Raw genomic sequence first — 113,427 nt, forward strand, 5'->3', positions numbered from 1 at the left:
AACCTACCGCCTCTACGAGGCCGGCGTCCTGGTGTTGGAGAGGCCGTTTACGGCGCGGGAGGACGCCGAGGCGGACGAGCGGCTGATGGAGGCGGCCCGCCGCGTCAACCGGACGACGCTGCTGCAGCAGGCTCGGGCGGCGTGGTCCACGAACAAGACCTACCTGGACAAGGTGACCGGCGGTACGGCGACGAATGCGGACCACATCGCGCAGGTGCCGGCGCTGACACGGCAGATGCAGGGAGTGATCCGGCTCCTCGTCGGCTCCGACCTCCTCGACGACACCTGACCCCACCCCGCTGCCCCGCGCCCGCCGGCCGGGGCCTTCCTCATGTCTGGAGGCCCTCATGGCCTGGTATCCCGGCGCCGAGAAGATGGAGTTGCAGCCGGAGTCGGACGCGCAGCCGGCGATCGTGCCGGATCAGTTCATCGTGCACAGCATCGTCGCCCCGTGGACGCCGGAGCGCACCTACGAGTACTGGCGCGACTCCACCAACCTGGAGTCCCACTTCGGGCTCGGCTACGACGGGTCGCTCGGCCAGTACATCGGCACGCAGACCCGCGCGGACGCCAACGCCGCAGCGAACCGGCGGGCGAACGGACACGGTGCCGTGTCACTGGAGTCCGCATCCAACCTGCAAGCCTCTGACCCGTGGACGGACGCGCAGGTGGAGACGCTGATCAGGCTGGGGGTGTGGCTGCACCAGCGGCACGCCATCCCGCTGCGGATCTGCCGGTCGTGGGATGACCCCGGCTACGGCTACCACCGCATGTTCACGGAGTGGAACCCGAACGACCACTCCTGCCCGGGCGACGCGCGCGTCGCACAGTTCCACGCGGTGGTGTTCCCGGGGATCGTCGCCCGCGCCACCGGCAAGACAACTCAGGAGGACGCGATGTCGCTGACCGACGCTCAGGCGAATCAGCTCGACGAGCTGCACAAGGTGCTGGTCCCGTACATGGGCTGGCAGTACGTCAGCTACACGGAGGGCAAGAAGCCGCACCCGCGGGACGCCTACGCCTACCTGCGCGACACGAACGCGCTCGCGGCTGGGATCGCCGCGAAGGTGTCCGCGCAGGGCCAGACCATCGACCAGCTCGTCAAGACCGTAGCCCAGCTCGCGTCGGGGCTCGGCGACCTGGACCCGGCGGCCATCGTCGCCGAACTGAAGGCTTCGATCGAGGCAATCACCGTCCACCTCGACGTCCCCGACACGACCGCACAGTAGGAGGCCCACATGAAGATCCCAACGGTGTGGAAGGCCGTGGTGTCCGGTGCGGCGGCCGGGACCGCGGCGGCGGCGACCGCGCTGCAGGACGGCACGATCACGACAGCCGAAGGCGTCACGATCCTCCTCGCCATCCTCGGCGCACTCGGCGTCACCTGGGCCGTCCCCAACAAGCCGCCCAAGCCCAGCCTCCACCTGCCGAAGGAGTAGCGGATGCGCAGTCGCGTCGACCGGGTGCGTGCACTGCTGGGCCGCCGCGGCGCATTCCTCCTCATCATCGGCGTCGGCAAGGTGTGCTGGGGCGTCGGCTACATCGCCGCCCCCAGCAACCGGGGCGTCCGCCCGCTCACCGCCATGGCCCCGCTCAGCACGTGGGCGTGGCTGTGGATCGGCGCCGGCCTCACGGTCGCAGCGTCGGCGTTCCTGAAAGTCGGCCGCGACGGGCCTGGGTTCGTCGTGGCTCTGATTCCCCCCACCGTGTGGGCTGCCGCCTACGCGTATGCCGCGCTCCGCGGCCAGTACGACCGTGGCCTGTGGGTCGCGGTGTGGTATCTCACCTCGCACATCGGGGTCATCCTGTGGGCAAGCGCGGTGCCCGAGCACTCGGTCCCCCACGTGCTGCGGTCTGCCCGGAGAGGCAAGACGTGAGCGTATGGGCTGGACTTGTTACGGCGTTCGGCACGGTCGGTGCTGTGGTGGCGGGCGTGTTTGCGGCGCGGGCGACGACGCGGGCGGCACATGCAACGGCGGAGGCGACGCAGGCTGCAGCGCGACTGCAGGCTGAGCCGAATCAGAGGCAGGCCGATCTCGCGGCGTTCCGGGCGATCCGTGACGACATGGAGGGCGACATTCGCGAGCTGCGGCAGGAGCAGAACCGGCTGCGCACCCTGGTGCACGCGTTCTCCTTGTACGTGGCCGATCTGACGTCGCTGATGCACCAGCACCGCATCACCCCCCCGGCGCCGCCCGAGCGGCTGGACGAGTACAACCGAACTGGAGTGTGATTGCCATGGGTGTGGTGTGGAATGGCCTGCTGATCGCGGCGGGTGTGGCGGTCGCTGCCGGGGCTGGCGTGGAGGCGTATGCGCTGCGCACGAAGCGGGCGGGGGACACCCTGTCGGAGCACATCCGCCCGTGGGCCAAGGCGCACCGCGGCCTGTTCCTCGCCCTGTGCGGGCTCCTCGTCGCCGTAGGCGCCTGGCTGCCGGGGCACATCCTCGGCGGCTCGTGATGCCTGCCCCGCCGCCGCTGCCGGAGGACGACGCCACGCCGCTGTGGTTGTCCCGGTGGCCGTTCCGCGAACCACCCTGGCCGCCGCCCGACGAGGACCCCGCATGACGGACGCCCCCTCCCGCCGAAGCGGGAGGGGGCGCTTCGTCATGTCTGGAGCGAGCCCAACCAGTTGACGCATGCGTTTATCCCTGCCATGATTAACGCATGCGGAAACGCTCCGCAGGGGGAGGACCAAGATGAACACCACCGCCGCAGCAGCCAAGGCCGAAGTCACCATCGCCACCATCCGCACCTGGTGCCGCATCGGAGCCATCGCCGCCACCAAGCACGCCGGCCGCTGGATCATCGACGCCGAATCCCTCGACCAGCGCATCGCCATCGGAACACGCCGGCCCGCACAGCTCCCCAGCGACGTCGCCGCCCTCCTCCGCGACACCTTCGCCCAGGCCCGCTACGAGCACAGCCCCCGCCCCTCCTACCGCGCTGCAGTCACCGGCCGGTACGTCCTGCCTCCCCACACCTGGGGCTCCGCAGCACTGCTGCGGTGGGGCCTGGTCGACGAACTCATCGTCCGCGGCCGCACCTGGTACCTGCTCACCCCGGCCGCCGTCCGCGCCGCCCGCCCCTGAAAGGACCACCCCCATGGCACGCCCCGAAATCGGCCCCAAGATCGAAACCCGGGTGCCCGAAGCCGACCTCGCCACCATCGACGGCGACGCCAACAAGCGCCGCATCGGGCGGGCGCAATGGCTCCGCGACGCCGTCCAGCGGTCGCTGCCGTACTCGACCCTGCACGGCCACGACCACCTGGACAGCGCGCTCGACGAGGCGGACGGCTGGCTCGGCGCATGCCGCGACGTCGCCACCGACCGGGACGAGCCGGTGTCAGACCGGATCTCCCGAGGCATCGCCTACCAGGAGTGCATCAGCGAGATGCGGAAGCACCTCCGGCACGCCCTCGACGCCGTCCCCGTGCAGGAGACGCGCGACGCCTACGATGCTGAGGTCGACGGCGTGGCCGGTGACCTGACTCCGCGACAGGCGGAGCTCTGGGGGCGTGCGAGCGGCGCCGAGTTCGCGGCCCGCCTCCTGGACGCCCTGATCCTCACGCTGCCCGTCGACGGTGTCGGGGTGCGCGACCGCGCAGAGCTGGAGGACCCGCTCATGGACCTCGGGCTGTAGCCGACGCACGCCCTTCCCCTCTCGACCTCCGGGCCGAGAGGGGCGCTTCGTCATGCCCGGCTCACGTCACCAGCCAGCGGCCGTCGTCGCCGAGCAGCATCCGGCGCCCGCACTGCGTACACACCGCCTCCACGACCGGGCCCGTCGTAAGCGTCGCGGCAGGACGATGCGTCAGGCACTGCCCCGCAGCACGCACCCCAACCGCCAGCGCAGCAGCCGTGCCCGGATCGGGCTGGACTCCGAGGAGGTCGTGCTCCAAGACAGCGATCCGGACGGGGTTCGGGCGGCCTGACGGCGCCTGGGTAGCCATGCCGCCATCATGCCCCTCACGGGGCGGAGTTGTGGTGGGCAGCTCTCGATAACATGCCATATTCGAGGCGCTGACCTGCACTGTTACATCTATGCCAAAAATTGTGTACGGTTTGGTGCATGACACCCCCTCATCGCACACCGGGGCTCCGCCTCGTGATGCTGCTCCGCGTCTCCACTGCCGGTCAGCTCGACGGCTACGGACTCGAGGCGCAGGAGAAGGACTGCCGAAAGTGGGTACGCACGGCCGGCTCAGGGCTCGGAGGTGTGCGCATCATCCGTGTGTGCACCGACGGTGGCATCACCGGGAAGGCGGGCGACGACGAGCGGCCCGGACTGACCGAGACACTCCAACTGATCGCGTCCGGGGAGGCCGACGGGTTGCTCGCCCCGAACCTCGACCGTGTGGCCCGGCAACTCACGCAGCAGGAAGCGATCCTGTCCGTCGTTTGGGCGCACGAGGCCCGCGTATTCACCGCTGACCGTGGCGAGCACTTGCCCGACGACGAAGACGACCCGATGCGCACCTTCGTCCGGCAGGTCATGGGTGCGGCAGCGCAGCTTGAGCGTGGGCTCATCGCAAAGCGGCTCCGCAACGGTCGGAAGACCAAGGCTGCCGCCGGGGGCTACGCCTACGGTGCCCCGGCCTACGGGCAGCGTGCTGCCGGCAAGGCGCTGACTGTCGACTCCGACGAGGCCGCCGTGCTCGAGCAGATGCGTGCATGGCATGAGGAGGGCGTCTCCATCCGCGCTATCTGCGAGCGCCTCAACGCGGTTGGCATCCCAAGCAAGCGCGGAGGGAAGTGGCACCCAACGACTGCGGCACGGCTGCTCAACCCGGACGCTCGAGCGGCTGCTCGCCGGCAGTCTGCGCAGGCTCGTGCAGTCGAACGGGAGCAGCAGCGGCGGCAGCGAGCCGACCGCATCTTGTCCCGGATGGCGTAACCCCCGTGCCAGACTGGCATGAGGCCCACCGCGCAATCCCCCGTCGCGGTGGGCGCTCGCGCGTCTAGGATCTGTACCCTCGATTGACGTCCAGGGGTGGGATATTCATGGCCGACGCCAGCGAACCGGGCAGCGTAGAAGCAGATGTCATGCCGCCAACTCCCCGGCACAGGTCACCTTTCGGCGCCCCAATCATCGCCGTCGTGGCCCTCGCCCTCACCACCCTCGGCGGCTACGCCGTCGCCAGCCACAATGATGGCCACACTGACGCTGCCAGCCTCGCCCGCCAAGGGTGCACCGAACTCGGCTACAACAACTCCGACGATGTCGACCCGCCCGACGACGAAGTGACAACGGACTGGGCCGCGATGGTGAAGTCGATGCGTGGCTCAGTGGACAAGATGGCCCAGGCCGCCATCGAGGATCCGCGCTGGAACCGTCTTTCGAACGCGGCCACCGACGCCCTGGAGTGGGCGAAACAGATGGCCACGGCCCAGTCGACGACTGACAGCTACGACCAGGTTGCCGCGCAGCAGCAGGCAAACCAGATGTTCGCCGGCGGCTGGAAGCAGGCACTCGCGCAGGAGTGCCGCAAGGCCCTGGTCACCTAGAAGAACCCGCCAGCCGTCACCCGTCGAGGTAGCCGAGTTCGCTGTCGGGTCGGCGAGTACGGCAGCCTTCCGGCCGCCCGGGTCACCCTCACCGACGAGCAGTCGGGCGCGACGTTGACGGTGTGGCCGGACGGGCCGTGACCGTCTGCCATGCTGAGGATCATGGCCTATCGCCCGTACCCGCGCGCCGATCGCGCCCGCCGACAGATCGCCCGCCACTACCCGCTTCCACCCATGGACTCGCACGACAACAGGGATGGCGGAGCAGCCGTGTACGTGCTGTCAACGCGACGCACCAGCGCTGTCAGCGCGGGCTCGTAGACTGCTGAGATCATCAGCCCGTGCTGGCGCTGAGCTGAGGCGGCCCCGTCTGGTCACGCAGGCGGGGCTCGCTGCTGTCAGCCGCCCCCGTGCCGGACGGCCCGCTTGAGCCGCATCTCCACGGTGTGCCGGTCGTGCCCGCCCTCGGCCGCAAACACGGTCACCCGCTCCTGCACCGCCCCCGCCTGCTCAGCCGTCAACGCCCCGGCCTGGATCGCCGCCCAGGCGGACCGTTCCAGCTCCAGCAGGTCGGCAGGGAACTCAGTGTCGCTCACGAGCGGATCCTACGCCGCGGTGGTCATCTCGCCGCGCACGGCGGCCACCCACTCATCCCGCAGCCGCACATACTCCTCGCGCGTCGGCCCCCACAGCCAGCCGCCCGTCGCCCGCAGCAGGGCATGAATCTCCGCCTGCACGACCACAGCCGGCCGCGCAGGCGTCGAGGGCGGGGGAGGAGAGGGCATGCGCCCGAGCCTAGTGCCGCCCTCCGACAGGCGGCTACGACGGCGGCTGGCTCACCCCGTAGGCGGCTGCCCGACATACGTGCCGCGGCCGGGCACCGTCCACACCACGCCCTCCTCGACCAGGACCGCAATCGCGCGCCGCACCGTGGAACGGGCCAGCCCGTACTCCTGCACCAGCCGCGTCTCGGACGCGATCGGACGGCCGTCCACCCAGTCGCCTCGAGCGATGCGGGCGCGGAGGATCGCCGCCAGCTGCCGATACGGCGTCACCGGCCCCTCATGGTCGATCTGCGCGTCTGCTGGATCCGTGGCCATGATCCGACGCTAGGCAGGGCACCACAGCCCAGCATCTCGGGATACGGATCGATCCGTGTCGAGACAGGCCGATACAGGTAGGGCTAACCTGCAATTACATGCGGACCCCCCGCGACCGCAGGCACGGCCCGGGGGGCATGGCCGACGGACTGGAGCGTCGACGTGAGACAGCCTACGGATCAGCCAGCAGCACACCAGCCCCTCGACGACCTCATCGACGAAGGCCTCGCCGCCGCCGGCATGCTCCCCACCCGGGAGCGCTGCGAGGAACTCAACGAGCGACTGCGCGCCGAGCTGCACCGGCTGATGCCGCTCGTGCAGCGGCGAACGGACCGCCTCGACCGCGGCAGCACCGACTGGTACGCACGGCAGACCCTCCTCGACCAGACCCGGACGCTCCTCGAAGACGATCTCGGGCCCGGACTGCGGTCGGCGGCCTTCCACGTGCATGACCTGGCACGAGCGTGCCGAGCCCTCGCGGACTGGGCGTCCGGCCGCTGAGTGCTGGCCAGAGCTGTGCGTGTGGTTACAAATTCACACGGGGTGTACAGAATGGGCGCAGATATTTGCAGCCTGCACGGTTCCATCGCGGGTACACGCCATGTTGAATGGCCAGTCAGGAGGCACCCGCAGCCCTGACCACGCTGCGAGCCGCTACCCGCCGAGGAGGTCGGTCACATGCACCCGCAGGGCGTGCGCGATCAGCAGCAGATCCGAGTACTGGGGATCCCGCTGGGCGGACTCATACCGCTGGATGCTGCGCCGCTCGATGCCGGCCATGTGGGCTAGCTGCTCCTGTGACAGCTCGGCCTGCCGGCGGAGGTCGGCGATGCGGTGGCCGAGGGTGATGCGTCGGCGGATGACCCAGTCGGGTCTCGGGTTGCGGCGGGCTGGCACCCGGCTCACAGTCAAGCCGAAACGATCTTGTGTCAGTACCCAAGTGGTCGCTATCTGATCGCGATCACAGTCAGCTCTGGCATATGCCGAGATGCCGTGTGTAGGGTGCAGTGAATCGAACGGATGTTCACCACCCCCCCCTAAGACGTGTCGGCGGGCTACAACAGGCGCCCTCCTTTGTGGCTGCCGACGCGAGCGCGCCCTCGGCCGTGTAGGCCGAGGGCGCGCGTCATCGCGCGGGAGAGGCTTGGGAGAAGTGTGGGAGACGATCACGCCCACGGAACCTGAGGGAACTCCCACGGAACCCGAGGGAATCCGGAAGCGGCAGGGAATGTACGCAGGTCAGGCGCCATGCGCTGCAGGCAGGCGGCCCAATGCCGTCCGTCTCGGGCGACGCGGGGGATCGTCCGAGACGGACCTCTTCTCCCCTGATGGTGGCCTGAGGCTACGGCCTGGGTCCCCGGTCGATGCGCACCCGTCGAGGCCCGCGAGGTAGCTGCCGGGGGGTCTTGTCGTACCGGGTGACGATGCCTCGCCAGTCCTTGGGCTTGTTGATCAGGCGCTCGACGGTGTTCGTCCCCTTGTGGAGATCGGTGTCGTGGCCGACGGGTCGGCCGCCCTTGCTTCCCTTCTCGCTGCACTCCCGCCATCAGCGACGACCTGCAGGAATACGTCGCCGGCGAGCTCGGCGAGGCCGACGGCGTGCTGATCATCGACCTATGCCGAGACTGCAACTATGCGGAGCGAGGTGTCCGCGTGGCTGGCTGCAGTCAGGGGTGACGGCTGCTCGACTCGGCATAGTCGAGGATGAGTGCGAGGTTCTGGCGGCCCGCAGCTGAATGACTACTTTGCTTCTGACACACTGGCGCCATGACATTCCAGCGAAAGGACCATGCCGCGTAGGCGTCCTTCGGACCTGCGCTCCGAGAACCGTAGGTTCCCGGTTGAGCGTGGGCGATATTCGAAGATCGGTCAGGTTTCAGGCTCGGCGCAGGCCGAGATCATCCGTTTGGAGCGAACTCGCTTGCAGCCCGGTGACCTGGGCAAAGCCCTGGTTGCCTGGAGTGTGCTGGCGCATACCCCGCGACGACGTTCACCCGTCGTTCGCACCGGCTGTGGCGAACCGTCCTGCTGCCCACCGGAGCCAAGCGAGTGGCGGGACCTCCTGGACGTGGCCATGCATGCTTTGCCTCCGAAGTCCGCGCGCGAACTCGCCCGCATCGTTGGGCGCCTCGACAGCACAATTCTCGATCACCCTGCCCTGAGACACACCGTCTCACCGCGCGGTCCGTGGTGGCGCTTCAGTCTGTGGCCGTGGGAGGACTGACCGTCTTCGGGCCGGTAGCCCTTCAACTCCCAGTCGCTCCGATCACGGGCCTCACAGGCGGTCGAGGAAGGCGAGGACCTTGTCGCTGGGTTGGTAGCGGCCGGGGCGGGCGGTGACCGGTGCGGTGAGGGCGAGTGCCTTCTCCTTGATGGTCATGTCGGCGTGGACGTAGGCGTCGGTGGAGAACCGGACGGCGCATCAGGGCGTGTTCGGGGTGCTGGAGGGCGGCGTAGGAGAACAGGGACCGGATCGCGGTCAGGCGGACGTTGCGGGTTCGGGTGCTGTTGCCGTGCTCGTCTTCCAGGTGGTTGAGGAAGGCGGAGATCACGTCCGCGTTCAGGTCGTTCCAGTCCAGCAGCACCTCCGCCGGCGACGGTGGCACCTGCGGCGCAGGCACCACCCCGGCCTCACGCAGGAACGTCAGCAGCGGGACCATGCCACGCGGCCCGGCCTCCCGGCGACGACCCGACTTCCGCAGGTCGGCAAGGTGCTGCGTCAGCCGCTCTTCGTCCAGATCGGCAGCATCGAGGCCCTGCCGCGAAAGCCACAGGCCGACCTGCCCCAGATCCTTGAGCATGTTCCTGGCGGTCTGGGTTGTGTACCCGCGCTCCGCCAGCCATGCCCGATAGCCCTCCACCTGCGGTGCCAGAGCACCAGCCTTCCGACGCGTACTTCGGAACGGCATCGCCACCCCCTCGCGGGAGCACCCCGCCCCTCGCTCACCGAGGCTGCCCAGCACGAAAACTGTGCAGAGCCCTGAACAGTCGAAACCCCACGGAGGAGCGGAACGACGCCGCCTACGCCTCCGCCCGCGGGCGGGCCCTGGTCGACCGCGGCCCTACCTTCCGAAGTCCTGAATACTGCTGGAGTAGTCGCGGGCGAACCCGTTGCCGGCCGTTCCCGCCATCTCCAGGACCGGCCGAAGTCCGTCCGGGCGTGCGGCGACGGGGAGGTGGTCCACGAAGTGCACATTGCAGCCCAGGGCCGCCGCGCCGCCGTCCGCCCGCCGGTCGTCGCCCACCATCAGCACCTCGCGCGGGTCGGCGCCGAGCGCGCGGCAGGCCACCTCGAACAGGTGCGGATCGGGTTTCTGGACGCCGTGCTCGAAGGACAGCACGTAGGTGTCGACATAGGCGTCGAGCGCGTGCTCCCGGAACACCGGACGCAGGTCCCAGCCGATGTTGCTCACCACGCCGACCCCCACCCCGCGGGCGTGCAGGGTGCGCAGCACCTCGGCGGCGTCGGGGTACGGGGTCCAGGCGTCCGGTGTCATGTGCCGGTCGTACAGCGCGTCGTGGAGGCCCGGCTCGGGCAGCGCCACCTGCCGGGAGAGCCCGGTGTACGCGGCGCGGTGCAGAGCGGAACTGCGGTCCCTGGTCCGCCATGTCGAGGCCAGGTGCGGCGGGACGAGAGCCGGGGCGGACCCGCCGGGCAGCGCCCCGGCCACCTCGAGGGCCCGGGCGAACGCGGCCGAATCCTCCTCGGGGAGTGAGATCCCGGCGTCGGTCAGCACCGCCCGCAGCCAGACCTGGGCGGACTCGATACGGAACAGCGTTCCGGAGAAGTCGAACAGCACGGCAGCCATGTCGCCGGACTCTACGCCTCCCGGTCCGGTCAGGTCCGGCGTTCTGCCCGGGCGTCCTCGTCGCGTCCGGTACCGGGGCCGGCGGGGCGGACGGGCGGAGGAGCGAGGGTGCCCGGTGCGGAGGGCCGGAGGAGCGAGGGGATCCGGTGCGAGTCCGGCGCCGGGGCGGGGCGGGTCGGGTCGGGTCGGGCCGGGTCGGGTCGGGGCGGGGCGTCGAGGGCGACTGCGGTCGGAGGTGTGCGGAACAGGGCGCTGCTGCGGTGTCGGTGGCGGCGCGCGGGTGCCGCCCGCGGGGGGAGTGCCGGGGCGGGTTGGCCGATGGCTTCCGGGGCGCGGCGGGCGCCGCGGAGGGGCGGCGGCAGCGGTGGAGCGGAAGCGGCCGAGGCGCAGGGGACGGCTGCGGGTGTGCGGAGGCCGGGGGTGCCGCGAGGCCGGAGGGGTTCCGCCGGTCAGCTGCCGAGTGCCCGGAGCCCCGGCACGAACGCCACCAGCAGCGGGACGACCGGGACGAGCGCGGCGGCCGCCGTCAGCCGCAGCCTGCGGGCGGTGCTCAGCCGGTCCCGCGGGGCGAGCAGCCGGTGCACGCGCCGCGGCACCTCGGCCTGATGGGCGGGGAGCGGGCCGAACACGCCCCGGTCCTCGTTCAGTTCGACCAGGGCCAGGGCGGTGGTGAGCCGGCCGTGGCGGCGCGAGGCCGTGTCGTCGGCGGCCAGTTCGACCAGGCGGTGCATCTCGTCGCGGAACGCCGCGAACACCGGAACCTGCGGGAATCCGCTCGCCAGCGCGGACGAGCAGTGCAGCAGCCAGTCGTGGCGGGCGCGCGCGTGGCCCTGCTCGTGAGCGAGCACGGCGTCCAGTCGGCGCCCTTCGAGACGGCGCAGGGCGGCCGTGGTGACGACCAGCCGGGGTGGCGCACCGGGAAGCCACCACGCGTCCGGCCGTTCCCCCTCCAGGACGACGAGCCGTCCCCCTCCGGCGTGCTCGCCGGGCAGCAGCGGGGCCCGCACGAGGAGTTCCGCACGCCGCAGCCGGCGCCTCGCCCGCGCCCGGGCGACCTCGCGGACCAGCATCGCAGCGCTCCATGCCGCGCCGAGGGCGAGCGCGACGGCGGTGGCCGCGGCCCAGGGGCCCGCCGCGCCGAGGGCGTAGGCGTCCACGACGCCGCGCGGCGCCGGCGCGAACAGGTGTCCCCGCAGGGCCTGCCAGGCCCCCGCCGCGCTGAGCGTCATCGACAGCGCGCAGCACAGCAGCACGGCCGCCACCACGCACTGCCACACCCACAGGGCGACCACGGGCTCACGGTCCGGCCAGTCGGCCCGGGCGAGCAGCCGGGGAGCCGCGACGGCGGTCACGGCGGCGAGCAGCAGCAGGACCGCGGGGACCATCATGCGCCTCACCCTATGAGCGGCCGGGCCCGCGCGGCTCGGCCCGCGGACCGAAGTGACGCAGGCCACGCCTGGCGATGTACGCGATGGCCGGGTCGCTGTGCGCCCTGTACGCCCACGACCGGCCGTACGCCGCCCGGGCCCGCGCCCTGGCCCGGGTGATCCTCGGCATGACCGGCGGCCTCGCCGCCGCGCCGACCGCGGCCTCCCTCACCGTCGACCCGGTCCTCCTGGTCTCCCTCGGCGCCCTCCTGGCCGCCCCGCAGAAGACGCTCTGCGACGCCACCCGCGTCGGCCCGCCCGGCAACGTGGTGCTCACCTTCGTCGCCTCCGCGGCCCTGTTCCTGCCGCAGCGCCTCGACCGGGTCCCCGCCCATCTCGCGCCGGCCGCCGCCGCGGGCGCGTGGGCCTGGCTGGTCGGGATGGCGCCCGGGCTGCTCCGCCCGCACGGCCCCGAGCGCCGCGCCGTCGCCCGGGCCCTGAGCGCGGCCGCCGCGCATGCCGCCGCCCATGCCGCCGTCCCGGGACCGGTGGACGGTCGGGAGCGGACCCGCGCCGCCGCGGTGGCCGCCGTCCAGGCCGGCCTGTGCGCCGCGGCCGACGCGCCGGCGGCGAGTGGTGGCAGTGCGGGCTGCCGCGGGAGCGCGTCGTGCGCGCCGAGGAGTCCGCGCACCGTACGCTCGCCGCTACGCTACGGCGCCAGGGACTCGTCCCGGCTCCCGAGAAGGACCCGCGAACGGAGGACGCACGGCCATGACGGCGAACACGGGGTACCCCGCGGGCCAGGACGACGCGGGCGGCGACACCGTCGCCGCCGTCGTACGGCAGTGGCGGGCGGTCCGTCCCGACCTGGACACCGACCCCATGGAGATCATCGGGCGCGTCAACCGCTGCGCCGCCCTGCTCCAGCAGGCCGAGGACGCCCCGCTGCGCCGCGCGGGACTCAGCCGCTCCGAGTTCGACCTGCTCGGCGCCCTGCGCCGGACGGGCCACGAGCTCACCCCCGGCGAGCTGGTCCGCGAGACCTTCTCCTCGGGCGCCGCCGTCACCAAGCGGCTCAAGCAACTCACCGAACGCGGCCTGGTGGAGCGCCGCGGGGACACCCGCGACCGCCGGGTCGCCCACCTCCGCCTCACCGACGCCGGGCGCGACCTCGTCGACGTCATCCTGCCCGAGCAACTGGCCTACGAGACCGCCGTACTGTCCGTCCTCGACGGCGGACGGCAGGACCAACTCGCCTCCTTGCTGAGCGAGCTGCTGGGACGCCTGGAAGGCCGCCCGGCGGCGCTTCGGGGGTGACCCGGCCCGCAGCACGGCCGGGCGCGACCCGCCCACCGCAGGTGCGGCGGCAGGCCGGCGTCCGCCGCGGCCGCCGCGGCCTCAGATCCCCGGCCGGTGCCGCAGCGGATGGTCCGCCGGGACCTCGACCAGCACGATGGGCGTGCCGTCCGGGTCGGCGATCCACATCTCCACCAGCCCCCAGGGCTCCCGCACCGGCGGGCGCACGATGTCGACGCCCTTGGACCGCAGTTCCTCGTGCGCCGCGTCCGCGTCCTCGACCTGAAGCCACAGCCGCAGGTGCGGCGACGGAGGGTCCTCGGAGCGCCCGGAGACCTCCAGGAAGCCGCCGCCCAGGAAGTACACCGTGCCGCGCTCCGGCCCGGTACCGAACTCCCGGTAGACGGCCAGCCCCAACCGCTCGCCGTAGAAGGCCCGGGACCGCTCGGGGTCCGAGGGGCGCAGAAGCGTCCGGCTGCTCAGTACGTGCACCATGCATCCGGAGCCTAATGGCACAGTTACCCTCCATCGGGCAAAAACGCCGCGCCCGAGGAACGGAGACGCACCCCATGGAATCCACCGCCAGCGGACTGAACTTCCGTGACGCCGTCGAAGCCGATGTGGACACGCTGGTCGGGCTGATCGAGTCCGCCTACCGCGGGGACGACAGCCGGGCCGGATGGACCACCGAGGCGGACATACTCGAGGGGCAGCGCACCGACCCCGAGGGCGTTCGGCAGGTGATCAAGTCGCCGGACGGTCGCCTGCTGACCGTCGAGCGCGACGGCGTCGTCATCGCCTGCTGCCAGCTCGAGCACCGCGGTGAGCACGCCTACTTCGGGATGTTCGCGGTGCGGCCGGCGCTCCAGGGCGCGGGCCTGGGCAAGTTGATCATCGCGGAGGCGGAGCGCCGGGTGCGGCAGTGGTGGGGGGCGACGGAGATGCACATGACCGTGATCTCGGTGCGCGAGGACCTCATCGCCTGGTACGAGCGGCGCGGCTACCGCCGTACGGGGAGGACGAGCCCGTTCCCGTACGGCGACGAGCGCTTCGGGATCCCGCAGCGGCCGGACCTGGAGTTCGAGCTGCTGGTCAAGCCGCTGGGGTGACGCTCAGGCGGTGAAGCGGCCGGTGCGCTTGATGTCCGGGTAGTCGGTGGTGGCCCCGTCCAGTTCCAGGGCGCGCACCAGCCGCAGGTGCTGCTGGGTGTTCACCACCCAGGCGAGGACCCGCAGCCCCGACCTGCGTGCCCGCTGGACGACCTCCAGGGTGACCCGCTGGATGTCCAGGCAGACGGCCCCGGCCCTCACCGCGACCGCCCGGTCCACCACTTCCGGCCCGTAGTGCTCGGCGACGAGCGCGGTGCGGGCCCCCGGCACCAGCCGGGCGACCTCGGCGACCGCCTCGTCGTGGAAGGACAGCACCTCCACCCGCCCCACGAGGTCCCGCTCGCGGATCAGCCCGGCAAGCTTCCGCGCCGCCCGCACATCCTTGATCTCGGCCTGCAGCGGTGCCGACACCGCGTCCAGCACCTCCTCGAAGAGGGGCACCCGCTCCCCGAGGCCCGCGTCGAGCGCCCGCAGCTCGGCGACGGTCTTCTCGGCGATCGGTCCGGCCCCGTCCGTCGTCCGGTCCACTGCGGCGTCGTGCATGACGACGAGGGCGCCGTCCTTGCTCAGGTGCAGATCGAGTTCGATCATGTCCAGCCCGGCCTGCTCGGCGGCGACGAAGGACCTGAGGGTGTTCTCGGGCTCGACGCCCATGACTCCGCGGTGACCGATGGTGAGGAAGTTCAAGGCTTCACCTGCTTCCGTCGACGGCGGCGGTGGGAGATCCCACGCGGCGGTGCCCGCAGCCTAGCCGTCCTGCCGCCCGCTGCACCCGACCGAACGCGCGCGTCCGGACGGAACCGCTCCAACGCAGGAGCGCAGGAAAAAATGCGGTGATGGCCAGTACCGGCAGGAGAATTTCCCGGGGGCCCACTTGCTGGGAGAAACCACCTACGCCTACGGTGGTCCTACGCGAGGTTCTCCTGTGGAGGATGGGACATGACGGAAATTCTTGTGCAGACGGGTTCGGAGGGGCGGTTTCCTCCGGTGAGTAGGGTGGTGGAGCATCCTGCCTGGCCCCGGCTCAAGGATGCCGTGGAGAGCATCCGACCCTGGCAGTCGAAGGACGGCTCGATCGACTTCGAGGCCGAGGGTGCGCCGGAGCCCGCCGAGGCGGAGCGCGTCGTCGGCCTCGTGATCGAGGCGGTGCAGGAGCTCGCACCGCTCCTCCCGCACGACGTCCGGTACCACGAGGCCCTGGTCAAGGACCTGCGCCGGTGGGCCGAGGGCGGGTTCGAGGTACCCGACTTCCTGGACTCGCTGCTGGCCTTCCAGCCCGCCGCCGAGCGCGCGGACGGCCTCCAGCACCTGGTGGTCTTCCCGATGTACACGCAGAACGGCAACCCCGACCGCAACCTCGAGGCGGTCGTGCTGCGCATGGTCTGGCCGGACTGGCTGGCCGAACTGGAGCGCACCCGCTACGACAACCCGCTGTTCTGCGGCATCACCTTCGAGGACTTCACCGCGGGCTACGACACCAACTCGGCCGTGCTCTTCCCCGAGACCATCGCCGTGCGCGAGGCCCCGGAGCGCTTCAGCTGGGGCGGAATCTTCTGCGACCGCGAGGCCGCCCGCTTCCGCCGCGTCACCGACGCCGCCGTCGACATCCTCGGCCTCGAACTGCCCGAGGACATCGCGGCGATGGTCCACGACCAGAAGCGGTGCGAAGAGGCCTTCGTGCTGTGGGACATGGTCCACGACCGCACCCACAGCCACGGCGACCTGCCCTTCGACCCCTTCATGATCAAGCAGCGGCAGCCGTTCTGGATGTACGGCCTGGAGGAGCTGCGCTGCGACCTGACCGCCTTCCGGGAGGCCGTCCAGCTCGAGGCCGACGGCGTTCCCCAGGCCCGCGACGTGCAGTACGCGGTCCTGTTCGACCGCATGTTCCGCTTCCCCGTCACCGGCGAGCGGGTGCGCAACTACGACGGCCTGGGCGGCCAGCTCCTCTTCGCCTACCTGCACAAGCACGACGTGGTGCGCTGGACGGACAACAAGCTGTCCATCGACTGGGAGCGCGCCCCGCAGGTCACCAACCGGCTCTGCGCCGAGATAGAGACCCTCTACCGCGACGGCATCGACCGGCCCAAGCTCGTGCACTGGTTCGCCGGCTACGAACTGGTCTCCACCTACCTCTCCCCGCACCCGGGCTCCACCTGGGCCAAGGGACCGGACGCCCTGGACCTGAGCCTGCCGCCGCGCAAGCTCGTCGACGAGGTGCTTCCGGACGAGTTTCCCCTGAGCATGTTCTATGAGGCGCTGTCCAAGAAACTGAAGAAGGTGATCGCCTCCACCCGGGGCATCACCGCGGACAGCGGCGAGCGGGTCGCCGCGTGAGCGGCGGGCGTGCCGAGAACACTGCTCAGGAGGCGAGGAACATGGGGAACGGGGCTCTCAGCGGTGCGGTGATCGCGGTGGCCGGCGCGGGCGGACCGGCCGGTCGGGCGGCGCTGCTCCGACTCGCCGAGGCGGGCGCCACCGTCGTCGGCGCCGACAACGACCCGGAACGGCTCGCCGAGGCCGTGGACGCGGCACGCTACGCGTCCGGCGGCGCGACCGTCACCGGCGAGACCGTCGACCTGCTCGACCTGGAGGCCACCCGCGACTGGGCGGTCCGCACCGAGAAGGAGTTCGGCCGCGTCGACGGCCTGATCCACCTGGTGGGCGGCTGGCGCGGCAGCGAGACCTTCATCAAGACCAGCCTGGACGACTGGGACTTCCTGGAGCTGCTGCTGATCCGCACCGTGCAGAACACCTCCCTGGCGTTCTCCGAGCCGCTGCAGCGCAGCCGGCGCGGCCGGTACCTCCTGATCAGCGCCGCCGGAGCCAGCAAGCCCACCGCGGGCAACGCCGCGTACGCCGCGGCCAAGGCCGCGGCCGAGGCGTGGACGCTCGCCATGGCCGACTACTTCCGCAAGGCCGGCAAGTCCGAGGGCGCCGAGGGCCCGACCTCGGCGGCTGCCATCCTGGTGGTGAAGGCGTTGGTGCACGAGGCGATGCGCGCCGACCGGCCCAACGCGAAGTTCGCGGGCTTCACGGACGTCAAGGACCTCGCCGAGGCGATCATCGGCGTCTGGGACAAGCCCGCCGCGGAAGTGAACGGACAGCGCCTGTGGCTCACCGAGAGGCCGTGAACCCCCCCAGGACCGACGCGCGTCGCCATCACGACACGGAGGTCCGCGGTTTCGCCAGCGACAACTACGCCGGGGCCCATCCGGAGGTGATGGCCGCCCTGGCCCTCGCCAACGGAGGCCACCAGGTCGCCTACGGTGAGGACCAGTACACCGAGCACCTCCAGCAGATCATCCGCAGCCACTTCGGTCCCACCGCGGAGGCCTTCCCGGTCTTCAACGGCACCGGAGCCAACGTCGTCGCGCTCCAGGCGGTCACCGACCGCTGGGGCGCGGTGATCTGTGCGGAGAGCGCCCACATCAACGTCGACGAGGGCGGCGCGCCCGAGCGCATGGGCGGCCTGAAACTGCTGACCGTGCCGACGCCCGACGGCAAGCTCACGCCCGAGCTGATCGACCGGCAGGCGTACGGCTGGGACGACGAGCACCGGGCGATGCCGCAGGTCGTCTCGATCACGCAGAGCACCGAACTGGGCACCCTCTACACGCCCGAGGAGATCCGCGCGATCTGCGAGCACGCGCACTCCCACGGCATGCGGGTGCATCTGGACGGCTCCCGGATAGCCAACGCGGCCGCCTCCCTGGACGTCCCCATGCGGACGTTCACCAACGCGGTCGGCGTCGACCTCCTGTCCCTGGGCGGGACGAAGAACGGCGCCCTGTTCGGGGAGGCCGTCGTCGTCCTCGACCAGGACGCGGTGAAGCACATGCGGCACCTGCGCAAGCTGTCCATGCAGCTCGCCTCGAAGATGCGCTTCGTGTCCGTGCAGCTCGAGGCACTGCTGGCCAAGGACCTGTGGCTGCGCAACGCCCGGCACGCCAACGAGATGGCGCAGCGACTCGCCGAGGGCGTGCGGGCCGTGCACGGGGTGGAGATCCTCTACCCGGTGCAGGCCAACGGCGTCTTCGCCAGGCTGCCGCACGAGGTGAGTGAGCGCCTGCAGAAGCGCTTCCGCTTCTATTTCTGGGACGAGACCGAGGGCGTGGTCCGCTGGATGTGCGCCTTCGACACCACGGAGGACGACGTGGACGCGTTCGTGGCCGCCCTCAAGGAGGAGATGGCGCGCTGACGCCCCGCCGCGGGGCCGGATTCCGCCGCGAGTGCCGCGACCCGGGCACCCGAGCAGTCGTGACGCTCGGGGCCCGGGTCCCGGCATGCGGCTGCCCGGCCGGGCGCGGCCGGCCTCGCGGCTGCCCGACCGGCGCTGCCGCACCGCCTGCATCCCCTGCCGCCCTGCCGGCCGCCCGGGGGCACCCGCGGCGGCACCGGGACGGTTCCGCCGGCGAACGGTCCGCCGTGCGGTACCGGCGCGCGGCGCCTCGCCGGTACCGCCGCGCGCCGGTACCGGCGATGCGGTACCGGTGCGCGGCGCCGGTCGGTCGCCGGCGGCCCGGCGCGGGTCGGTCGCCGGAGGCCCGGCGCGGGTCTCCGGTCGGACGCCGGACTCCGGATGCCGGGCGCGGGTCTCCGGTCAGCGCGTCTCGGAGGCCCGTACCTGCTCCGGTGTCGGAGCCGAGCCGCCGAGATGGGCCGGCATCCACCAGGTGTCGTCCGGGCCCTTGGGGCGGACGGGGTACGCCCGCTGGGCGGCCTCCAGCAACTCCTGCACGCGCTCCCGCAGCCGTCGGGTGATGGCACCCGCGTACTGGTCCCGCGGCGCCTCCACCGCCTCGCCGACCCGGATGGTGATCGGGATGTGGCTGCGCCGGAAGTTCCGCGGACGGCCCTTGGTCCACAGCCGCTGGGTGCCCCACACGGCCATCGGGATGAGCGGAACGCCCGCTTCCTGGGCGAGTCGGGCCGCACCGGACTTGAAGCTCTTCAGCGTGAAGGACTGCGAGATGGTGGCCTCCGGGAAGACCCCGACCACCTCACCGGAACGCAGCGAGTCCAGGGCGTGGGAGTAGGCCGCGTCGCCCTGTGTGCGATCCACCGGGATGTGCTTCATCCCGCGCATCAGCGGCCCGGAGATCCGGTGCCGGAAGACGGACTCCTTCGCCATGAAGCGCACCAGGCGCTTCTGCGGGAGGGCTGCGAGACCGTCGAAGACGAAGTCCAGGTAGCTGATGTGGTTGCTCACCAGCACGGCGCCGCCCGAGCGCGGGATGTTCTCCGAACCCCTGCAGTCGATCTTGAGGTCCCACACCTTGAACAGGGTCCGGGCGAAACCGATGACGGGACGGTAGACGAGTTCGGCCATGGGCGGGGCGGCCCCTTCCTTTTTCTCTGTCAGGGACTCCCGGCCAGGGACGGGAAGCTCCCGGCGGGAAAGTTACGCAGCCGTAGGTTGACGACTTGTCGCAGATCGTGCCCCATGAACGACCGGGTAGCCAGTCCTGGTGCCGGTGAACGGCGAGATTCTCGTCACGTACGGTCCCGGACCCGCCTCGGGGTTGCGTTCCGTCTGCTCTTCGCGGGTCTTCGGAGGTGGTCTCCCGGTGCCCGGACGGGTGTCCGCTCTGCGGCCTGACCTCGGGGAATCCCCGCACGGCGGGGAACGCTGGTAGGGATGTGACCGGAAGGCGGCCGCGTCGCCGGCCCGCCCGTGCGGGCGGCAGCGCGGGGCGAAGAGGCGGCGGGTGCGCGGCGGAGCGGAGGTGCGCGGGTGGACGGGCGCGACGAGGGACAGCGGCTCCGGGCGGCCGCACTGGGTGGGGAACTGGGCCGGCGGGCCACCCTCGTCCAGTTCTCCAGTGCCTTCTGCGCACCCTGCCGGGCCACCCGGCGGGTTCTGGGCGAGGTGGCCGGCATGGTGCCCGGCGTGGTCCATGTCGAGATCGACGCCGAGGCGCGGCTGGAACTGGTCCGTGCGCTCGGTGTCCGTGAGACCCCGACCGTGCTGGTGCTGGACGCCGCCGGACGGATCGTGCGGCGGGCCACCGGGCAGCCGCGCAAGGCGGACGTGATCGCGGCCCTCGGGGAGGCGGTGGAGGCCGGACGAACCACCGACCGCTCCGGGTGACCCATCTCCCACATCGCGGAACCTGCTTGACTGTGCACGTCAATCATCGTCAGCCTGGCCTCGTGCCTCCGGAACTCCTTCTCCACGAGCGGGTCCACATCGACCTCGCGCGCACCGCGAGCGCGTGCTGTCCGGGTTGTTGAGAAACCACTCGTCCGCTCGCCCCTCCTGCCCGAAGGACACCTCCGTGACGGCCACGTCCGACCTCGCCGCCCGCCGACTCGCCTCTCCCGAACTCCTGCGCTCCGTCTTCCGGCGCCATGCCGCGGGCGTCGCCGTCATCACCGCGGGGGGCGCCGCGGACCCGGTCGGCTTCACGGCCACCTCCCTCACCTCCGTCTCGGCCGATCCTCCTCTGGTGTCGTTCGGTATCGGCACCGGCGGGTCGAGCTGGCCAACGGTCTCACAGGCGGAGTACGTCGGCGTCCACATACTCGGCGAGCACCAGCGTGAGCTCGCCGAGACCTTCGCCCGCAGCGGCGCCGACCGCTTCGGCGCCCCCACCGCCTGGCAGGAGGGGCCGCACGGCGTGCCGCTGCTGGACGGCGTGCCGGCCTGGCTGGTCTGCCGGATCGTCGGGAGGGTGCCCGCCGGCGACCACCGGATCGTGCTCGCCGAGATCGCCGTCGGCGACTCCGCGGGTCCCGGCCGCCCGCTCCTCTACCACCAGGGCCGCTTCACCGCGCTGCGTGATTGATCACGGGCCCTTCGTCCTGCGGGCCGGTCCGGTTCCGGTTACGCTGCGTTGCACAGGTCACAGTTCAAAGCGCTTGCTTAGCGGGCACGAGATGGGTGTACTGGCGAGTAATATTTCGGTCGGAGCGCGGGTCGCCCCGGACCGGAATCGGCCGCTTCAGGCGCCTATGCTGCCTGGAAGCAGGCAGTCGAGAAATGACGATGCAGTAGGAGAGCCGGCGTGAGCTTGAGGATCGTTGTCACCGTGAAGTACGTGCCCGACGCCACTGGCGACCGGCACTTCGCCGATGACCTGACCGTCGACCGGGACGACGTGGACGGTCTGCTCTCCGAGTTGGACGAGTACGCCGTCGAGCAGGCCCTGCAGATCTCGGAGAACTCCGACGACGACGTCGAGGTCACCGTCCTGACGGTGGGCCCGGAGGACGCCAAGGACGCCCTGCGCAAGGCGCTGTCGATGGGTGCCGACAAGGCGATCCACGTCGAGGACGACGACCTGCACGGCACCGACGCCCTGGGCACCTCGCTGGTGCTGGCCAAGGCGATCGAGAAGGCCGGTTTCGACCTGGTGGTCTCCGGCATGGCCTCCACCGACGGCACCATGGGCGTCGTGCCGGCGCTGCTCGCGGAGCGCCTGGGCGTCCCGCAGGTCACCCTGCTGTCCGAGGTCGCGGTCGAGGGCGCCGTCGTCAGGGGCCGCCGCGACGGCGACGCCGCGACCGAGCAGGTGGAGGCCTCCCTGCCGGCCGTCGTGTCGGTCACCGACCAGTCGGGCGAAGCCCGCTACCCGTCCTTCAAGGGCATCATGGCGGCCAAGAAGAAGCCGGTGGAGTCCTGGGACCTGTCGGACCTGGACGTCGAGGCCGACGAGGTCGGCCTGGAGAACGCCTGGACCGCGGTCGACGCCGCGACCGAGCGTCCGGCCCGCAGCGCGGGCACGATCGTCAAGGACGAGGGCGAGGGCGGCAAGCAGCTCGCCGAGTTCCTCGCGAGCCAGAAGTTCATCTGAGCGCGCCGTCGCTGACCGCCCCTCATCTTTCGCAAGCAGGAGAGCATTCCCATGGCTGAAGTTCTCGTCTACGTCGACCACGTGGACGGCGACGTCCGCAAGCCCACCCTGGAGCTGCTGACCCTGGCCCGCCGCCTCGGCGAGCCGGTCGCGGTCGCGCTGGGCAACGGTGCCGGTGACACCGCCGCCACCCTCGCCGAGCACGGCGCGGTGAAGGTCCTCACCCACGAGGCCGCCGAGTACGCCGACTACCTCGTCGTACCGAAGGTCGACGCGCTCCAGGCCGCCCACGCGGCCGTGTCCCCGGCCGCGGTCCTGGTCCCCTCCTCCGCTGAGGGCAAGGAGATCGCCGCCCGCCTGGCGCTGCGCATCGGCTCCGGCATCATCACCGACGCCGTCGACCTGGAGGCCTCCGAGCAGGGCCCGGTGGCCACCCAGTCGGTGTTCGCCGCCTCCTACACCACCAAGTCCCGCGTCTCCAGGGGCACCCCGGTGATCACGGTCAAGCCGAACAGCGCGGCCGTCGAGGCGGCGCCGGCCGCCGGTGCGGTGGAGGCGCTGTCGGTGTCCTTCTCCGACCAGGCGACCGGCACCAAGGTCACCGGTCGTACGCCGCGTGAGTCGACGGGCCGTCCTGAGCTGACCGAGGCCGCGATCGTGGTCTCCGGCGGCCGCGGGGTGAACGGCGCGGAGAACTTCCCGATCATCGAGGCGCTCGCCGACTCCCTCGGTGCGGCCGTGGGCGCCTCGCGCGCCGCGGTGGACGCGGGCTGGTACCCGCACACCAACCAGGTCGGTCAGACCGGCAAGAGCGTGTCGCCCCAGCTGTACATCGCCAACGGCATCTCCGGCGCGATCCAGCACCGCGCCGGTATGCAGACCTCGAAGACCATCGTGGCGGTCAACAAGGACCCCGAGGCCCCGATCTTCGAGCTGGTCGACTACGGCGTCGTCGGCGACCTGTTCGACGTCGTCCCGCAGCTCACCGAGGAGATCAAGACCCGCAAGGGCTGATCCTCCCGGACCGGCCGAGGCCCCCGCGATCCCCGGGGGCGCTGTTGGAACCCTCCAGCGGCGCCCCCTCGGGCCGCGGGGGCCTCGGTCTGTCCCGGCGCGGCGGGGGCCCGGTTTGTCCGGGCGCGGCGGGGGCCGCACCGTGGACGGGGTGTTGACCTGCGAGAAGAAGCACCGATAACTTCATTCTACGGATTGTTGATTCCGTATAGCGGAAAATGGAGGGTGTGGGATGGGTCAGGGCCAGCAGGAGAAGGTGGCGACGAGTCTCGCGGGCGCCGTCAGTGAGGAGATCAGCGCCTCCCTCGCCCCGGTCGACGCCGAACTGGAGCGCCGCTACCCCGGAGACCCCGGCACCCGCCAGCCCGTCCACACCGTCTACGTCCCCGGCGACGCCTTCGACGCCGGCACGCTCCGCGACTGGGGCGACCGGGCCCTCGCCGCCCTCGACCAGCACGCCCCGGACGCGTCGTCCCTCGCCGCCGTGCTGGGCCTGCCGGACGAACTCGCCGAACCGGTGTACGCCCGGGTCCGCGCCAAACTGCACCACGAGCCCGTCGAGGACCTGCGCGTCGACTTCGAGGACGGCTACGGCCCTCGCCCCGACGCCGAGGAGGACGCCGCGGCCGCCCGCGCCGCCCGCCTGATCTCCGAGGCCCACGCCCAAGGCACGGCAGCCCCCTACACGGGCATCCGGATGAAGTGCATGGAGGCCCCCGTCCGCGACCGCGGCATCCGCACCCTCGACATCTTCCTCACCGGCCTGCTGGAGCACGGCGGCCTGCCCGACGGCCTGGTCCTGACCCTGCCCAAGGTGACCTACCCGGAACAGGTCACCGCGATGGTCCGCCTCCTGGAGGCCTTCGAGAAGGCCCGCGGCATCCCCTCCGGCCGCATCGGCTTCGAGATCCAGATCGAGACCAGCCAGTCCATCCTCGCCGCCGACGGCACCGCCACCGTCGCCCGCATGATCCAGGCCGCCGAGGGCCGAGCCACCGGACTGCACTACGGGACCTTCGACTACAGCGCCTGCCTCGGCGTCTCCGCCGCCTACCAGGCCAGTGACCACCCGGCCGCCGACCACGCCAAGGCGGTCATGCAGGTGGCCGCCGCGGGCACCGGCGTACGCGTGTCGGACGGCTCCACCAACGTCCTGCCGGTCGGCCCCACCGCGCGGGTCCACGACGCCTGGCGCCTCCACTACGGCCTCACCCGCCGCGCCCTGGCCCGCGCCTACTACCAGGGCTGGGACATGCATCCGGGCCACCTGCCCACCCGCTACGCCGCCGTCTACGCCTTCTACCGCGAGGGCTTCCGCCAGGCCGCCGAACGCCTCGCCCGCTACGCCGACCGGACCGGCGGCGACGTGATGGACGAGCCCGCGACCGCCAAGGCGCTCAGCGGCTACCTGCTGCGCGGCCTGGACTGCGGCGCCCTGGACGCCGCCGAGGTGACCGCCGCGAGCGGACTGGGCCGGTCCGCCCTGGAGGGCTTCGCGGCCCCGCGGCGCGGCGACCTCACGGCGTCCGCCGGCTGACCGGCCGCCACCCACCGGCACCCCGCCGCGCGCCGGCCGCCCGCGGGGGCCGTGGCGGGCTCAGCGCCCGGTCGGCGGCGCCCCCGCCCCGGGACGCGCCCGTCCCGCGCCGTCCGGACGCCCGGCCCGGCCGCCCGCCTCGTCGGCCCGTACGTACCGCTCCAGCCCGGAGTCCGTCACCCACCGCTCCTCGGCGAGCAGCCTCGTGCCCCGTGCGCACCGCGCCGCGTCGGCGCGGGCCCGCGCGCAGAAGTCCTCCGGCGTGGCGCCGAACAGCTCCCGCAGCCGTGCGGAGCCCGCCAGCAGTTCGGTGAGCAGCGGCCGCTGCCGGGGAAGGACGCGCGGCGTCCCACCGCCGTCGTGCAGCACGCCGTGCCGGGAGACGTACGCGAACACCCCCGGCAGCGGCCTGCCCCGAGCCGGCTCGACCCGCACGTCCGGTGCGGGGAGCCACACCCGGTGGTAGTTGCCTTGCGGCAGCGGCACGCCCTCGCCGGCGTCGACGACGGCCAGTTGCGCGGCGTCCAGCCACAGCACGAACAGTTCCCGCACCGCACGGACCGCGGAGATCGGGGAGGCGGGCACGTACCCCATGCGGCTCACGTGCGCGGAGACGCCGACGTCCAGGCCGGTCACCCGGGCGCGCACCATCGGCACGGGAGAGGTGAGCCCGCGCTCGGCCATCTTGTGCCGGAGCTGGGCCGGGCAGGCGTTGGACCCCGCGGCGAGCACAGGCGTCCGGTCGCCGCACGCGAAGTCGTCCAGCGGGAGCAGGTGGTCCCCGTCCAGGAGACCGGAGTCCGCGGGCCAGGCGCCGGGATAGACCAGCGGCTGCTCGCGCGGCGCCACGTCCAGGCCCAGCGCCTCCAGGGTCCGCGAGGCGGGGCGCCGGCGACTGCGGTCGTCCACGGCCGGCTCAGTCCGCCGGAGGCAGCTCGCCCGAGCCGCGGGTGATCAGCCGGGTCGGCAGCTCGATCCGCTCGGGTGCGACGGACCTGCCGTCGAGCTGGCGGAAGAGGCGCTCGGCGGCGGTGCGGCCGAGTTCGGCCGCGTCCTGGGCGACCACGGTGACGCCGGGGTCCAGCAGGTCGGCGAGCTCGATGTCGTCGAAGCCGACGAGCGCGACCGGGCGCGAGTGCTCGGCCAGAACGCGGATCACGGTCACCGTCACCCGGTTGTTGCCGGTGAGGACCGCGGTCACCGGCGACGGCCCGGACAGCATCTCCTCCGCAGCCCGCCGCACCCGCTGGGGATCGGTCGCGCCCAGCGACATCCAGGACTCCAGGACCGATATGCCCGCGTCCTCCATGGCCGCCCGGTACCCGCGCAGCCGCTCGGCCGCGGTGTGGATGCGGGGCATGTCGCCGATGAACCCGATCCTGCGGTGCCCGTGCGCGATCAGGTGGGCCACACCGTCCCGGGCGCCGCCGCGGTTGTCCGACAGGACCACGTCGGCGTCGATCCGCCCGGCCGGGCGGTCCACGAACACGGTCGCCACACCCGCCCTGATCTCCGGCTCCAGGTAGCGGTGGTCGTCCCCGGCCGGGATGACGACCAGCCCGTCCACCCGCCTCGCGCACAGCGCCAGCGCCAGTTCCTGCTCCCGGTCGGGGTCCTCGGCGCTGGAGCCGTTGATCAGCAGCGCGCCGTGGGAGCGCGCCACCTCCTCCACGGCGCGGCTGAGCGGGCCGTAGAAGGGGTCGGCCAGGTCCTCCAGGACCAGTCCGACGCTGGCGGTGCGGCCCTTGCGCAGTACCCGTGCGCTGTCGTTGCGGCGGAAACCCAGGGCCTCGATGGCCTCCCGCACCCGGCGTTCGGTCTCCGGGGTGACGCCGGGCTCGCCGTTCACGACGCGGGAAACCGTCTTCAGGCCGACCCCGGCACGGGCCGCGACGTCCTTCATGGTCGGGCGATTGCCGTAGCGGCTCCCGGCGAGGCGGCGGTCTGCGCGGGCGGTCTCGGGCACGATGCGGCGTCCTGTCCTGTCGTCGTCCGCGGGGAGCGGCGGTGGTGTGGCTGGTACGGGGAGGGCGGAGGAGGGTGCGGTGGCGCTGCGGGGAGGGCGGAAGAGGGGTGCGGCGGCGGTGCGGGGAGGGCGGCGGTGCGGGTCGGGTGGTGACGCGGGGCGTGGTGGTGCGGGTCGGGTGGTGACGCGGGGCGTGGTGGTGCGGGTCGGGTGGTGACGCCGGGCGTGGTGGTGCGGGTCGGGTGGTGGAACGGTGTGGCATCGAGCATAGAGCCTGGACAACGTTGTCACACCGGGAGAGACTGTCCCCCGCGCTCCTGCCCCGGCCTCCGCCGCCGAACCGGGAGACGCCCTTTCGCACGCCACTCACGCTCGAACGGGGAGATCCGACACCGATGCACACCGACCTCGTGGCTGCGCTCGACATCGGCGGCACCAAGATCGCCGGAGCGCTGGTCGACGGCCGCGGCACGATCCTGCTGCGCGCGCAGCAGCCGACGCCGGCCCAGCAGGACGGCGACACCGTCATGCGGGCCGTCGAGCGGGTCCTCGTCGAGCTCACCGCCTCACCGCGGTGGGGACACGTGCACGCGCTCGGCATCGGCAGCGCGGGCCCGGTCGACGCCTCCGCGGGCACCGTGAGCCCGGTCAACGTACCGGGATGGCGCGGCTTCCCGCTGGTGGAGCGAGTGCGCGCGGTGACCGGAGGAGTGCCCGTCGAACTGATCGGCGACGGCGTGGCCATCACCGCTGCGGAGCACTGGCAGGGCGCTGCTCGCGGCCATGACAACGCGCTGTGCATGGTGGTCTCCACCGGAGTGGGCGGCGGCCTGGTCCTGGGCGGCCGTCTCCATCCGGGCCCCACCGGCAACGCAGGCCACATCGGTCACATCAGCGTGGACCTGGACGGCGACCCGTGCCCCTGCGGCGGCCGCGGCTGCGTCGAACGCATCGCCAGCGGCCCCAACATCGCCCGCCGCGCCCTGCAGGACGGCTGGCGGCCGGGCCCCGACGGAGACGGCTCCGCCGCGGCGGTGGCCGCCGCCGCCCGCGCCGGGGACCCGGTGGCCCGAGCCTCCTTCGCGCGGGCCGCCCAGGCGCTCGCCGCCGGCATCGCAGCCACCGCAAGCCTCGTGGAGGTCGACATCGCGGTTGTCGGCGGGGGAGTGGGCAAGGCCGGCGAGGTGCTCCTCGCCCCGCTGCGCGCCTCCCTGGCCGATTACGCCACCCTGTCCTTCGCCCGCCGACTGCAGGTGGTGCCGGCCCAGATGGGCACGGACGCCGGCCTGGTCGGCGCGGCCGCGGCAGCGCTCGTCGGCCGGGCCGACGCGACCGCGGCAGGCGTGTGACCTCCGCGCGGTCGCGCGGGTGAGCATCCCGCCCGGCGAGCGCGGCGACGGACCTCACCCCGCGTGACTCCCGCCGCCCTCAGCCGTTGAGTCGGGCATGAAGAAGCGCAGCATGCTCGCCATCGCCTCCCTGGCCACCGGATTCGTCGTCGCGGCGATCACCCCCTCGCACGGCGCGGGCACCGAGGACATCGGGGACGTGAACGTGGGCGACACCCTGAGCACCCTCGACCACGTCGTGGCCCAGGACAGCTTCGACCTCGGTGACGGGACGGTCCGGACGGACTGACGGTCCGCGGTCCGGTACCGGCCCCGCCCGGCGGCGTGGCCGGTACCGGCGCATGTGCGCCCTCAACTGGGGCTGGTTTCCGTGGCAGGGTGGAGCGGGCAAGCCACAGGGGGCCAACAGAAGAGGGGGAACCGTGATCGTCTGGATCAACGGTGCGTTCGGTGCGGGGAAGACCACCACCGCACGGGAACTGATCGAACTGATCCCGAACAGCACGCTCTTCGACTCCGAGGTCATCGGCGGCGCACTGAGCCAACTGCTCCCGCCCAAACACCTCGCCGAGGTCGGCGACATCCAGGACCTGCCGATCTGGCGACGACTGATGATCGACACCGCCGCCGCGATGCTCGCCGAACTCGGCGGCACCCTCCTCGTCCCCGTGACACTCCTGCGCCAGGAGCACCGGGACGAGATCTTCGGCGGCCTCGCCGCTCGCCGGATCACCGTGAGGCATGTCGTCCTGACCCCGGCCGAAACGATCCTGCGCGAGCGTACGGCCCGTCGAGAACCACCGGCGGACCCCTCCGACGGCGGGATACCGACCCGGCGGTGGTCCGACGACCACATCGAGCCGTACCGCTCCGCCCTGGCGTCCTGGCTCACCGCGGACGCCTACCCGGTCGACACCAGTGCGCTCACCCCGCACGAGGCCGCCGTCCGCGTCGCCGAAGCCGTCAGCACCGGGACGGCTCCCGTCTGCGAGATCGTGCAGACCCCGGAGCCCACCGCGGAGACCCTTGCCGCCGGGGTGCTGCTCTTCGACGAGGACGACCGCGTGCTGCTGGTCGACCCGACCTACAAGGCCGGCTGGGAGTTCCCCGGGGGTGTGGTCGAACCCGGCGAGGCACCCGCACGGGCGGGAGTGCGCGAGGTGGCCGAGGAGACCGGCATCCACCTCGAGGACGCCCCCCGCCTCCTCGTCGTGGACTGGGAGGCGCCCGCACCGCCGGCCGCCTACGGAGGACTGCGCCTCCTCTTCGACGGAGGCCGCCTCGACTCCGCCGAGGCCCGCGCCCTCCTGCTGCCCGGCCCCGAACTGCGCGACTGGCGCTTCGTCACCGAGGCCGAAGCCGCCGAACTGCTGCCGCCGGTCCGCTACGAGCGCCTGCGCTGGGCGTTGCGCGCCCGGGAGCGCGCCACGGTGTTCTACCTGGAGGCCGGGACGCCCGTCGGCTGACCGTCCGCACACCGGCGGACCGCCGGGACCCGCCGTCCGCACGGTCCGGGGCCCGGCGGTGACCCGGACCGGACCGCGCCCGCGAGCCGGACTCGGGCGCGGACCCGGTCCCGGGCGCGGACCTGGTCCCGGGCGCGGACCCGGGCGCGGATCGGGACCCGGGCGTGGATCTGCGCCCGGAACCGGGCGCGCACCCGCCGCGAGTGGGCGTCAGTTCGCCGCGTAGTTGCGCAGGAACCGGGCCTCCGCCACCGCGAGCCGCTCCAGTTCCTGAGGCGAGACGCTCTCGTTCACCGCGTGGATCTGCGCCTCCGGCTCGCTCAGCCCGATCAGCAGGATCTCCGCCCGCGGGTACAGTGCCGCGAGCGTGTTGCACAGCGGGATCGAACCGCCCTGGCCCGCGTACTGCATCTCCTGGCCCGGGTAGGCCACCGCCATCGCGTCGGCCATCGCCTGGTAGGCGGGGCTGGCGGTGTCCGCGCGGAACGGCTGGCCCTGCCCGATCTGCTCCACTGCCACCCGGGCGCCCCACGGCGTGCGCGCCTCCAGGTGGGCCTGGAGCAGCTTGGTCGCCTCGGCCGCATCGACGCCCGGCGGCACCCGCAGGCTGACCAGCGCGCGAGCACCCGCCTGCACCGACGGAGTGGCGCCGACCACCGGCGGGCAGTCGATGCCCAGCACGGTGACGGCAGGGCGGGCCCAGATCCGGTCGGCGACGGTACCGGACCCGATGAGTTCCACCCCGTCCAGCACCTTGGCGTCCCGGCGGAACTGCTCCTCGTCGTACTGGAGCCCCTCCCACCGCGAGTCCGCCGCGAGTCCGTCGACCGCGGTGGAACCGTCCTCGGTGCGCAGCGAGTCCAGTACGCGGATCAGCGCGGCCAGCGCATCCGGCGCCGCCCCGCCGAACTGCCCGGAGTGCAGATTGCCCTCCAGGGTGTCGACCTGCACCCGGAGCAGGGTCATACCGCGCAGGGTGGAGGTCACCGTGGGCAACCCGGCGCGGAAGTTGCCCGCGTCACCGATGACGACGGTGTCCGCCTCCAGCAGCTCCGGGTGCTGCTCCGCGTACCGCTCCAGACCGCCCGTGCCCTGCTCCTCCGAGCCCTCGGCGATCACCTTGACGTGCACCGGCACACCGCCGTCGGCCCTGAGCGCACGCAGCGCGAGCAGGTGCATCACGATGCCGCCCTTGCAGTCGGCGGTGCCGCGGCCGTACCAGCGGCCGTCGCGCTCCGTCAGCTCGAACGGCGGGGACGTCCAGGCCGCCTCGTCCAGCGGAGGCTGCACGTCGTAGTGGGCGTACAGCAGCACCGTCCGGGCACCTGCCGGGCCGGGGAGGAAGCCGTAGACCGACTGCGTGCCGTCCGGCGTGTCGAGCAGGGCCACGTCCGTGAACCCCTCGGCCCGGAGCGCCTCGGCGACCCAGTCGGCGGCCGCCCGGCTCTCGCTCCGGGGAAACTGGTCGAAGTCCGCCACCGATCTGAAGGCCACCAGCTCGGCGAGCTCCGCCTTCGCCCTGGGCATCAGCGAGGCGACGGTCTCGGCGACCGGATTCGACGACATGGGCACGCTCCTTGTGGGTGCGACGGTGTGCTTGCGCGTACGTGTGCGTACGGTGGGTGCGCTCTTGTGCCAACGAGTGGCCGTGCGAGCCTACGCGCGTCCCGGAATGCGGGACGCGGGCGCCGCCGATCCTCCCACAGGGGCCCTCGGCGATCTCCGCCGTAGGATGCCATGGACAGCAGCGGCAGTCGGCTTGATCGGGAGCAGTAGACCATCGTGAGCAGCGAGAACTCTTCGGCGGACGACGACGTGCAGCAGGTGTGGGACGTCGTCGTGGTGGGCGCGGGACCGGCGGGGGCGTCGGCCGCCTACGCGGCGGCGGTCGCGGGGCGACGCGTGCTCCTGCTGGAGAAGGCGGAGCTGCCCCGCTACAAGACCTGCGGCGGCGGAATCATCGGCCCCTCCCGCGACGCCCTGCCGCCCGGCTACGAACTGCCGCTGCGGGACCGGGTCCACGCCGTGACCTTCTCCCACAACGGGCGTTTCACCCGCACCCGGCGTTCCAAGCAGATGCTCTTCGGGCTGATCAACCGGCCCGAGTTCGACCAGCAGTTGGTGGAGCACGCGCAGAAGGCGGGCGCCGAGCTGCGCACCGGCGTCACCGTGCAGCGCGTCGAGCAGCACGGCGCGGCGGTGCCTGACCGGCGCACGGTCGCCGTCGTGCTCCAGGGCGGCGAGTCGGTGCTCGCCCGCGCGGTCGTCGGCGCCGACGGCAGCGCCAGCCGGATAGGAGCACACGTCGGCGTCAAGGTGGACCAGGTGGACCTGGGCCTGGAAGCGGAGATCCCGGTGCCGGACACGGTCGCCGAGGACTGGCGGGGACGGGTCCTGATCGACTGGGGCCCGATGCCCGGCAGTTACGGCTGGGTGTTCCCCAAGGGCGACACGCTGACCGTCGGCGTGATCTCCGCCCGGGGCGAGGGCGCCGCGACCAAGCGGTACCTGGAGGACTTCATCGGCCGTCTGGGGCTGGCCGGTTTCGAACCCCGCATCTCCTCCGGCCACCTGACCCGTTGTCGGGCCGACGACTCGCCGCTCTCCCGCGGCCGGGTCCTGGTGTGCGGGGACGCGGCGGGGCTGCTGGAGCCCTGGACGCGCGAGGGCATCTCCTTCGCGCTGCGCTCGGGGCGGTTGGCGGGGGAGTGGGCCGTGCGCATCGCCGAGGCCCACGACGCGGTGGACAGCCGCCGCCAGGCACTGAACTACGCGTTCGCCGTGAAGGCCGGCCTGGGTGTGGAGATGGCGGTCGGCAAGCGGATGCTGGCGGCATTCGAACGGCGGCCCGGCGTCTTCCACGCCGCCCTCACCGGGTTCCGGCCGGCGTGGAAGGCGTTCACGGACATCACGCGCGGCTCCACCTCGCTCGGCGAGCTGATCCGCAACCGGCCGATCGCGCAGCGCGCGCTGACGGTACTGGACCGGCGAACCGCTGCGGGCGAAGCGGGCTCCTGACCGCAGCGGGCTCCCCGCGGAGGGCCGCCGGCCGGAGCCGGCGCCTTGCGGCCGGAGGGCGGTTCCCGCCGGAGAACGCTCTCCCGGTCGGGTCTGCTTTCCGTGCACGGGGTTTCCGGCGGAGGGTGCCTTCCGCTGCAGGGTGCATTCCCGCGGAGGGTGCTTTCCCGCGGAGACCGCCCCGGGGCAGTCTCCGCCGATCTGCCGGTCGCACAGCCGTGCCGGCGCACCGGCACGAGTGCGGGTGCCGTCGCGGACCACCCCGAGGCGGCACGCCGTCGCCGCGGGCGGCTCATGGCGGTGGCCGGGCTTCCGGCAACCGCCGACTCCTGCGGCAGTGCGGTTCCCGCGGCTGCCGCCACTCGCCTGCCGCCACTCTGCCGCCGCCGGTCCACGGCGGTGACGGCCGAACGTCCGTCGGTGCCCGGTCGGTGCCTGGTCGGTGCCGGGTCAGCGGCCGACCGTGATCCGGAAGACCGGGTGGTCCGGGGCGATGCGTCGCAGCTCGGCGTCCGGTGAATCCGGGCCGACGCCGTTGAAGAACACGCCGACCTCGGCCTTCCAGCGCTTGAGGTAGGCGCGCAGGATCGGAGTCTTGTCGTCGTCGGACACCTCGACGGCGGTGAACTCCTCGGCGCTCCTGCCGAGACGGAGCTCGCCGCCGCCCGCCACCCGCATGTTGTGCGTCCACTGGACGTGGCCGCGCGGCGCGACCAGGTACTGCTTGCCGTCGTAGGTCAGCAGGTTGACCGGGGTGGTGCGCCACTGGCCGCTCTTGCGGCCGCGGACCGCGAGAACGCGGGACCCCCAGATGCTGATACCGCGGCGGGTCATCCACGCGACCACCCGATTGAGCACGTTGACGGTGAACCACCCGGGCTTGCGGACGTGCGCCTGCGTGGACATGAGGACTCCCCTGGAGGTGAGGGAGAGCGTCGCTCTTTTATGTGAGCGCTGCTCTCGCTTTGATGTGCCCAGTCTGCCGCAGGGTGGCCGCCCAAAGCAAGAGCGGTGCTCTCTTTCTTGAGCGTCGCTCTCGAATGTGATCGGGTGCTCGCTGGTTTGAGTGCCCTCCGCTCTGAGTGCCCCTCCGCTCTGAGAGTGGCGCCCTCCTGCGCGGGTGGTGCTCTCCTGTGTGGGCGGTGCTCTCATCTATGTGCACTGCTCTGTTCTGTGTGCACCGCTCTCGATGTGTGCGAGACTGCTGGTCATGAGCGACACCGCACACGGCGGCGCCCGTGCCCGCGCCCGGATCGAGATCACCGCGGCCATCAAGGACGCGGCCCGCAGACAGCTCGCGGCGGACGGAGCCGCCAAGCTCTCGCTGCGGGCGGTGGCCCGGGAACTCGGCATGGTCTCCTCCGCGCTGTACCGCTACTTCCCCAGCCGGGACGACCTGCTCACCGCTCTCATCATCGACGCCTACGACTCCCTCGGCGAGACGGCCGAGGCGGCACACCGGGCCGCGGCCGAGGCCGGCCCGGTGCGGCGCTGGACCGTGGTCTGTGAGGCGGTGCGCGGCTGGGCGCTGGATCACCCGCACGAGTACGCGCTCATCTACGGCTCGCCCGTTCCCGGCTATGCCGCGCCCCTGGAGACCGTGCCGCCGGCCGCGCGGGTCGGTGAGCTCCTCATCGGTATCGTCCGCGACGCGCACCGGGGTCTCGGTCTGGCCAGGCCGCCGCTGCCGGCCGAACTGCGCCCCGAGGCCGTCCGCATGGCCGCCGACCTGGCGCCCGATCTCCCTCCGGAGACTGTGGTGGCCCTGGTCGCGGCCTGGGCGCAGCTGTTCGGCCTGGTCGGCTTCGAACTGTTCGGCCAGTTCAACCGCGTGGTCGAGGACCGGGCGCCGTTCTTCAGACACGCCGCCGGCCAACTCGCGCACCATGTGGGCCTGGTGTACCCGCAGCAGGGCCCGGCGGGAGGCGGTCCGGCCGTCGCGGGGGCCTGACCCCGGCAGCCTGCCGGGGAGCCGCACCGGCGGTCCGGGCGGGGGTGGTGACCACGTCCGGGGAGCCGGTGACCCTTCCGGCGGGCAGTTCAGGGCGGTACGAGGCGGTACGGCGCAGTACAAGGCGCTACCGGGCGGAGTGGGGCGGGTCGTTCGGGTGGCTCCGGCCGGCACGGGGCATGCGCCGGGCGGCCGTTTCGGTTCGTTCGGCCGGGGCGTCGCGCGGCGCGGGCGGGTCGTCGGCCGGTCGACCGTGCCGGGAGGTCAGCCGATCCCGGACGTCTCCCGCCACAGCTCGGCCAGCGTGGCGTCCCCCGACACGCTCGGCACCGGCGTCCGGTTCCACAGCGCCAGGTACAACTCCGCCGCCGGCCCGCTCAGTTCCGCGTCCTCGCGGCCGGTCGCGTCCGGGGTGGCCGCGGGTGCCTCCGTCGAGAGCCGTACCGTCCACACCGCGTCCGCGTCGGTGGTGCGCACCCGCAGTGTGCGCGGCTGCGGCGTACGCACCCGGCTGCCGGCGCGGGCGTGGAAGCCGCGCAGCAACTCGTCGATCCCGTCCACGGCGAACGGGATCCCCACCGGGGACGGACTGCCGCCGCGGGCCGTCTCCGCGTCGTACCGGTGGATCGCCGTCTCGTGTGCCTGACGCCGGGTCCAGAAGGCGAGCGGGGAGGGTGACGGGGCCGGGTGGAAGGTCCACACGGCGATGTCCGCCGGAGCTGCCGCCAGGGTGTCGACCAGGTGTCGGTGGCTGTCGCGGTACCAGGTGAGCAGGTCGCCGCCGTCGAGGTCCGGGCCCTCGCCGATGGGGCGGGGTGAGGGGTGGCCCTCCGCGACGAATGCGGTGGCCCAGCGGTGCACGGCTCCGGTGTGCCGCAGCAGGTCCCGTACCTGCCACTGCGGGCAGGTGGGAACCTTCGCTCCGGTGCCCGCCGCCTCGGCGGCCGCAGCGAGTGACCGGCCCTCCTGGTCCAGGATCTCAAGGAACTCGGCTGTCTCCATACCCTGGAGTCTGCCGGACGGCATCGCGGCGCGACACAGGTTTCCGACCGCTGGCCCGACGGTGCCGTCCGAGGTCTCCGGCGTTCCTCGGTCTGTGTATCCAACACACGATATGGCGAGTGCATGAAATATGTGAGATGCACATCGCGCCTCAGTCGGGGCGCCACCTCGTTGACGCCCCGAAGAGGAGCTCCCCATGGACGGCCCTCAGCCGACCGGCCGCTCAGGTGCGGTCGTCGCCACGCTGGCCCTGGCCGGCACGGTCGCCGCGATCATGCAGACCCTGGTGACCCCGCTGATCGCGGAGATGCCGCAGCTCCTGCACACCTCGGCCTCCAACGCGGCCTGGGTGATCACGGTCACGCTGCTCGTCGCCGGAGTGTGCGTGCCGGTCTCCGGGCGTCTCGGCGACCTGTTCGGCAAGCGGCGCATGCTCCTGGTCTGCGCCGTGCCGCTGGTCGCCGGTTCGGTGGTGTGCGCGCTCTCCTCGACCGTCGTACCGATGATCGTCGGCCGTGGACTCCAGGGCATGGGCATGGGCATGGTGCCGCTGGGCATCGCTCTCCTGCGCGACGTCGTGCCGGCCGAGAAGCTGAGCGGCTCCATCGCCCTGGTGAGCGCTTCTATGGGAATCGGCGGCGCCGTCGGCCTGCCGCTCGCCGCCGCCGTCGCCCAGTACGCGAACTGGCGGGCCCTGTTCTGGGGAGCGGCCGGTCTCGCCCTGCTGATCGGAGTGCTGATCTTCTTCGTGATTCCCGACGTGCCCGCGGGAGCCCGCGGACAGCGCTTCGACGCCCCCGGCGCGCTCGGACTCGCCGTCGGCCTGGTGTCGCTGCTCCTCGCGATCTCCAAGGGAGCCGACTGGGGATGGGGCTCGGGCACTACGTTGGGCCTGCTGACCCTGGCCGCCGTGGCACTCCTCGCCTGGGGGTACTGGGAACTGCGCACCCGCGATCCGCTGATCGACCTGCGGACCACCGCCCGCCCGCCGGTCCTTCTCGCCAACGCCGCCTCGATCCTCGTCGGCGTCGGCATGTACGCCTTCATGCTGATCGCACCCCAGCTGCTCCAGTTCCCCGAGGCCACCGGATACGGACTGGGGCAGTCCATGCTGGCCGCCGGCCTGTGGATGGCGCCCGGCGGCGTGATGATGATGATCGTCTCGCCTCTGGGCGGAAAGCTCATCAACGCGCGCGGCGCCAAGTTCGCTCTGGCCTGCGGCGCCCTGGTCATCTCGCTCGGGTACGGGCTCGCCCAGTTCCTGATGGGTTCGGCCTGGGGCCTGATGGTCGTCGGCATCGTGGTCAACAGCGGGGTCGGCCTGGCCTACGGCGCGATGCCCGCTCTCATCATGAGTGCCGTACCGCTCTCCGAGACGGCGGCGGCCAACGGGTTCAACACGCTGATGCGTTCCCTCGGCACCACGATCGGTTCGGCCGTCATCGGTGTCGTACTGGCCCAGATGACCGTCAGCCTCGGCGGCTACAGCCTCGCCTCCGAGGGCGGTTTCCGCACCGGCCTGGCGATCGGTTGCGGCGTGGCGCTGCTGTCGGCCGCGGTAGCCTCCCTCATCCCCGCCGTACGCGCCGGCACCGCTGACGAGGCAGGTGCAGAGGCCCCGGCCGACCCGGCGCCCGCCCGAGCCTGATCCTGCCGCACCCCCGGGGGGTACCCGGTGCCCCCTCAAGGCGCCGGGTGCGCCCGTCCCGACGCGGAGCGCCCGTCCCGACGCGGAGCGTCCGTCGCGACGCGTAGCGCACGTCCCGCCCCCGGAATGCCGCCGTGCCGCCGAGCTGCCACGCCGCCGTGCTGCCATGCCGTCAGGACGTGTACATCGCCTCGATCTCCGCCGCGTACGCCTGGGTGATCGCGCCGCGCCGCAGTTTCAGCGAAGCGGTCAGCAGCCCGTCCTGGACGCTGAACTCCGTCGGCAGGATCCGGAAGGCCCGGATCGACTCCGCCCGGGAGACCACGCTGTTCGCCATGTGCACCGCCCGCTGGATCTCCGTGTGCAGATCCCCGCCGGCAGCGGCCGACCCGGACCGGCGGCAGTGCCGCTCGCGTGAACGCCGCCAGTGCTCCCACGCGTCCGGATCCAGTGTGACCAGAGCCGCGACGAACGGCCGGTTGTCCCCGACCACCAGGCACTGGGAGATGAGCGGATGCCTGCGCAGCCGCTGCTCCAGTGGCTGCGGGCTGACGCTCTTGCCCCCGCTGGTGACGATGATGTCCTTCTTGCGCCCGGTGAGGACGAGATAGCCGTCGTCGTCGAGGCGACCCACGTCCCCCGTCGCGAACCAGCCGCCGCGCAGTACCGCCGCCGTGGCCGACGGGTCGTCGTGGTAGCCGGCGAACACGACGTCGCCGCTCACCCAGATCTCGCCGTCGTCGGCGATGCGCACGGCACACCCCGGCAGCGGCCGGCCCACGGTACCGAAGCGGGGACGGCCCGGAGGCTGGGTGGTCACCGCGGCGCTCGTCTCGGTGAGCCCGTATCCGTCGTGGACGGCGATCCCGGCCCCGGCGAAGAACAGTCCCAACTCACGGTCCAGGGCCGAACCGCCGGAGGTCGCGTAGCGGACGCGGCCGCCCAGCACGGCACGCAGCCGGCCGTACACCAGGCGGTCGAACACCGTGTGCTCGGCCCGGAGCACGGGACCGGGGCCCGGTCCCTCGCCGGCCTCCCGCCGCTGCGTCCGTTCGGCGTGCCGCACCGCAACCTCCTCGGCTCGGCGGAACAGGTCCCCCCGGCCGGCCTCCTCGGCCGCCCGGCGCGCGGCGTGCAGGATCCGCTCGAAGACGTAGGGCACGGCGAAGACGTACGTGGGCCGGAAGGATGCCAGGGCGGGCAGCAGCGAGGCCGGGGAAAGATCGGGCTGATGGCCCAGCAGGACACCGCTCCGCAGACAGACTACCTGCACCATCAGGCCGTAGATGTGCGAGAGCGGCAGGAAGGCGAGGACGGCCGGCTGCTCGCCGGGCACGGCGATGAGGTCCCGCCACCCGGCGTACAGGGTGTCGCACTCGGCGGCCAGGTTGGCATGGGTGATCACACAGCCCCGGGGGAGGGGGCCCGTGGTGCCCGAGGTGTAGGCGATGACGGCGGCCGACCGGGGGGTGACGGCACGCCGGTGACGGTGCACCATTTCGTCGGGCAGGTGACGGCCCTGCTCCGTCAACTGCTGGACGCAGCCCGCGTCGAGCTGCCACAGGGAGCGCAGACCGGTCTGCGCGTCGCAGGCGGCGCCCACCGTCATGGCGTGGTCCGCGTGCTCCACCACGATCGCGCTCACCTGCGCGTTCGACAGGATCCACCGAACCTGCCCGGCCGAGGAGGTGGGGTAGACGGGGACGACCTGGGCGCCGAGGGACCAGAGCGCGTAGCAGAACTGCGTCCACTCGTAACGGGTCCGGGCCATCACCGCCACCCGCTCACCGAACCGGACGCCCGCCGCGAGCAGGCCCTTCGCGAGGCCCAGCACCTCGTCACGGAACCCGGCCGCGGTCACCGCCGTCCACTCGCCTTCGTCCCGGCCGCCGTCCCTGGCCAGTTGGGACAGTTCGGGGTCGCGTTCGGCCACCTCGTACACGGAGTCCGCGAGGCCGCCCGTCGTCAGGGCCGGTACCAGAGGCGGAAGGCTGTATTCGCGCACCGTACCGTTCCTATGCGGTGAGCGGGGGTGAGTCCCGGACCCATGCCTGACGCATGCGGGCGACCTGGTGCGCGCCCACCGGCCGGAGCACCGTCTCGTCGCGGGGTGCGAAGTGCTTGAAGCGGCCACGCACCGCCGCGCCGGACGGCCCCGGAGCCACGCACGGCGCCGCGACCTCCCGCAGCCCACCCACGGCCATCACCCTGCCCACCCTTTCACGGCCCGAGCACGCCCCACGCCCGAGGACACCCCACGCCCCACGAGGACGCCCCACGGCCGAGGACACCGCCACCACGCCCAACGACCACCACCGGGAAAGGTCACCCGTCCGAGACGAGAACTCCCGTTTCCCCGCGCGGCCCCCTCTGCGAGCAGTCGCACCCCCTCACCCGCACCTGGAGTCACTTACACGCTGTCGCGCGGCGGCGGTTCGCGATCCCTTCTACCTCGATCAGCTTCCGCTGGCGTGGCTGGCAGCGTCCTCGGCGTCTGCGGGACTCTGTGCACGTGGTGACCGCCGACCCAGCGGAGGTCACCAGGTACTCCAAGGAGGCGGATACTACCCGGCAGGGTAGGAGTCGTTGACCTTCATTTGATCATTAATCGTGCGCCATTCCATCAGCTGGGTTCCGTCGAGCCGTTGCAGGCTGTAGCGGTCGCCCCGGTACCAGACAGCCTCCGCCACGCGTTTGCCGTTCGACTCGTACCTCCTGGTGATCTCCACGGTCTCGCTGCTCTCCTCCTCGGAGTACGAGGTCCGCTCCACCCGCAGCCCGGTGGTGATGGAGGTGCTCATCGACGCGGTGAGGCCCTTGAAGGCGAAGCCGGCGTCCATGCCGACCGTGATGCTCACGGTCTCCTCGATCGTGTGCTGGTTACCCGTCGTCAGTCCGAGCGTGGTGGTCTGCTTCTCCGTGTACTCCGAGTTGCCCGAGTGCTCGTAGTAGAAGACCTGCTCCCAGTACCCGAACCGCTTGAGAAGGTAGTACGGATTGGTCTCGCTCTGCCACGGCCGCTGATCGACGCCGCCGTCGTTGACCAGGAGGAACGGGATCACACTCTGGCCCACCAGTACCTCGTCGGTCCTGTCCTTGGGCGGCTTGGCAAATCCGGTCAGCCGGTCCACGTCACCGATCTCGTTGACCTCCCGGTCGACCGGCGGGAGTTCGGTCACCCGCCTGTCCTCGCCGTCCACCACCAATTCCCAACGCTGCACGGCGCGCTGGTTCGCGTCGGCGCGGATGTTGAGCTGCTGCAGGGTCTGCGCCTCCGCAGTGCTGAAGGCCTGCGGGGAGACGACCCGGCCGCTGATGCGATTGCGCAGCAGCAGCCGGTTCCCGTCGTCCATGGCCTCCCACTGCTGCGTGTTCCGGTGGCCCGGGTCAGTACGGATGTTGAGCTGCTGCAAGGTCTGCGCCTCCGCCTGGCTGAAGGCCTGCGGGGACATGACGCGGGCACTCTTCTTGTTGACGAACAGCACATAGCCGTCGTCCAGGGGCATCGCGTGCCACACCTGCGCCTTGCGCTGACCCGGGTCTGTGCGCAGGTTGAGCTGCTGCAGGGTTTGCGCCTCCGCAGTGCTGAAGGCCTGCGGGGAGACGACGCGGCCACTGCGATCGTTCTTCAGCAGGTAGGTGTATCCGGGTTCGATCTTCATGAGCATCCTCGGTCGGTGATCAATTCGGTCACCACAACGATCCCTGCCCCAACGCCTGACCACGACGTGAACCGCCGTGGCCCACCTGGCGCGCGGAAGTACCCAGAAGGCGCGGGCCTCAGCAAAATCCGCCCCCTCCCACGATCGCGCACCACCAGGCGGCACTGCACCCGGCCTGGATCTCACGCTCCAGCCCGCAAAAGGCGGCTCTGCTGCCGTGTGTGCGGGTCGCCCCATGGCGGGTTGGCGGCCGGGGAGGGTGGGCTTGTCCCCGGCGAGGGTGAGCATGACGACGGTGATGATGGCTTCGGCGGAGTGGAAGCCGAAGCCTCGGCGGATGATCAGTCGGGTCTTGGTCTTGGTGGACTCGATCAGTCCGTTGGACATGCCGGTGGTCAGGGGGCGCGGATGGTGTCGCAGTGCCGGAGGATTCCGTCACCAACCACGGCACCGGCACGCTCACTGGTTGGACCGTGGAGTTCGACCTGATCCGGCACCACGGTCGGCTCGTACCGGGACGCGCTGCTCACCCACTCGGGCAGCCTCTACGCCTTCACCGACCGCGAGTACAACGGCAGCCTGGCGCCGGGCGCGAGCGCCACGTCGGGCTGGGTGTCGAGCGGCACCGGCACGCCGGTGAACTGCACCCCCGACGGGGCGCCCTGCGACGGCGGCGCGGGGGGCTCCGACACCACCCCGCCGGGCGGCGTGACCGTAGGCTCGGCGACCGCCTCGTCGCTGATCGTGACCTGGACGCCCGCCGCCGACGACTCCGCGTCGCGGGCTACCAGGTGTCACGCGACGGTGGTACGCCCGACACCGGCGCCGGCGGGGGCCGTGCACGCCCGCCGGTAGGGTGGGGCGGTGGGGCGATCCCGGGGGAGGTCCGACCGCACATGTCCGACGACGAGCTGTGGAGCATCGGCCGCCTCGCCGAACGTGCCGGGACCACGGTCAAGACCGTCCGCTTCTACTCCGACCGCGGCCTGCTGCCCGAAGCCGCCCGCAGCACCGGTGGGCACCGCCGCTACGACCCCGCCGCGCTGGACCGGCTCCGGCTGATCCGGGACCTGCGCGCGCTCGACCTGACGGTTCCCCAGGTGCATCACGTCCTCACCGATCAGGACGGAGGCGCCGAAACGGGCGGTGCCCTGGAGGACGCGCTCGCCGGACGGCTCAGCGCACTGGGCTCCCAACTCACCGCACTGCGCTGGCGGGAGACGGCGCTGCGGCTGGTACTCGACTGCCCGCCCGGCGAGCGCCCCGACCGGCTGCGCCTGGTGGGCGCACTGCCCCTGCCGCCCAGCACGGCCGCTCCCGCCCGCTTCTGGCGCGGATGGCTGCCGCCGCGGACCCCGGAACGGATCGTGTCCGCGTTCCTCGCGCAGGCCGTGCCGCAGCCGCCCGCCGATCCGACGCCGGAGCAGGCGCTCGCCTTCGCCCGGCTGCACGCGCTCACCGCCCGCCCCTGCGCCGGCGGCACCCGGCCGCAGCCCGACGTCCACCGTGCCGCGGGCGCCCGCGGCGCCACCGTGCTCTACGCGGGCCTGGCCGAGGCCTACGAACTGGCGGGCGCCCGTATGCGGCGGGGGCGGGCGCCGCACCCCGGCGAGGCCCTGGACGCCTTCGCCGCCGCCTACGCGGAGGCGTACGGCACCCCCGACACCCCGCGGTTCCGCCGACTGCTCGCCGGGCGGCTCACCGCCGACCCGCGGCTGGAACGGTACTGGGAGCTGGCCGCCCGGGTGGCCACGCCGCCGGGCGCCCGGCCCGATCCGACCCCGGGCACGGCCCACGACTGGCTGCGCGCCGCGCTGGACGCCCAGCTCACCGCCCCGGCGCCAGGCGTGCCGAGGACGGCCCCGCCCGCGTAACCGACCGGCACGCACGCCCGGGCCCCACCGGGGAACCGGCGGGGACGCCGCGACGCCCCTCACCGGTGGCGGTGGCGGTGGCGGTGGCGGTGGCGGTGGCGGTGGCGGTGGCTGTGGCGGTGGCTGTGGCGGTGGCGGTGGCGGTGGCGGTGGGGGTGGCGGCGCGGAGTTGGCTGCTCGACGGCCGTGCAACCACCGCCCGAGCAGGCCGGGCCGACCGGCGTGGCGGTCCGAGTGGTCCGCCCACGGTCCGGTTCCGCTTGCCGGTGAGGGCACTTCACGCGCCCGCAGAGTGGCCGGTCCCGCCGCTGCCCTGCGCGGGGGACACGGCGGACCGGTTCCGCGGCCGGGCCGCGGACGGGGGATTCCGGGTGATCCGGTGTCCTACAGTGGCTGCCGGCAGTTATGGCTACTCCGGACCCGTGAGGTAATCGCGCACCATGCCGACCGAAACGTTTGAGTTCCAGGTAGAGGCCCGTCAGCTCCTCCAGCTGATGATCCACTCGGTCTACTCGAACAAGGATGTCTTCCTGCGGGAGCTCATCTCCAACGCCTCCGACGCACTCGACAAGCTGAGGCTGGAGGCGCTGCGCGACGACACCCTCGACGCCGACGTGTCCGACCTGCGCATCGAACTCGACGCCGACCCCGAAGCCCGCACTCTGACCGTCCGGGACAACGGCGTCGGCATGTCGTACGACGAGGTGGGCCGGCTCATCGGCACCATCGCCCACTCGGGCACAGCGCAGCTCCTGAAGGAACTGCAGGAGGCCAAGGACGAGGCGGGGGCCGAGGGGCTCATCGGCCAGTTCGGCGTCGGCTTCTACTCCGCCTTCATGGTGGCCGACGAGGTCACCCTCCTCACCCGGCGGGCCGGCGAGACGCACGGCACGCGCTGGCAGTCCCGGGGCGAGGGCACGTACACCCTGGAACACGTCGAGGACGCGCCGCAGGGCACCTCGGTCACCCTGCACCTCAAGCCGGCCGACGCCGAGAACCAGCTCCACGACTACACCTCCCCCTGGACGATCCGCGAGATCGTGAAGCGGTACTCCGACTTCATCACCTGGCCGATCCGGATGGAGCCGCGGACCGGGAAGCCCGAGGGGGCAGAGCCGCCGGCGGCCGAGAACGGCGGCGAGGAGTCCGGGCCCGAGACGCTGAACTCGATGAAGGCCCTGTGGGCCCGACCGCGTTCGGAGGTCTCCGACGACGAGTACCACGAGCTCTACAAGCACATCAGCCACGACTGGCAGGACCCGCTGGAGACCGTCCGGCTCCAGGCGGAGGGCACCTTCGAGTACCAGGCCCTGCTGTTCGTCCCGGCCCACGCCCCGCACGACCTGTTCACCCAGGGCTACCAGCGCGGCGTCCAGTTGTACGTGAAGCGCGTCTTCATCATGGACCACTGCGAGGCGCTGCTCCCGCCGTACCTGCGCTTCGTCAAGGGGGTCGTCGACGCCGCGGACCTCTCGCTCAACGTGTCCCGCGAGATCCTCCAGCAGGACCGGCACATCCGGATGATCCAGCGGCGCCTGACCAAGAAGATCCTCTCCTCCGTCAAGGACCTGATGGCGAAGGACACCGACCGCTACGCCGCCTTCTGGCGGGAGTTCGGCGCCGTCCTGAAGGAGGGACTGGTCACCGACTCCGAGAACCGTGAGGCCGTCCTCGCCGTGTCGTCCTTCGCCACGACGCACGGAGAGGAGGAGCCGACCACGCTCCAGCAGTACGTCGAACGGATGCAGGACGGCCAGGAGGACATCTACTTCCTCACCGGCGAGTCCCGCCAGAGCATCGAGAACTCGCCCCACATGGAGGCCTTCCGGGCCAAGGGAGTCGAGGTGCTGCTGCTCACCGACCCCGTCGACGAGGTGTGGGTCGACGCGGTCGGCGAGTTCCAGGGCAAGCGGCTGCGGTCCGTCGCCAAGGGCGAGATCGACCTCGGCGGGCAGGACGACGGGAAGAGCGAGAGCGAGAAGGAGAAGCAGAACGAGGACTACGCGGGGCTGCTCGGCTGGATGGGCGAGCAACTGGGCGAGGACGTCAAGGACGTGCGTCTGTCCACGCGGTTGACGGTCTCCCCGTCCTGCGTCGTCTCCGACGCGAGCGACCTCACTCCCGCGCTGGAGAACATGTACCGCGCGATGGGGCAGGACGTGCCGCGCGCCAAGCGCATCCTCGAACTCAACCCCGATCACCTGCTCGTGCAGGGGCTCAACCAGGCGTACAGGGAGCGGGAGGACCGCTCCGGGCTCGGTGAGACCGCCGAACTCCTCTACACGCTGGCGGTCCTCGCCGAGGGAGGCCAGCCGAAGGATCCGGCCAGGTTCGTCAAGCTGGTGGCCGACCGCCTCGAGCGCGGCCTGTAGCGGCGCCGCGGGCCGCCGCCCGCGACGGACGTCGGTTCCCTTCCGGGGCGCCCGTCCGCCGCGGGGTTCCCCGGAAGTGCGCGACGACGCCGGAGACCGTCCGACACCCCGGCCGCGGCCGATACCCGTGCGTCGTGCGTCGTGCGCACTCCTCCGAGGCGCTCGGTCCCGGTCGGGTACGTCCGGCAGGACGCTCGTCCGCCCCGGGGCGGACGAGCCTCCCGGCGACTCAGGGCGTACCGCTCCAGCGGTGGGCCACGTCCACCACCAGGTGGCCGTCCAGCCGCGTCACCCTGAAGGGCAGCCGCGCCCGGACGCCGAGCCCGATCTGCGTCTCCCCCTCGAAGCTGCCGCCGAACACGGCCTCGCGGAAGGTGTGGTACCCGGTGAGGTCCACGCCCGGCAGCGGCTGACCCGCCTGCCCCGGATACACGGGCGCCCCGGTCGCCGGGTCGTAGGCGGGAGCGGTGATCCGCACCTCGATGACCGCCCCGCCGGCGACGGGGACGACCCGTCCGGACCCGTCCTGGCGGAGCTGGTCCACGTAGCGGACGGAGTAGCCGAGGTCGGCCGCTTCCACGCCGGGGACGTCCATCACCATCCGGTCGAAGCAGCTGTGGCGACCGGTCCTGACGTCCTGGACGGGGCGGGTCGTGGCGGCGGTACGGCTCTTGGCGAGGCTGCCCCAGGCGGTGGGGCACACCGAGCCGGCCGGGGCGGCGCTGACGGGGAAGGCGGCCGCCGGAGCGGCACCGACCACCATCGCGGTACCCAGGGCGGCAAGAGCCGTCGCGATCCGTGTCCTTCGCTGCATGGAGTCCCCCAGGCGATCGGCGTCTTTCGTGTATGTGCTGAGACACCGGATCGGGGCAGATGGTTGCAGCTGCGCCCCCTGACGGCCCGGTCCCCGTCCCGGGAAGCCCCGCCGCTGACCCGTCGGGCATCACGAGGCGGTCGGGGCCGGATCCCGGGGGCCGGTCAGTTGTGGTGCTCCGGGCGGCCCGGCATCCCGTCGAGCCTTCCGGTGCCGCTCCGCCCGTGACGGCCGCGCCCCCGACCGGTGCGGCGGCGGTGGTGTACCGTCCCGGCGGTCACCAGGGCCAGGCCCAGGCAGAAGATCAGGGCCAGGGCGAGCCCGGAGCTGAACAGGGCGAGTCCGTTCATCGTCGCGATGTCGCTGCCGAGCACGCTGACGGTGTACTCGGGGCCTCCGGACAGATTGCCGACGATCGCCAGGGCGGTGAAGCCGGCGGTGCCCGCGAGGAGGAGCAGTCCGAGGACGAGCATCCGAGTCATCCTCTCCGGTGTCTTGCGGTGTCTTGCGGTGTCTTGCGGTGTGTGGCGGTGTGTGCCGGTGTGTGCGGCGTCCTCCGGGTACCCGCCGGTCCGGGGCACTACCCCGACAGGCCAGGCCAGGCCAGGCCCGGCCCCGTCGGCCCCTCGCGCTCCGATGGCAGGGGTGCGCGGTGCGACACCCGCACCCGATCCCCGCTCCTCTCGCGCCCTTGCGGCGGCCCGGGCTTCCCCCCAGTGCATTACCGAACTTCCAGATGCTTGATTGTGCGCGAAAGCTGGCTATATCTTGCAAGAGTAATCATGCCTGTTGGGAGGAAGTGCCTCATGACCCACGTCGAGGAAGAGCTCCGGAGCCAACCGGAGTGCTGGACGCGCGCCGCGACCGAGGCTCCGGGCTACGGCGGAGTGCTGCCGTACCCGGGCGAACGCGTCGCCGTCGTCGGCTGCGGAACCTCCTACTACATGGCCCAGGCCGCGGCCGCCCTCCGGGAGGGCGCCGGCCGGGGGGAGACGGACGCCTTCCCCGCCTCCGAGTTCCCGCACCACCGGGCGTACGACCATGTCGTCGCGCTCACCCGCTCCGGCACCACGACCGAAGTGCTCGCCCTGCTCGAACGGTTGAGCGGCACCACTCGCACCACCGCGCTCACCGCCGACCCGGACACGCCGGTGACGACAGTGGCCGACCACGTGGTCGTCCTCGACTACGCGGACGAACGCTCCGTCGTCCAGACCAGGTTCGCGACCACCGCGCTGACCGTGCTCCGCGCCCACTTCGGACTGCACACGGACGCCGCGGTGGCCGACTGCCGAACCGCGCTCACCGCCGACCTGCCCGAAGGCCTCGTCGAATGCGCCCAGTTCACCTTCCTGGGAAGCGGCTGGACGGTCGGCCTGGCCAACGAAGCCGCGCTCAAGATGCGCGAGGCCTCGCTGTCCTGGACCGAGGCCTACCCCGCGATGGAGTACCGGCACGGCCCCATCAGTATCGCCACCGGTTCCACGGCCACCTGGATGTTCGGTGAGGCACCCCCGGACCTCGCCGAACAGGTGAGGGACACCGGCGCCCGCTGGGTGGCGGGCAGCCTCGACCCGCTCGCCGAGCTGGTCCGCGCCCAGCGCCTCGCCGTCGCCGTGGCCGCCGCCCGGGGACTCGACCCGGACCGGCCCCGCCACCTCACCCGGTCGGTGGTCCTCACCTCCTGAGCCACCGCACCACCCGCCACCCGCACCATCCGCACCACCCGCGTGGCCCGTGTCCTCGGTGCCCCTGCCCCCGGGCCGCAGCGCCGCCCGGCCCAGTACGCCGGACCCCCTCTCCCGAAACCCGGCTCCCCGCCCGGACCGCACCCCACGGCCTCACGCCGGTCGTGCTCCGGCCTGTCGGAAAGGACAGAACGTGCCCCTCGTCACCACCGGCGAACTCGTCGGCAGGGCTGCCGCGGCTCGATCCGCCGTCGCCGCCTTCAACATCATCACGCTGGAGCACGTGGAAGCGGTCGTCACGGGCGCCGAGTCGGCCAACGCCCCCGTGGTGCTCCAGGTCAGCGAGAACGCCGTCACGTTCCGTTACGGTCGCCTGCTGCCGCTGGCCCGCGCCGCCGTGGCCGCCGCCGAGAGCGCCCTCGTGCCCGTCGCCCTCCACCTCGACCACGTCAGGAGCGACCGCCTGCTCCGCGAGGCGGCGGACGCCGGCTTCAGCTCGGTGATGTACGACGCCTCGCACCTGCCGTACGCGGACAACCTGGCCGCGACCCGCGCGGCAGCCGACTGGGCGCACGCGCAGGGACTGTGGATCGAAGCGGAACTCGGACAGGTCGGCGGCAAGGCCGGGCCGCAGGGCCGGCAGCACGAGGCCCGGCCCCCGCTGGACGCCCACGCGCCCGGCGCCCGCACCGACCCCTCCGAGGCACGGGCCTTCGTCGCCGACTCCGGCGTGGACGCGCTGGCCGTCGCCGTCGGCAGCGTGCACGCCATGACCACCCGTACCGCCGCTCTCGACCACGAGCTGCTCAAACGACTCGACGGCGCGCTGACCGTCCCCCTCGTGCTGCACGGTTCCTCCGGAGTCCCGGACGACGAACTGCGGGCCGCGGTCGTGGGCGGCATCACCAAGGTGAACGTCGGCACCGCGCTCAACCTCGCCATGACCGGCGCCATCCGCGACTTCCTCGCCGCTCACCCCGAGGCGGTCGACTCGCGGAGGTATCTCAGCGTGGGGCGGGAGGCGATGGCCCGAGCGGTCCAGAGCATCGTCAAGGTGGTCGCCGGCCGGGAACCGTAGACCGGAAGCCCCGGAAGCCCCGGAAGCCCCGGAAGCCCCGGAAGCCCCGGAAGCCCCGGAAGCCCCGGAAGCCCCCGGGCCGGTCGGGCGCCGGTGTGCCCGAGCGGCATCCGCACCTCAGCCCCGTGATGGGGGAACCGGCCCAGGCAGAGCGGTTACCCGAGCTGGTGGTCGGCCCACACGTAGCCTTCCGGCAGCAGGTCGGTGATGAGGAGGGTTCGGATGTGCTCGCCTTCGCCGACGATGACCTCGAGAGCCGGGAAGTAGTCGAGGAGGACCTGGCGACACCGGCCGCACGGGGGAACGACTCCCCGGTCGCGGTCTCCCACCGCGACGATCGTGTTCAGCTCGTAGGCGCCCTGGGCGGCTGCCGTGCCGATGAGGACCAGCTCGGCGCAGGGTCCCCCGGTGAAGTGGTAGGCGTTCACCGCGGTGACGATGCGGCCGTCCCGGGCGCGGGCCGCGGCCGCCATGGTGTGGTTGTCGCCCCGGCAGCGAGTGCGGGCAACGTGGGCCGCGGCCCGGATGAGCTCGTGGTCGACCGGACGGGTCTGCGGGGTCATCTTTCCTGCCTTCGGCATGTGCTACCCGCGACGTCGGCACGGGTGACGGGGGAGCGCAAGCGGGTGTCGGCGGTCCGGCACTCCGGATACGACGGCTCGCAGCCGTCGCCGCCGAGGTCGTGGATCGCGGTCCGGGCCCGTCGCCGGGTCACCGCCGACCCGGTTCCTTGACGGCCTTCAGCACCACGAACTTCGGGTCGCTCGCCACCAGGCGGCTGTTGCCGAACAGCCGCCGCAGTTTGGCGTGGTAGCCGAGATGGCGGTTCCCGACCACCCACAGCTCGCCGCCCGGCCGCAGTGCGCGGCGGGCACCGGTGAACATGCGCCACGCCGTGGCGTCGGAGGTGGTCTGGTGGGAGTGGAACGGCGGGTTGTTCAGCACCACGTCCACGCTGTCGGCGGGTACCCCGCCGAGCCCGTCCCCGACCCGGAACTCGGCGTGCCCGGGTGCCCCGTTCGCCCGGTGGGTGGCCTCGGCGGACGCGACCGCCTGGAAGGACTCGTCCACGAACAGCAGTTCCGCCTCCGGGTTGGCCAGTGCCACCGCCGTCCCGAGGACGCCGTTGCCGCAACCGAGGTCGACCACCCGCCGCGGGCCGCGGGTGGCCGGGAGGTGGCCGAGGAAGAACCGGGTCCCGATGTCGAGGCGGTCGGCGCAGAAAACGCCCGCGTGGTTGACGACGGTGCGGCCCGAGACCGGTCCCACATCCGCCGGGAGGGTGTACCGGTGGGGCCAGGGGCCGGCGTCCGGGCTCCGGGACGGATCGGGTGTGCAGAGGATCAGCCGTGCCTTCTGCCGGGCGAGAGAGGTCCGGGTGGGGCCGAGCAGGCGCTCGAACAGGGCCAGCGTCGACGTGTGGATCTCCTTCACCATGCCGGTGCCGACCACGACCGTGCCCTCGTGGCACGAGGGACGCAGCCGCCGCAGCTGGTCCTCCAGCAGCGCCAGGCTCTTCGGCACCCGGACCAGCAGCACGTCGACGCGTGCGGGCGGCGGGTCCTGCGTGGTGAGCAGGCCTACGGTGCCGGGTTGCACGCCCGCCCGGGAGAGGTTGGCGCGGGTGGCCTCCCGGGTGAGGAAGGAGTCGGTGATCTGCGTGGGCCGGTGCGGCGCGAGCGCGGTGGCCAGGGCGCCCCACCGGTCGCCGAACACCACCACCGTGCCGGTCAGCGGGACCCGCTGCTCGTCCAGGTGACGCAGCAGGTACGCGTCGGAGGCGTCCCAGGCCCGGAGCCTGTCACGGGGGTCCTCGGGGAACCGGGTGAGCACCAGCTCGCCCCACGGCGTCGTCATACGGTCGTTCATCGCGCACCAGGCTAGCTCAGCCGCAGCTCAGGGCCGGGTGCCCCGGGGGACGGGCATCAGGAGCGGGAGGATGTCCCCATGGACGCCGAGCTGTTTCCCCGTGAACGCGTGTCGGTCGCGCCCGGTGCGGTGCACGTCCCGGACCGGCTCGACAGCGGCGCACAGCAGGCCCTGCTGGCCGCCTGCCGCGACTGGGCCCGCCCGCCGGCCGGGCTGCGCACCGTGCGCACGCCCGGCGGGGGCACGATGACGGCACGGCAGGTGTGCCTGGGCCGGCACTGGTACCCGTACGGCTACGCCCGTACCGCGGTCGACGGGGACGGCGCGCCCGTGAAGCCGTTCCCGGCCTGGCTCGGTGAGCTGGCACGCCGGTCGGTGGCGGACGCGCTCGGCCCCGACGCCGTCCCCGCCGAGCCCTACGACATCGCACTGATCAACTTCTACGACGCCGACGCCCGGATGGGCATGCACCGGGACAGCGACGAGCGGTCCGACGCGCCGGTGGTCTCGTACAGCCTCGGTGATGCCTGCGTCTTCCGGTTCGGCAACCCCCGGAACCGGTCCCACCCGTACACGGACGTCCGGTTGCGCAGCGGTGACCTGTTCGTCTTCGGCGGACCGTCCCGGTACGCCCACCACGGGGTGCCGCGCGTGCTCCCGGGCACCGCACCGCCCGGTCTGGCTCTGAGGGGCCGGCTGAACGTGACGCTGCGGGTGAGTGGTTTCCCGGACGCCACCTGAAGAACGGATCATGACAGACTCGCCTCCATGAGCGGCAAGGCGGACCCCCGGCCGGAGGGGGAAGGAACCACCTCGAGGACGAGGTTGGACCGGGGGCGCGCGGCGCTGGGTCCCGCGCTGGAGCTGGTGCACACCGGGCGGGCGCCGACCCGCGCGGTGCTGACCGCCGAACTCGGCGTCACCCGCGCCACGGCCGGCGCGGTGGCCGCCGAACTCGAGGCCCTGGGCCTGATCAGAGTGGATGCCCGGCCCAGCGTGCCCGCCGGCGCGCAGGGCCGCCCCTCGCACCGGCTGCAACTCGCCGAGGAGGGGCCGGTCGTGCTGGCCGCGCAGGTGCACGCGGACGGTTTCCGCGCCGCGCTCGTCGGCCTCGGCGGCCGGATCGTGGCCACCTCTCCCGGCTGTGAGACGGTCGACCCCGATCCGGCGAAGGTGCTGGGTTCCGTGGTGGAGGCGGGCGCGGACCTCCTCCGCGCGACCGGCCGGCGCTGTGTGGGTGCCGGGCTCGCCGTGCCGTCGGCGGTGGCCGAACCCGAGGGGCTGGCGCTCAACCCGCTGCACCTGGCCTGGCCGGTGGGCGCGCGGGTGCGGGAGATCTTCGCCGACCGCGTCCGCTCGGCCGGTATCGCCGGGCCGGCGTTCGCGGCCAACGACGTCAACCTCGCCGCGCTCGCCGAGCACCGCCACGGCGCCGGCCGGGGCGCCCGCGACCTGCTGTGCGTGGCCACCGGTCACCGCGGTGTCGGCGGCGCCCTGGTGCTCGACGGCCGGCTGCACACGGGAAGCGCGGGCCTCGCCCTGGAGGTCGGCCACCTCACCGTCAACCCCGAGGGCCGCCCCTGCCACTGCGGCAGCCGCGGCTGCCTGGACGTCGAGGCGGATCCGCTGGCGCTGCTGACCGCGGCGGGCCGCGCGCCCGGTCCCGAGGTGTCGCTGCTGCGGCAGGCCGACGAGCTCGTCCGCCGCGAGTACGACGACCCGGCCGTCCGCACGGCCGTCGAGGCGCTGATCGACCGTCTCGGGCTCGGTCTCGCCGGACTGGTGAACATCCTCAATCCGGACCGGATCATCCTCGGCGGTGTGCACCGCACCCTGCTGGCCGCCGACCCCGAACGGCTGCGGGCCGTCGTCGCCGACCGCAGCCTGTGGGGGCGGAGCGGCGGGGTGCCCATCCTGCCCTGCACCCTCGACCACAACAGCCTCGTCGGTGCGGCGGAGCTGGCGTGGCAGCCGGTGCTGGACGACCCGTTGGGCGCACTGGCGGGGACGTGAGGACCGGACCCCGTCCGCGGTGCGGCGGCATCCCGGGGGAGCACCGGACGGCTTCCTCCCCGCTCCCTCGTCCGGCGGCAGCGACCGACCCCGGAACCCGGGCATCCGGAACCCGGGCATCCGGCAGTCATGGGCACCGGCAAACCGGGGCACCCGGGTCGATCAGGGGCATCCTGGAGCCTGGGACACCCCGACCCCCGACACCCGACAGCCACGTGCACCCGGGCCCCGAGGGTCCGGGCCCCGGGCACCCGTACAGCAGGACCGGACACAGCAGCGTGACCCGAGAACAGGAAGGTGACGACACGTCATGGCCGACCAGCTCACCGTGAGCGTCCTGGGCACCGGCATCATGGGTGCCGCGATGGCCCGCAACCTCGCCCGCGCCGGACACGCCGTCCGCGCCTGGAACCGCACCCCGGCCAAGGCCGAACCGCTCTCCGCGGAAGGGGTGCACGTCGCCGGCACCCCCGTCGAGGCAGTACGGGGCGCCGACGCCGTGCTCACCATGGTCCACGACGGCGACGCCGCGCTGGCGGTCATGCGTGAGGCCGCCCCCGCCCTGGAACCCGGGACCGCCTGGGCGCAGTCCACCACCGCCGGCCTGGACTCCGTCCCCGAGCTGGCCGCCTTCGCCGGTGCGCACGACCTGCTCTTCTACGACGCCCCGGTACTGGGCACCCGCGACCCGGCCGAGGCGGGCCGCCTCACCGTGCTGGCGGCCGGACCGGTCCGGGGCCGCGAGAAGGTCGTCCCGGTATTCGAAGCCGTCGGCGCCCGGACGGTGTGGGCCGGCGAGGACGGCGCCGCGGCCGGTGCGACCCGGCTGAAACTGGTGGCCAACAGCTGGGTCATCGCGGCCACCGCCGCGGCGGGCGAGGCCCTCGCCCTGGGGAAGGTGCTCGGCGTCGACCCGAACGACTTCCTCGACCTCATCGCCGGCGGCCCGCTCGACATGGGATACCTGCACGCGAAATCGGCCCTGCTGCTGGAGGACCGGCTGCGGCCACCGCAGTTCGCGGTGTCGACCGCGGCGAAGGACGCGCGTCTCATCGTGCGCGCCGGCGAACGGCACGGCATCCGGCTCGACGTCGCCGCCGCGGGCGCGGCCCGCATGGAGCGGGCCGCCGCACAGGGCCACGCCGACGAGGACATGGTCGCGGCGTACTTCGCCAGTTTCGACGAGGGCAACGGAGCCTGAGCGCGGGGCCGAGGGCCGCCCTGCGCGCGTCCCGGCCCGCCGACGGCTCACCGGTCACGCTGCTCGGCCGCCGGTTCGCGGCCGGTGGGATCGACGAGGCCGTGCACCGGCGAACAGTCGTCCGTCATGGACGAGCGCCGACGACGGCTGTCCGTCCCGGACGAGCACCGGCGACGGCTGTCCGTCCCGGACGAGCGCCCGCGACGGCTGTCCGTCCCGGACGAGCACCGGCGACGGCTGTCCGTCCCGGACGAGCTGTTCGGCCGCGCCTGCCCGGGGTGTTACGGCACGACCACGCCGGACGGACCGGGTCGGGCGGACGGCGGTCACCCCGCGACGGCGGACCGGGCCGGAGCCTGCGCGGGCCGGCACTCGGCGGAGACGGTGTCGAGAGCGGCGACCTCCGCGAACCGGTGCGCCGGTTCCACGGTGATGCGGTGCGCCGGCTGGACGGGCTGGGGTGCGGTGGAGGCCGGCAGGGTGAACCAGACGGCCTTGCCCGACTCGCCGTCGGCCCGCACCCCCCAGCTCTCGCTGACCGAGGCCACCAGCGACAGTCCCCGCCCGCAGGTGGCGAGCGGGTCGGCGCTCCCGACCACGGGGAGCCGGGGGTCGCGGTCGTGCACCGAGACGGTGAGCCGCTCCAGCAGCAGCTCCATCTCGACGGTGCACGTCTTGTCGGTGTCGGCGTGCCGGTGGACGTTGCTGAGCAGCTCCGTCACACCGAGCGAGGCCCGGTCTATCAGGGCATCCAGATGCCAGTAGCGCAACTGCGCAGAGACGATTCTGCGGACCTGGCCGATCCGCGACGGCAGGGCTTGGAGCTCCACCGTGCAGTGCCTGCTTGGGTGACTGATCACGGCTGCGACTCCCCGACGTGGGTCCGGAAGAACACGGAGAACGGATCTTCAGCAGGACGTCTGCGTGAAACTTCCGCCTGCTGTCGTGCCCGGCGGCTGGTTCGCAGCGTTATCGCCGGTAAACCCTCAGTGACGTGAGACAAGCCTGACCCAGGGGGTCCGGACGCGCAACTCGCGCCGCCGCCCCGGGGGCGCGAAGATCTCAGCCGCCCCGCCCGGCCGCCCGCCGGACGGCCTCGATGAACCGGCTCGCCGCGGGCGGCCCCGGCTCGCCCGGTGCGGGATCGTGGTCGCCCAGCGTCAGCAGGTACCGCTTGCCGTTGAGGTCGGCCAACGCCCGGTCCTCCGGAGCGAACCAGGGCCGCGAGGCGCGTACCGCCTGGACCGGCGCACTGTCGATCTCACTGCCGTAGCTGTTGAGCAACTCCAGCCTGCCGCCGCTGATGCGGACCTTCCCGGCCCGGGTGAGGGAGCGCATCCTCTTGCCGATCCGCACGCCCGTGGCCGTGAACTCCGGCTCCGCCATGCTGCCCTGCCCCCTCCTGCGCGTGGGTCCCGGGGCCCGCGCTCGCGCGCACGGGCCGCGATCCGCTCGGTGTGCTGCTCGGGTCTGCACCCCCGTCCGGGACGGATGTCCCGCCGGGTGCAGTCTGCCTGCGCACGGCGGGGAGCACCAGTGCGTCCGCAGCTCTCCCGCCCGCGACCCGGAGCATTCGTCCGAATGCGCCCCCGCCGCTCCCGTCTCCGCCGCCGCACGCCGCCCCAGCGTCTGTTTGAGACGCTCAAAGCAGTGTTTATGCAGGTGAGAAGCGTGTGAAAGGTGTTTATCATCGTCCTGTCGGCCGCATCGTGTGCCGTCGGCCCGATGTCTGAGGAGCCCCACCGTGATCACCCCCCAGCAGCAGAACCGGACCGGTGCCGTCCTGGACACCCTGGACGTCGACCGCAGCGACGCGGCCTACCGCGGCTGGCTCAAGGAAGCCGTGCGCAAGGTGCAGGCCGACGCGAACCGCTCCGCCGACACCCACCTGCTGCGCTTCCCGCTGCCCGAGGCGTGGGGGATCGACCTGTACCTCAAGGACGAGTCGACCCACCCGACCGGCAGCCTCAAGCACCGTCTGGCCCGCTCCCTCTTCCTCTACGGACTGTGCAACGGCTGGATCCGGCCGGGTCGGCCGGTGATCGAGGCCTCCAGCGGCTCGACGGCCGTCTCCGAGGCGTACTTCGCGGGGCTGATCGGCGTGCCGTTCATCGCCGTCATGCCCCGTACGACCAGCGCCGAGAAGTGCCGGCTGATCGAGTTCCACGGCGGCCGGTGCCACTTCGTGGACGACCCCCGCCGCATGTACGAGGAGTCCGCCCGGCTCGCGGCGGAGACCGGCGGCCACTACATGGACCAGTTCACCTACGCGGAGCGCGCCACGGACTGGCGCGGGAACAACAACATCGCCGAATCCATCTTCCGGCAGATGGAGTTGGAGCGGTTCCCGGAACCCGCCTGGATCGTCGCGACGGCCGGTACCGGCGGCACCTCGGCGACCATCGCGCGCTATGTGCACTACCTCCAGCACGACACCCGCGTCTGCGTCGCCGACCCGGAGAACTCCTGCTTCTTCGACGGCTGGAACACCGGCGATCCGGACGTCGGCTGCGACTGCGGCTCCCGCATCGAGGGCATCGGCCGCCCCCGGATGGAGCCCAGTTTCGTGCCCGGTGCCATCGACCGCATGATGAAGGTCCCCGACGCCGCTTCCGTCGCCGCCGTACGGGCCCTGGAGCGGGCCATCGGCCGCAAGGCGGGAGGTTCCACCGGCACCGGACTGTGGAGCGCTCTGAAGATCGTCGCCGAGATGGCCGCCGCGGGCCGGCAGGGCAGTGTCGTCACCCTCCTGTGCGACCCGGGTGACCGCTACCTCGACAAGTACTACTCCGACGCGTGGCTGGCCGAACAGAACCTCGACATCACGCCCTACAGCACCGCGATCGACTCGCTGCTGGCCACCGGAGTGTGGCCGGACTGAGGCGCTCGGGGCCGGGGCGTCCCCCCGACCGCGGGCGCTCCCTCCGCGCCCGCCGCGAGGCACTGCGGCAGACCGCCGCGAGGCACCGCGGCATCCCGCGACCCGGCCGCGGGCGGCCCGTCACAGGTCCCCGGACTCCTCCGGCTCGCCCGCCACCACCAGCCGCACGTACTCGGAGATCCCGGCCCGTGCCTCCTCCGGGAGCCCCGCATCGGTCACCCAGGTGTCGACCCGGTCCAGCTCGGCGAACGAACTCAGGCCGATCGTGCCCCACTTGGTGTGGTCGGCGACCACCACCACCCGCCGCGCCGAGTGCACCAGACGCCGGTTGGTCTCCGCCTCCGCCAGGTTCGGTGTGGACAGCCCCGCCTCCACCGATATCCCGTGCACCCCGAGAAACAGCACATCGAAGTGGAGCGCACCGATCGCCCGGTCCGCCACCGGGCCGACCAGCGAGTCCGACGGAGTGCGCACCCCACCGGTCAGCACCACCGTGGCGGCGCCCTGCCGCGGTCCCGAAGTGCGCTGGGCCACGTGGAACACGTCGGCCACCCGCACCGAGTTGGTCACCACGGTCAGATCGGGAACCTCCAGCAGCTGCTGCGCCAGGGCGTACGTCGTCGTGCCGCCCGACAGCGCGATCGCACTGCCGGGAGCGACGAGCTCGGCCGCGGCCCGTGCGATGTCCTCCTTGGCGGTCAGCTCCAGACCCGACTTCGCCTCGAAGCCCGGCTCGTGCGTGCTCGCCTCGGCCACCGGCACCGCGCCCCCGTGGACCTTCTCCAGCATGCCCTGGCGCGCCAGGGCGTCCAGATCGCGGCGGACCGTCATGTCCGACACGCCGAGCCTGCGGGTCAGCTCGTTGACCCGGATCCCGCCGCGCCGCCGGACCTCGTCCAGGATCAGGGCGCGCCGCTGCTCCGCGAGGAGGTTCTGATTCTCGCTCACGTACGCTCCGGTCCTTTCGCCTCAAGCCGTTCCAAAGCCGTCCGACACGCCCACCGGACCCGCCTCGAGGAGCGTGTTCCGGCGCCTTCCCGGCGCGCGGGGGTCCCATCCTCGCACGCCCGGCCGCGCATCGCGGCACCGCCGGTGCCCCGCGCGCACGCCGCCTCCGCCGGCCGGCGTGTCGCCCGGGGCGACACGGCCGTCACCCGGATCGGGGAGATTCCGCGCCAGGGGGATGTGCACCGCGCCGCGAGCCGCGATCCTGGTTGCCGCACGGGCACATCTCGACGGCGCAGCACCGGGGATGAGGCGGAACAGTGGAACGTGCAACTGCCCAGCACACGGCCGGCACCGCCGACCCCACCGGTCGGTCCGCGCCCGCCCTGGAGCTCCTGGTCCACGGCGTGGGCGGCACCACACCCGAGAAGATGCTGAACGATCCGCGCACGGTGCGGATCACCGGCGACGACACCGCCGCCGTCTTCCGCCGCGCGGTCGACGTCGACGCCGAGTCACACCCCGGGGAGCACCGGGGACGCCCGATCCCCGAGGCGTACGTCTGGTGCAACCTCACCTCCGGCAACAGCAGCCGGGCACTGTGGCTCTTACTGCTGCCGTTCATGGTCGTCAACCTCGCCCACTGGATGCGCCCAGGCGCCGACGACCGCTCCCGCACGGCGCGCCTGTACGGGCTGCTGGTGCGGCTCGCCGGACTGACCCTGACGGTGCTCTTCGCGGCGGCCGCCTGCGAGGTGGCCCTCGACCTCTCCGCCTGGCAGTGCGCGGGCACTCCCGCCTGCGTCGCCGGGCACTCCTGGCTGGGTTTCCTGGCGCCCGCCGGCCACGGTGGCGGCGGCTGGTGGAGCCTGCCAGGGCGCCGCCTCGCCCTCGCCGCGCTGGTGCCGACCGCACTGACCGGCCTGCTGTGGTACCTCTCCCGCCGCACCTGGGCCGCCTACGAGTCCCAACTGCCGCTGACCGGCCCCCGGCAGCCCGAGGCGGCGGAGCGTCCCCCCGCCCTCGGCCGCCCCGGCTTCTGGTACGGGCGCCGGCTGGTCGCCCGGCTGCGCGCCGCCCACACCGCCGCCGGGCTGCTGACGGTGGCCGCGGCGGTCGGCACCTCGGCGGCCCGATTCGACCGGCGGCCCGGCGGTCCCCTCACCCTGGACGTCCTCGGCCGGCTCCTGGAGGCGGCCCTGGTCGCCGGCGCCGCCGTCGTCCTGGCGGTGGTCTGCCGACGGGGCCGCACCGAGGACCGGCTCGACCGTGCCCTCGACGCCCCGCTGGTGCGCGGGCTGCCGCTCGGCGCACTCGCCCTGCTCCTGCTCACCGCCGTCTACGCCGGCTGGGACCGCCCCGGGTGGCAGTCGGCGGGGAGGCTCCCGGGGTACTCGGCCTTCGGCGGCCTGACGCTGCTGCAGGGGCTGCTGGTGGTCGCGCTGGCCGCGGTCGCCGGCCTGCTGCACCGGGCGAGCCCGGACCCGCGCGCCGCGATGCGGGGGCAGGGCGGACCGGCCACCGCCCTGCTGGCCTGCGCGCTGGGCGGTGTGATGTCCGGCGGGGTCTGCCAGCGGGTCGCCGACTGGCTCGACGGCACCCGCTCCTCCATCCCCGGCGCGCCCTCCCTGCTGACCTGGCAGGCCTCCGCCATCCCCCCGCTGCTGCTGGTGCTGCTCGTGCTGAGCGCCTGGCTGGCCCGGCGCACCTGGGCACTGCGCCGGGCCGAGACGGCCGCGGTGGACCGCGACTACCCCGGGCACCCCGAGGACCCCGCCCGCACCCGGCACATCGCCACCGCCCGGGCGACCGCCGCACTCACCGACCGGGGGCCGCTCCTCATCGCCGTCACCTCCGCCACCACCCTGCTGCTGGGCGCCGGGGCGGTGGGCGGCGCGCTGGCCACCGGCAAGGACCCGTCCGCCGCCGCGCACGCCGCGCCGGCGTTCCTCGCGGGAGCGGCGCAGACCGCGCAGGCGCTCGGCTCCTGGCTGATAGGGCTCGGCTTCCTGCTGTTCGTCACCGCGGGCCGGCGCGCCTACCAGGACACCTCCGCCCGGCGCACCATCGGCATCCTGTGGGACGTCGGCACCTTCTGGCCCCGTGCCGCGCACCCCTTCGCCCCGCCCTGCTACGCGGAGCGCGCCGTACCCGACCTGACCTGGCGCATCGCCACCTGGACCCGCGCCACCGGCGGACGCCTGGTGCTCTCCGGGCACTCCCAGGGCAGCGTGCTCGCCGCCGCCGCGGCCTGGCAGCTCCAACCGTCCGTGCGGGGAAGAGTGGCGCTGCTGACGTACGGGTGCCCGCTGGAACGGCTCTACGGCCGCTGGTTCCCCGCCCACTTCGGCCCGGACGCACTCGGCTCGCTGCACCGCGAGGCCGACTGCTGGCGGAACCTGTACCGCCTGACCGACCCCATCGGCGGTCCGGTGCGCCCGGCCGGCGAGGACGAACCGGTCGTGGACCGGCCGCCGTTGAAGGACCCGCTCACCTTCGGCCGTACCGAACGGCACCCGCTGCCCGCGCCGATCCTCGGCCACTCCGACTACCAGGCGGACCCCGCCTTCGCCGAGGAACGGGAGCGGCTGCTGGCCCGGCTGCGGCCGGAGGTGCCCGCGCCCAGGCCGCAGGACCAGCAGCAACCCGCGGACGACGGCTGACGGCGGCGCCGGACGGATCCGGCGGCCGGCCCGGCCCGGCCCGGCCACCGGCGGGGGGCCGAGGTCTCCCGCGCCGCGGGACCCGCGCGGTCCTACCGCAGGGGCCACAGCAGCGGACCGGGCGGGCGGCCCGGCGGATCAGGGCAGCTCGGGCAGGTCCTCCGGGTGGAGCAGCGTCAGGTCGTCGGTGCTCGGTTCGGTCAGCCGGGCGACCCGGCCCGCATGCCGTTCGACCATCGCCTCGAAGGTCTGCCGGGCAGTGCGGCCGTTCCCGAACGCCGGCCCCTTGGGGAAGGCGGTGAAGTACTTCAGCAGCGCTTCCGCGGTGCCGGGCGCGGGCCGGTACTCCTGCTCCTCCGCCTGCTGCTCCACGATGCGGAGCAGTTCCTCGGGACCGTAGTCGCCGAAGGTGATGGTGCGGGAGAACCGCGACGCCACGCCCGGGTTGACGGACAGGAAGCGCTCCATCTCCGCCGTGTAGCCGGCCACGATCACCACCACGGCGTCCCGGTGGTCCTCCATCAGTTTCACCAGGGTGTCGATGGCCTCCTTGCCGAAGTCCCGCCCGGCGTCCTCGGGTGACAGGGCGTACGCCTCGTCGATGAACAGCACTCCGCCGCGGGCCGCATCGAAGGCCTCCTGGGTGCGGATCGCCGTGGAGCCGATGTGCTCGCCGACCAGGTCGACCCGGGAGACCTCGACGAGGTGGCCCTTCTCCAGCACCCCGAGGGCGGCCAGGATCTCGCCGTAGAGGCGCGCCACCGTGGTCTTACCGGTCCCCGGGGAGCCGGTGAAGACCAGATGCCGCCGCACCGAGGCGGCCTTGAGGCCGGCCTGCTGCCGCCGCCGGCCCACCTCGATCATGTCGGTGAGGGCGCGGACCTCGCGTTTGACGCTGTCCAGGCCCACCAGCGCGTCCAGTTCACCGAGGACCGCCTTGCTGGTACGCGCCGGCGGCGTGTCGGCCACGGGGGGCGTGTCGGCCGGTGCGGCGGGGGCTGGGCGCGGAGTGGGCACCGGGCTCAGCAGCCCGGTCTGCGGCGGGGCCGTCTGCACGGCCGGTTCGGGAAGAACAGGGCCGCCCGGGACCGCGCTCTCGTCGCTGGTGCAGTCCTCCACCACGGGCCTGGAGACGGCGTCGGAGACGGTGTCGGGGCCGCCGTCCGCGAACTGGTAGCCGCCGCGGGCGCAGCGCTCGGTGCGGCACCTGCGCAGTGTGGTGCGGCAGCCGTCGATGACATGGAAGCCGTAGCCGCCGCTGCCGGTCACCCGGCAGTGCAGGAAGCTGCCGCGGCCTTCGGCGGAGACGTAGAACCCGGCCTCGGCGGGGGAGTCGACCGTGCAGCGTTCGACGGTGGGGTCGGCGCCCTTCGTGACGATCACACCGGTCTGGGTGCCGGCCACCGTGCAGTTGGCCAGGGTGCCGCCGCTGCCGTGGTCACGGAACCACGCCCCGGTGGCCGCGTCCCGGACCCGGCAGTCGTCGAGTTGGACGGTCGCGCCGTCGCTGACCGACACCGCGGTGCTGCGCACCTGGAAGAGGTCGCTGTCGACGACGTCCGCCCGCGAGCCGCGGTCCAGGACGAACAGGGCGTCCGGCACGTCGTGCACCCGGCAGGAGTCGAGCACCGCGGTGGCGCCGTCGCTGATCCACACGGCCGGGTAGTCGCCGGTGCTGTCGAAGATCTCGCACTGGTTGGCGTCCACCCGGGTGCCCGGGTCCCACACCGACAGGCCGTTCCGGCCGAACTGGCGCACCGTGGTGCGGGTCAGCGTGAGCACCGAACGCGAGCGCAGATCGACCGCGTTCTCGGGGATGTCGTGGATGCGGCAGTCGGCCAGCGTCAGCACGGCGTCGGTGTCGAGGGTGACGCCGTCGGCGTTGGTGCGGTGCACGTCGCAGTCGGTGAGGTGCGCGGTGGCCCGGCCGGTGACGTGCACGCCGCTCTCGCGGACCTCGTACACCTCGCAGCGCACCGCCTCCAGCGCGGTCTCCTCGCCGGTCACGCTGAGCCCGACACCCGCCGCGTGGTGCACCCGGCAGCCGTCCAGGCGCGGGTGCGCGCCGCCGTGCGCAGCGACCCCCGCCTGGCCGGCCGCGACCACCTCGCAGTCCTCGAAGACCCCGCCGCCCCCGCCGACGACGGCGATGCCGATGCCCGCGGGGTTGTCCACGGTGCAGCGCCGAAGCGTCGGCCGTGCCGGGCCGCGGACCTCGATCCCTGCGGCGGAGCGGGTCACCACCCGGATGTCCCTCAGCTCCGGAGTGCCGTCCTTGACGAGGAGCGCCGGAGCGGCCGCGTCCTGGCCCTCCACGTGCAGGTCCTGGAGCACCGCCGAGGCGAGCACGGTCAGCGGCACGCCGTCCGGGGGCGCGATCCGTACGCTGCCCGAGGAACCCTCCGGGCCGCGCAGGGTGATCGCCCGCCGCACGACGAGGTTCTCCCGGTAGGTGCCGGGGGCGATGGTGAGCACGTCACCGTCCGCCGCGGCCTCCAGGGCGGCGGCGAGCGAAGCGTACTCGTCCGTGCGGCGCCGCCACCGCGATGTGCCGGTCTGCGTCACCTGGACCGTGCCCTGTGCCATGCGTTGCCGTGCCCCCACCTCGTCGTACTGATGGCTCGTTCGCCTCCGGGGCGCCACGGTGGCTCCCTCATCGGCGGGATGGTGCCGAAGAGTTCGGCCGGTCCACCGTAGCGTGCGCGGGGCCCGCGAGGTGAGCGGAGGCGCCAGGCGGTCAGCTCCCGGTGCCCGTCCTGCCCCAGTCCGGGCCCGCCCGGCCCCAAGCCCGGTCCCAGTGTGCGTACCTGCGGCGGACGAGCAGCCCGAGCACCAGTCGACGGCCGAGCACCACCCCGCCGGCGGCCAGCAGCGCCACGCCGAGACCGGCGAGGACGGCGTGCATCGTCGCCGTCGCGGCGTCCAGTGGGCGGGCCACCGTGTTCCCGTGGCTGTCGGTCCATATCGCGAAGCGGTCGCCCCGCCGCGGCTTCTCCAGCGGGGCGATGAGCGGCCCCTCGTGGCGCAGCCCGTCGGGGGCGGTCCAGTCGGCCACGACCCGGCTGCGCAGCACGCGCAGGGCAGCCGACCCGGGATCGGCCTCGGGTGCGGAACTCCCCGTCTCCCGCACCACGGTGGCCGTCACCAGATGGCGCGTCCGGTGCTGCGCACGGACCGTCCGCTGCAGGGAGTCCTGGGCACTCCGACCGGTCAGCACGCCCGTCACCGGAGCGGCGACGGCGACCAGCAGCAGTGCCACCAGCGCCAGCCAGGCCTCGGCCAGGTCCGTCGCACGGCACAGCGGGTTGCGCCGCCAGCGCCAGAGTCCGCTGATCACTCGCACCGTCCTGCACCCCCTTCCCGGTCCCGGGTAACCGCTGCGGAGCCGCTCATGCGGGGAAGGGCGGAGGGGAGTGCGACATCGCGACATCACCTCCGCTCCGCCGGGCCGAGCGACAACCTCTCACCAGCCCCCAACGACCGGACCGGGCGGCGGGGTTCCCACCGCCTCCCCCGTACGGCGGGGTGCGGCCCGGCAGCCGTTCGGTATGGACGTGGCCCGGCACGCCCCGACCTCCGCCGTTGCCCCGGGCTGGTGCTGACGGGGTGTCGGGGCCGCCGGTGGACCGGTCGCCCGAGGGCACGCCGCTGGTTCAGTCGACCGCCACGGTCCGGAGGCGCCGCGGACGTGGCAGGACCCACCCGACACCGCGGGCCCTCAACGGCGCGGTGGGCGGGAACCTCCCCCAGGGGGAGAGGATGTCAACGGTCCAGGGCCCTGACCGGGTCGCCCACCCGTACCGTTCCGACGCTCACCGGCACCAGGTTCTGGCCGAACAGCAGCCTGCCGCCGACCCGGCGGTGCCGGGCCAGGGTGTGCAGCGGCTCCCTGCCGCGCGCGGCGGTCCCCTGGTCGGTGGTGGTCACGACGCAGCGGGCGCACGCCTCGGCGACCCGGAAGACGACCTCCCCGACGGCGAGTCGCGTCCAGCCGTCCTCGGCCCACGGCGCCGTACCGGACACCACGAGGTTGGGCCGGAAGCGGTCCATCGGCAGGGGGCCCTCGGACGCCTGCCCGCCCTGCGCGATCAGCGCGTTGAGGGCCGTCAGCGAGGCGGTGGCGGTGAGCAGGAGGGGAAACCCGTCGGCGAAGGAGACGGTTTCACCGGTACGGGCGTGAGCGGGGTCGAGCGGACGGCGCGTGGCCGGATCGTCCAGGTGGACGAGGCGCACCCGGGCGCCGAGGAAGCGGCCGGCCCAGGCGTGCGCGGCCGGATCGGCTAGGACCGCCTCCACCCTGTCGCCGAATACGTCGACCGTGACGGTGTCCGCGGACCCGGGGACGGGCACGTCCAACGGCGCGGTGCCGGGCGCGGACAGCCGGAGTCCGCCGCCGGGCCGGAGCACGGCGCGGGCCTGTCCGAGACGCGGCTGCCCGCGCTGGGTGACGACCTTTCCCCCGTCGTCGACGAGAACCCAGCGCCGGTCCCCGGCCAGCCCCCACGGCTCCACCGCGGCCTCCCGGAGCGACAGGGCCCGGAACGCCTTGACCGGGTGGACGTGTATCGACTGCAGCCGAGCACTACCCATCGCCTCGTCATGCCGGCAGGGCCGGTGAGGCGCGGGTCGCGCGGACGGGTCAGTAGCCGCGGTACTGCTGCCCGTTGTACGGATCCTGGTAGGGAGCCGCGGCGGGGCGGGGAGCCGCGGGGCGCATCGCCTCGTAGCCCGTGCCCGCGCCGGGTGCCACCGGCCGCTGCGGCTGCGCCATCGGGCGCGGCTGCTGCTGCGGATGCGGGCCGGGGTAGCCGCGCGGGGCGGTCGCCTGCTGCGGAATGTACGGTGCGGGCGCCTGCTGCATCGGTGCGGGCTGCGGCGACTGCGGGTAGCCGTAGGCGGACTGGGACGGGGCCGACGGCAGGGCGGGGAGTGCCGACGGCAGGGCCGGCAGCGAACTGCCGGGCATGTCGTACGCGGAGGGGACCCGGATCGGGGCGATCTGCGGAGTGCCCCGCTCGGCGACGAGCGAGTCGTAGATCGGGGTGTCCGGGAAGGAGGCGGAGTAGTAGCCGCCGCCATAAGTGGAGCGGGGGGAGGTCATGGCACATAAGTTAAGCCCACGATGTGCTGGTTGGGGAGACCGATAAGAGGGTTCTTTTCCGAGCCGCGGGTGACCCGGGATGCGCAATGCGAGCGAACGTGGGAAAAAGGGGCGCCAAGTCGGGTTCGGATCGGGTAAAGAGCGAGTTCCGGCAGGGTTACCGGCGGTCGCGCCGTTGCCGCACCCCTCCCCGGCGCGGGCGGCGCGCCGGAATAGGTTGGCCGGGTAGGCATTCCGGCGGAGTGCCGGGACCCGCCCGGCACCGGTCACCAAGATGGGGGCGGACATGTCAATGTCGAAAGGGTCGAATGTTCCGGTGCCGGCGACGGCACTGCGCGTCGAACTGGGATGGCGTTCCGGACCGGGCGTGCCCGACGCGGACGCCTCCGCCCTGCTGCTGGTCGGCGGCAAGGTCCGCTCCGACGGCGACTTCGTCTTCTACAACCAGTCCGCGCACGTTTCCGGGGCGGTCCGGCACGAGGGCAAGCGGGAGGCCGGCGAGTGGGTGACCGACTCGCTGCTGGTCGATCTCGCACGCGTGGAGGAGGCCGTGGAGACCGTGGTCCTGGCCGCCTCCGCCGACGGCGGCACCTTCGGCCAGGTGCCCGACCTCTATATCGAGGTCCGCGACGCTGCGCAGGGCACCGTCGCGGCCCGCTTCGACAGCACCGGCGCGTCGGTGGAGACCGCCTTCGTGCTGGGGGAGTTCTACCGCCGGCAGGGTTCCTGGAAGTTCCGGGCCGTCGGGCAGGGATACGACAGCGGACTGGAGGGTCTGGCCACCGACTTCGGTATCGCGGTGGACGAACCGCAGCACGCGGCGCCTCCGGCCGGCCCACCGGCCCCGCCCGCGCCTCCGGCCCCGCCCGCCGCCTACCCGCCGCCGTTCCCGCCCGTCCCCGGCGCGCCGCCCCCGCCCCCCGCCGCTTCCCCTGCCGTTCCCCCGGCGCCGGACCCCGCCGCGTCCCCGGTGCGGCTGACCAAGGTCACGCTGACCAAGTCGTCCCCCTCCGTGTCCCTCACCAAGCAGGGCGGCACCTCCGGCGCGCTGCGGGTCAACCTCAACTGGCGGATGCACGAACGACCCGCGGGCCGGATCGGCAGATGGGGCCGCGCCGCCGCCCCGGCCGATCTCGACCTGTGCGCCCTCTACGAACTCGCCGACGGCCGCAAAGGGGTCGTCCAGGCCCTGGGCAACGCCTTCGGCGCCCTGCACCGGCCGCCGTACATCCACCTCGACGGCGATGACCGCACCGGAGCCGTCGCGACCGGCGAGAACCTCACCGTCAACCTCGACCACCGGCAGGACCTCCGGCGCGTCCTGGTCTTCGTGACCGTCTACGAGGGCGCCCGCTCCTTCGCCGACCTGCACGCCACCGTCACGCTGCAGCCCCAGCACGGGGCCCCCGTCGAGTTCTCGCTCGACGAGTGCACGGTGCCCTCCACCGTGTGCGCCCTGGCGCTGCTCACCAACGAAGGCGGCGACCTCGTCGTACGGCGCGAGGCCCGCTACCTGGTCCCCGACCGAGGGGTGAGCCCGCAGCGGACCGTCGACCGCGCCTACGGCTGGGGCATGAACTGGACACCGGGCCGCAAGTGACCGCGCGCGCCGCGGGCGACCGTTGGGCCGCGGGCGACCGCCGGCTCCTCGACGCCGCCCGGGCCGCGGGCGGCCTCGAGGAGCCCGCAGGGGCGGCCCTCCGCCGTCAGTCCTCCGCCGTCAGCCCTCCTCGGGCAGCGCTCCCGGGCGCGCATAGGTGCGACCCTTCCACGCCGCACCGCGCCCCCGGTAGTGCTGCACCGCCGAGTCCACCGTCATCAGCAGGTACAGCAGCGCGGTGAACGGCAGCAGCGGGGCGAGCCACAGCGGCTGCCGGTAGTAGCGCAGCATGGGCGCGTACGTGCCGGCCATCACCAGCCACGCCAGAGCGCCGACGGCCGCCGCCGCGGAGCCGCCCGCCACGAGCCCCCAGGCCGCGGCGGTGGGCGGCACCAGGTACACCAGCGCCAGCCCGGCGACCGTGCCGAGCAGCAGCAGCGGGTTGTGCCGCAACTGCGCGTAGGCGCTGCGCGACACCATCCGCCACAGGTCCCGCAGCCGGGGGTACGGCCGCACGCTGTCGACCGTGTCGGCCAGGCCCAGCCAGATGCGGCCCCCGGTGCCCTTCACTGCGCGGGCGAGCGCCACGTCGTCGATGACGGAGTGACGGATGGCGTCCGGTACCCGGGCGCGTGCGGCGGCCTCCGCCCGCAGCAGGACGCAGCCCCCCGCCGCGGCAGCCGTCCGCCCGCCGCGGCGCCCGATCCACCGGAACGGGTAGAGCTGCGCGAAGAAGTAGACGAACGCGGGCACCACCAGCCGCTCCCACGGGCTCTCCACCCGCAGCCGCGCCATCAGCGAGACCAGGTCGAACCCGCCGGTCCGAGCCGCCGACACCAGCCGTCGCAGGCCGTCCGGGGCGTGCGCGATGTCGGCGTCCGTCAGCAGGAGGTACTCGGGCTCCCGCTCGCGGGCCAGTGCGATGCCGTGCCGTACGGCCCACAGCTTGCCCGTCCACCCGGCCGGCGGCTCGCCCGGAGAAACCACGGTCAGCGGCAGCCCGCCGTGCCGTCGCGCCAGTTCACCCGCCAGCGAGCCGGTGCCGTCCGTGCTGCCGTCGTCCACCAGGAAGATCTCGGCGGGCCCCGGATAGTCCTGCGCCAGCAGCGACGGGAGGCTCAACGGGAGCACCGCCGCCTCGTCCCGGGCCGGTACGACGACGCAGACCCGCGGCCAGCCGGCCGGGTCCCGCCGGGGCGGCAGCCGGACGTCCGTCCGCCAGAACAGGCCCTGGCCGAGCAGCAGCCACAGCCAGACCGCGAGGGAGACGACGGCAATCCACAGGAGGGCGCTCACCCGCGCAGTCTGCCCCACGGCGGCGGCCGGGACGAGGGCATCGACTATCGTGGCCGGGTGAAGATCGCGCTCATGGACTCCGGGATCGGTCTGCTGGCGGCCACCGCCGCGGTCCGGCGCCTGCGACCCGACGCCGACCTGGTGCTCTCACTCGACCCCGACGGCATGCCCTGGGGCCCGCGCACCCCCGAGGACCTCACGGCACGAGCCGTCGCGGTCGCCGAGGCCGCCGCGGCCCACCGCCCCGCCGCCCTCATCGTCGGCTGCAACACCGCCACCGTGCACGCCCTGCCGACGCTGCGGGCCCGGCTCGAGCCCGCGCTTCCGGTGGTCGGCACCGTACCGGCGATCAAGCCGGCCGCGGCCGGCGGCGGCCGCATCGCGATCTGGGCCACCCCCGCCACCACCGGCAGCGCCTACCAGCGGAACCTGATCCGCGATTTCGCGGACGGCGTCCGGGTGACCGAGGTGCCCTGCCACGGCCTGGCGGAGGCGGTCGAGCACGCCGACGCCACCGCGATCGAAGCGGCCGTCGTCGCGGCGGCCGCGCTGACCCCACCGGACGTCACCACCGTCGTCCTCGGGTGCACCCACTACGAGCTGGTCGCCGAGCGCATCCGGGCCGCGGTGCAGCGGCCGGGGCGCCCGCCGCTCGCGCTGCACGGCTCCGCCGGCGCGGTCGCCGCCCAGGCCCTGCGCCGCATCGGAGAGCGTCCCGATCCGCAGGCCCCGACCGCCGGCAGCCTCACCGTGCTGCTCAGCGGCCGCCGGGGCACTCTGCCCGAGGCGGCCCTGGCCTACGCCGAGGGCCGCGCGCTCGCCGCGGCCAGCCCCGCCGCCTGACCGGCGGCGGGCCGGGCGGGGCGGAGCGGTCACGCCGGGTGACGCGCTGTCGGCGCAGCGAAACATGAGTACCCTCGAGACATGAGGGACCAGCCCCACGGCAAGGACGCCGCTCCTTCCGCCATCTGGCACGGCCGGGCCACCAACCGCGCGCAGTGGCTCCTGGCGCTCGCCGGTGCCGCCTGTGTGGCGCTCGGTATCGAACTGGCCGTCGACTCGGACTGGGCCTCCGGCGCCGCCGACCTGGTGATCGCCGTCGTCGGCTGCATCGCGGCCGGTCTGCTGGTCCTCTTCGGCACCCTCGCCTTCGTGCACGTCGACCTCAGGCTGGACAAGGAGTCCGTCGAGGTGCGGTGCGGACACATGGGGGTGCCCCGGCGGCGCATCCCGCTGACCCATGTGGCGGGCGCCGACTTCGCGCCGAACGTCACCCCGCGTCACTGGGGCGGCTGGGGCTACCGCTGGCGGCCCGAGAAGGGCACCGCCGTCGTCGTGCGCCGCGGCGAGGGCGTGGTGCTGCGGCTGTGGGACGGCCACACCTTCACGATCACCGTGGACAACGCGGAATCGGCGGTCCGGGCCATCCGGGACCGCCTGCGGCCCGGTGCACCCGGAGCGGCGCACTGACCGGAGAGTGCCGGGTCCCGCCCCTCTCCCTCACCGCGCCGGCCGTTCACCGTCCGCGCGGGCCCGTGCCGCCTCCGGGGGACCGCCGTCGGTCAGGGGGCGCGCGGTCGCCAGTCCTGCCAGCAGGCCCGCGCCGACGGACACGGCGGTGAAGCTGAGGGCGTTGCCGACCGCCGCCACCGCGGCCACGGCCGTCAGGGCGGTGCCCGCGGTGAGGGCGACGGGAGTGGTCCGCGGGGTCCGCCACAGCGCGTACAGCACCCAGCAGAAGGCCGCCGCCAGCAGCAGCGCGCCGACGGCGCCCTGCTCGGCCGCCTGCTGAAGCGGCGCCGAGTGGGGTTTGCCGTCGGAGAGCAGGGTCTGTGCCGCGGTCGGGCTGAAGTCCTCGAAACGTGCCGGTCCCACCCCCGTACCGGACTCCTGCCGCGCCTGGTGCAGCGCGTCGCGCCAGAGCGCGAGGCGGTGGTCGGTGAGCCCGCCGTCGAGCGCCGAGGTCAGCCCGGTCGGCAGGGCGTCGGCCGCGGCGGCCCAGACCAGGCCGGCCACCAGGGCCGCGGTCATCGTCAGCGCGGCGAGACCCGGCCCGCGGTGCCGGACGCGGCCGGCGGCGAGGGAGGCGAGCAGCACGGCGGCGCAGGCGGCGACGGCCGGAGCCGGCGCCAGGGCGCCCGCCGCGACCGTGATCCCGGTGGCCAGCAGGCGCAGCGCCAGCCGCAGTGCCGGCGCGGCGGCGGCCCAGGCGGCACAGCAGGCGGCGCCGGTCGACAGGGTCAGCACGGCCGCCGTGGCGCCGGCGTGCCCGAGCGGTCCCAGGGGCTGCGGGCCGGGAACGAGGTCGGGCACCCACAGCACCAGGCCCAGTCCGGCCAGTGCCGCCGCGCACGGCGCCGCGACCGGCAGCAGCGCCCCGAAGATCCGCCCCGTGGCATGCCCGGCCGCCACGGCGAGCACGGCCAGCAGCACGCCTTCCGGGCGGCCGTCGTGCACCGCCGCCGTGATCACCGACCAGGCGGCACAGGCGCCCAGTACGACGAGACCCGCCGCGTCGGAAACGTTTCGCCCGTCGGCGTCCGCCTCCGCACCCGTGTGGGATGCCATGGAGCCGGCCCGCCCGCTCGCCGTGAAACCCACCTGCCCCCGACTCCGGTCGCCCCCGACCTGTGCAGGGACCCGGTCTCCGGGCCTCGTGGGCCGCGCCGGATCCGGGCTCACCGTAACGGGTCAGAAGGGATTTGTGGATGCGTTGCGCCCGGATGTGCAGGAAGCTGCTCCTGCGGTGACCGGCGGGGCCGGGCCCGCGCACCCTCCGTGTCGCCCCCGAGGGACCCGCCGTTCTCGTCCCGCACCCGAGGGACCGGCCGTCCGTTGTCCCGCACCCGAGGGGCCGGCCGTCCGTTGTCCCGCACCCGAGGGGCCGGCCGTCCGTTGTCGTCCCGCACCCGAGGGTCGGGGTCGGCCTTTCCCGTGCCGCCACGTGGCGCCGGTCGAGCTCCTCCGTGCTCCCCGCGGGCCCCCGTCCCGGCCGCCGGGCACCGCCACCGGTCTCCGCCCGGCGTCCGCCCGGCGTCCGCCGGCCACCGGACCGCGCTGTTCCGTTCCAGGTCACCCGCCGTACACTCCCGGAGTGACCGTCACCGCAACCTCCGTGGACCGCTCGGACCGTCCGGCCCCCGTCCGCGCCGCCCGCTCGCGCGGCGCGCGCCTGAGGCGCCTGGTCCCGGCCGCCGCTGCGGCGCTCTCCGGAGTGCTGCTCTACGTCAGCTTCCCGCCGCGCACCCTGTGGTGGCTGGCCCTGCCGGCCTTCGCCGTCCTCGGCCTGGTGCTGCGCGGCCGGAGCTGGAAGGCGGGGCTGGGCCTCGGCTACCTCTTCGGGCTCGGGTTCCTGCTGCCGCTGCTGGTGTGGACCGGCGTGGAGGTCGGGTCGGTGCCCTGGCTCGCCCTGAGCGCGGTCGAGGCCCTCTTCGTCGCCCTGGTCGGCGCCGGCATCGCCGCGGTGTCCCGGCTGCCGGCCTGGCCGCTCTGGGCGGCGGCCGTGTGGACGGCCGGCGAGGCGGCCCGCGCGCGGGTGCCGTTCGGCGGATTCCCCTGGGGCAAGATCGCGTTCGGGCAGGCGGACGGGGTCTTCCTGCCGCTCGCCGCCGTCGGCGGCACCCCGGTCCTCGGTTTCGCCGTCGTCCTGTGCGGCCTCGGACTCGGTGAGGCGGCCCGGCTCCTGCTCCGGCGGCGCCGCCCGGACCCGGTGCCCGTGCGCCGGGGTGCGGCGGTCGCCGCGCTGCTGAGCGTGGCCGTACCGGTGGTCGCCGCGGTGGCCGCCCGGCCCCTGGTCAGCGACGCGGCCGAGGACGGTACCGCGACCGTCGCCGTCATCCAGGGCAACGTGCCCCGGCTCGGCCTGGACTTCAACTCCCAGCGGCGGGCCGTGCTCGACTACCACGCGCGCGAGACGGAGCGCCTGGCCGCCGAGATCAAGGCGGGCAGGACGCCCCGCCCCGACTTCGTGCTGTGGCCGGAGAACTCCTCCGACGTCGATCCCTTCGCCTACCCCGACGCGGCCTACGTCATCGGCGAGGCGGCCCGCTCCGTCGGAGTGCCGATCTCCGTCGGCAGCGTCGTCGAGCGGGACGGCCGGCTCTACAACGAGCAGATCCTGTGGGACCCGCACAAGGGCCCCGTGCAGACCTACGACAAGCGCCGGATCCAGCCGTTCGGCGAGTACCTCCCGCTGCGCTCCCTCGTCGGCGCCGTGAACAGCGACTGGACCTCCATGGTCCACCAGGACTTCAGCGCCGGCCGCAAGCCCGGCGTGTTCACCGTCGGCCACACCAGGATCGGCCTCACCACCTGCTACGAGGCCGCCTTCGACGGGGTGGTGCGCGACACCGTCACCCACGGTGCCCAGATGATCTCCGTGCCGAGCAACAACGCGACCTTCGACCGCAGCGAGATGACCTACCAGCAGCTCGCCATGTCGCGGGTCAGGGCGGTCGAGCACAGCCGCACCGTCACCGTGCCGGTGACCAGCGGGGTCAGCGCGATCATCCTGCCGGACGGGACCATCACCCAGAAGACCGGCATGTTCGTCGCCGACCACCTGGTGCAGAAGGTGCCGCTGCGCTCCTCGCTGACCCCCGCCACCCGACTGGGCGCCCTCCCGGAACTCGCCCTGGTGCTGGTCGCCGCGGGCGGCCTCGGCTGGGCGGTCGGGGCGGGCGTCCGCCGGCGGCGCGGCACCGAGGAGGAGCAGGCCTGAGCCTCGCCCCGGCGGCACCGGGTCCGGCATGGTTAGGGTCGGCCCATGGCTATTCCCGACTTCATCCGCACCCTCCGCGCCTCCGCCGGTCGGCAACTGCTGTGGCTTCCCGGGGTCAGCGCCGTTGTCCTCGACGACGAGGGCAGAGTGCTGCTGGGCCGCCGGGCCGACAACGGACTGTGGTCGGTGATCGGCGGCATCCCCGAGCCCGGGGAGCAGCCCGCCGCCTGCGCGGTGCGGGAGGTGTACGAGGAGACGGCCGTGACCTGCGTCGCCGAGCGGGTCGTCTCGGTGCAGGCACTGCGCCCGGTCACCTACACCAACGGCGACCGGTGCCAGTACATGGACATCAGCTTCCGCTGCCGGGCCGTGGGCGGCCGGGCGCGCGTCAACGACGAGGAGTCCCTGGAGGTGGGCTGGTTCACGGTGGACGGCCTTCCGGAACTGAGCGAGTACGCGTTGTTCCGGATCAAGCAGGCGCTGTCCGACGGGCCTGCGTGGTTCGACCCCACCGCGCAGCCGTGAACTGTGGCGGGTGACCACATGGGGCGGTCCCGCGCCGCTGCCTAGGGTCGGCGCATGACCGCGCCCCGTGCCCTCGCCGGCCCCGCCCAAGCCGCCCCCGCACTCGACCTCGGCGGCCGCACCGCTCTCGTCACCGGCGCCGCCGGCGGTATCGGCCGCGCCTGCGCGCTGCGGCTGGCGGCCGCCGGAGCCGGCGTCCGGGCCGTGGACCGGGACACCGCGGGCCTGGAGGCACTGGCGGAACAGGCCGCCGGACTGCCGGGCCGCGTCGCACCCCACGTCCTGGACCTGACCGATCTGGAAGCAGCGGAACGGGCCGCGGCCGGTGTCGACATACTGGTCAACAACGCCGGAACACAGCTCGTGCGCCCGATCGAGGAGTTCCCGCCGGACGCCTTCCACACCCTCCTCACCGTGATGCTCGAAGCGCCCTTCCGGCTCATCCGCGGCGCGCTGCCCCACATGTACGCCCAGGGCTGGGGCCGCATCGTCAACATGTCCTCCGTGCACGGACTGCGCGCCTCCGCGTACAAGGCGGCGTACGTGTCCGCCAAGCACGGGCTGGAGGGCCTGTCCAAGACGGCCGCCCTCGAAGGCGCCGCCCACGGCGTCACCTCCAACTGCGTCAACCCCGGCTACGTGCGCACCCCGCTCGTGCAGCGCCAGCTCGCCGACCAGGCCGCGGCGCACGGCATTCCCGAGGAGCGCGTCCTGACCGAGGTGCTGCTGCGGGACAGCGCCGTCAAACGGCTCGTCGAACCGGAGGAGGTCGCCGAGGCCGTCGCCTACCTCTGCAGCCCGCCGGCCTCCTTCATGACCGGCGCCTCCCTGGTCCTCGACGGCGGGTGGACCGCGCACTGACCGCGCGCACTGACCGCGCGGGCGGACCGGTCGACCGGAAGCGGTGCGCCCGGTCGCGCCCGGATCCCGACCCTGACCGGAAGGCCCGGCCATGGGCCATGCTGGTGGCATGTCCCCCGATCACGTTCAGTCGGCCGAGCGCTCCGCCACCGGTGCCGACGCGGCACGGCACCGTGCCGAGGCGCCGTTTCTGGAACTGCTGGCCAGGGGCGTGGCGGCCGACGCCTACGAACAACCCGTGCTGCGGGCGCGCGCCGAGGGGCAGCCGCCCGAGCGGATAGCCGACCTGGAGCACGCCAAACTGCTCGCCCTGCGGGTGCGCGCCGAACTGGAGGGGCGGCGCCGCCGGGAGGCGGAGCTGTCGGCGCTGTTCGAGACCGCGCACGACCTGGCCGGACTCCGCGACCTCGACGCCGTCCTGCAGGCCATCGTGCACCGCGCCCGGTCGCTGCTGGGCACGGACGTCGCCTACCTCAGCCTCCACGACCGCGCCCGGGGAGACACCTACATGCGGGTCACCGAGGGATCGGTCGCGGCCCGCTTCCAGCAGCTCCGCCTGGGCATGGGCGAAGGGCTCGGCGGCCTCGTCGCGCAGACCGCCCGGCCCTACGTCACCGAGGACTACTTCCACGACGAGCGCTTCCAGCACACCACCGCGATCGACGCCGGAGTCCACGACGAGGGCCTGGTCGCCATCCTCGGCGTACCGCTGATGCTGGACGCCGACGTGATCGGCGTCCTGTTCGCGGCCGACCGACGCGCCCGGGTCTTCGAGCGGGAGCAGATCGCCCTGCTCGGATCGTTCGCCGCGCTCGCCGCGGCCGCCATCGACACCGCCAACCTCCTCACCGAGACCCGCTCGGCCCTCGCCGGCCTGGAACGGGCCAACGAGATCATCAGGGATCGCAGCGGCGTCATCGAACGCGCCTCCGAGGTCCACGACCGGCTGGCCGAACTCGTCCTGCGGGGCGGCGGAGTGCACGACGTGGCCGCCGCGGTGTCCGAGGTGCTGGACGGCGCGGTCGAGTTCGCCGAGGCGGACAGCGCGCCCGCGGAGGCGCTGGAGGCCTCCCGGGCGGACGGCCACGCCGTGCGGCACCGGGACGACTGGATCGCCGCCGTGGCGGCCGGCGGCGAACTGCTCGGCGCCCTCGTCCTGCGCGGCCACCCCGGACTCGACCCCGTCGACCAGCGCACCCTGGAACGCGCCGCGATGGTCACCTCGCTGCTGCTGCTCGCCCGGCGCTCCGCCGCCGAGGCCGAACAGCGGGTGCGCGGCGAACTCCTGGACGACCTGCTCGACGCCCGGCACCACGACCGGCGCCTGCTGCGGGCGCGCGCCGCGCGGCTCCAGGCCGACCTCGACGCCGTCCACGTCGTGCTCGCCGCCCGGCTGGACGGGCCCGCGGGCGACGCGGAGCAGGAGGCCGCGGCCCGCCGGCGCCTGTGGGCCGCCGCCTCCCACCTGGCCGCCACCGGGCAGGGACTGGCCTCCGCCCGCGACGGCGGCACGGTCCTGCTGCTGCCCCTGCCGCCCGGACGGACCGCGACCGACCTCGCCCGCCGCACCTCCCGGCAACTGGGCACCGCGCTCCACGAGCCGGTCACCGTGGGCGCCTCCGCCCCCGTCCGGCCCTTCAACCAGCAGCCCGACGCCATGGCCGCCGCCTACGCCGAGGGCAGCCGCTGCCTCGACGCCCTGCGCCTGCTCGGCCGCTCCGGGGACGGCGCCGCCGCGGAGGACTTCGGCTTCCTGGGCCTGCTGCTCGCGGGCGACCGCGACATCGCAGGTTTCGTGGACCGCACCATCGGCCAGGTGGTCCGCTACGACGGCCGCCGCGGCACCGAACTCCTGCGCACCCTGGAGGCCTACTTCGCCTGCGGCATGAGCCCCGCGCGCACCAAGGACGACCTGCACATCCACGTCAACACCGTCGCCCAGCGGCTGGAACGCATCGGCCGCCTGCTCGGCGACGACTGGCACCACCCGGAGCGCGTCCTGGAGATACAGCTCGCGCTGCGCCTGCACCGCCTCTCGAGCAGCGGCCCCCGCCGTCCGTGACCGCCGTCCGCGGCGGCACCGCCGCGACCCGCGGTCACGGATGGTTGACGCGGAACGCCGCGCCAGCCCGCCACGGGGGCCGTATCCCCGCCGCCCGCTCGCCCGCCCGCCACGGGGGCCGCGTCCCCGCCGCCCCGCGCAGTGGTACCGGGCACCGTGCCGCGTCCCCGTCCGGCGGGTGCCGCGACATCCACCGCGCCGCCGGTCCGGAGCGGTGGGCGGGCGGGTGCGGCCGGCGCCGCCGGGACGGGCGTCACCCCTCCGGCTCGGCCGCGCCGCTGCGGCTCGGCGAGCCGGCGGATCGGCGCTCTGCGGGCACCGCGGGAGCCTCCCCGTCGTACCCGCCGGGGGCGCCGCCGGCCGCCGGTCGGCTGAGACCCCCCGGCCACCAGGCGGCCCGCCCCAGGTCCCGCACCAGCGCCGGGACCAGCAGGGAACGGACCACCAGCGTGTCCAGCAGCACGCCGAACGCGACGATGAAGGCGATCTGCACCAGGAACGCCAGCGGGATCACGACGAGCGCGGCGAACGTCGCCGCCAGCACCACCCCCGCCGAGGTGATCACCCCGCCCGTGGTGACCAGGCCCCGCCGCACGCCCTCGCGCACCCCGAGCCGCAGCGACTCCTCCCGCACCCGCGACATCAGGAAGATGTTGTAGTCGACACCCAGGGCGACCAGGAAGACGAAGCCGTACAGCGGCACGGACGGATCGGTGCCGGTGAAGCCGAACAGGTGCTGGAAGACCAGAGCGGACACACCGAGGGTGGCGAGGAAGCTCAGGGCCACGGTCGCCACCAGCAGCAACGGCGCCACCAGCGCGCGCAGCAGCCCGATCAGCACCAGCAGGATGACGGCCAGTACCACCGGGACGATCACCGCGCGGTCCCGTTCGGCGGTCTGCTCGGTGTCGTAGCGCTGCGCGGTGTAGCCGCCCACCAGCGCGTCGGCCGAGGGGACGTCGTGCACGGCGGACCGCAGCCGGGCCACCGTCGCACGCGCCTCCTCGCCGTCGGCCCCGTCACGCAACGTCACGTACAGCAGTACCCGCCCGTCGGCCACCTTGGGGGGCGCGTCGGTTCCGGGCCGTCCCTGCCCGGTCAGCGGTGCCACCGAGGCGACGCCGGAGGTGCCGCGGGCCGCGTCGGAGACCTCGGTGAGCCGGCCGGCGGCCGCGGTGACGACCGCCGGGTTGCCGGAGCCGCCGGGGAAGTGCCGGGCGAGCGTCTGCTGGGCGGCGACGGACGGGGCGTCGTTGACGAAGGTCTCGTCCAGCGGCACCCCCTTCGAGGTGAGCGTGGACGACAGGGCCGCCAGCGGCACCAGCACCAGCAGGCAGACCGCCCACACCCGGCGCGGAGTGCGGTCGACCCGGCTCCCGACCCGCTCCCACAGCCTGCGCCCGCGCTCCCGGGTCCCGGGCCGGGGCCGGGCCGGCCAGTACGCGGCCCGGCCGAGCAGCATCAGTACCGCAGGCAGGAAGGTGAGCGCGGACAGTACGGCGCACACGATGCCGATGGCGCCGACCGGCCCGAGCGCGCGGTTGTTGGTCAGATCGCTCAGCAGCAGTGCCAGCAGCCCCACCGCCACGGTGGAAGCGCTGGCCACCACCGCGCCCGCAGAGCGCCGCACCGCCGCCCGCACCGCGGCGAAACGGTCCCGGCCGGCGGCCAGTTCCTCCCGGTGCCGCGCGGTCAGCAGCAGCGCGTAGTCGGTCGCCGCGCCGATCACCAGGATCGACAGGATGCCCTGCACCTGGCCGTCCACGCGAACCACGTCGTGGTCGGCGAGCGCGTACACCACGGCGCAGGCGAGGCCCAGCGCGAAGACCGCCCCCAGGATGATCAGCACGGGCAGCAGCACGCTGCGGTACACCAGCAGCAGGATCACCAGCACTGTGACCAGCGCGACCACCAGCAGCAGCCCGTCGATGCCGGAGAACGCGTCGGCCAGGTCCGCCTGACTGGCGGCCGGACCCGCCAGCTGGACCGTGGTCGACGGCACCTGCCCGGCCGCCGCCCGCACCCGGTCGAGCGCGTCCGCGAGCCCGTCACCGAGGTCGGGACGCAGCGGGACGACACCGCGCAGCGCCTCGCCGTCCCCGGAGGCCAGGGGCGGGGACACCGGCCCGGCGAGCGCCGGGTCGCCGTCGAGGGAGTCCAGGGCCCGCGCGGCCGGGCCCGTCAGGGAGTCCGCGGACCTGCTCCCGTCGACCGTCCAGACGACGATCGCGGGCAGCGACTCGTCCTGCTGGAACGCGGCCTGCTCCCGCAGCACCTGCGTCGACTCCGCGCTGCGCGGCAGGAACGCCGACCGATCGTTGGTGGCGACCTCGCCCAGGCGCCCCGCGAACGGCCCGAGCACGCCCCCCACGCCGAGCCACACGACGAACAGGACCAGGGGGACGAGCCAGCGGGTGCGCCGGACGGACGACATCATGCTCCTTCATCGGGACGAATCGGCGCGTGCCGGGGACGGCAGCACCGGGAACCTACCGCGTCTACGGCCGGCGGAACGCCAACGGATGCACCCGCGCGCCACTGCGTGGGACCGGGCGCTCGCCCCGCTCCACGGCGAGCGGCACCGGAACGCTCACCCGGCCGCCACACGCACCGGGCGCATCCGGCGGCGCGGCCCGCACGGTAGAGACCTGTAGGAGCTGCGATGACACCCGCAGGGACCCGCGGTGTGCTGCACGGACCCGTGCGGCACGCCGTGGGTCGGACACGACGACGCTCCGGCGCAGCACGGCCGGCTGAGGCGGAACCATGGACGACGAACAGGCCACCGGGACGCGCGACGAGGGGCGGGCCGCGGACGCGCCCGCGACCTGCCTCGTGACCGGCGCGAGCGGCTACATCGGCGGGCGGCTGGTGCCGGAGCTGCTCGCCGCCGGACACCGGGTGCGCTGCCTGGTCCGCACCCCCGGCAAACTCCGCGACCACCCCTGGGCCGACCGGGTGGACATCGTCCAGGGGGACGTCACCGACGCCGACTCGGTGGCCCGGGCCATGGAGGGCGTGGACGTGGCCTACTACCTCGTGCACGCGCTCGACAGCGGTCCGGACTTCGAGCGGACCGACCGCCGCGCGGCCCGCGTCTTCGGCGAGCAGGCCCGCAGGGCCCACGCCCGCCGGATCGTCTACCTCGGCGGCCTCACCCCGGCGAACGTCCCCCCGTCCGAACTCTCCCCGCATCTGCGCTCCCGGGCCCAGGTCGGCCGCATCCTGCTCGACTCGGGCGTGCCGACCGCCGTGCTGCGCGCCGCGGTCATCATCGGTTCCGGCTCCGCCAGCTTCGAGATGCTGCGCTACCTCACCGAGCGGCTGCCGGTGATGGTCACCCCGCGCTGGGTGCACACCCGCATCCAGCCGATCGCCGTGCGGGACGTGCTGCGCATCCTCGTCGGTTCCGCCGGCCTGCCGCCCACCGTCAACCGGACCTTCGACATCGGCGGACCGGAGGTGCTCACCTACCTGGACATGATGCGCCGGTACGCCGCCGTGGCAGGGCTGCCGCGGCGCCTCATCCTGCCGGTGCCCGTGCTCACCCCGGGCCTGTCCAGCCACTGGGTGGGGCTGGTCACCCCGGTGCCCGCCTCGATCGCCCGCCCGCTCACCGAGTCCCTGCGCCACGAGGTGGTGTGCCGCGACGCGGACATCGAGCGGTACGTGCCCAGCCCGCCCGGCCATCCCCTCGGCTTCGACCGCGCCGTCGCGCTGGCGCTGCAGCGCGTCCGCGAGGCCCAGGTCACCACCCGCTGGTCGTCGGCCTCGGTGCCCGGCGCCCCCAGCGACCCGCTGCCCACCGACCCCGACTGGGCCGGCGGCAGCCTCTACACGGACCTGCGGGAACGCGAGGCGGACACCGACCCCGAGGCGCTGTGGGAGGTCATCGAGGGCATCGGCGGGGAGAACGGCTGGTACTCCTTCCCCCTGGCCTGGGCGGTGCGCGGCCGGCTCGACCGCATGGTCGGCGGGGTCGGACTGCGCAGGGGCCGCCGCGACGCCCGCAGACTCCGGGTCGGCGACTCGCTGGACTTCTGGCGGGTGGAGGAGATCCAGCGGGGGCGTCTGCTGCGGCTCAGGGCGGAGATGCGGCTGCCCGGACTGGCCTGGCTGGAGATGGGGGTGGACGGCGGCGAAGGAGACGGACCGGTGCGCTACCGGCAGCGGGCCCTGTTCCACCCCCGCGGGCTGCTCGGACACCTGTACTGGTGGAGCATCTCCCCGTTCCACGCGGTCGTCTTCGGCGGTATGGCCCGCAACATCGTGCGTACCGCCTGCGCCCGCGGCGGGCAGCCGCGGCAGGCGGCCACCGCCGGGAGCGCGGTCACGGGCGGTGCGACCCCCGGGGCCGGGCAGGACGCCGCGGGCGGCGGCACCCCCGGGCCCGGGCGGGGAGACCCCGGATCCGCCGCCGGCCACGGCACCGGATCCGCCGCCGGCCACGGCACCGCATCCGCGGCCCCGGCCTCCCCGGAAGACATACCGGTCCGTACCGGCCGCCGTCGTCCTCCGGAGAGAAGCTGAAACCCATGCACGTCTCGGTCGTCCTGTTCACCTCCGACCTGCGTCTGCACGACCATCCGCCGCTGACCGCCGCGCTCGACTCCGCCGACGCGGTCGTCCCGCTGTTCGTGCGCGACCGCGCCGTGTCGGCGGCCGGGTTCGACACACCCAACCGCAGCGCCTTCCTCGCCGACTGCCTGACCGACCTCGACACCGCCCTCCGCGAGCGCGGCGGACGCCTCGTGGTGCGCTCCGGCGACCCGGTGGAGGAGGTGTGCCGGGTCGTGGCGGAGGCGGACGCCGACGAGGTGCACATGGCGGCGACGCACAGCAGGTTCGGGGCCCGCCGCGAGGACCGCCTGCGGCGGGCACTGGAGTCCGACGGCCGCCGCTTCTTCGTCCACGACGCGGTCACCGTCGCCGTGCCGCCCGGAGAGGTCACACCGGCCTCCTCGGACCACTTCGCCGTCTTCACGCCCTACCACCGGCACTGGGACCGGGTCGCGCTGCGCGCCGCGGCACCGGCGCCCCGCCGGGTGCACGTCCCCGAACACGTCAAGGGGGAGCGCCCGCCCGCCCGCGGCGACGGAACCGGCGTCTCGCCCGCCCTGCCCGCCGGCGGCGAGAGCGAGGCCCGCAGGAGGGTGACCGCCTACTGGCGGCACGGCCTGGGCGCCTACGACGACACCCGCGACGACCTGGCCGCCGACGCCACCTCCCGGCTCTCCGCGGACCTGCACTTCGGCACCCTGTCCCCGGTGGAACTGGTCCACCGGGCCCGCAGGCACGGCGGCGCCGGTGCCGAGTCGTTCGTCCGGCAGCTCGCCTGGCGCGACTTCCACCACCAGGTCCTCGCCGCCCGCCCGTCCGCCGCGCATGCCGACTACCGCACCAAGCACGACCACTGGCGCTCCGAGCGCACGGCGCGGGACGACGTCGAGGCGTGGCGGGAGGGCCGCACCGGCTACCCGGTGATCGACGCGGCGATGCGGCAGCTCCGCCACGAGGGCTGGATGCACAACCGGGCCAGGCTGCTGGCGGCCAGCTTCCTGTGCAAGACGCTGTACGTCGACTGGCGGGTCGGCGCCGCCCACTTCCTGCGGTGGCTGGTCGACGGCGACATCGCCAACAACCAGCTCAACTGGCAGTGGATGGCGGGCACCGGCACCGACACCCGCCCCAACCGGGTCCTCAACCCGGTCACCCAGGCCAAGCGGTACGACCCCGACGGGACCTACGTCCGCCGCTGGGTGCCCGAACTCGCCGACGTCGACGGCCGCCACGTGCACGAACCGTGGAAGCTGGCCGGCCTGGACCGTGCCGCGCTCGACTACCCCGACCCGATCGTCGACCTGTCCGACGGACTGGACCGGTTCCGCCGGGCCCGCGACCGGCGGAACTGAGGAGCGCGCCCCGTGACGGAACGGCACTGGCTGTTCGGCGACCAGCTCGGCCCCCACTTCCTCACGCCCGGCCCGTCGGGCCCGGCCGGGGACGCGCCGGTGGTGATGATCGAGGCCCGCTCGGTGTTCCGCCGGCGCCGCTTCCACCGGGCCAAGGCCCACCTGGTGCTCTCCGCGATGCGCCACCGGGCCGCCGAACTCGGCGACCGCGTCCGCTACGTGCGCGCCGACACCTACCGCGAAGGGCTCCGCGAGGCGGCCGGCGACGGCGGCGTCACCGTCCACCACCCCACCTCGCGGGCCGCCCTGCGCCTGGTCCGCTCCCTGGACCGGGTGCGGGTGCTGCCGGCCCGCGGCTTCCTGCTGCCGCACGAGGAATTCCGCGCCTGGGCCGACGGACGCGACGGACGCCGGCTGCGGCAGGAGGACTTCTACCGCTGGGTCCGCCGCGAGCAGGACCTGCTGATGGACGGCGACACCCCGGCCGGCGGCCGCTGGAACCACGACCACGCCAACCGCGAACCCCCGCCCCGAGGGGCGCGCACACTCGACGCGCCCCGGCCGTACCGGCCCCGTGAGGACGGCATCGACGAGGAGGTCCGCGCCGACCTGGACCGGTGGGAGCGCGAGGACGGCATCCGCTTCGTCGGCCGGGACGGACCGCGCCTCTTCCCCGCCTCCCGCCGCGAGGCCCTGGCCGCGCTGCGCCGGTTCACCGAGCACCGGCTCGCCGGGTTCGGCCCGCACGAGGACGCCATGCTCGCCGCCGACCCGGTGATGAGCCACAGCCTGCTGTCCACCTCCCTCAACCTCGGCCTGCTCGACCCCGCCGAAGTCGTCGCCGCCGCGGAGGACGCCTGGCGCGCCGGCCGCGCGCCGGTCCACAGCGTCGAGGGCTTCGTCCGGCAGGTCGCCGGCTGGCGCGAGTACGTGTGGCAGCTCTACTGGTACTTCGGCGAGGACTACCGCCACCGCAACGCGCTGCGCCACCGGGCCCCGCTGCCCGGGTGGTTCCTCGAACTGGACGCCGACGCCGTCACCGCCCGCTGCCTGTCCACCGTCCTCGCCCAGGTGCGGGACACCGGCTGGACCCACCACATCCCCCGGCTGATGGTGCTGGGCAGCCACGCGCTCCAGCGCGGCTGGGACCCCCGCGCCGTCACCGACTGGTTCCACCGCTGCTTCGTCGACGGCTACGACTGGGTGATGCTGCCCAACGTCATCGGCATGTCCCAGTACGCCGACGGCGGCCGCATGACCACCAAGCCCTACACCTCCGGCGGCGCCTACCTGCACCGCATGAGCGACCTGTGCCGCGGCTGCGCCCACCGCCCGGGCGACCGCACCGGCGAGCGGGCCTGCCCGTTCACCACCGGCTACTGGTCCTTCGTCCACCGCCATCGCGCCGTCCTCGCCGGCAACCGGCGCACCTCCCGGGCCGTGCAGGGCCTGGACCGGCTCGGGGACGTCGAGGAGGTGCTGCGCACCGAGCGGGAGCGGGGCGACGCACCGCCCTGACCGCGGCCCGGTCACCCGAGGGGCCGCGTGCCCCGCGCCGGGCGAACCGGAGCGCACCCCTGCGGTGTCCGCCGGTCGCGTCCCGCCCGCGCCGTGCTCAGCCGCGGGCCAGGTCGGCCGCCACCTCCCGCGCGGCCCGCGCCCCCGAGGCCAGCGCGCCCTGCACCGACCCCGTCGCCCGGTGGTCGCCGCACACGTACCGCCCGGCCCCCGCCCGGGTGGTACGTGTGAGCGGCAGCCCCGGCTCCATCGCGGGCAGCGCCTGTGCCACCGTCCGGGCGGTCAGCAGATCCCAGCCGGTGGTGTCGGTGCCGTAGCACTCGGCCAGGGCCGCGCGCACCGCGGGCTCGCGCCCCTCGGACTCCGCGCCCAGGACGGAGGTCGCCACCAGCGCGTACCCGCGCGGCGCGTACGAGGGGTGCACCTCGGTCAGCACGCAACTGTTCGCGAAGCGGCGCCGCACGTCCGTCAGGAGCGTCGGTTCGCGCAGCGGTGAACGCGGCGCGAGGTGGTAGTACGTGGTGACGGTGCGGTACGGCGGCACCTTCAGACCCGGCAGCAGGTGTGCCGCCGCCGCGGGGCCCGCGGCCACCACCACGGCCCGCGCCGCCACCGTGCGCTCCCCGCCGACGAGGACGCCGCCCTCGACGAGAGCCGTCACCGGCGAGTCCAGGCCGACCGTCCCCGGCGGCAGCCCCTCCGCCAGCAGTTCCGGCACCGCCCGCACGCCCTCGGCGGGCAGGCAGATCGTGCCGCGGGCCATGCTCCGCCACACCAGGTGGAAGAACCGGGCGGAGGTGGCCAGTTCGTCCTCCAGGAACACCCCCGACAGGAAGGGGCGGAAGAACCGCTCCACGAAGTCCTCGCCGAAACCCGCCGCGGCCAGGGCCTCCCGGGTGGAGCGGTCCCGCGCCCGCCGCACGAGCGCCGCCGGCGCCAGCATGTCCCAGCCGGTCAGCGCGGCCAGGGCCGCCAGGTCCCGCGGGCCGGCCGGACCGCCCGGCAGCGCGCGCAGCGCCGCACGGGGCGTCCTCGTCGGATCGGCGAACCGCTGCCGCCCCTCACCGGTGTGCACCAGGAGCCCCGGAGTGAAGGGCCGCAGCAGCAGGCGCCCGAGCGGCAGCCGCCGGCGCACCTGCGGATAGGCCGTGTTGAAGACCTGGAACCCCCGGTCGACGACGCAGCCCTCGACCCGGTCGGTGCGCGTCCGGCCGCCCACCCGGTCCCCGGCCTCCAGCACCCGCACCCGCAGCCCGGCGTCCCGCAGGTCCCGGGCGCACGCCAGCCCGGCGAGCCCGGCTCCCACCACCACGACGTCCCACCGCCGCTCACCGCTCACGCTGCTCACATCCGCCTCCTCGCCCGCCTGATCCCCCGCCGTGCGCACTCCGGGTGCCCACCGACAGCCGTTCCCCCCGCGGCCGTCTTCCCCGCGGAGGTGCGACCCGGATGCGCGAGCGCGACGGACGTACGTTCCCCGAATGGCGCATCCGGGTCGGCGCCCCGCGCGGAATGTGTCCACATGCAGGTGACACGACGGGCGAGAGGATCCCTGATGAGCTCCACCCAGGAGATGTGTCCGAGTACGGCCTCGCCGGGTGGCCCACCCGATCCCGACCACCGCAGGAGCGAGCCGCCGGGGGGCGCCGCCCGCCCCCCGGCGGCCGGCACGGACCCGGGCCGCCCGGCTCCCGCGCGTCCCGTCCCGGACCCGCGCGCCGTGGACGGCGATGTCGCGGAGGCCGTCCGCGACACGCTGGCCCGCCTCCTCGCCACCCGTCTGGCCCCCGCCCGGGGCCTGGACCTGCTCTTCGCCGGCGATCTCGCCGACCGCGTCGCCGACTTCACCCTGCAGGGGGGACGCCGCGGGAGGCCGCGCCTGCTGTGGTGGTCCCTGCGGGCCTGCGGCGGCGGCGACCCGGCGCAGGTCGACGCGGCGCTGCGGGCCGGCGCCGCGCTGGAACTGCTGCAGACCTGCGCGCTCGTGCACGACGACCTCATGGACGACGCCACCACCCGCCGGGGCCGTCCCGCGCTGCACACCGCCGTCGCTCGGCAGTACGCCGACCGTCAGCCGCCCCGCTCGGCGCACCGGCTCGGCGAGGCGGCCGCCGTGCTCGCCGGCGACCTCGCCCTGGCCTGGGCCGACGACGTGATGACGGACCTCCTGCTGGACGCCGCCGCCCTCCCGCCCGGCGCGGTGCAGCGGATCCGCGACGTGTGGCGCACCGCGCGGACGGAGATGGTCGCCGGGCAGTACCTCGACGTGCAGGGCCAGGCCACCGGGGAGTCGACCCTCAACCGCGCCCTGCGGGCCGCCTGCCTCAAGAGCGCCCTGTACAGCGTCGAGCGGCCCCTGCAAATGGGTGCCGCACTCGCCGGGGCAGGCCCGTCGGCGACGCAGGCGCTGTGCCGGGCGGGCCGCTGCGCCGGCCTCGCCTTCCAACTCCGGGACGACCTCGACGACCTGTTCGCCGACCCCGCCGCCACCGGCAAGCCGTCCGGCGGGGACGTCCGCGAGGGCAAGCCCACCTACCTCATGGCGGTGGCCCGGGCCCGCGCCGCCGCCGACCCGGCGGCGCTGGGCGTCCTGCGGGACTCGCTCGGGCGCGCCGACCTGACCGAGGAGGGCCTGGACCGGGTCCGTGACGTGCTCACCGCGACCGGCACCCGCGACCTGGTCCGGGAGAAGGTGGAACGGCTCGCCCGCCAGGCCCTGCGCCATCTCGCCGGAGCGGGACTGGAACCGGAACCGGCGGCCGTGCTGCGCACCCTGCTCGCCGAGCTGACCGGCACCCGCCGGGAGGCCGCCGAACGGGTCGGCGGGCTGCCGTTCGCCGCCGCGTTCGCCGCCGCGGGGACGGAGGCCCGCCGGTGACCAGGACGCTGAAGGGACCCACCGACCACGTGGTGGTCGTCGGAGCCGGGCTGGCCGGCCTGTCCGCCGCCCTGCACCTGCTCGGCGCGGGACGGCGGGTGACCATCGTCGAACGCGACACCGGCCCCGGCGGGCGGGCCGGCCGGCTGGTCCGCGGCGGCTACCGCATCGACACCGGGCCGACGGTGCTGACCATGCCGGAGATCGCCGACGAGGCCTTCGCCGCGGTCGGCGCCGCACTGCGCGACCGCGTCGAACTGATCCCGCTGCACCCCGCCTACCGGGCCTCCTTCGCCGACGGCAGCAGCCTCGACGTGCACACCGACGCGGACGCCATGGAGGCGGAGGTGGAGCGCTTCGCCGGTCCCGCCGAGGCGGCCGGCTACCGCAGGCTGCGCCGCTGGCTGACGGAGCTGTACCGCGCCGAACGGAACCGTTTCCTCGACGCCGACTTCGACGCGCCGTGGCAACTGCTCGGCCCGGACCTCTACCGGCTGGCCGCCCTCGGCGGCTTCGGCCGCTGGGAGTCCGGCGTCGCCCGCCACCTCGGCGACGAGCGGCTGCGGCGCGTCTTCACCTTCCAGTCCCTGTACGCGGGCGTGGCCCCGGCCCGCGCCCTCGCCGCCTACGCCGTGATCGCCTACATGGACACCGTCGCCGGCGTGTACTTCCCGCGCGGCGGCATGCACAGCCTGCCGACGGCCATGGCCGAGACCGCCGAGGACGCCGGGGCCGTCCTCCACTACGGCCGCACGGTCACCCGACTGGAACGCACCGGCGACCGGATCACCGCGGTCATCACCGACCAGGGCCGCATCCCCTGCGACGCCGTCGTGCTCACCCCCGACCTACCGGTCACCTACCGCCTCCTCGGCCGCGCCCCTCGCCGCCCCGCACGGCTGCGGCACGCCCCCTCGGCGGTCGTCCTGCACGCCGGCTGCGACCGCACCTGGCCGCAGCTCGCCCACCACACGCTGTCCTTCGGGCACGCCTGGCAGCGCACCTTCGACGAGCTCACCCGCACGGGCGAGCTGATGAGCGACCCCTCGCTGCTGATCACCCGGCCCACCGCCTCCGATCCCGGGCTGGCCCCGCCGGGACACCACCTGCACTACATCCTGGCGCCCTGCCCGAACACCGGGATCGGCCCCGGGCCCGCCGACTGGCACGACCTCGGCCCCCGCTACCGCGACGCGCTGCTGCGCGAACTGGAGCAGCGCGGACTGCACGGCATCGGGGCGGCCATCGAGGAGGAATGCCTGGTGACACCGGCCGACTGGACGGCCCAGGGCCATGCCGCGGGCACCCCGTTCTCCGCCGCGCACACCTTCGCCCAGACCGGCCCGTTCCGCCCCCGCAACCTGGTCCGCGGCACCGCCAACGCGGTGCTGGCCGGCTGCGGCACCACCCCCGGAGTGGGGGTGCCGCCCGTCCTGCTCTCCGGAAAGCTGGCCGCCGCCCGGATCACCGGCCCCGGCCGCGGCGGCACCACTCGGGGCTCCCGCCCCTCGGCCCGCCTCTCCACCCGCCCCGAAGGAGCACGTCCATGACCGCCCGGGAACTGGACGCCGCCGGTATCACCGACCCGGACCTGCGAGCCGCCTACAGTCGCTGCCGCCGGCTCAACGCCCGACACGGCCGCACCTACTTCCTCGCCACCCGCCTCCTCACCCCCGACCGGCGCCCCGCCGTGCACGCCCTGTACGGCTTCGCCCGCTGGGCCGACGACATCGTCGACTCCCTCGACAGCGGACTCGCCCCGGACGCCCGCGCCCGCGCCCTGGAACGGCTGGACGACGACCTCGCGCTCGGACTGGCCGGGGGACCCGGCGCCGAGCCGGTGGTGCGGGCCCTCGCCGACACCGCCCGCCGGTACGCCATCGACCACCGCCACTTCGCCGACTTCCTCGCGGCCATGCGCAGCGACCTCACGGTCTCCTGCTACGCCACCTACGACGACCTGCGCCGGTACATGCACGGCTCGGCCGCGGTGATCGGCCTGCAGATGCTGCCCGTGCTCGGCACCGTCGCGCCGCGGGAGGAGGCGGCCCCCCACGCGGCGGAACTCGGCGTCGCCTTCCAGCTCACGAACTTCCTGCGGGACGTCGGGGAGGACCTCGACCGAGGCCGGGTGTACCTGCCCGAGGACCTCCTCGACGCGCACGGCGTGCACCGGGAGCTGCTGCACCACTGCCGGCGGACGCGGCGAACCGACCCCCGGGTCACCGCCGCGCTCCGCGAGTTCGAGTCCCTCACCCGTGCCGCCTACCGGCGCGCCGAGCCCGGCATCGCGCTGCTCGACCCGGTCTCCAGGCCCTGCATCCGCACCGCGTTCGTCCTGTACGGCGACATCCTGGACGCGGTCGCCGCGACCGGGTACGCGGCACTGCACCGGCGTGCCGTGGTGTCGCGCAGGCGGCGTGCCTCCGTCGCCGCGGACGGACTGCTGCGGCTGGCCGCGGCCCGCGTCACCGCCGGGCGGCGTGCCCCGGCCGCCGCGCCGGCGCCCCTCGAGGCGCCGAGTCCCCTCGACGCGCCCGCGACCCCCGCCCAGGCCGAGCCGTCCGCACCGCCCACCCGTTCCCACGTCCCGCACCTGGAGGTCGAGTGAAGCGCGCCAAGGCGTCCGCACGATCGCGCCTGCCGCTGCGGCTGCGCCGCTCCCCGGTCCGCTGGGAGCGTCAGCGCCCCACCTGGCGCGACGCCCGCCCCGCCCTGATCGCCGAGGCCCTCAAACGGGCCCAGGCCCGCCCCACCGGCAACTGGTACGTCGTCGGGGGCTCCCGCGAGCTGCGTCCCGACCGGCCGCTGGCCCGCGCCGTCGCCGGCCGCGAGGTCGTGCTGTGGCGCGATCCCGGCGGCCGCCTGGTGGCCGGGCCGGGCGGCTGCCCCCACCTGGGGGCCCCGCTCCGGGACAGCCCGGTGAGCTGCGGCACCCTGGTGTGCCACTGGCACGGACTGGCCCTGGACGGGACGCCGTTCGCCGGCTGGGAGCCGTGGCCCGCACACGACGACGGCGTGCTGCTCTGGGTGCGTCTCGACGACGCCGGGGCGGAGACCCCCACCGGGCACCCGCCGGTACCGCCGCGCCCGGCGGCCGGCGCAGCGGTGACCGCCGTGTACACCGGTACGGGCGTCTGCGAGCCCGAGGACGTGGTCGCCAACCGACTCGACCCCTGGCACGGAGCCTGGTTCCACCCCTACTCCTTCGTCGACCTCACCGTCGTACGGTCGCCCTCCCCGGCCGGCGGGGCGCGCCGGGACGGCGGAGACGGCGCCGACGGAGTGCACGGCGCGGACGGAGCGGACGGAGTGCACGACGAGGACGACTCCTTCACCGTCGACGTCGCCTTCAAGGTCGCCGGCCGACTGGTGGTACCGGTGCGCGCCGTCTTCACCGCACCCGGGCCCCGCACGGTCGTCATGCGGATCACCGACGGGGAGGGCGTGGGCTCCGTGGTGGAGACCCATGCCACCCCGCTCGGGCCGGACGCCCTGGGGCGTCCGCGGACCTCGGTGGTGGAGGCGGTCCTCGCCGTCTCCGAGCGGCCCGGCTTCACCGCCGCCCGCCGCGCAGCCCCGCTGCTGCGCCCCCTGATGCGGGCCGCGGCCGGCCGGCTGTGGCGGGACGACCTGGCGTACGCCGAGCGCCGCTGGACGCTGCGCTCCCAGGGCCGCTTCCCCGGTTGACCGCCCCGTGCAGGCCGCCGACCCCGGAGGACCGGGCCGGCCGGGTCCCCGGAGCCGGGGTGCGGGCGGCGGCAACGGGGCGGGGCCCCGGACCGGCGTCCTGCCCGGCCCGGGACCCCGCCGAGGGAGCCGCCGACGTCAGCCGTCGGACTCCGACGACGGGAGGAACGCACCCGGCACCCGCTCGGGCGGGTACACCTCGTCCTCGCCGGGGTAGGGCTTCGTCCAGCCGTGCGTCTCGTACCACGTGAGGTGGTTCATCTGCGCCGGGTTGGCGTAGTCGGGCACCGCGTGCGGCCCGGTCAGCCGCTGCCGCGCCTTCCAGCGCGCCCACTCGGCCGCCAGCTTCCGCTTGCCGGCCGGAACCTTCTCCGGTGCGACGAGCGCCGCCTGCGGGTCCTGGGCCGCCGGGGCGTCCACGCCGCAGGAGGGCGGCGTCGCCAGACCGTCGGTCAGGGGCACGCGGTTCGGCAGCGCCCGGAACGGCCCGAAGTCGGGGTGCCGGGTGAACGCGGCGCGCATCGGGGTGGCGGCGCTGTCCTTCTGGTTCATCGGGTGGATGCCGAGGATCTGCTCGATGGTCCGGACGACCATGATCTGGCTGTAGTAGTGGCTGTCGACGACGCCGCGGCGGGCCCAGGGGCTGATGATCTGGATCGGCGCGCGGTGGCCGTCGACGTGGTCGAGTCCGGCCTGGGAGTCGTCCTCCACCACGAAGATCGCCGAGTCCTTCCAGTACCTGCTGTGCGAGATCTCGTCGACGATCCTGCCCGTGGCCAGGTCGTTGTCCGCGACCTGGGCGGCCGCGCCCGCCGGGCCGCCGGTGTGGTCGCTGGACAGCCAGAACATGTTCAGGTCCGCGGGACCGTTCTGCTCGAAGTCCCGCTTCCAGATCTCGGCCCGGTAGACGTCCGGGACACTGGTGTCGAACTTGGCGAACCCGTGCACCGACACCGCGTTGAGCGACGGGATCGGCGAGGACGACACCAGCCGGTAGGAGGTGTCCGCGCCGGTCGCCCGCATGGTGCGGGTGTCGCAGTACAGGTTCTGCCAGCTCGCGCCGCTCGGCTTGGTGAGGAACTGCTGGAACTCGCCGAAGTCCCGCACCGACCTCCCGGCCGCCTGCGCACCCGTCCACAGGAACCCCGAGCGCTGGTGGCCGAGCGCGTCGTCCTCGGTGTCGTAGCTGCGCCGGTACTCGCCGGCCGAGGACTCGGTGTACTCCGGATTGTCCGCCTGCATCAGCCAGTTGTGGCCCTCGGCGGAGTTGGTGCCGATGTCGTACGTGTTGTCGTACAGGCCGAACTGCCGGGCCAGGGCGTGCTGGTTCGGTGTCACGTTCTCACCGAACTCCGTCAGCGACGGGTCGCCGTCGCCTTCCGGCATGTCCCCGAAGACCTGGTCGTAGGTCCGGTTCTCCTTGACGATCAGGAAGACGTGTTTGATCGTCGAGGGGTCGCCGAGCCGCTGCGGGACGGGTACCGGCGCGGCCGTGCCCCTGCCGTGGCGGGTGAGGACCGAGCCGGGGGTCCAGCCGTTCTGCCGGAACACCTTGGCCGTCTCGGCCCTGACGACCCGGTCGGCGGGCATCGTGAACCGCTGCACGCTCGACGTCGTGTCGTGGGTGCTGTGCGCACCGCCGGCGTTCGGCCGGCGGGCGTCGATGCCGCGGGTGTTGGAGACCACCACCCGGTCGCCGACGGTGGCGATCTCCGCGGGGAAGTAGTCCGTGGGCAGCAGGCCCACGTAGCCGACGGGCTCCTGCGGGCTCGTGTACCGGTACACGGCCACCGCGTCGGCCCGCCCCAGCGTCACCAGCAGGCGGCCGTCGTCGGTCAGGGTCACCGCGTCCGGCTCGTAGCCCACCGACGCCTCGGGCCACGGCTGCGTGTCGACGGTCTGCACGACCTCGTCCTTCGACGCGTCGATGACGGACACGTCGTTGGTGGCGGTGTCGGTGACGAACACCGCACCGTCCTTGGCGTACACCGCGGTCGGGTGCAGCCCGACGCCGATGCTGCGCACCGGGGCGTCGGGGTGGGACGGATCGATGACGCTGACCGTTCCGGTGGTGGTCGCCGCGGTCACCGGGTCCGCGGGGACCTGCGTGCCGTACGAGTTGACCGTGGTGTCGCCGGGCCGGGCCGGACGCCCTCCCTCGTTGCTCACGTACAGCTTGCCGCCCGCCTCGGCCATCCCGCGCGGGGCGTTGCCCACGTCCCAGCTGTGCCGGATCACGCCGGTCGCAGCGTCGATCGCGACCACCCGGTTCTGGCCGTTGACCGCGGCGTACACGGTGGATCCGTCGGGGGAGAACACCGCGGCGGCCGCGAGCGCGTGCTGCGAGCCGCGGGCCGGGATGGGGACGGCCACCGGGTCGGAGAGGGTGCCGTCCGCGCCGACGCGGTACCTGGTGTACCCGTCGGTCCGCCCCAGCCACAGCTGCCTGCCGTCGGGAGAGTAGGTGGGGCCCTCCTGGCCGACGTCGGTGGCCTGGCCGCCCTTGGCGGCGGCGATGCTCTGCACGACCTCGCCGCTCGCGAGGTCGACGACCACCAGCACCTTGTGGCCGTCGGTGACCGAGGCGGCGAGGTGGCCGCCGTCCGGGCTGACCGTCGAGGACATGATCTTGCCGTCGTCGACGACGAAGCGGTCGCCGTAGGGGTCGAGGTACTGGTCGTCGGCGACGACCCGGCCGCGCGCGGTGGTCTGGCCGACCTGGTCGTGCCCGAACCCGCGGGTCTGCGCGAAGGTGGTGCCGGCGGCGACCAGGGCGAGGGCCGTGATGCCGGCGGTCACCAGGGGGAGGCGGCGGCCCAGGCGTCTGCGGAGGAAGGCGGGACGGGCGTCGTGGACACGCCTGCGTCGGCGTGTTACCTGCATGGAGTCATCCCTTCGGCGTGGTGTGGAGCAGTTCGACGCTGCCGTCGAACTGCCAGAGCGGGTTCGGTGCGTCCCCGTGGGGGGTGTGCACCAGGAAGTAGCCGTTCACTTCCTTCGGCCCGTCGCCGTCGGCGACGAACCGCCCGTCGGGGGTGATGTCGAGCTGGTAGACGGCCGTGCCCACGGCGTCCACGTCGGGGAGGTGCCAGGACACGACGCAACGCCAGTCGTTGCCCGGGCCCGCGCCGGCGAACCGCTCGCCGCCCTTGCTGCACGCGGCGGAGGCGCGCAACCGGGTCTCGGTCACGTCGGGCCGGTGCAGTTGCGCGGTCTGCATGCGGTACAGGTGGGCGAACTCCGTGGCCAGGGCGCGCTCCACCTTGCCCTGCCCGATCCCGGAACCGGCCGCCCCGGTCGTCGTGGAGAGCAGCACGGTTGTCGCGGCGAGCAGCGCGGCCGGAGGGAGGATCGCGACGGCGGCCCCGCGCCGCCCCGGGCCGGACTCGGCCGGGTTGGTGAAGTCCCGCCGCAGGAAGAGCAGATACGCCAGTCCGGTCGCGGTCACCGCCCACACCAGGCTGACCGCGACCGCGATCAGCAGGGGGGTGAGCTGGGTCGGGGCGGTGAACAGGCCGTTCCAGCTGATGAAGGCGTAGCCGGGCAGGGCGAGGCGCACGGCGACGGGCAGCGGCAGCATCTGCGCCAGCTGCATGGTGAGGGCGGCGAGCGCGGGCAGCAGCAGCCCTGTCGGGGACCGCCCCAGTGCCACCGAGCCGAGCAGTCCGATACCGGCCAGGGCAAGGGTCGGCGCGAGTGCGCACAGCCAGGCGAGCAGCACCCGGCCGGCGGCGTCCGACGCCGTCAGCAGGTGCCCGTCGAGGCCGACCAGCGGCCGGTCGCCGACCGCCGCGATCCCGCCGACCGCACTGGAGCAGGCCAGTCCCGCCACGAGCAGCAGCAGGACGGTGAGTCCGGCCAGTGCCTTCGCGGCGAAGATCCGCCGGGGGGACCGCACCGCCACGAGCAGATGGCGCCAGGTGCCGAGCCGGTCCTCGGCGGCGAACACGTCGCCTGCCACCACCGAGGTGAGCAGCGGAAGCCCCCAGGAACCCGCGAACCCGAGGAGGACCAGCGGTCCGGCCCAGCCGGTGGCGTGCATCCAGCGCCCGAAGAGGGTGTCCGCGGGCAGAGTGCTCTGCCTGCTGACCGCGGCGACGAAGACCCCCGGGGCGATCCAGCAGAGCGGCACCAGCAGGCGGATGCGCCACTGGGAGAACGACTTGACCAGCTCGAAGCGGTAGCACCGGCCCACCGGGACGCGGCGCCCGCCGGCGGGGCGCGCGCTGCCGGCCCCGGTCACGCCCCTGTTCCCCGGGGCGCGGGCCTCGGCCGCACTCCGGCCTCCTGCGGTGCGGACCTCGGTCACGCGTCTGCCTCCTGAGGTGCGGTCAGGGCGAGGAAGGCCGCCTCCAGCGGCGACACCACGGGCACCAGTTCGCGCACCGCGACGCCCGCCCGCACCAGCCGCACGACCAGTTCGTCGAGGGCGGGTACCGGGGCGCGCACCAGGAGCGCTTCCTCGTCGCGGTGAGATGCGGGGGCGTCGGCGGGACGGATGCCGGGGGTGCCGGCGGCGATCCGGCGGGCGGCGTCCGGATCGGAGGTGAGCAGCCGGTAGTCCAGCTCGCTGTTCCTCGAGGCGAGCCGGCCGAGCGGTCCGGAGAACACGACCCGGCCGGTGGCCAGCAGGGTGACCTCGGAGCACAGTGCCTCGACGTCGTCCATGCGGTGGCTGGAGAGCACGACGGTCGTTCCGTCCGCCGCGAGCCGGGTGAGGACGCCGTGCACGTGCTTCTTGCCGGCCGGGTCGAGGCCGTTGGACGGCTCGTCGAGCACCAGCAGCCGCGGGCCGGTCAGCAGGGCGGCGGCGAGCCCGAGCCGCTGGCGCATGCCGAGGGAGAAGCCGCGGATCCGGTCGTCGGCGACCTCGGTGAGGCCCACCTGGGCGAGGGCGTCGTCGACGCCGGCGGCCCGTAAGCCGCGGCCGTGCAGTGCGGCCAGCGCGGCCAGGTTCCGGCGGGCCGTCAGGGACGGGTACAGGCCCGGCCCGTCGACGAAACCGGCGACGCCGTCGGGGACGGCGAGCGGGCGGCGCACCGCTTCCCCGAGGATCTCCAGGCTGCCGGCGTCCGGTGCCGCCAGTCCCAGCAGCAGGCCGAGCAGGGTGGTCTTGCCGGCCCCGTTGGGTCCGACCAGACCGTGGATCCGCCCCGGTGCCACCTCCAGCTCGACGCCGTCGAGCGCGACGACGTCGCCGAAGCTCTTGGTGATCCCGCGAGCCCGGACCGCGCGCAGTGTGTCCATAGCCCCTTCTTCCCGAACCCTCAGGAAACCTAGGGACGACACACAGCCGGGGCATCAACGGCACGCTGAACGTTCGAGGAACGGGAAGCGGCCGGCCGCGGGGCGGGGCAGGTGCGGCGGCCGGACCGTCGATCGCCGCCGGCCTTCCGGTCCGGCGGCGATCGCGCGGCCGCGCCGCGCGGGGGAGGAGCCCTGTCGGGCTCCGGTCAGCGTTGGTCGGGGGTGCTGCCGGCCGCGGCCTGGCGACGCACGTCGTCCAGGTCCACGTCGCGAACACCGGCGATCAGCTCCTCCAGCGCCTGCGGCGGCAGAGCGCCCGGCTGCGAGTAGAGGACGGTCCGTTCGCGCACGGCCATCAGGGTGGGGATGGAGGAGATCCGGAACGCGGCGGCGAGCTCGGGCTGCGCCTCCGTGTCGACCTTGCCGAACACGATGTCGGGATGGTTCGCGGCCGCCCTCTCGAAGACCGGTGCGAACGTCCGGCACGGTCCGCACCACGCGGCCCAGAAGTCGATCAGTACGATGTCGGAGCCGGTGACGGTCTCCTCGAAGTTGTCCTTGGTCAGTTCCACGGTCGGCATGGCGGACCCGCTCCTCTCATATACCCGGCGGGGTATCGGGTTCAACAGCTGGCGGACCGGTTCTGTTCCATGCACTCGGGCGGCAGCGGGAACCAGCGCATCCGTTCGACCGCGTCGGGCAGCCCGGTGGGGCCGCCGCCCAGACCGTCCGGGCGCGCCGCGAGCACGGCGCGGGCGCGGGCCAGCTGCCCGGCCAGGGCCTCCTCGCCCCGCCGGCGGTGCCGGCGGGCCGGCACGGTGATCCCGTCGGCCGTCCACCGCACGTCGGTCAGCCGCAGCGGAGGGTCCGGAGGGCCGCTGCGGTGGTGCCACTGCCCGGTGTGCGGGTCGAAGCGGTAGTCGGGCAGCAGCCGGTGCCCCTGCCGGGCGATCAGGTCGACGGCGTCGATCAGGTAGTCGCGGACCGTGTCGCTGATGAAGTAGTTGAAGTTCAGGCGCACCCAGCCCGGTTTGATGCCGTCGCAACCGTGCACCACCTCGTCCCGCAGGGCGTGCGAGGTGACCGCGTCGATGGCCAGCAGGCGGTGCCCGTAGGGCCCCGCGCACGAGCAGCCGCCACGCGCCTGGATGCCGAACAGGTCGTTGAGCAGGGCCACCACGTAGTTGTGGTGCAGGTGGCCGCGGTCCCCGTGGCGGACCCGGAAGGAGACGATCGACAGGCGCCGGGCGCGGTGGTTGCCGAGGATCTCCAGGGCCGGATTGCGCTCCCAGCGGTCCAGGGCCCGCCGCCAGTGCCGTTCCTCCGCCGCCTGGATCACCTCGGTGCCGACGGCCTGCTTGAGGGCCAGCACCAGGCCCGCACGGACGGACTCCACGATGGCGGGGGTGCCCCCCTCCTCGCGGGCCACGGGATCGTCGAGGTAGCGGTGGCCCAGCGGGTCGACGAAGGAGACAGTGCCGCCGCCGGGCACCGTGGGCACCGCGTTGACGACGAGGTCCCGCCGTACCACCAGGACGCCCGGGGTCTGCGGGCCGCCGACGAACTTGTGCGGGGAGAAGAACAGCGCGTCCTTGTGGTCGCCCGCTCCCGGCGCGCTCTCGGCCGCCCGGATCGGGACGTAGGGAGCGGCCGCCGCGTAGTCCCAGAAGGAGAGCGCGCCGTGGGCGTGCAGCAGAGCGGCGATGCGCTCGGTGTCCGTGAGGATGCCGGTGACGTTGGACGCCGCCGAGAAGGAGCCGATGAGCAGCGGGCGGTCCGCGTGGCGCCGCAGCGCGGACTCCAGCGAGGCGAGGTCGATGTGGCCGTCCCGGTCCTCGTCGACCACCACCACGTCGGCGACCGACTCGCGCCAGGGCAGCTCGTTGGAGTGGTGCTCGTACGGGCCGAGGAAGACCACCGGGCGCTCCGCGGGCGGGGGCCGGTCGGGGCGGCGCAGCCCGAGGACGCCGACCAGTTTGCCGACCGCCGCGGTGGCCCCGGAACCGCAGAAGATCACCAGGTCGTCCTCGGTGCCGCCGACCGCGTCGCGCACGATCCGGCGGGCGTCCTCGCGCAGCCGGGTGGTCTGCAGCCCGGTGCCGGAGCTCTCGGTGTGGGTGTTGCCGTAGCGCGGCAGGACCTGTTCGCGGACGAAGTCCTCGATGAAGTCCAGGGAGCGGCCGGAGGCGGTGTAGTCGGCGTAGACGATCCGCTGCGGGCCGTACGGCCCGTCCAGCACCTCGTCGTCACCGATGAGCCCCCGGCGGATGCGTTCCACGAGCGCCGGACCCGCCGGCGCCGGTTCCCGGCTCATGGCGCGAGCACGATGTCGACCGCGGGCGGCTGCTGCAGGGTGCGGTGCACCACGCAGTGCGAGGCGACCGCGATCAGGGCCGCGCGCCGCTCCTCGGAGAGGCCGGGCGGCGGGGTGACGGTCAGGCGGATCGCCGCCACCCGGGCCGGTGGATCGTGCGCCATGGTGTACTCCACGGCCACCCGCAGACCGGTGCGCCCCAGCCCGTGGTGGTCCAGGTGGCGGCCGGCGTAGAAGGCGACGCAGGTGGCCAGGGAGGCGGCGAACAGCTCGGTCGGCGTCGGGGCGGTGTCCGTGCCGCCCGCGTGCGCGGGCTGGTCGACCAGCAGGCGGTGACCTCGCACGTCGACGGCGTACACGTCCCCCTCGACGTGGACGGCGTCCAGACGGTGCGCGCCGGCCGCCCGGGGCGCGCCCGGTGCGGTGGGCTGCGGTGCTGTCCCGGTCATGGCGAAAGCCTCCCTCTGCACGATCCGTGCCCTCCTCCATGCATACTCGCGCCGGCGCGGGCGGGCGAGAGGGCCTCGGGAACCCCCGCGGGGGCCGTTCGGCCCCATTCCCCCACCCGCACCGGCCGCCTCGGGGCACGTGGGAAGAGGCTCCGGAGGATGCCGCGGCGCGGACCAGGGGGGCGGGGCAGGGCTTCGGGCGGACCGGGGCGCGGATGCGGGGCGGGCGAGCCGGAGCGACACAAAACTTGAATCGTTCGTTTTCCTGTACGCCTCGTGTGTGCGGAGTTAGGTTGGGCGCATGACGGCAGCCCGGACTCCGAACACAGCCGAAGAGCTGCGCGGCGCAGGCCTGCGGGTGACGGCCGCCCGCGTCGCACTGCTCGAGACCGTCCGGGACGGCGACCACCTCGGTGCCGAGGCGATCGCCTCCGGAGTGCGCCACCGCGTGGGCCACGTCTCCGTGCAGGCCGTGTACGAAGGCCTGCACGCGCTCACCGCGGCGGGGCTCATACGCCGAATCGAGCCCGCCGGGAGCCCGGCGCGGTTCGAGGGTCGCGTCGGCGACAACCACCACCACGTCATCTGCCGGGTGTGCGGTGTCCTCGCCGACGTCGACTGCGCGGTCGGCGAGGCGCCCTGCCTGACCGCATCCGTCGACCACGGCTTCGCCATCGACGAGGCCGAGGTCATCTACTGGGGCCTGTGCCCCGAGTGTTCCCCCGCCCCCAGTTCCTCAGCACCGTGATCACGTGATCCGGAAGGACTCCCATGTCTGAGAACCCCGATGCCATCGTCACCGACCCCAAGGCCGAGGGCACGACAGGTGGCTGCCCGGTAGCGCACGACCGCGCTCTCCACCCGACGCAGGGCGGCGGAAACCGCCAGTGGTGGCCCGAGCGACTCAATGTGAAGATCCTCGCCAAGAACCCGGCCGTCGCCAACCCGATGGGCGAGGACTTCGACTACGCCGAGGCCTTCGCCGGCCTCGACCTGCCGACCGTCAAGCAGGACATCGCCGAGGTCCTCACCACCTCGCAGGAGTGGTGGCCCGCCGACTTCGGCCACTACGGCCCCTTCGTCATCCGGATGGCCTGGCACAGTGCGGGCACCTACCGGATCAGCGACGGGCGCGGCGGCGCCGGTGCCGGCCAGCAGCGCTTCGCGCCGCTGAACAGCTGGCCGGACAACGCCAACCTGGACAAGGCGCGCCGCCTGCTGTGGCCGGTGAAGAAGAAGTACGGCCGGAGCCTGTCCTGGGCGGACCTGATGATCCTGGCCGGCAACGTGGCCCTGGAGTCGATGGGCCTCGACACCTTCGGCTTCGGCGGCGGCCGCGAGGACGTGTGGGAGCCGGAGGAGGACGTCTACTGGGGTCCGGAGACGACCTGGCTGGACGACCGGCGCTACAGCGGCGACCGCGAGCTGGAGAACCCGCTCGGCGCGGTGCAGATGGGCCTCATCTACGTCAACCCGGAGGGCCCGAACGGCAACCCCGACCCGATCGCCGCGGCACGCGACATCCGCGAGACGTTCCGCCGGATGGCGATGAACGACGAGGAGACCGTCGCCCTGATCGCGGGCGGCCACACCTTCGGCAAGACCCACGGTGCGGGCCCCGCCGACCACGTCGGCAACGACCCCGAGGCCGCCTCCCTCGAGGAGCAGGGCCTCGGCTGGCGCAGCACCTACGGCACCGGCAAGGGCGCGGACGCCATCACCTCCGGCCTGGAGGTCACCTGGACCACCACGCCCACCCGGTGGAGCAACAACTTCTTCGAGAACCTCTTCGGCTACGAGTGGGAGCTGACCGACTCCCCGGCCGGCGCCAAGCAGTGGGTGGCCAAGGACGCCGAGGCGGTCGTGCCCGGCCCGCAGGACCCGTCGAAGAAGCGGCTCCCGACGATGCTCACCACGGACCTGTCGCTGCGCTTCGACCCGATCTACGAGCCGATCTCCCGCCGCTTCTTCGAGAACCCGGACGAGTTCGCGGACGCCTTCGCCCGCGCCTGGTACAAGCTGACCCACCGCGACATGGGCCCGAAGTCGCTGTTCCTCGGCCCGGAGGTGCCGCAGGAGACCCTGCTCTGGCAGGACCCGCTGCCGGCCCGCGAGGGCGCGCTCATCGGCGCCGCGGACATCGCCGCGCTGAAGAGCCGCATCCTGGGGTCGGAGCTGACCGTCTCCGAGCTGGTCGCCACCGCGTGGGCGTCCGCGTCGACGTTCCGCGGCAGCGACAAGCGGGGCGGCGCCAACGGGGCCCGCATCCGCCTGGAGCCGCAGCGCTCCTGGGAGGCCAACGACCCCGACCGGCTCGCCACGGTGCTGCGCACCCTGGAGGGGATCCAGCGGGAGTTCAACAGCGGCGCCGGGAACGTCTCCCTGGCCGACCTGATCGTCCTGGGCGGCTGCGCTGCCGTGGAGAAGGCCGCCAAGGACGCCGGCCACGACATCGAGGTGCCCTTCACGCCGGGCCGTGTCGACGCCACCGAGGAGCACACCGACGTGGAGTCGTTCGCCGCGCTGGAGCCGGCCGCCGACGGGTTCCGCAACTACCAGGGCAAGAGCAACCGGCTCCCGGCCGAGTACCTGCTGCTCGACCGGGCCAACCTGCTGACCCTGAGCGCACCCGAGATGACGGTCCTGGTGGGCGGCCTGCGCGTGCTGGGCGCGAACCACGGGCAGTCCCAGCTCGGCGTCCTCACCGACACGCCGGGTGCGCTGACCAACGACTTCTTCGTCAACCTGCTGGACATGGGCACGACGTGGAAGGCGACCTCGGAGGACCAGACCGCCTTCGAGGGCCGCGACGCCGCCACCGGTGAGCTGAAGTGGGGCGGCAGCCGTGCCGACCTCGTCTTCGGCTCCAACTCCGAGCTCCGCGCCCTTGCGGAGGTCTACGCGAGCGACGACGCCGGGCAGAAGTTCGTCGAGGACTTCGTCGCGGCCTGGGACAAGGTCATGAACCTGGACCGGTTCGACCTCGCCTGACCGGCGCCGCCCGTGGTGTCCGGGCCTGCCCCCGGACACCACGGCGCGCGGCGGTGCCACCCCGCGGTGACGGCCCTGTCCCGGCCGCGAGATGCGCGACCACGACCGGACCGGGCGCGGCGACCCCGGGCGGCATGATTGGCGCGACCCGGTCCGGGTACGCGAAGGCGGACCGCGCCCGGACCAGGAACACCGGTCCGGCCGTCGACCGCACCGCAGCCACGAGGGAAGGCGCCATGGAAACACCCGCGAACGACAACCACGCCAGCCCCGCCCAACAGGCACTGGACGCCCTCAGCCGCGACACCGAGGACACGGTGGCGCTCGACACGCTCGCCCACTGCGACGTGCTGGTGCCCGTCCCCGACGACGCCGTCCCGCCGGACGCCGCCGACGCGTCCGCGGTCGCGCTGCCCGTCCTGGAGCAACCGGGCGGCGAGCAGGTCGTGCCGGTGTTCACCTCGGAGATCGAGATGGCCGGCCTGCTGCCGTCCATCTCGCGCTACCGGCTGGTGCCGCTGGGCGCCCTCGCCGCGCAGTGGCCGACCGAGGAGGTGTCGCTGAGTATCGACGCGGGGTCCACGCACCCGCTGACGCTCACCTCGGAAGGAGTACGCACCCTGCTGGCCCGGCCCTGAGCGTCCTCGGCCGGCCTGCCGCGGGGGACCGGACCGCCGGCCCTCCGGCGGGTCCGGCGGCTTGACCCGGGTCGCCGCCCCCGCCCCGGAATCCCGGCCGAACGGCGCTGTCCCGGCTGCCCCGGTCGCCGCCCTCCCCGGCCTCCGTCCGCGTCCGCGCCGGCGAGCGCCCCGCCGGCACCCGTGCGCCGACCGCCCAACGGCCCCGCGCCGATGCCCGCCCCCGACCCGGCGGTCGTCGAGTTGCCGGTGTGCGGGGATGCGAGAGGGTGAGACGGGGGCGTACCCGCGAAGGGAGCCCGCGTTGACATCCGGTTCCGTCGACGACAGCACGGTGATGAACGCGCTGTTCGGCAACTCACCCCAGGGCCTGTTCGTCTTCGGCGCGGACCGCAAGGTCGTCCGGTTCAACCCCGCCGGCCGAGGGGTGCAGGGGCTCGCCGACGTGGACGTGGTCGGGCACGGGGTGGAGGACTTCGCTCCCGGGTTCGACGCCGCCCAGCTCAACGGCATGATCGACGAGGTCCTCGCCACCGGCAGACCGCTGCGGGGCCGCCTGGTGCGCGGCAGGTCCCCCTCCGACCCGAGGCGGACTCTCGCCCTGAGGATCTCCCTCTTCCCCCTGGACGGCCCCATGTCCGGCCTGGTCGCGGTCGTCGAGGACGTCGCCGAACAGCAGGCCGCGGCGGACCGCCTCGCCGTGCTCGGCGCGGTGCACGAGAACGTCGGCTCCTCGCTGGACGCGGCCGCCACGGGCAGCGAGGTGGTGCACGCGCTGGTGCCCGCCTTCGCCGACGCGGCGAGCGTCGACCTGCTGGACGAGGGCCCCGACGGCGGCCGGCCGGCAGGCGTACCGCCCGTGGACGCGCCGCTGCGCCGGATAGCGGTCGCACCCGCCGGTTTCCGGACGATCCGGAGACTGGGGGAGAGCGTCCCGTGTCCCTATCCCACGCCGTTCACCCAGGTCCGCAACGACCTGCAGGCCCGAGTGGTGAGCGTGTCGGCGGACGCGCCCTGGGTGGCCGCCGACCCGGCGGCGTTCGCGCCCCTGTTCGAGGAACGCGTCCACTCGATGATCGTCGCCCCGCTCCGGGCCCGGGAGACCACCCTCGGCCTGCTGACGCTCTACCGGCACCGACCCGAGCCCTTCGACGAGGCGGACCTCGACGTGGCGAAGCAGGTGGCCTCCACGGCGTCCGCCCACCTGGACAACGCGCGCAGCTACCGCCGCGAGCACACCATCGCCTCGACCCTGCAGCGCAGGCTCCAGCCGGGCACCGTACCGCGGCTCTCCGCGGTGGAGACCGCGCACGTCTACCTGCCGGAGAGCGCCGGCGGGGACTGGTTCGACGTCATCCCCCTGTCGGGCACCCGCGTCGCCCTCGTGGTCGGAGAGGTGTCCGGCCACGGCATCGAGGCGGCCGCCACGACGGGCCAGCTCCGCGTCGCCCTGCGCACCCTGGCCATGCAGGACCTGGAGACCGACGAACTGCTGACCCGACTGGACGAGGTCGCCACCGAGCTCGGGGGGACCCGGCGCCGCCCCGGCTCCCACGTGGCCACCTGCGCGGTGACCGTCTACAACCCGGTCGCCCGGCTGTGCGCCATGGTCCGCGCCGGCCATCCCGCTCCGATCGTGCTCGACCCCGACGGCTCGCCCGTCCCGGTGGACGTCCCGGAGGGCCCGCCGCTCGGCGAGGGCGGCGGGCACGCCTACACCCCGGTCGTGACGCCGCTGTCCCCCGGAAGTCTGATCGCGCTCTACTCCGACGGCCTCCTCGCGACCAGGAGGGACCCGAACGCCGCCCGCCGCTGCCTGGAGAAGGTCCTCGCCCCCGCCTCCCGGCCCCTGCAGGAGGTGTGCGACACCGCCGTGTACCGGATGGCGCCGTCCCGCAAGGACGACGCGGTCCTGCTGCTGGCTCGCACCCGCGCGCTACCGCCCGAGGACGTCGCCGACTGGACGCTTCCCACCGACGCCTCGATCGTGTCCACGGCGCGGCGACTCGTCGACCGGCAGCTCGCCGCCTGGCGTCTCGACGACGCGGCCTTCACCGCCGAACTCGTCGTCAGCGAACTCGTCACCAACGCCATCCGCTACGGCGCGGGCCCGATCCGGCTCCGGCTCATCCACGACAGCGGCAGGCTGATCTGCGAGGTCGCCGACGCCAACAGCTCCAGCCCCTACGTGCGCCACGCGCGGGAGAACGAGGAGGGCGGCCGGGGCCTCTACATCGTCATGCGGCTCAGCTCCCGCTGGGGTGTCCGGCACACCCGGCAGGGCAAGACCATCTGGGCCGAGCAGCGACTCGACCAGGCGGGCCCCGGCCCGGGGGTCGGGGCGCAGGCGTACGGCGGGGCCGTACCGGACCCCACCGGCTGACCCCGCGCCCCGGCCCCGAGACGCGGCGGGCCGCGCCCGGACCGCCGGCCGCGGGGTGCGCGGACGGGCCTCAGCCGGCCGGCGCCCCCAGGCGCGCCAGTGCCGCGGAGGCGAGCGCGGCGGTCCCGGTCCGCAGCGTGAGACGGGGGCTCGGCAGGTAGCGCGGCGAGTGGTTGGCGGGCAGCGAGCGCAGCTTCTCGGCCGCGTCCCCGGGCGCGTCCGCCCACTGCGCCGGACCCGTCGCGCCCAGCATCCAGTAGCACCCGCGTATGCCGGGCCGACCGTGGAGGTGCGCGCCCGCCCCCGTCAGCAGCGGGAAGTCCTCGGTGGCCGGGGAGGGGGGCCAGGTGGCGACCCGCTCGGCACCGAACAACTCCCGGTGCGCCGCGCGCACCCCCGCGGCGGTCCGGGGATCCGAGCGGGTGGCGACGGAACGCGACAGCACCCTGACCGCGACCCGCGGCGGCCGTGCCGCCGCCGCGGCCTCGGCGCGGACCACGCGTTCCACCGCGGCGACGGCCCGGTCCAGCGCACCCTCGGAGAAGGCGCGCAGCGCGACCAGCAGCACCGCGCGGGAAGGGACGACGTTGCCGGTGGCCCCCGCGTCGCCGGTCCGCAGCGAGGAGGCGGTGACGACGAGGCGTTCGGCGGGATCGGCCTCACGGGCGGCGACTGCGGGCAGCCGCACCACCACCCCGGCAGCGGTCAGCAGCGGATCGGAGGCCAGGTGCGGAGTGGCGGAGTGGCCGCCGTCGCCCTCCAGGACCACCTCCAGCGAGACGCTGCCGGCCAGTACCGGCCCCTCTGCGTGCGCCACCATCCCCGCCGGGAACTGCGCCGTGTGCTGGGCGAGCACCTCGTCCGGCGGCGTCAGCCGGTCGTACAGTCCGTCCTCCAGCATGGCCCGGGCCCCGCAGAGGGTCTCCTCGGCCGGCTGACCGACGACGAGGAGCGTGCCCTGCCAGCGGTCCCGCCGGCCGGCGAGCCAGCGGGCCGCTCCCGCCGCGCAGGCCAGGTGGGCGTCGTGGCCGCAGGCGTGCATGACCGGTACCCGCCGCCCGTCCGGGCCGGCGGCGCCGGCGGTACTGGCGTAGGGCGCACCGGTCTCCTCGGCCACCGGCAGGGCGTCGAGTTCGGCGCGGAGCAGGACGGCCGGCCCGTCGCCGTTGCGCAGTTCGGCCGCGACACCGTGCCCTCCGACGCCGCGCAGCACCCGGAACCCGTCGGCCCGGAGCCGGTCGGCGAACCGGGCCGCGGTGCGGGACTCGGCCCCCGACAGCTCGGGGTTGCGGTGCAGGTCGACGTAGAACTCGGTGGTCTGTGGCAGCAGTTCGTCCAGGCCGGGCAGGCCGCCGGCGGGTCGGGGCGGCGCGGGACGGGTGCTCATGGGGGCGGCTCCTCGGGCGGGGTGAAAGCGAGGTGACAGCGGAGGGCGAGGGCGGTGACCGCGGCATCGCGTAGAAAGTGGGGTGCCGGGCGGAGCGCGACCGGCCGCGGGCTGCGTGCCCGCGGCCGGCACCGCCCCGTCCGGAGCCATGTCCCCAGCCCGGAAGGAGTTGCCATGTCCGACAACACCCTCGCCTCCCTCGCCCAGGAGATCCAGGACCTGGAGTCGGAGACCTTCGAGATCACCGACTACTCGGACGCCAGCGAGGTCATGCTCGGATCGTCCACGAGCTGCTCCTCCACCAGCACCTGCTCCAGCACCACCAGCACCACCTCCTGCACCGCCTGACGTCCGCGGTCGGGTCCCGGGGCCCCCGGCGAGCGCCCTCGCCGGGGGCCTCCCGCGCGCCGAGACCCGCCCGCGGCCCGGCCCCCGCGCCGGACACGCCGACGGGCCACGTCTCACGGGAACGGGTGGGGCACCAGCCGCAGGTCCCCCTCGCGCAGCGGCGCGGCCGCCAGACCGGCGCGGTGCGGTGCGGTCCGCAGCCGCGGCATGTGCAGGGCACGCTGCCGCAGCCAGCCGAAGTCGATCGGCAGCAGCCCCGGCGCGAGCGTCGCGACCGTGCGCAGCCCCCAGCGGCGCTGCTCCGGAGTCGTCTGGTCGACGGCGACGACGTCGCATCCCGCGCCGGCCAGCAGGTCGCGCAGCAGCAGCAGGTCGTCCCGCAGGTCCCCGGTGCGCGGTCGCCGCCGCTCCCAGCCGGCGAACAGGTCGGCCGCGGACGCGAGGCGGGGCGGGGCGAGGTAGCTGTCGGCGTGGTGGCGCATGGCAGGCAGGCCGAACAGCGCCGCATGGTCCGGCAGCCGGGTGACCTTGTCGAAGTCGTCGACCATGCCGGCGAGTTCGGCGGGCCGCTCGGCGACCTGGCGGGGCAGGTGCGGAATGTAGGTGAGGATCTCGCAGAGCGCCGACTCCACCGCCGCCTCCGGGTCGTAGGAGGCGCCGGCGGCGAACGCCAGGGCGCCCGGCCGGTCGTCGCGGCGGACGGCGAGACCGGTGACCACGGGCACCGGCAGGTCGACCCGGTTGTCGAAGACGTGCACGTCGTAGCCCTGCAGCTCGGCCCGCTCCGCCATCGCCCGGATGCGCGGCCCCCGCACCGAGGCCAGATCGATCTCCGGAAGCGGCAGGCCGCCGTACCAGCCGAGCAGGAAGGCGTCCCGCTCGATCAGTTCGAGCAGGCCGAAGAAGACCGCCTCCTCCGGACTCCCGCCGGTGGCGCAGCCGTTGGAGCACTCGAAGACGAAGTTGTCCGCGCGGGTGCCCGCGCTGTAGTACACCAGCCGTGCCGGGACCAGTACCGGCCGGTCGTCCCGCAGCGACCAACCGGTCACCCACGGCAGGGGGCGGGCCGGGTCGAACGGCTCGACCATCGGGTCCTCGGCGTAGGTCCGCGGCCCGTAGAGCCCGCAGGTGCGCGGGTCCAGGGCGCGTTCGCCCAACTCGTCCAGGGAGGCGGTGACGACCGGGGCGCGGTGGCGGCGGTGGGTGCCCGCGTACCTCTCCAGGCCCTCCAGGAAGGCCAGTCGGCGGCTGGCCGCGAAGGAGGTGGCCTGGCCGCTCCAGGTGACGTCGGTGAGCCCGGCGTAGCCCCGCATGAAGACGCTGCCGGCCACGGGAGCGGTGGTGGGCGAGGTGACGTCGGTCCAGGTTCCGCCGCCGAGCACCCCGCACACCGGGTTCGCCAGGCCCTTCACCGGCAGGGCGTAGGCGGAGGGGCGCCGCAGCCGGTAGGTGTCCGGATCCGGTTTGGGGCGGGAAGCCGGCGGGGGGACGGAGTGCAGGGCGGCGTCCTCGGCGACGGCCTCCTCGGTGGCCGGACGGCAGTGGGGGCACATCGGCTCCGGCACCAGCGGGAAGGTCCGCACCCGCAGTGTCCGCAGATCCAGTTCGGTGACCTGGGGCAGCTCCCCGTCGGGACCGGCCGGGGTCGGGGGAGCCGCCGGAGAGGCGGTGAGGCGGTGCAGCCACCAGGCGGCGTCCACCGCGTGGTCCGGCAGCGGGGGCCAGCTTCCCGTCGCGGCCGTCTCGACGCCGGTCTCCAGCGCCTCGCGTTCGGTCCGGGTGCGCAGTCGCTGCCGGCGCATCGCCAGGCAGGTGCCGCAGGCGCCGCCCGCGGCCGTGGAGCCGCCCCACGGACCCAGCAGTACGGCCTGGGCGGTGAGGTGGACCACGGCCGTGTGCGGCGGTACCGGAACGTCCGGGCGGGGGGCGTCGCCGAGGACGCCGGTGTCTCCGATGCGGGAGACCGCCGGGGCGGGCAGGCCGGCAAGGTCGGCGCGGGACGCCAGCCGGGCCTGGAGCTCCGCACGCGCGGCCTCCAGCGGTGCCGCGGCCGGCGCGGGAACGGCTGTGTCGGTCACGACTCGTTGCTCCAGCGGAAGACCCGGGTGGCGACCAGCCCGAAGACCACGGTGAACAGGGCGAGTCCCGCACAGTCCGCGGCGATGTCGCCCAGGTCGCCGCGGCCGCCCAGGGCGTCGGTGAGGCCGTCGTTGAGGTAGTGCAGCGGGAGCGCCTTGGCGAGCGTGCGCAGCCAGCCGGGCATCAGGTCGTCGGGGAAGAACGAGCCCGACAGGAAGGCCATCGGCACCATCAGGAGATTCGCGATGGCGGCGACCGCCTCCGGGGTGTCGGCGACACTGCCGACGAGCACGCCCAGCGCGAGGAACGCGGTCACCCCGAGCACCAGCAGCGGTACCGCGGCCCACCACGGCCCGTTCAACCGCAGTCCGAAGAACGGCAGCAGCGCGACCGCGACGAACAGCACCGCCTGCACCAGGGCGACACCCAGGGCCAGGGTCCAGCGGGACGCCAGCAGGGTGCGCAGCGGGGTCGGCGAGCGCCAGATCAGCCGCAGCAGGTCGTCGCGCCGCCACTGCATCAGGGCGAAGCCGATGGAGAAGACGCAGGCGTTGCCCACCCCCCAGGACAGCACGCCGGGGGCGATGTAGTTGATGGAGGAGAGCCCGCCTTCGACCTGCTGGCCCTGGAAGATCAGCCCGAACAGGACCAGGAAGGACAGCGGGAAGGCGAAGGTGAAGAAGAGCGTCGTCCGGTCGCGCACGCTGGCGGCGCAACCGGCTCTGGTCAGTGCGGTGTAGGCGCTCAACGGGGATGCTCCGTTCCGGTGCCGGTCAGGGCCAGGTAGGCGTCCTCGAGGGTGGCGGTGCGGACGGTGACCGACGCGATGTCGACCAGGTCGCCGAGCGCGGGGAGCACACGGTTGACGGCTGCCGTCTCGATGACGAGTTCGTCGCCCTCGACGGCGGCCCGGTCCACGCCCTCGAGCGACAGCGCGGCCCGCGCGGACAACTGTCCCGCGGGCAGCATCAGCCGGGCCGGGGCCGCGAGGGAGCGGACCAGGTTGCGGGGCGTGTCGAGGGCGACGAGCCGGCCGCCCGCCACGATCGCCACCCGGTCGCACAGCGCCTCGGCCTCGTCCAGGTGGTGGGTGGTGCAGACGATGGTGCGGCCCTCGGAGCGCAGTGAGCGCAGCAGGTTCCACAACTCGCGCCGCGCCTCCGGGTCGAGCGCGGCGGTGGGTTCGTCGAGGAAGATCAGTTCGGGCTCGTGGAGCAGCGCGGTGGCGATGGCCAGGCGTTGCCGCTGCCCTCCGGAGAGGTGGTCGATCCGGGCGTTCTCCTTGGCCGCGAGGCCGACCCGGTCGAGTGCGGTGCGGACCGCGGCCGGGGCGGTGCCGTAGAGCGCGGCCACGGTGCGCAGGTGCTCCCCGGCGGTGAGGCGGGCGAAGAACGCCGACGCCTGGGTCTGCACGCCGATCCGGGCCAGCAGCGCGGTGTCGCGCGGCCAGGGGCTGCGGCCGAGCAGGGTGACGCTGCCGGAGTCGGCCTCGCGCATGCCCTCCACGATCTCCACCAGGGTGGTCTTGCCCGCGCCGTTGGGGCCGAGGACGCCGAAGAACTCACCGCGCCGCACGGCCAGCGAGACGTCGTCGAGCGCGGTGACCTCCCCGTACCGCTTGGTGACGCCGTCCAGGACGACGACCGTCCGGGTGCGGGCCGCGCCGCCGCCGGGCGGGGCCGCGGTCTCGCTGTCGGGTTCGCTCATCTCGCCTTTCCTCGCCTGGTCGGACGGGCCGCCGCCGGAGGCGGCACCCGCGCCCGTTGCGCCCGTTGCTCCTGTCGGTGCTGTCGGTGCTGTCGGTGCTGTCGGTGCTGTCGGTGCTGTCGGTGCTGTCGGTGCCGTCGCGGGCGGCCGCGCCGGCCGCCCGGCAGGGGCCGCCCGGGTGGGCACCGTCCCGGTGTGCCGGGCGCGCCGGCTGCGGCCCAGGGCGCCGAGGACCCACAGCAGGGTCACGGCGGCGAGCACCGCGGCCGGGAGCCACGGCGCCACGGCCGCGAAGCGGTCCGGCAGCACCGCCCGCAGCACCGCGCCCGCCAGCGCGAGCAGCACCCCGGTCTGCGCCGCGGTCAGCAGGGCGAAGCCGCCGTACAGCAGGCGCAGCCGGGGCGGGTAGGCGCCGAGACCGGGGCCGCGGCGCAGCAGCGCACGCGCGGCGAGCGACGTGAACTCGCGGCTGCCGCCGGCGAGGTCGGCCGTCCCGAGGGCGTGGCCGAGCGCCCGGTAGCCGTCCAGCGGCGGCAGCGGCAGCAGGTTGGCCACCGCGGAGACGGCCCCGAGGAAGAGCAGCGCACCGAGGAACGGGCGGGCCTGCGCGGTTGCCGGCAGCAGGGCCCACACGGGGTAGAACGGCACCAGGAAGAGCAGGTTGGCGAGGACTCCGGCGGCGGCCGTGGCGACCTTGCGGGCCCGGCTGCCGAGGAACTGGACATCCTCCACCTCGCAGTAGAGGTAGGTGGCGCCGAGGATCCGGCGCAGCCCGATCTCCTTGACCCGGCCTCCCCAGGTCCTCGCGAACAGCCCGTGGGCCAGCTCGTGCAGAGCGAGACTGCACCACAGTACGCAGCCGACGGCCAGCAGCAGTACGGGCTGCCCGGCGGTGTGCGCGGTCTGCCGCCACAGGACGCCGGAGTGCGCGGCGACGGCGCCGAGCAGCGCGACGGCCGCCGCTCCGAGCACGGCCAGCAGCACCGGCCGCCGGTCGAGCGCGGTGGCGCGGTGCAGCCGGTCCATGAGGGCGGGAGGGTCGGAGACCAGGCGGGTGCGTCCGGTGAGGACGCCGCCGGGCCGGCGGGCGGAGGGTGCCGGACGGGGTGCCGCGGCGGGGGCCGGGCTGCCGTCGAGGAGGCCGCGGCCGTGCAGCAGCCTCAGCATCTGCCCCCACTGGGCCTCGCCCAGCCGGGTACCGAACGCGCCCGTGTAGGCGCGGCCGATCTCGCCGAGGGACCGGGTGCCGTCGAGGCGGCTGATGAGGAAGTGCTCCTTCGGCCCGACCTCCAGGCGCCGTCCGTCGCGCGGATCCTTGAGCAGGTGGACGCGGGCCGGGCCGCGCAGCAGGGCGGGCCCGAGGACGATGTCCGGGCGCAGCCGCGGCCGCGCGGCCAGGAAGGCTTCGGAGGAGGTCATCTTCCGCCCTCCGGTACGCCCTCGCGCAGGGCGCGGGCCAGCACGTACGAGAGGAACGCCTCGTCGCGGACGGTCATGCCCAGCCGGTTGTTCGTCATGTGCAGGTAGGGCGAGAGCAGCATGGGCAGTGCGACCGCCGGGTCGCCGGCGCGGATGTCGCGGGTGCCGTCCCACGAGCGGAACGTCAGTTCACCGCGGCGCGCCAGCGCGGCGGCGCGGTCCCGCAGCTCGGCGCAGTGGGCGGCCCAGCCGCGCAGGAATGCCGGGAGCCGCTCCGGCTCGCCCCGCACCACCCCGCCCCGGACGTGCCGGAAGCGTGCGGTCAGATCCCGGCCCATGGCGCCGTAGGCACGCGCATAGCCCTCGTCGGCGGTGTAGTTGGTCCCGCTGAAGGCCCGGTTCCAGAAGGCGTGGTAGCGGTCCAGGAAAGCGGCCAGCGCGTCCTCGTCCGTCAGGAACGTCCCCGACATGACCATCATGAGCTGCGCGGACAGCCCCAGCAGCACCGTCCGCAGGTGCAGGTTCATGCTGCGGGCCGCCTCGACGACCAGGTCACTGGAGTGCTGGAAGTGCCACTCGGCCAGCGCGACGCCGGCGGGCCCGCCGTACTTGCCGTACTCGGGCTCGTAGGGGCGGTCCTCGAAGGTGTTGTTGGGACGCAGCACCATCCGGCCGTCGGGGCCCAGGTACGCGGCGCGCTGCTCCTCGCTGTACTCCAGCGTGAACAGCGTCTCGTACAGCTCGGCGAGGAAGCCGGCCTTCACCTCGTACAGCGCCGGCCGCTCCCGCAGGAACGCCTCCAGAGCCGTGTGCGCGCGCTCCCGCACGGCAGCGGCGTCGGCCGGGCGGGCGGGCTTGAGGCGCAGCCGCAGATGGGGGCCCTCCAGCCAGTAGTTGATGAAGAACCAGCCGGCGAGCAGCCCCTCCTCGGTGAGCGCGTCCACCAGCGGCCTGACGCACTGCAGCAGCAGCGGGCGCGGGCTGGCCGCGTAGAAGACGTGCACCGCCAGCCAGTCACCGGGGGCTCCGTAGCCCGCCGCGGCGCCGGAAGCGGGGGTGGTGGGAGCGGTCATCGGACGGTGCCCTCCTCGGTCGGTCCGGTGCGGCCGGGCAGCATCTCCACGGCCAGCTCGGCCACGTGCCGGCCGCGCGGGGTCTCGACGTGCAGTTCGTCCTCGCCGGGGAGCATCTCCTCGAAGACGGTCCGGGCCCGGCGGCCGGCGAGCAGCCCCTCGAGGGCGGTGAGGCTCAACGGGCTGTCGAAGTCGACGTACTGCGGTTTGGAACCGCCGAACCAGTCGCCCCCGGTGCCGGTGTCCTCCGCGTCGCCGCGCTCCTCGTGGACGGTGGCGAAGACCCGGGCGGGGAGTCCGTGCCGGACCCGCCAGCGGTACCAGCCGAGATACCAGTCGGCGTCGCCGTCGCCCGGCGCGCGCAGCGGGAGGCTGCCGTCGGCCGCCGTCCAGGAGCGCCGCTGCAGGACCAGCGAGTGGTGGCGCACCCGCGGGCGGCGGGTGACACCGCCCTCCTCGGGGCCGGGCGGCACACCCCGCCACATGTCCGGCACCGAGCGGGCGGTGGGGGAGAACAGCAGCAGCGTGCGCGGGATCTCGGGCAGCACCATCGGCACCAGGTAGCCCAGGTAGAGGGGGACGACCTCGCGGCCCAGCCGGCGGGAGCGCAGCACCAGCCGGTCGTCGCGCTCGTCGTGCACGGCGTACAGGTCGTCCAGCCCGAGGCGGGCCTCGGGGGGAGCGGTGCTGGTCTCCCCCGGGCAGACGATCTCGTGGTCGGTCAGCCGGCCGTGCAGGTTCAGGTTGGTGGTGGCGGAACCGGCGGTGATCTCGGCGAAGACCGCGTCCGGCGGCAGCAGCCGGCGCAGCTCCGCGCGCAGGCCCTCGGTCAGCCCGCCGTCGGCTTCTTCCGCCCCTTCCGCCCTGTCCGCCTCGTTCGTGCCGTCCGTGCCGTGCGCCCCGTCCGTGCCGTGCGCCCCGTCCGTGCCGTGGGCCCCGTCCGTGCCGTGCGGTGCGTCGAAGCAGTGGGTGAAGCGGGTGAAGGGGAAGCACAGACCGCCGAAGGAGTCGTTGAGGACGACCAGGGGATCGGTGCCGCGGCGGGCGAGTTGCAGGAAGTGGCTGTGCGGCCGGAAGGCGGGAGCGGCGCCGCCGAGCGCGGCGGCCACCTCGGCCACGACGGCGTCGTCCAGCGCCAACTCCTCGCAGTCCGCCGCACGTCCGGCCCACAGCTCGCGCATCCGCGCGGTCAGTGTGGCGCGCGCCCGGTCCACGGCGGTGATCTCCGG

102 protein-coding genes and 2 pseudogenes (1 of these 104 only partly in view) are annotated in these 113,427 nt (G+C 73.9%); 58 read left to right on the plus strand and 46 right to left on the minus strand.

The features are described from left to right. The 11 genes from ACL02U_RS13210 to ACL02U_RS13260 form a co-directional block, all read left to right on the plus strand. Positions 1–289 (plus strand): hypothetical protein (locus ACL02U_RS13210; RefSeq protein WP_412790960.1); only part of this gene is annotated, 289 nt, incomplete at its 5' end. A gap of 58 nt (positions 290–347) precedes the next feature. Then, a complete protein-coding gene (locus ACL02U_RS13215; protein WP_412790961.1) occupies positions 348–1,229 on the plus strand; it encodes an N-acetylmuramoyl-L-alanine amidase in 882 nt (293 codons plus the stop codon). Positions 1,230–1,238: 9 nt separating this feature from the next. Beyond that, positions 1,239–1,439 carry a hypothetical protein gene (locus tag ACL02U_RS13220; RefSeq protein WP_412790962.1) on the plus strand — a complete coding sequence of 67 codons (201 nt, stop codon included), beginning with the start codon at positions 1,239–1,241 and terminating at the stop codon, positions 1,437–1,439. A gap of 3 nt (positions 1,440–1,442) precedes the next feature. Beyond that, the gene (locus ACL02U_RS13225) at positions 1,443–1,877 is read left to right on the plus strand and encodes a hypothetical protein (protein ID WP_412790963.1); all 435 of its coding nucleotides are present in this window, start codon (positions 1,443–1,445) and stop codon (positions 1,875–1,877) included. Then, positions 1,874–2,233 (plus strand): hypothetical protein, encoded by a 360-nt coding sequence (locus ACL02U_RS13230; RefSeq protein ID WP_412790964.1) that lies wholly within the window; start codon positions 1,874–1,876, stop codon positions 2,231–2,233. The genes ACL02U_RS13225 and ACL02U_RS13230 overlap by 4 nt, the downstream gene beginning before the upstream one ends. 5 nt (positions 2,234–2,238) lie before the next feature. Continuing rightward, positions 2,239–2,460 carry a hypothetical protein gene (locus ACL02U_RS13235; protein WP_412790965.1) on the plus strand — a complete coding sequence of 74 codons (222 nt, stop codon included), beginning with the start codon at positions 2,239–2,241 and terminating at the stop codon, positions 2,458–2,460. A 238-nt stretch (positions 2,461–2,698) separates the two neighbouring features. Beyond that, on the plus strand, positions 2,699–3,091 hold the full coding sequence (locus tag ACL02U_RS13240; protein WP_412790966.1) for a hypothetical protein: 393 nt from the start codon (positions 2,699–2,701) through the stop codon (positions 3,089–3,091). Positions 3,092–3,104: 13 nt separating this feature from the next. Then, a complete protein-coding gene (locus tag ACL02U_RS13245; protein WP_412790967.1) occupies positions 3,105–3,644 on the plus strand; it encodes a hypothetical protein in 540 nt (179 codons plus the stop codon). A gap of 52 nt (positions 3,645–3,696) precedes the next feature. Next, positions 3,697–3,936, plus strand: coding sequence for a hypothetical protein (locus tag ACL02U_RS13250; RefSeq protein ID WP_412790968.1), 240 nt, complete (start codon positions 3,697–3,699; stop codon positions 3,934–3,936). Between the two features lie 137 nt (positions 3,937–4,073). Then, positions 4,074–4,898: a recombinase family protein gene (locus ACL02U_RS13255; RefSeq protein ID WP_412790969.1), complete on the plus strand. Its 825-nt coding sequence runs from the start codon at positions 4,074–4,076 to the stop codon at positions 4,896–4,898. Between the two features lie 107 nt (positions 4,899–5,005). Then, entirely contained in the window at positions 5,006–5,509 is a 504-nt protein-coding gene (locus ACL02U_RS13260) for a hypothetical protein (RefSeq protein WP_412790970.1), read from the plus strand. Positions 5,510–5,907: 398 nt separating this feature from the next. Here the strand turns inward: ACL02U_RS13260 and ACL02U_RS13265 are convergent, their stop codons facing one another. The 3 genes from ACL02U_RS13265 to ACL02U_RS13275 are packed head-to-tail and all read right to left on the minus strand — an operon-like array spanning position 5,908 to position 6,609. Continuing rightward, a complete protein-coding gene (locus tag ACL02U_RS13265; RefSeq protein ID WP_412790971.1) occupies positions 5,908–6,105 on the minus strand; it encodes a hypothetical protein in 198 nt (65 codons plus the stop codon). Between the two features lie 9 nt (positions 6,106–6,114). Continuing rightward, the gene (locus ACL02U_RS13270) at positions 6,115–6,294 is read right to left on the minus strand and encodes a hypothetical protein (protein WP_412790972.1); all 180 of its coding nucleotides are present in this window, start codon (positions 6,292–6,294) and stop codon (positions 6,115–6,117) included. A gap of 51 nt (positions 6,295–6,345) precedes the next feature. Beyond that, on the minus strand, positions 6,346–6,609 hold the full coding sequence (locus ACL02U_RS13275; protein ID WP_412790973.1) for a GntR family transcriptional regulator: 264 nt from the start codon (positions 6,607–6,609) through the stop codon (positions 6,346–6,348). A gap of 162 nt (positions 6,610–6,771) precedes the next feature. On the opposite strand from ACL02U_RS13275, the gene ACL02U_RS13280 reads away from it, so the two are divergent. Then, a complete protein-coding gene (locus tag ACL02U_RS13280; protein ID WP_412790974.1) occupies positions 6,772–7,110 on the plus strand; it encodes a DUF6415 family natural product biosynthesis protein in 339 nt (112 codons plus the stop codon). A 153-nt stretch (positions 7,111–7,263) separates the two neighbouring features. Here ACL02U_RS13280 and ACL02U_RS13285 read toward each other — a convergent pair whose 3' ends face one another. From ACL02U_RS13285 to ACL02U_RS13305, 5 genes and pseudogenes are all read right to left on the minus strand, one after another. Then, on the minus strand, positions 7,264–7,506 hold the full coding sequence (locus tag ACL02U_RS13285; RefSeq protein WP_412790975.1) for a helix-turn-helix domain-containing protein: 243 nt from the start codon (positions 7,504–7,506) through the stop codon (positions 7,264–7,266). Between the two features lie 480 nt (positions 7,507–7,986). Then, positions 7,987–8,140: pseudogene (locus tag ACL02U_RS13290) on the minus strand (IS5/IS1182 family transposase); the annotation flags it as partial. Between the two features lie 922 nt (positions 8,141–9,062). Further along, positions 9,063–9,518: pseudogene (locus ACL02U_RS13295) on the minus strand (hypothetical protein); the annotation flags it as partial. Between the two features lie 153 nt (positions 9,519–9,671). Then, positions 9,672–10,418 (minus strand): HAD family hydrolase, encoded by a 747-nt coding sequence (locus ACL02U_RS13300; RefSeq protein ID WP_412790976.1) that lies wholly within the window; start codon positions 10,416–10,418, stop codon positions 9,672–9,674. Between the two features lie 449 nt (positions 10,419–10,867). Then, positions 10,868–11,806 carry a M56 family metallopeptidase gene (locus ACL02U_RS13305; protein WP_412790977.1) on the minus strand — a complete coding sequence of 313 codons (939 nt, stop codon included), beginning with the start codon at positions 11,804–11,806 and terminating at the stop codon, positions 10,868–10,870. A gap of 750 nt (positions 11,807–12,556) precedes the next feature. On the opposite strand from ACL02U_RS13305, the gene ACL02U_RS13310 reads away from it, so the two are divergent. Then, the gene (locus tag ACL02U_RS13310) at positions 12,557–13,102 is read left to right on the plus strand and encodes a MarR family winged helix-turn-helix transcriptional regulator (protein ID WP_412790978.1); all 546 of its coding nucleotides are present in this window, start codon (positions 12,557–12,559) and stop codon (positions 13,100–13,102) included. A gap of 81 nt (positions 13,103–13,183) precedes the next feature. Here the strand turns inward: ACL02U_RS13310 and ACL02U_RS13315 are convergent, their stop codons facing one another. Next, positions 13,184–13,576 carry a VOC family protein gene (locus tag ACL02U_RS13315; protein WP_412790979.1) on the minus strand — a complete coding sequence of 131 codons (393 nt, stop codon included), beginning with the start codon at positions 13,574–13,576 and terminating at the stop codon, positions 13,184–13,186. 74 nt (positions 13,577–13,650) lie between these two features. On the opposite strand from ACL02U_RS13315, the gene ACL02U_RS13320 reads away from it, so the two are divergent. Then, the gene (locus tag ACL02U_RS13320; protein WP_412790980.1) at positions 13,651–14,190 is read left to right on the plus strand and encodes a GNAT family N-acetyltransferase; all 540 of its coding nucleotides are present in this window, start codon (positions 13,651–13,653) and stop codon (positions 14,188–14,190) included. Positions 14,191–14,193: 3 nt separating this feature from the next. Here the strand turns inward: ACL02U_RS13320 and ACL02U_RS13325 are convergent, their stop codons facing one another. Continuing rightward, the gene (locus ACL02U_RS13325) at positions 14,194–14,877 is read right to left on the minus strand and encodes a glycerophosphodiester phosphodiesterase (RefSeq protein WP_412790981.1); all 684 of its coding nucleotides are present in this window, start codon (positions 14,875–14,877) and stop codon (positions 14,194–14,196) included. 252 nt (positions 14,878–15,129) lie between these two features. Between ACL02U_RS13325 and ACL02U_RS13330 the strand changes: the two genes are divergently transcribed. The 3 genes from ACL02U_RS13330 to ACL02U_RS13340 are packed head-to-tail and all read left to right on the plus strand — an operon-like array spanning position 15,130 to position 18,391. Next, positions 15,130–16,527, plus strand: coding sequence for a DUF6421 family protein (locus ACL02U_RS13330; protein WP_412790982.1), 1,398 nt, complete (start codon positions 15,130–15,132; stop codon positions 16,525–16,527). Positions 16,528–16,568: 41 nt separating this feature from the next. Then, the gene (locus tag ACL02U_RS13335) at positions 16,569–17,324 is read left to right on the plus strand and encodes an SDR family NAD(P)-dependent oxidoreductase (protein ID WP_412790983.1); all 756 of its coding nucleotides are present in this window, start codon (positions 16,569–16,571) and stop codon (positions 17,322–17,324) included. Continuing rightward, on the plus strand, positions 17,321–18,391 hold the full coding sequence (locus ACL02U_RS13340) for a threonine aldolase family protein (RefSeq protein WP_412790984.1): 1,071 nt from the start codon (positions 17,321–17,323) through the stop codon (positions 18,389–18,391). Before ACL02U_RS13335 ends, ACL02U_RS13340 begins: the two co-directional genes overlap by 4 nt. A gap of 402 nt (positions 18,392–18,793) precedes the next feature. On the opposite strand, the gene ACL02U_RS13345 is transcribed toward ACL02U_RS13340, so the two are convergent. Then, positions 18,794–19,522 (minus strand): lysophospholipid acyltransferase family protein, encoded by a 729-nt coding sequence (locus ACL02U_RS13345; RefSeq protein ID WP_412790985.1) that lies wholly within the window; start codon positions 19,520–19,522, stop codon positions 18,794–18,796. A gap of 345 nt (positions 19,523–19,867) precedes the next feature. Here ACL02U_RS13345 and ACL02U_RS13350 point away from each other — a divergent pair, with 345 nt between their 5' ends. The 6 genes from ACL02U_RS13350 to ACL02U_RS13375 all read left to right on the plus strand — a co-directional run bounded on the left by ACL02U_RS13350 (position 19,868) and on the right by ACL02U_RS13375 (position 24,540). Then, the gene (locus ACL02U_RS13350) at positions 19,868–20,284 is read left to right on the plus strand and encodes a TlpA family protein disulfide reductase (RefSeq protein WP_412790986.1); all 417 of its coding nucleotides are present in this window, start codon (positions 19,868–19,870) and stop codon (positions 20,282–20,284) included. 62 nt (positions 20,285–20,346) lie between these two features. Then, positions 20,347–20,427, plus strand: coding sequence for a putative leader peptide (locus tag ACL02U_RS13355; RefSeq protein WP_412791056.1), 81 nt, complete (start codon positions 20,347–20,349; stop codon positions 20,425–20,427). 44 nt (positions 20,428–20,471) lie between these two features. Further along, complete coding sequence (locus ACL02U_RS13360; RefSeq protein WP_412790987.1) at positions 20,472–20,981, plus strand: flavin reductase family protein; 510 nt, start codon at positions 20,472–20,474, stop codon at positions 20,979–20,981. Positions 20,982–21,200: 219 nt separating this feature from the next. Continuing rightward, the gene (locus ACL02U_RS13365) at positions 21,201–21,989 is read left to right on the plus strand and encodes an electron transfer flavoprotein subunit beta/FixA family protein (RefSeq protein ID WP_412790988.1); all 789 of its coding nucleotides are present in this window, start codon (positions 21,201–21,203) and stop codon (positions 21,987–21,989) included. A gap of 51 nt (positions 21,990–22,040) precedes the next feature. Next, positions 22,041–23,003, plus strand: a complete 963-nt coding sequence (locus tag ACL02U_RS13370; protein ID WP_412790989.1) for an electron transfer flavoprotein subunit alpha/FixB family protein — start codon at positions 22,041–22,043, stop codon at positions 23,001–23,003. Positions 23,004–23,235: 232 nt separating this feature from the next. Continuing rightward, complete coding sequence (locus tag ACL02U_RS13375; protein ID WP_412790990.1) at positions 23,236–24,540, plus strand: DUF6986 family protein; 1,305 nt, start codon at positions 23,236–23,238, stop codon at positions 24,538–24,540. 60 nt (positions 24,541–24,600) lie between these two features. On the opposite strand, the gene ACL02U_RS13380 is transcribed toward ACL02U_RS13375, so the two are convergent. Both ACL02U_RS13380 and ACL02U_RS13385 read right to left on the minus strand, forming a co-directional pair. Further along, positions 24,601–25,449, minus strand: a complete 849-nt coding sequence (locus ACL02U_RS13380; protein WP_412790991.1) for a hypothetical protein — start codon at positions 25,447–25,449, stop codon at positions 24,601–24,603. Positions 25,450–25,456: 7 nt separating this feature from the next. After that, positions 25,457–26,506, minus strand: coding sequence for a LacI family DNA-binding transcriptional regulator (locus ACL02U_RS13385; RefSeq protein ID WP_412790992.1), 1,050 nt, complete (start codon positions 26,504–26,506; stop codon positions 25,457–25,459). Positions 26,507–26,901: 395 nt separating this feature from the next. Here ACL02U_RS13385 and ACL02U_RS13390 point away from each other — a divergent pair, with 395 nt between their 5' ends. From ACL02U_RS13390 to ACL02U_RS13400, 3 genes are all read left to right on the plus strand, one after another. Next, a complete protein-coding gene (locus ACL02U_RS13390) occupies positions 26,902–27,855 on the plus strand; it encodes an ROK family protein (RefSeq protein ID WP_412790993.1) in 954 nt (317 codons plus the stop codon). Between the two features lie 97 nt (positions 27,856–27,952). Next, a complete protein-coding gene (locus ACL02U_RS13395) occupies positions 27,953–28,144 on the plus strand; it encodes a hypothetical protein (RefSeq protein ID WP_412790994.1) in 192 nt (63 codons plus the stop codon). Positions 28,145–28,277: 133 nt separating this feature from the next. Continuing rightward, a complete protein-coding gene (locus ACL02U_RS13400) occupies positions 28,278–29,321 on the plus strand; it encodes an NUDIX domain-containing protein (protein ID WP_412790995.1) in 1,044 nt (347 codons plus the stop codon). A 210-nt stretch (positions 29,322–29,531) separates the two neighbouring features. Here ACL02U_RS13400 and ACL02U_RS13405 read toward each other — a convergent pair whose 3' ends face one another. Then, positions 29,532–30,887 carry a dipeptidase gene (locus ACL02U_RS13405; protein WP_412790996.1) on the minus strand — a complete coding sequence of 452 codons (1,356 nt, stop codon included), beginning with the start codon at positions 30,885–30,887 and terminating at the stop codon, positions 29,532–29,534. A 216-nt stretch (positions 30,888–31,103) separates the two neighbouring features. Here ACL02U_RS13405 and ACL02U_RS13410 point away from each other — a divergent pair, with 216 nt between their 5' ends. Beyond that, positions 31,104–32,339: a geranylgeranyl reductase family protein gene (locus tag ACL02U_RS13410; protein ID WP_412790997.1), complete on the plus strand. Its 1,236-nt coding sequence runs from the start codon at positions 31,104–31,106 to the stop codon at positions 32,337–32,339. A gap of 450 nt (positions 32,340–32,789) precedes the next feature. On the opposite strand, the gene ACL02U_RS13415 is transcribed toward ACL02U_RS13410, so the two are convergent. Continuing rightward, complete coding sequence (locus ACL02U_RS13415) at positions 32,790–33,245, minus strand: nitroreductase family deazaflavin-dependent oxidoreductase (RefSeq protein ID WP_412790998.1); 456 nt, start codon at positions 33,243–33,245, stop codon at positions 32,790–32,792. Positions 33,246–33,549: 304 nt separating this feature from the next. Between ACL02U_RS13415 and ACL02U_RS13420 the strand changes: the two genes are divergently transcribed. Beyond that, entirely contained in the window at positions 33,550–34,290 is a 741-nt protein-coding gene (locus tag ACL02U_RS13420) for a TetR/AcrR family transcriptional regulator (RefSeq protein ID WP_412790999.1), read from the plus strand. A gap of 264 nt (positions 34,291–34,554) precedes the next feature. Here the strand turns inward: ACL02U_RS13420 and ACL02U_RS13425 are convergent, their stop codons facing one another. Next, on the minus strand, positions 34,555–35,292 hold the full coding sequence (locus ACL02U_RS13425; protein ID WP_412791000.1) for a maleylpyruvate isomerase family mycothiol-dependent enzyme: 738 nt from the start codon (positions 35,290–35,292) through the stop codon (positions 34,555–34,557). 196 nt (positions 35,293–35,488) lie between these two features. Between ACL02U_RS13425 and ACL02U_RS13430 the strand changes: the two genes are divergently transcribed. Next, complete coding sequence (locus ACL02U_RS13430; protein ID WP_412791001.1) at positions 35,489–36,940, plus strand: MFS transporter; 1,452 nt, start codon at positions 35,489–35,491, stop codon at positions 36,938–36,940. Between the two features lie 172 nt (positions 36,941–37,112). On the opposite strand, the gene ACL02U_RS13435 is transcribed toward ACL02U_RS13430, so the two are convergent. The 3 genes from ACL02U_RS13435 to ACL02U_RS13445 form a co-directional block, all read right to left on the minus strand. Then, positions 37,113–38,945, minus strand: coding sequence for an AMP-dependent synthetase/ligase (locus ACL02U_RS13435; protein ID WP_412791002.1), 1,833 nt, complete (start codon positions 38,943–38,945; stop codon positions 37,113–37,115). Between the two features lie 10 nt (positions 38,946–38,955). Beyond that, a complete protein-coding gene (locus ACL02U_RS13440; protein WP_412791003.1) occupies positions 38,956–39,144 on the minus strand; it encodes a hypothetical protein in 189 nt (62 codons plus the stop codon). Between the two features lie 360 nt (positions 39,145–39,504). After that, a complete protein-coding gene (locus ACL02U_RS13445) occupies positions 39,505–40,602 on the minus strand; it encodes a hypothetical protein (protein WP_412791004.1) in 1,098 nt (365 codons plus the stop codon). Between the two features lie 522 nt (positions 40,603–41,124). Here ACL02U_RS13445 and ACL02U_RS13450 point away from each other — a divergent pair. From ACL02U_RS13450 to htpG, 3 genes are all read left to right on the plus strand, one after another. Next, positions 41,125–41,457, plus strand: a complete 333-nt coding sequence (locus ACL02U_RS13450; RefSeq protein WP_412791057.1) for a hypothetical protein — start codon at positions 41,125–41,127, stop codon at positions 41,455–41,457. Positions 41,458–41,498: 41 nt separating this feature from the next. After that, positions 41,499–42,476: a MerR family transcriptional regulator gene (locus ACL02U_RS13455; protein ID WP_412791005.1), complete on the plus strand. Its 978-nt coding sequence runs from the start codon at positions 41,499–41,501 to the stop codon at positions 42,474–42,476. A gap of 440 nt (positions 42,477–42,916) precedes the next feature. After that, positions 42,917–44,848 (plus strand): molecular chaperone HtpG, encoded by a 1,932-nt coding sequence (gene htpG / locus ACL02U_RS13460; RefSeq protein WP_412791006.1) that lies wholly within the window; start codon positions 42,917–42,919, stop codon positions 44,846–44,848. A gap of 229 nt (positions 44,849–45,077) precedes the next feature. On the opposite strand, the gene ACL02U_RS13465 is transcribed toward htpG, so the two are convergent. Continuing rightward, the gene (locus ACL02U_RS13465) at positions 45,078–45,662 is read right to left on the minus strand and encodes a hypothetical protein (RefSeq protein WP_412791007.1); all 585 of its coding nucleotides are present in this window, start codon (positions 45,660–45,662) and stop codon (positions 45,078–45,080) included. A gap of 164 nt (positions 45,663–45,826) precedes the next feature. Then, on the minus strand, positions 45,827–46,135 hold the full coding sequence (locus ACL02U_RS13470) for a hypothetical protein (RefSeq protein ID WP_412791008.1): 309 nt from the start codon (positions 46,133–46,135) through the stop codon (positions 45,827–45,829). Positions 46,136–46,468: 333 nt separating this feature from the next. On the opposite strand from ACL02U_RS13470, the gene ACL02U_RS13475 reads away from it, so the two are divergent. Both ACL02U_RS13475 and ACL02U_RS13480 read left to right on the plus strand, forming a co-directional pair. Then, complete coding sequence (locus tag ACL02U_RS13475) at positions 46,469–47,350, plus strand: SIS domain-containing protein (protein ID WP_412791009.1); 882 nt, start codon at positions 46,469–46,471, stop codon at positions 47,348–47,350. A 193-nt stretch (positions 47,351–47,543) separates the two neighbouring features. Continuing rightward, positions 47,544–48,428 carry a class II fructose-bisphosphate aldolase gene (locus ACL02U_RS13480; RefSeq protein WP_412791010.1) on the plus strand — a complete coding sequence of 295 codons (885 nt, stop codon included), beginning with the start codon at positions 47,544–47,546 and terminating at the stop codon, positions 48,426–48,428. Between the two features lie 155 nt (positions 48,429–48,583). On the opposite strand, the gene ACL02U_RS13485 is transcribed toward ACL02U_RS13480, so the two are convergent. Further along, complete coding sequence (locus tag ACL02U_RS13485) at positions 48,584–48,991, minus strand: cytidine deaminase family protein (RefSeq protein ID WP_412791011.1); 408 nt, start codon at positions 48,989–48,991, stop codon at positions 48,584–48,586. A gap of 148 nt (positions 48,992–49,139) precedes the next feature. Then, complete coding sequence (locus ACL02U_RS13490) at positions 49,140–50,285, minus strand: methyltransferase (protein ID WP_412791058.1); 1,146 nt, start codon at positions 50,283–50,285, stop codon at positions 49,140–49,142. Between the two features lie 90 nt (positions 50,286–50,375). On the opposite strand from ACL02U_RS13490, the gene ACL02U_RS13495 reads away from it, so the two are divergent. The 3 genes from ACL02U_RS13495 to ACL02U_RS13505 all read left to right on the plus strand — a co-directional run bounded on the left by ACL02U_RS13495 (position 50,376) and on the right by ACL02U_RS13505 (position 53,511). Continuing rightward, a complete protein-coding gene (locus tag ACL02U_RS13495) occupies positions 50,376–51,038 on the plus strand; it encodes an alpha-ketoglutarate-dependent dioxygenase AlkB family protein (protein WP_412791012.1) in 663 nt (220 codons plus the stop codon). Between the two features lie 27 nt (positions 51,039–51,065). Continuing rightward, positions 51,066–52,310: an ROK family protein gene (locus ACL02U_RS13500; RefSeq protein ID WP_412791013.1), complete on the plus strand. Its 1,245-nt coding sequence runs from the start codon at positions 51,066–51,068 to the stop codon at positions 52,308–52,310. Between the two features lie 310 nt (positions 52,311–52,620). After that, positions 52,621–53,511: an NAD(P)-dependent oxidoreductase gene (locus ACL02U_RS13505; RefSeq protein ID WP_412791014.1), complete on the plus strand. Its 891-nt coding sequence runs from the start codon at positions 52,621–52,623 to the stop codon at positions 53,509–53,511. A gap of 326 nt (positions 53,512–53,837) precedes the next feature. Here the strand turns inward: ACL02U_RS13505 and ACL02U_RS13510 are convergent, their stop codons facing one another. Both ACL02U_RS13510 and ACL02U_RS13515 read right to left on the minus strand, forming a co-directional pair. Beyond that, a complete protein-coding gene (locus ACL02U_RS13510; protein WP_412791015.1) occupies positions 53,838–54,371 on the minus strand; it encodes an ATP-binding protein in 534 nt (177 codons plus the stop codon). A 202-nt stretch (positions 54,372–54,573) separates the two neighbouring features. Beyond that, entirely contained in the window at positions 54,574–54,897 is a 324-nt protein-coding gene (locus tag ACL02U_RS13515) for a hypothetical protein (protein ID WP_412791016.1), read from the minus strand. Between the two features lie 358 nt (positions 54,898–55,255). Between ACL02U_RS13515 and ACL02U_RS13520 the strand changes: the two genes are divergently transcribed. After that, complete coding sequence (locus ACL02U_RS13520; protein WP_412791017.1) at positions 55,256–56,392, plus strand: PLP-dependent cysteine synthase family protein; 1,137 nt, start codon at positions 55,256–55,258, stop codon at positions 56,390–56,392. 120 nt (positions 56,393–56,512) lie between these two features. On the opposite strand, the gene ACL02U_RS13525 is transcribed toward ACL02U_RS13520, so the two are convergent. Next, on the minus strand, positions 56,513–57,340 hold the full coding sequence (locus ACL02U_RS13525; RefSeq protein ID WP_412791018.1) for a DeoR/GlpR family DNA-binding transcription regulator: 828 nt from the start codon (positions 57,338–57,340) through the stop codon (positions 56,513–56,515). A 428-nt stretch (positions 57,341–57,768) separates the two neighbouring features. Here ACL02U_RS13525 and ACL02U_RS13530 point away from each other — a divergent pair, with 428 nt between their 5' ends. Then, the gene (locus ACL02U_RS13530; protein WP_412791059.1) at positions 57,769–60,000 is read left to right on the plus strand and encodes a hypothetical protein; all 2,232 of its coding nucleotides are present in this window, start codon (positions 57,769–57,771) and stop codon (positions 59,998–60,000) included. 138 nt (positions 60,001–60,138) lie between these two features. Here the strand turns inward: ACL02U_RS13530 and ACL02U_RS13535 are convergent, their stop codons facing one another. From ACL02U_RS13535 to ACL02U_RS13550, 4 genes are all read right to left on the minus strand, one after another. Next, the gene (locus ACL02U_RS13535) at positions 60,139–62,586 is read right to left on the minus strand and encodes a right-handed parallel beta-helix repeat-containing protein (protein WP_412791019.1); all 2,448 of its coding nucleotides are present in this window, start codon (positions 62,584–62,586) and stop codon (positions 60,139–60,141) included. Positions 62,587–62,737: 151 nt separating this feature from the next. After that, a complete protein-coding gene (locus ACL02U_RS13540) occupies positions 62,738–63,343 on the minus strand; it encodes a hypothetical protein (protein ID WP_412791020.1) in 606 nt (201 codons plus the stop codon). Between the two features lie 419 nt (positions 63,344–63,762). After that, complete coding sequence (locus ACL02U_RS13545) at positions 63,763–64,590, minus strand: MOSC domain-containing protein (RefSeq protein WP_412791021.1); 828 nt, start codon at positions 64,588–64,590, stop codon at positions 63,763–63,765. 49 nt (positions 64,591–64,639) lie between these two features. Beyond that, entirely contained in the window at positions 64,640–65,101 is a 462-nt protein-coding gene (locus tag ACL02U_RS13550) for a DUF6643 family protein (protein ID WP_412791022.1), read from the minus strand. 292 nt (positions 65,102–65,393) lie between these two features. On the opposite strand from ACL02U_RS13550, the gene ACL02U_RS13555 reads away from it, so the two are divergent. Continuing rightward, positions 65,394–66,701 carry a TerD family protein gene (locus tag ACL02U_RS13555; RefSeq protein ID WP_412791060.1) on the plus strand — a complete coding sequence of 436 codons (1,308 nt, stop codon included), beginning with the start codon at positions 65,394–65,396 and terminating at the stop codon, positions 66,699–66,701. Between the two features lie 120 nt (positions 66,702–66,821). Here ACL02U_RS13555 and ACL02U_RS13560 read toward each other — a convergent pair whose 3' ends face one another. Further along, positions 66,822–67,997 carry a glycosyltransferase gene (locus tag ACL02U_RS13560; protein WP_412791023.1) on the minus strand — a complete coding sequence of 392 codons (1,176 nt, stop codon included), beginning with the start codon at positions 67,995–67,997 and terminating at the stop codon, positions 66,822–66,824. A gap of 57 nt (positions 67,998–68,054) precedes the next feature. Between ACL02U_RS13560 and ACL02U_RS13565 the strand changes: the two genes are divergently transcribed. Together ACL02U_RS13565 and ACL02U_RS13570 are read left to right on the plus strand one after the other, a co-directional pair. Then, positions 68,055–68,840: a glutamate racemase gene (locus tag ACL02U_RS13565; RefSeq protein WP_412791024.1), complete on the plus strand. Its 786-nt coding sequence runs from the start codon at positions 68,055–68,057 to the stop codon at positions 68,838–68,840. Positions 68,841–68,921: 81 nt separating this feature from the next. Beyond that, complete coding sequence (locus ACL02U_RS13570; protein WP_412791025.1) at positions 68,922–69,467, plus strand: hypothetical protein; 546 nt, start codon at positions 68,922–68,924, stop codon at positions 69,465–69,467. A 30-nt stretch (positions 69,468–69,497) separates the two neighbouring features. Here ACL02U_RS13570 and ACL02U_RS13575 read toward each other — a convergent pair whose 3' ends face one another. After that, positions 69,498–70,565, minus strand: coding sequence for an O-antigen ligase family protein (locus tag ACL02U_RS13575; RefSeq protein WP_412791026.1), 1,068 nt, complete (start codon positions 70,563–70,565; stop codon positions 69,498–69,500). A gap of 526 nt (positions 70,566–71,091) precedes the next feature. On the opposite strand from ACL02U_RS13575, the gene lnt reads away from it, so the two are divergent. The 4 genes from lnt to ACL02U_RS13595 all read left to right on the plus strand — a co-directional run bounded on the left by lnt (position 71,092) and on the right by ACL02U_RS13595 (position 76,165). Next, positions 71,092–72,717 (plus strand): apolipoprotein N-acyltransferase, encoded by a 1,626-nt coding sequence (gene lnt / locus ACL02U_RS13580; RefSeq protein ID WP_412791027.1) that lies wholly within the window; start codon positions 71,092–71,094, stop codon positions 72,715–72,717. Between the two features lie 45 nt (positions 72,718–72,762). Further along, positions 72,763–73,242: an NUDIX hydrolase gene (locus ACL02U_RS13585; RefSeq protein WP_412791028.1), complete on the plus strand. Its 480-nt coding sequence runs from the start codon at positions 72,763–72,765 to the stop codon at positions 73,240–73,242. A gap of 54 nt (positions 73,243–73,296) precedes the next feature. Then, positions 73,297–74,103: a 3-hydroxybutyrate dehydrogenase gene (locus tag ACL02U_RS13590; RefSeq protein ID WP_412791029.1), complete on the plus strand. Its 807-nt coding sequence runs from the start codon at positions 73,297–73,299 to the stop codon at positions 74,101–74,103. A gap of 109 nt (positions 74,104–74,212) precedes the next feature. Next, entirely contained in the window at positions 74,213–76,165 is a 1,953-nt protein-coding gene (locus ACL02U_RS13595) for a helix-turn-helix domain-containing protein (RefSeq protein ID WP_412791030.1), read from the plus strand. 253 nt (positions 76,166–76,418) lie between these two features. Here ACL02U_RS13595 and ACL02U_RS13600 read toward each other — a convergent pair whose 3' ends face one another. Next, a complete protein-coding gene (locus ACL02U_RS13600) occupies positions 76,419–78,602 on the minus strand; it encodes an MMPL family transporter (RefSeq protein WP_412791031.1) in 2,184 nt (727 codons plus the stop codon). Between the two features lie 329 nt (positions 78,603–78,931). On the opposite strand from ACL02U_RS13600, the gene ACL02U_RS13605 reads away from it, so the two are divergent. Genes ACL02U_RS13605 through ACL02U_RS13615 form a run of 3 tightly spaced genes read left to right on the plus strand, consistent with a single transcriptional unit; the run spans position 78,932 to position 83,595 of the window. Beyond that, complete coding sequence (locus ACL02U_RS13605) at positions 78,932–80,695, plus strand: SDR family oxidoreductase (RefSeq protein WP_412791032.1); 1,764 nt, start codon at positions 78,932–78,934, stop codon at positions 80,693–80,695. A gap of 5 nt (positions 80,696–80,700) precedes the next feature. Continuing rightward, positions 80,701–82,077, plus strand: coding sequence for a cryptochrome/photolyase family protein (locus ACL02U_RS13610; RefSeq protein WP_412791033.1), 1,377 nt, complete (start codon positions 80,701–80,703; stop codon positions 82,075–82,077). Positions 82,078–82,089: 12 nt separating this feature from the next. Next, positions 82,090–83,595, plus strand: a complete 1,506-nt coding sequence (locus ACL02U_RS13615) for a cryptochrome/photolyase family protein (RefSeq protein WP_412791034.1) — start codon at positions 82,090–82,092, stop codon at positions 83,593–83,595. 97 nt (positions 83,596–83,692) lie between these two features. On the opposite strand, the gene ACL02U_RS13620 is transcribed toward ACL02U_RS13615, so the two are convergent. After that, complete coding sequence (locus ACL02U_RS13620; protein ID WP_412791035.1) at positions 83,693–84,943, minus strand: NAD(P)/FAD-dependent oxidoreductase; 1,251 nt, start codon at positions 84,941–84,943, stop codon at positions 83,693–83,695. A 372-nt stretch (positions 84,944–85,315) separates the two neighbouring features. Here ACL02U_RS13620 and ACL02U_RS13625 point away from each other — a divergent pair, with 372 nt between their 5' ends. From ACL02U_RS13625 to ACL02U_RS13640, 4 genes are read left to right on the plus strand one after another with little or no spacing between them, the layout of a single operon-like run. Next, positions 85,316–86,473, plus strand: coding sequence for a polyprenyl synthetase family protein (locus tag ACL02U_RS13625; RefSeq protein WP_412791036.1), 1,158 nt, complete (start codon positions 85,316–85,318; stop codon positions 86,471–86,473). Continuing rightward, entirely contained in the window at positions 86,470–88,023 is a 1,554-nt protein-coding gene (gene crtI / locus ACL02U_RS13630; protein ID WP_412791037.1) for a phytoene desaturase family protein, read from the plus strand. The genes ACL02U_RS13625 and crtI overlap by 4 nt, the downstream gene beginning before the upstream one ends. Beyond that, positions 88,020–89,084, plus strand: coding sequence for a phytoene/squalene synthase family protein (locus ACL02U_RS13635; RefSeq protein ID WP_412791038.1), 1,065 nt, complete (start codon positions 88,020–88,022; stop codon positions 89,082–89,084). Before crtI ends, ACL02U_RS13635 begins: the two co-directional genes overlap by 4 nt. Further along, positions 89,081–90,163 (plus strand): DUF5914 domain-containing protein, encoded by a 1,083-nt coding sequence (locus ACL02U_RS13640; protein ID WP_412791039.1) that lies wholly within the window; start codon positions 89,081–89,083, stop codon positions 90,161–90,163. The genes ACL02U_RS13635 and ACL02U_RS13640 overlap by 4 nt, the downstream gene beginning before the upstream one ends. Positions 90,164–90,301: 138 nt before the next feature. Here ACL02U_RS13640 and ACL02U_RS13645 read toward each other — a convergent pair whose 3' ends face one another. The 6 genes from ACL02U_RS13645 to ACL02U_RS13670 form a co-directional block, all read right to left on the minus strand. After that, on the minus strand, positions 90,302–93,046 hold the full coding sequence (locus tag ACL02U_RS13645) for a bifunctional YncE family protein/alkaline phosphatase family protein (RefSeq protein WP_412791040.1): 2,745 nt from the start codon (positions 93,044–93,046) through the stop codon (positions 90,302–90,304). 4 nt (positions 93,047–93,050) lie between these two features. After that, entirely contained in the window at positions 93,051–94,406 is a 1,356-nt protein-coding gene (locus tag ACL02U_RS13650; protein ID WP_412791061.1) for an ABC transporter permease, read from the minus strand. Between the two features lie 62 nt (positions 94,407–94,468). Next, positions 94,469–95,410, minus strand: a complete 942-nt coding sequence (locus ACL02U_RS13655; RefSeq protein WP_412791041.1) for an ABC transporter ATP-binding protein — start codon at positions 95,408–95,410, stop codon at positions 94,469–94,471. A 206-nt stretch (positions 95,411–95,616) separates the two neighbouring features. Next, positions 95,617–95,991, minus strand: a complete 375-nt coding sequence (gene trxA / locus ACL02U_RS13660; RefSeq protein ID WP_412791042.1) for a thioredoxin — start codon at positions 95,989–95,991, stop codon at positions 95,617–95,619. Between the two features lie 41 nt (positions 95,992–96,032). Next, positions 96,033–97,724 carry an aminotransferase class V-fold PLP-dependent enzyme gene (locus ACL02U_RS13665; RefSeq protein ID WP_412791043.1) on the minus strand — a complete coding sequence of 564 codons (1,692 nt, stop codon included), beginning with the start codon at positions 97,722–97,724 and terminating at the stop codon, positions 96,033–96,035. Then, positions 97,721–98,173, minus strand: coding sequence for an OsmC family protein (locus ACL02U_RS13670; protein ID WP_412791044.1), 453 nt, complete (start codon positions 98,171–98,173; stop codon positions 97,721–97,723). The genes ACL02U_RS13665 and ACL02U_RS13670 overlap by 4 nt, the downstream gene beginning before the upstream one ends. 301 nt (positions 98,174–98,474) lie before the next feature. Here ACL02U_RS13670 and ACL02U_RS13675 point away from each other — a divergent pair, with 301 nt between their 5' ends. The 4 genes from ACL02U_RS13675 (at position 98,475) to ACL02U_RS13690 (ending at position 104,185) form a co-directional block, all read left to right on the plus strand. Beyond that, entirely contained in the window at positions 98,475–98,921 is a 447-nt protein-coding gene (locus tag ACL02U_RS13675) for a Fur family transcriptional regulator (protein WP_412791045.1), read from the plus strand. 23 nt (positions 98,922–98,944) lie between these two features. After that, positions 98,945–101,164, plus strand: a complete 2,220-nt coding sequence (katG, locus tag ACL02U_RS13680; RefSeq protein WP_412791046.1) for a catalase/peroxidase HPI — start codon at positions 98,945–98,947, stop codon at positions 101,162–101,164. Positions 101,165–101,400: 236 nt separating this feature from the next. Beyond that, the gene (locus tag ACL02U_RS13685; RefSeq protein WP_412791047.1) at positions 101,401–101,802 is read left to right on the plus strand and encodes an SseB family protein; all 402 of its coding nucleotides are present in this window, start codon (positions 101,401–101,403) and stop codon (positions 101,800–101,802) included. A 304-nt stretch (positions 101,803–102,106) separates the two neighbouring features. Beyond that, entirely contained in the window at positions 102,107–104,185 is a 2,079-nt protein-coding gene (locus ACL02U_RS13690; protein ID WP_412791048.1) for a SpoIIE family protein phosphatase, read from the plus strand. Positions 104,186–104,255: 70 nt separating this feature from the next. On the opposite strand, the gene ACL02U_RS13695 is transcribed toward ACL02U_RS13690, so the two are convergent. Continuing rightward, a complete protein-coding gene (locus ACL02U_RS13695) occupies positions 104,256–105,572 on the minus strand; it encodes an amidohydrolase (protein WP_412791049.1) in 1,317 nt (438 codons plus the stop codon). Between the two features lie 174 nt (positions 105,573–105,746). On the opposite strand from ACL02U_RS13695, the gene ACL02U_RS13700 reads away from it, so the two are divergent. Further along, positions 105,747–105,920 (plus strand): thiazolylpeptide-type bacteriocin, encoded by a 174-nt coding sequence (locus ACL02U_RS13700; RefSeq protein WP_412791050.1) that lies wholly within the window; start codon positions 105,747–105,749, stop codon positions 105,918–105,920. A gap of 113 nt (positions 105,921–106,033) precedes the next feature. Here the strand turns inward: ACL02U_RS13700 and ACL02U_RS13705 are convergent, their stop codons facing one another. The 5 genes from ACL02U_RS13705 to ACL02U_RS13725 form a co-directional block, all read right to left on the minus strand. Then, positions 106,034–107,998 (minus strand): TOMM precursor leader peptide-binding protein, encoded by a 1,965-nt coding sequence (locus tag ACL02U_RS13705; protein ID WP_412791051.1) that lies wholly within the window; start codon positions 107,996–107,998, stop codon positions 106,034–106,036. Continuing rightward, on the minus strand, positions 107,995–108,747 hold the full coding sequence (locus ACL02U_RS13710) for an ABC transporter permease (RefSeq protein ID WP_412791052.1): 753 nt from the start codon (positions 108,745–108,747) through the stop codon (positions 107,995–107,997). Before ACL02U_RS13710 ends, ACL02U_RS13705 begins: the two co-directional genes overlap by 4 nt. After that, the gene (locus tag ACL02U_RS13715; protein ID WP_412791062.1) at positions 108,744–109,706 is read right to left on the minus strand and encodes an ABC transporter ATP-binding protein; all 963 of its coding nucleotides are present in this window, start codon (positions 109,704–109,706) and stop codon (positions 108,744–108,746) included. The genes ACL02U_RS13710 and ACL02U_RS13715 overlap by 4 nt, the downstream gene beginning before the upstream one ends. Positions 109,707–111,121: 1,415 nt before the next feature. Further along, positions 111,122–112,198, minus strand: a complete 1,077-nt coding sequence (locus ACL02U_RS13720) for a lantibiotic dehydratase C-terminal domain-containing protein (protein WP_412791053.1) — start codon at positions 112,196–112,198, stop codon at positions 111,122–111,124. After that, positions 112,195–113,427: the 3' end of a lantibiotic dehydratase gene (locus ACL02U_RS13725; RefSeq protein WP_412791054.1), read on the minus strand. It continues 1,653 nt past the right edge of the window; the window shows 1,233 of its 2,886 coding nt (coding positions 1,654–2,886); its start codon lies beyond the right edge, outside the window; the stop codon is at positions 112,195–112,197. Before ACL02U_RS13725 ends, ACL02U_RS13720 begins: the two co-directional genes overlap by 4 nt.

The sequence above is a fragment of the Streptomyces sp. MS06 genome, assembly GCF_047200655.1.
GTDB lineage: Bacteria > Actinomycetota > Actinomycetes > Streptomycetales > Streptomycetaceae > Streptomyces.

Coding starts and splice junctions, on each gene's coding strand:
- ACL02U_RS13570 (WP_412791025.1), top strand. CDS start 68,922: ATGAGGGACCAGCCCCACGGCAAGGACGCCGCTCCTTCCGCCATCTGG.
- ACL02U_RS13445 (WP_412791004.1), bottom strand. CDS start 40,602: ATGAAGATCGAACCCGGATACACCTACCTGCTGAAGAACGATCGCAGT.
- ACL02U_RS13715 (WP_412791062.1), bottom strand. CDS start 109,706: ATGAGCGAACCCGACAGCGAGACCGCGGCCCCGCCCGGCGGCGGCGCG.
- ACL02U_RS13390 (WP_412790993.1), top strand. CDS start 26,902: ATGCACACCGACCTCGTGGCTGCGCTCGACATCGGCGGCACCAAGATC.
- ACL02U_RS13495 (WP_412791012.1), top strand. CDS start 50,376: ATGGACGCCGAGCTGTTTCCCCGTGAACGCGTGTCGGTCGCGCCCGGT.
- ACL02U_RS13575 (WP_412791026.1), bottom strand. CDS start 70,565: ATGGCATCCCACACGGGTGCGGAGGCGGACGCCGACGGGCGAAACGTT.
- ACL02U_RS13475 (WP_412791009.1), top strand. CDS start 46,469: ATGACCCACGTCGAGGAAGAGCTCCGGAGCCAACCGGAGTGCTGGACG.
- ACL02U_RS13375 (WP_412790990.1), top strand. CDS start 23,236: ATGGGTCAGGGCCAGCAGGAGAAGGTGGCGACGAGTCTCGCGGGCGCC.
- ACL02U_RS13535 (WP_412791019.1), bottom strand. CDS start 62,586: ATGGCACAGGGCACGGTCCAGGTGACGCAGACCGGCACATCGCGGTGG.
- ACL02U_RS13250 (WP_412790968.1), top strand. CDS start 3,697: ATGCCCGGCTCACGTCACCAGCCAGCGGCCGTCGTCGCCGAGCAGCAT.
- ACL02U_RS13665 (WP_412791043.1), bottom strand. CDS start 97,724: ATGAGCCGGGAACCGGCGCCGGCGGGTCCGGCGCTCGTGGAACGCATC.
- ACL02U_RS13415 (WP_412790998.1), bottom strand. CDS start 33,245: ATGTCCACGCAGGCGCACGTCCGCAAGCCCGGGTGGTTCACCGTCAAC.
- ACL02U_RS13235 (WP_412790965.1), top strand. CDS start 2,239: ATGGGTGTGGTGTGGAATGGCCTGCTGATCGCGGCGGGTGTGGCGGTC.
- katG (WP_412791046.1), top strand. CDS start 98,945: ATGTCTGAGAACCCCGATGCCATCGTCACCGACCCCAAGGCCGAGGGC.
- ACL02U_RS13310 (WP_412790978.1), top strand. CDS start 12,557: ATGACGGCGAACACGGGGTACCCCGCGGGCCAGGACGACGCGGGCGGC.
- ACL02U_RS13590 (WP_412791029.1), top strand. CDS start 73,297: ATGACCGCGCCCCGTGCCCTCGCCGGCCCCGCCCAAGCCGCCCCCGCA.
- ACL02U_RS13260 (WP_412790970.1), top strand. CDS start 5,006: ATGGCCGACGCCAGCGAACCGGGCAGCGTAGAAGCAGATGTCATGCCG.
- ACL02U_RS13635 (WP_412791038.1), top strand. CDS start 88,020: ATGACCGCCCGGGAACTGGACGCCGCCGGTATCACCGACCCGGACCTG.
- ACL02U_RS13605 (WP_412791032.1), top strand. CDS start 78,932: ATGGACGACGAACAGGCCACCGGGACGCGCGACGAGGGGCGGGCCGCG.
- ACL02U_RS13220 (WP_412790962.1), top strand. CDS start 1,239: ATGAAGATCCCAACGGTGTGGAAGGCCGTGGTGTCCGGTGCGGCGGCC.
- ACL02U_RS13585 (WP_412791028.1), top strand. CDS start 72,763: ATGGCTATTCCCGACTTCATCCGCACCCTCCGCGCCTCCGCCGGTCGG.
- ACL02U_RS13685 (WP_412791047.1), top strand. CDS start 101,401: ATGGAAACACCCGCGAACGACAACCACGCCAGCCCCGCCCAACAGGCA.
- ACL02U_RS13645 (WP_412791040.1), bottom strand. CDS start 93,046: ATGCAGGTAACACGCCGACGCAGGCGTGTCCACGACGCCCGTCCCGCC.
- ACL02U_RS13420 (WP_412790999.1), top strand. CDS start 33,550: ATGAGCGACACCGCACACGGCGGCGCCCGTGCCCGCGCCCGGATCGAG.
- ACL02U_RS13550 (WP_412791022.1), bottom strand. CDS start 65,101: ATGACCTCCCCCCGCTCCACTTATGGCGGCGGCTACTACTCCGCCTCC.
- htpG (WP_412791006.1), top strand. CDS start 42,917: ATGCCGACCGAAACGTTTGAGTTCCAGGTAGAGGCCCGTCAGCTCCTC.
- ACL02U_RS13485 (WP_412791011.1), bottom strand. CDS start 48,991: ATGACCCCGCAGACCCGTCCGGTCGACCACGAGCTCATCCGGGCCGCG.
- ACL02U_RS13610 (WP_412791033.1), top strand. CDS start 80,701: ATGCACGTCTCGGTCGTCCTGTTCACCTCCGACCTGCGTCTGCACGAC.
- ACL02U_RS13465 (WP_412791007.1), bottom strand. CDS start 45,662: ATGCAGCGAAGGACACGGATCGCGACGGCTCTTGCCGCCCTGGGTACC.
- ACL02U_RS13655 (WP_412791041.1), bottom strand. CDS start 95,410: ATGGACACACTGCGCGCGGTCCGGGCTCGCGGGATCACCAAGAGCTTC.
- ACL02U_RS13425 (WP_412791000.1), bottom strand. CDS start 35,292: ATGGAGACAGCCGAGTTCCTTGAGATCCTGGACCAGGAGGGCCGGTCA.
- trxA (WP_412791042.1), bottom strand. CDS start 95,991: ATGCCGACCGTGGAACTGACCAAGGACAACTTCGAGGAGACCGTCACC.
- ACL02U_RS13405 (WP_412790996.1), bottom strand. CDS start 30,887: ATGTCGTCGAATCCGGTCGCCGAGACCGTCGCCTCGCTGATGCCCAGG.
- ACL02U_RS13215 (WP_412790961.1), top strand. CDS start 348: ATGGCCTGGTATCCCGGCGCCGAGAAGATGGAGTTGCAGCCGGAGTCG.
- ACL02U_RS13670 (WP_412791044.1), bottom strand. CDS start 98,173: ATGACCGGGACAGCACCGCAGCCCACCGCACCGGGCGCGCCCCGGGCG.
- ACL02U_RS13490 (WP_412791058.1), bottom strand. CDS start 50,285: ATGACGACGCCGTGGGGCGAGCTGGTGCTCACCCGGTTCCCCGAGGAC.
- ACL02U_RS13700 (WP_412791050.1), top strand. CDS start 105,747: ATGTCCGACAACACCCTCGCCTCCCTCGCCCAGGAGATCCAGGACCTG.
- ACL02U_RS13245 (WP_412790967.1), top strand. CDS start 3,105: ATGGCACGCCCCGAAATCGGCCCCAAGATCGAAACCCGGGTGCCCGAA.
- ACL02U_RS13330 (WP_412790982.1), top strand. CDS start 15,130: ATGACGGAAATTCTTGTGCAGACGGGTTCGGAGGGGCGGTTTCCTCCG.
- ACL02U_RS13515 (WP_412791016.1), bottom strand. CDS start 54,897: ATGGCGGAGCCGGAGTTCACGGCCACGGGCGTGCGGATCGGCAAGAGG.
- ACL02U_RS13505 (WP_412791014.1), top strand. CDS start 52,621: ATGGCCGACCAGCTCACCGTGAGCGTCCTGGGCACCGGCATCATGGGT.
- ACL02U_RS13595 (WP_412791030.1), top strand. CDS start 74,213: ATGTCCCCCGATCACGTTCAGTCGGCCGAGCGCTCCGCCACCGGTGCC.
- ACL02U_RS13455 (WP_412791005.1), top strand. CDS start 41,499: ATGTCCGACGACGAGCTGTGGAGCATCGGCCGCCTCGCCGAACGTGCC.
- ACL02U_RS13345 (WP_412790985.1), bottom strand. CDS start 19,522: ATGGCCGAACTCGTCTACCGTCCCGTCATCGGTTTCGCCCGGACCCTG.
- ACL02U_RS13500 (WP_412791013.1), top strand. CDS start 51,066: ATGAGCGGCAAGGCGGACCCCCGGCCGGAGGGGGAAGGAACCACCTCG.
- ACL02U_RS13555 (WP_412791060.1), top strand. CDS start 65,394: ATGTCGAAAGGGTCGAATGTTCCGGTGCCGGCGACGGCACTGCGCGTC.
- ACL02U_RS13240 (WP_412790966.1), top strand. CDS start 2,699: ATGAACACCACCGCCGCAGCAGCCAAGGCCGAAGTCACCATCGCCACC.
- ACL02U_RS13720 (WP_412791053.1), bottom strand. CDS start 112,198: ATGACCGCTCCCACCACCCCCGCTTCCGGCGCCGCGGCGGGCTACGGA.
- ACL02U_RS13320 (WP_412790980.1), top strand. CDS start 13,651: ATGGAATCCACCGCCAGCGGACTGAACTTCCGTGACGCCGTCGAAGCC.
- ACL02U_RS13255 (WP_412790969.1), top strand. CDS start 4,074: ATGACACCCCCTCATCGCACACCGGGGCTCCGCCTCGTGATGCTGCTC.
- ACL02U_RS13545 (WP_412791021.1), bottom strand. CDS start 64,590: ATGGGTAGTGCTCGGCTGCAGTCGATACACGTCCACCCGGTCAAGGCG.
- ACL02U_RS13395 (WP_412790994.1), top strand. CDS start 27,953: ATGAAGAAGCGCAGCATGCTCGCCATCGCCTCCCTGGCCACCGGATTC.
- ACL02U_RS13335 (WP_412790983.1), top strand. CDS start 16,569: ATGGGGAACGGGGCTCTCAGCGGTGCGGTGATCGCGGTGGCCGGCGCG.
- ACL02U_RS13270 (WP_412790972.1), bottom strand. CDS start 6,294: ATGCCCTCTCCTCCCCCGCCCTCGACGCCTGCGCGGCCGGCTGTGGTC.
- ACL02U_RS13275 (WP_412790973.1), bottom strand. CDS start 6,609: ATGGCCACGGATCCAGCAGACGCGCAGATCGACCATGAGGGGCCGGTG.
- ACL02U_RS13675 (WP_412791045.1), top strand. CDS start 98,475: ATGACGGCAGCCCGGACTCCGAACACAGCCGAAGAGCTGCGCGGCGCA.
- ACL02U_RS13530 (WP_412791059.1), top strand. CDS start 57,769: ATGCTGAACGATCCGCGCACGGTGCGGATCACCGGCGACGACACCGCC.
- ACL02U_RS13315 (WP_412790979.1), bottom strand. CDS start 13,576: ATGGTGCACGTACTGAGCAGCCGGACGCTTCTGCGCCCCTCGGACCCC.
- ACL02U_RS13440 (WP_412791003.1), bottom strand. CDS start 39,144: ATGGCCGTGGGTGGGCTGCGGGAGGTCGCGGCGCCGTGCGTGGCTCCG.
- ACL02U_RS13370 (WP_412790989.1), top strand. CDS start 22,041: ATGGCTGAAGTTCTCGTCTACGTCGACCACGTGGACGGCGACGTCCGC.
- ACL02U_RS13470 (WP_412791008.1), bottom strand. CDS start 46,135: ATGCTCGTCCTCGGACTGCTCCTCCTCGCGGGCACCGCCGGCTTCACC.
- ACL02U_RS13695 (WP_412791049.1), bottom strand. CDS start 105,572: ATGAGCACCCGTCCCGCGCCGCCCCGACCCGCCGGCGGCCTGCCCGGC.
- ACL02U_RS13600 (WP_412791031.1), bottom strand. CDS start 78,602: ATGATGTCGTCCGTCCGGCGCACCCGCTGGCTCGTCCCCCTGGTCCTG.
- ACL02U_RS13225 (WP_412790963.1), top strand. CDS start 1,443: ATGCGCAGTCGCGTCGACCGGGTGCGTGCACTGCTGGGCCGCCGCGGC.
- ACL02U_RS13300 (WP_412790976.1), bottom strand. CDS start 10,418: ATGGCTGCCGTGCTGTTCGACTTCTCCGGAACGCTGTTCCGTATCGAG.
- ACL02U_RS13430 (WP_412791001.1), top strand. CDS start 35,489: ATGGACGGCCCTCAGCCGACCGGCCGCTCAGGTGCGGTCGTCGCCACG.
- ACL02U_RS13305 (WP_412790977.1), bottom strand. CDS start 11,806: ATGATGGTCCCCGCGGTCCTGCTGCTGCTCGCCGCCGTGACCGCCGTC.